At 61.9% G+C, this 107,227-nt stretch carries 95 protein-coding genes and 2 pseudogenes; 63 read left to right on the top strand and 34 right to left on the bottom strand.

Features of this window, described 5'->3' with window-relative positions:
- The 9 genes from ngg to IG169_RS14785 all read right to left on the bottom strand — a co-directional run.
- Positions 1 to 1,405: N-acetylglutaminylglutamine synthetase (gene ngg, locus IG169_RS14825; RefSeq protein ID WP_193176997.1), on the bottom strand; the 1,405-nt coding region annotated here is incomplete at its 3' end.
- Positions 1,406 to 1,414: 9 nt separating this feature from the next.
- Positions 1,415 to 3,190: an N-acetylglutaminylglutamine amidotransferase gene (locus IG169_RS14820; protein WP_193176996.1), complete on the bottom strand. Its 1,776-nt coding sequence runs from the start codon at positions 3,188 to 3,190 to the stop codon at positions 1,415 to 1,417.
- 227 nt (positions 3,191 to 3,417) lie between these two features.
- Complete coding sequence (locus IG169_RS14815) at positions 3,418 to 4,116, bottom strand: ABC transporter ATP-binding protein (RefSeq protein ID WP_193176995.1); 699 nt, start codon at positions 4,114 to 4,116, stop codon at positions 3,418 to 3,420.
- A complete protein-coding gene (locus IG169_RS14810) occupies positions 4,113 to 5,855 on the bottom strand; it encodes a branched-chain amino acid ABC transporter ATP-binding protein/permease (protein WP_193176994.1) in 1,743 nt (580 codons plus the stop codon). Before IG169_RS14810 ends, IG169_RS14815 begins: the two co-directional genes overlap by 4 nt.
- On the bottom strand, positions 5,833 to 6,684 hold the full coding sequence (locus IG169_RS14805) for a branched-chain amino acid ABC transporter permease (RefSeq protein ID WP_193176993.1): 852 nt from the start codon (positions 6,682 to 6,684) through the stop codon (positions 5,833 to 5,835). Before IG169_RS14805 ends, IG169_RS14810 begins: the two co-directional genes overlap by 23 nt.
- Before the next feature lie 15 nt (positions 6,685 to 6,699).
- A complete protein-coding gene (locus tag IG169_RS14800) occupies positions 6,700 to 7,863 on the bottom strand; it encodes a substrate-binding domain-containing protein (protein WP_193176992.1) in 1,164 nt (387 codons plus the stop codon).
- A 22-nt stretch (positions 7,864 to 7,885) separates the two neighbouring features.
- Positions 7,886 to 9,298, bottom strand: a complete 1,413-nt coding sequence (gene iaaH / locus IG169_RS14795) for an indoleacetamide hydrolase (protein ID WP_193176991.1) — start codon at positions 9,296 to 9,298, stop codon at positions 7,886 to 7,888.
- A gap of 91 nt (positions 9,299 to 9,389) precedes the next feature.
- On the bottom strand, positions 9,390 to 10,106 hold the full coding sequence (locus IG169_RS14790; protein ID WP_193176990.1) for a helix-turn-helix transcriptional regulator: 717 nt from the start codon (positions 10,104 to 10,106) through the stop codon (positions 9,390 to 9,392).
- A 135-nt stretch (positions 10,107 to 10,241) separates the two neighbouring features.
- Positions 10,242 to 12,647, bottom strand: coding sequence for a DUF3772 domain-containing protein (locus IG169_RS14785; RefSeq protein ID WP_210326040.1), 2,406 nt, complete (start codon positions 12,645 to 12,647; stop codon positions 10,242 to 10,244).
- A 663-nt stretch (positions 12,648 to 13,310) separates the two neighbouring features.
- Between IG169_RS14785 and IG169_RS14780 the strand changes: the two genes are divergently transcribed.
- The 9 genes from IG169_RS14780 (at position 13,311) to IG169_RS14740 (ending at position 24,155) form a co-directional block, all read left to right on the top strand.
- Positions 13,311 to 14,840: an ABC transporter substrate-binding protein gene (locus IG169_RS14780; RefSeq protein WP_210326039.1), complete on the top strand. Its 1,530-nt coding sequence runs from the start codon at positions 13,311 to 13,313 to the stop codon at positions 14,838 to 14,840.
- 204 nt (positions 14,841 to 15,044) lie between these two features.
- Positions 15,045 to 16,001 carry an ABC transporter permease gene (locus IG169_RS14775; RefSeq protein ID WP_193177007.1) on the top strand — a complete coding sequence of 319 codons (957 nt, stop codon included), beginning with the start codon at positions 15,045 to 15,047 and terminating at the stop codon, positions 15,999 to 16,001.
- Positions 16,002 to 16,011: 10 nt separating this feature from the next.
- Positions 16,012 to 17,073: an ABC transporter permease gene (locus tag IG169_RS14770; protein WP_193176988.1), complete on the top strand. Its 1,062-nt coding sequence runs from the start codon at positions 16,012 to 16,014 to the stop codon at positions 17,071 to 17,073.
- Between the two features lie 4 nt (positions 17,074 to 17,077).
- On the top strand, positions 17,078 to 18,736 hold the full coding sequence (locus IG169_RS14765) for an ABC transporter ATP-binding protein (protein WP_193176987.1): 1,659 nt from the start codon (positions 17,078 to 17,080) through the stop codon (positions 18,734 to 18,736).
- Positions 18,737 to 19,293: 557 nt separating this feature from the next.
- Positions 19,294 to 20,061 (top strand): SDR family NAD(P)-dependent oxidoreductase, encoded by a 768-nt coding sequence (locus tag IG169_RS14760; protein WP_193177006.1) that lies wholly within the window; start codon positions 19,294 to 19,296, stop codon positions 20,059 to 20,061.
- 59 nt (positions 20,062 to 20,120) lie between these two features.
- Positions 20,121 to 21,161 carry an NADP-dependent oxidoreductase gene (locus IG169_RS14755; RefSeq protein WP_193176986.1) on the top strand — a complete coding sequence of 347 codons (1,041 nt, stop codon included), beginning with the start codon at positions 20,121 to 20,123 and terminating at the stop codon, positions 21,159 to 21,161.
- 41 nt (positions 21,162 to 21,202) lie between these two features.
- On the top strand, positions 21,203 to 22,438 hold the full coding sequence (locus tag IG169_RS14750; protein WP_193176985.1) for an acyl-CoA dehydrogenase family protein: 1,236 nt from the start codon (positions 21,203 to 21,205) through the stop codon (positions 22,436 to 22,438).
- A 2-nt stretch (positions 22,439 to 22,440) separates the two neighbouring features.
- Positions 22,441 to 23,109, top strand: a complete 669-nt coding sequence (locus IG169_RS14745; protein WP_193176984.1) for a histidine phosphatase family protein — start codon at positions 22,441 to 22,443, stop codon at positions 23,107 to 23,109.
- 14 nt (positions 23,110 to 23,123) lie between these two features.
- Positions 23,124 to 24,155 (top strand): phosphotransferase family protein, encoded by a 1,032-nt coding sequence (locus IG169_RS14740; protein WP_193176983.1) that lies wholly within the window; start codon positions 23,124 to 23,126, stop codon positions 24,153 to 24,155.
- 6 nt (positions 24,156 to 24,161) lie between these two features.
- On the opposite strand, the gene IG169_RS14735 is transcribed toward IG169_RS14740, so the two are convergent.
- From IG169_RS14735 to modA, 4 genes are all read right to left on the bottom strand, one after another.
- Positions 24,162 to 24,503, bottom strand: coding sequence for a winged helix-turn-helix domain-containing protein (locus IG169_RS14735; protein WP_193176982.1), 342 nt, complete (start codon positions 24,501 to 24,503; stop codon positions 24,162 to 24,164).
- 80 nt (positions 24,504 to 24,583) lie between these two features.
- Positions 24,584 to 25,684: a molybdenum ABC transporter ATP-binding protein gene (gene modC / locus IG169_RS14730; RefSeq protein WP_193176981.1), complete on the bottom strand. Its 1,101-nt coding sequence runs from the start codon at positions 25,682 to 25,684 to the stop codon at positions 24,584 to 24,586.
- Positions 25,681 to 26,367 carry a molybdate ABC transporter permease subunit gene (modB, locus tag IG169_RS14725; RefSeq protein WP_193177005.1) on the bottom strand — a complete coding sequence of 229 codons (687 nt, stop codon included), beginning with the start codon at positions 26,365 to 26,367 and terminating at the stop codon, positions 25,681 to 25,683. The genes modC and modB overlap by 4 nt, the downstream gene beginning before the upstream one ends.
- A 5-nt stretch (positions 26,368 to 26,372) precedes the next feature.
- Positions 26,373 to 27,128 carry a molybdate ABC transporter substrate-binding protein gene (modA, locus tag IG169_RS14720; protein WP_193176980.1) on the bottom strand — a complete coding sequence of 252 codons (756 nt, stop codon included), beginning with the start codon at positions 27,126 to 27,128 and terminating at the stop codon, positions 26,373 to 26,375.
- A gap of 848 nt (positions 27,129 to 27,976) precedes the next feature.
- Here modA and IG169_RS14715 point away from each other — a divergent pair.
- The 4 genes from IG169_RS14715 to IG169_RS14700 all read left to right on the top strand — a co-directional run bounded on the left by IG169_RS14715 (position 27,977) and on the right by IG169_RS14700 (position 32,612).
- A complete protein-coding gene (locus tag IG169_RS14715; RefSeq protein WP_210326037.1) occupies positions 27,977 to 28,978 on the top strand; it encodes an ABC transporter permease in 1,002 nt (333 codons plus the stop codon).
- Between the two features lie 110 nt (positions 28,979 to 29,088).
- Complete coding sequence (locus tag IG169_RS14710; protein ID WP_193176979.1) at positions 29,089 to 30,024, top strand: sugar-binding protein; 936 nt, start codon at positions 29,089 to 29,091, stop codon at positions 30,022 to 30,024.
- A gap of 71 nt (positions 30,025 to 30,095) precedes the next feature.
- On the top strand, positions 30,096 to 31,601 hold the full coding sequence (locus IG169_RS14705) for a sugar ABC transporter ATP-binding protein (protein ID WP_210326036.1): 1,506 nt from the start codon (positions 30,096 to 30,098) through the stop codon (positions 31,599 to 31,601).
- A gap of 111 nt (positions 31,602 to 31,712) precedes the next feature.
- Entirely contained in the window at positions 31,713 to 32,612 is a 900-nt protein-coding gene (locus IG169_RS14700; protein WP_193176978.1) for an NAD-dependent epimerase/dehydratase family protein, read from the top strand.
- Positions 32,613 to 32,692: 80 nt separating this feature from the next.
- Here IG169_RS14700 and otnI read toward each other — a convergent pair whose 3' ends face one another.
- Together otnI and ltnD are read right to left on the bottom strand one after the other, a co-directional pair.
- On the bottom strand, positions 32,693 to 33,466 hold the full coding sequence (gene otnI / locus IG169_RS14695; protein WP_193176977.1) for a 2-oxo-tetronate isomerase: 774 nt from the start codon (positions 33,464 to 33,466) through the stop codon (positions 32,693 to 32,695).
- 12 nt (positions 33,467 to 33,478) lie between these two features.
- The gene (gene ltnD, locus IG169_RS14690; protein WP_193176976.1) at positions 33,479 to 34,393 is read right to left on the bottom strand and encodes an L-threonate dehydrogenase; all 915 of its coding nucleotides are present in this window, start codon (positions 34,391 to 34,393) and stop codon (positions 33,479 to 33,481) included.
- A 246-nt stretch (positions 34,394 to 34,639) separates the two neighbouring features.
- On the opposite strand from ltnD, the gene IG169_RS14685 reads away from it, so the two are divergent.
- The 13 genes and pseudogenes from IG169_RS14685 (at position 34,640) to IG169_RS14630 (ending at position 49,728) form a co-directional block, all read left to right on the top strand.
- Entirely contained in the window at positions 34,640 to 35,665 is a 1,026-nt protein-coding gene (locus tag IG169_RS14685; RefSeq protein ID WP_193176975.1) for a LacI family DNA-binding transcriptional regulator, read from the top strand.
- 27 nt (positions 35,666 to 35,692) lie between these two features.
- On the top strand, positions 35,693 to 36,976 hold the full coding sequence (gene otnK, locus IG169_RS14680; RefSeq protein ID WP_193176974.1) for a 3-oxo-tetronate kinase: 1,284 nt from the start codon (positions 35,693 to 35,695) through the stop codon (positions 36,974 to 36,976).
- Positions 36,969 to 37,610: a 3-oxo-tetronate 4-phosphate decarboxylase gene (otnC, locus tag IG169_RS14675; RefSeq protein ID WP_193176973.1), complete on the top strand. Its 642-nt coding sequence runs from the start codon at positions 36,969 to 36,971 to the stop codon at positions 37,608 to 37,610. Before otnK ends, otnC begins: the two co-directional genes overlap by 8 nt.
- 165 nt (positions 37,611 to 37,775) lie before the next feature.
- A pseudogene (locus IG169_RS14670) lies at positions 37,776 to 38,746 on the top strand (NAD(P)-dependent oxidoreductase).
- Positions 38,747 to 38,786: 40 nt separating this feature from the next.
- Positions 38,787 to 39,629, top strand: coding sequence for an SDR family NAD(P)-dependent oxidoreductase (locus tag IG169_RS14665; RefSeq protein WP_193176971.1), 843 nt, complete (start codon positions 38,787 to 38,789; stop codon positions 39,627 to 39,629).
- A gap of 36 nt (positions 39,630 to 39,665) precedes the next feature.
- The gene (locus IG169_RS14660) at positions 39,666 to 40,745 is read left to right on the top strand and encodes a tartrate dehydrogenase (RefSeq protein ID WP_193176970.1); all 1,080 of its coding nucleotides are present in this window, start codon (positions 39,666 to 39,668) and stop codon (positions 40,743 to 40,745) included.
- Positions 40,746 to 40,961: 216 nt separating this feature from the next.
- Positions 40,962 to 41,861, top strand: a complete 900-nt coding sequence (locus IG169_RS24085) for a substrate-binding domain-containing protein (protein ID WP_246717393.1) — start codon at positions 40,962 to 40,964, stop codon at positions 41,859 to 41,861.
- Between the two features lie 50 nt (positions 41,862 to 41,911).
- A complete protein-coding gene (locus IG169_RS24370; protein WP_343225662.1) occupies positions 41,912 to 43,312 on the top strand; it encodes a sensor histidine kinase in 1,401 nt (466 codons plus the stop codon).
- A complete protein-coding gene (locus IG169_RS14650) occupies positions 43,302 to 44,642 on the top strand; it encodes a sigma-54-dependent transcriptional regulator (RefSeq protein ID WP_193176968.1) in 1,341 nt (446 codons plus the stop codon). Before IG169_RS24370 ends, IG169_RS14650 begins: the two co-directional genes overlap by 11 nt.
- Before the next feature lie 151 nt (positions 44,643 to 44,793).
- A complete protein-coding gene (locus IG169_RS14645; protein ID WP_193176967.1) occupies positions 44,794 to 45,315 on the top strand; it encodes an arsenate reductase (azurin) small subunit in 522 nt (173 codons plus the stop codon).
- 11 nt (positions 45,316 to 45,326) lie between these two features.
- Positions 45,327 to 47,795: an arsenate reductase (azurin) large subunit gene (locus IG169_RS14640; RefSeq protein WP_193176966.1), complete on the top strand. Its 2,469-nt coding sequence runs from the start codon at positions 45,327 to 45,329 to the stop codon at positions 47,793 to 47,795.
- A gap of 62 nt (positions 47,796 to 47,857) precedes the next feature.
- Entirely contained in the window at positions 47,858 to 49,135 is a 1,278-nt protein-coding gene (locus tag IG169_RS14635) for a molybdopterin molybdotransferase MoeA (protein WP_246717392.1), read from the top strand.
- Entirely contained in the window at positions 49,132 to 49,728 is a 597-nt protein-coding gene (locus IG169_RS14630; protein ID WP_193176965.1) for a nitroreductase family protein, read from the top strand. Before IG169_RS14635 ends, IG169_RS14630 begins: the two co-directional genes overlap by 4 nt.
- A 229-nt stretch (positions 49,729 to 49,957) precedes the next feature.
- Here the strand turns inward: IG169_RS14630 and IG169_RS14625 are convergent, their stop codons facing one another.
- From IG169_RS14625 to IG169_RS14615, 3 genes are all read right to left on the bottom strand, one after another.
- Positions 49,958 to 50,917 (bottom strand): helix-turn-helix domain-containing protein, encoded by a 960-nt coding sequence (locus IG169_RS14625; protein ID WP_281435938.1) that lies wholly within the window; start codon positions 50,915 to 50,917, stop codon positions 49,958 to 49,960.
- A gap of 108 nt (positions 50,918 to 51,025) precedes the next feature.
- On the bottom strand, positions 51,026 to 51,751 hold the full coding sequence (locus IG169_RS14620) for an SDR family NAD(P)-dependent oxidoreductase (RefSeq protein ID WP_193177001.1): 726 nt from the start codon (positions 51,749 to 51,751) through the stop codon (positions 51,026 to 51,028).
- 103 nt (positions 51,752 to 51,854) lie between these two features.
- Positions 51,855 to 52,388, bottom strand: coding sequence for a 2,4'-dihydroxyacetophenone dioxygenase family protein (locus tag IG169_RS14615; RefSeq protein WP_193176963.1), 534 nt, complete (start codon positions 52,386 to 52,388; stop codon positions 51,855 to 51,857).
- A 223-nt stretch (positions 52,389 to 52,611) separates the two neighbouring features.
- Here IG169_RS14615 and IG169_RS14610 point away from each other — a divergent pair, with 223 nt between their 5' ends.
- The 8 genes from IG169_RS14610 to IG169_RS14575 all read left to right on the top strand — a co-directional run bounded on the left by IG169_RS14610 (position 52,612) and on the right by IG169_RS14575 (position 60,198).
- Positions 52,612 to 53,376, top strand: coding sequence for an SDR family NAD(P)-dependent oxidoreductase (locus tag IG169_RS14610; protein ID WP_193176962.1), 765 nt, complete (start codon positions 52,612 to 52,614; stop codon positions 53,374 to 53,376).
- 247 nt (positions 53,377 to 53,623) lie between these two features.
- Positions 53,624 to 54,442 carry an SDR family NAD(P)-dependent oxidoreductase gene (locus IG169_RS14605; protein WP_193176961.1) on the top strand — a complete coding sequence of 273 codons (819 nt, stop codon included), beginning with the start codon at positions 53,624 to 53,626 and terminating at the stop codon, positions 54,440 to 54,442.
- 79 nt (positions 54,443 to 54,521) lie between these two features.
- Positions 54,522 to 55,814, top strand: a complete 1,293-nt coding sequence (locus tag IG169_RS14600) for an ABC transporter substrate-binding protein (protein ID WP_193176960.1) — start codon at positions 54,522 to 54,524, stop codon at positions 55,812 to 55,814.
- Positions 55,815 to 55,836: 22 nt separating this feature from the next.
- Positions 55,837 to 56,592: an ABC transporter ATP-binding protein gene (locus IG169_RS14595; protein WP_193176959.1), complete on the top strand. Its 756-nt coding sequence runs from the start codon at positions 55,837 to 55,839 to the stop codon at positions 56,590 to 56,592.
- Positions 56,589 to 57,314, top strand: a complete 726-nt coding sequence (locus IG169_RS14590; protein WP_193176958.1) for an ABC transporter ATP-binding protein — start codon at positions 56,589 to 56,591, stop codon at positions 57,312 to 57,314. Before IG169_RS14595 ends, IG169_RS14590 begins: the two co-directional genes overlap by 4 nt.
- Positions 57,301 to 58,158, top strand: a complete 858-nt coding sequence (locus tag IG169_RS14585; protein WP_193176957.1) for a branched-chain amino acid ABC transporter permease — start codon at positions 57,301 to 57,303, stop codon at positions 58,156 to 58,158. The genes IG169_RS14590 and IG169_RS14585 overlap by 14 nt, the downstream gene beginning before the upstream one ends.
- Position 58,159: 1 nt before the next feature.
- The gene (locus IG169_RS14580; RefSeq protein WP_193176956.1) at positions 58,160 to 59,188 is read left to right on the top strand and encodes a branched-chain amino acid ABC transporter permease; all 1,029 of its coding nucleotides are present in this window, start codon (positions 58,160 to 58,162) and stop codon (positions 59,186 to 59,188) included.
- The gene (locus IG169_RS14575) at positions 59,185 to 60,198 is read left to right on the top strand and encodes a zinc-dependent alcohol dehydrogenase (protein ID WP_193176955.1); all 1,014 of its coding nucleotides are present in this window, start codon (positions 59,185 to 59,187) and stop codon (positions 60,196 to 60,198) included. Before IG169_RS14580 ends, IG169_RS14575 begins: the two co-directional genes overlap by 4 nt.
- Before the next feature lie 82 nt (positions 60,199 to 60,280).
- Here the strand turns inward: IG169_RS14575 and IG169_RS14570 are convergent, their stop codons facing one another.
- The 3 genes and pseudogenes from IG169_RS14570 to IG169_RS14560 all read right to left on the bottom strand — a co-directional run bounded on the left by IG169_RS14570 (position 60,281) and on the right by IG169_RS14560 (position 62,430).
- Complete coding sequence (locus tag IG169_RS14570) at positions 60,281 to 60,790, bottom strand: 2,4'-dihydroxyacetophenone dioxygenase family protein (RefSeq protein ID WP_210326035.1); 510 nt, start codon at positions 60,788 to 60,790, stop codon at positions 60,281 to 60,283.
- A 616-nt stretch (positions 60,791 to 61,406) separates the two neighbouring features.
- Positions 61,407 to 61,618 (bottom strand): annotated as a pseudogene (locus tag IG169_RS14565) (cold-shock protein).
- Between the two features lie 275 nt (positions 61,619 to 61,893).
- Positions 61,894 to 62,430: a sterol desaturase family protein gene (locus IG169_RS14560; RefSeq protein ID WP_193176953.1), complete on the bottom strand. Its 537-nt coding sequence runs from the start codon at positions 62,428 to 62,430 to the stop codon at positions 61,894 to 61,896.
- A gap of 327 nt (positions 62,431 to 62,757) precedes the next feature.
- On the opposite strand from IG169_RS14560, the gene IG169_RS14555 reads away from it, so the two are divergent.
- From IG169_RS14555 to IG169_RS14500, 12 genes are all read left to right on the top strand, one after another.
- A complete protein-coding gene (locus tag IG169_RS14555) occupies positions 62,758 to 62,937 on the top strand; it encodes a DUF3309 family protein (protein ID WP_193176952.1) in 180 nt (59 codons plus the stop codon).
- A 327-nt stretch (positions 62,938 to 63,264) separates the two neighbouring features.
- Positions 63,265 to 63,936, top strand: a complete 672-nt coding sequence (locus IG169_RS14550; RefSeq protein ID WP_193176951.1) for an HPF/RaiA family ribosome-associated protein — start codon at positions 63,265 to 63,267, stop codon at positions 63,934 to 63,936.
- A 648-nt stretch (positions 63,937 to 64,584) separates the two neighbouring features.
- Positions 64,585 to 65,940 carry an ABC transporter substrate-binding protein gene (locus tag IG169_RS14545; protein ID WP_343225661.1) on the top strand — a complete coding sequence of 452 codons (1,356 nt, stop codon included), beginning with the start codon at positions 64,585 to 64,587 and terminating at the stop codon, positions 65,938 to 65,940.
- 191 nt (positions 65,941 to 66,131) lie between these two features.
- Positions 66,132 to 67,358, top strand: a complete 1,227-nt coding sequence (locus IG169_RS14540) for a mandelate racemase/muconate lactonizing enzyme family protein (protein ID WP_193176950.1) — start codon at positions 66,132 to 66,134, stop codon at positions 67,356 to 67,358.
- A 40-nt stretch (positions 67,359 to 67,398) separates the two neighbouring features.
- Complete coding sequence (locus IG169_RS14535) at positions 67,399 to 68,997, top strand: GMC family oxidoreductase (RefSeq protein WP_193176949.1); 1,599 nt, start codon at positions 67,399 to 67,401, stop codon at positions 68,995 to 68,997.
- A 7-nt stretch (positions 68,998 to 69,004) separates the two neighbouring features.
- Positions 69,005 to 69,469, top strand: coding sequence for a hypothetical protein (locus tag IG169_RS14530; RefSeq protein WP_193176948.1), 465 nt, complete (start codon positions 69,005 to 69,007; stop codon positions 69,467 to 69,469).
- Between the two features lie 16 nt (positions 69,470 to 69,485).
- Positions 69,486 to 70,412 carry a carbohydrate ABC transporter permease gene (locus IG169_RS14525; RefSeq protein WP_193176947.1) on the top strand — a complete coding sequence of 309 codons (927 nt, stop codon included), beginning with the start codon at positions 69,486 to 69,488 and terminating at the stop codon, positions 70,410 to 70,412.
- Positions 70,413 to 70,486: 74 nt separating this feature from the next.
- Positions 70,487 to 71,269, top strand: coding sequence for a carbohydrate ABC transporter permease (locus tag IG169_RS14520; RefSeq protein WP_343225660.1), 783 nt, complete (start codon positions 70,487 to 70,489; stop codon positions 71,267 to 71,269).
- A 42-nt stretch (positions 71,270 to 71,311) separates the two neighbouring features.
- Positions 71,312 to 71,995 carry a GntR family transcriptional regulator gene (locus IG169_RS14515; protein ID WP_193176945.1) on the top strand — a complete coding sequence of 228 codons (684 nt, stop codon included), beginning with the start codon at positions 71,312 to 71,314 and terminating at the stop codon, positions 71,993 to 71,995.
- A gap of 54 nt (positions 71,996 to 72,049) precedes the next feature.
- Positions 72,050 to 73,123, top strand: coding sequence for an ABC transporter ATP-binding protein (locus IG169_RS14510; protein ID WP_193176944.1), 1,074 nt, complete (start codon positions 72,050 to 72,052; stop codon positions 73,121 to 73,123).
- A gap of 40 nt (positions 73,124 to 73,163) precedes the next feature.
- A complete protein-coding gene (locus IG169_RS14505) occupies positions 73,164 to 74,597 on the top strand; it encodes an aldehyde dehydrogenase family protein (protein ID WP_193176943.1) in 1,434 nt (477 codons plus the stop codon).
- Between the two features lie 758 nt (positions 74,598 to 75,355).
- A complete protein-coding gene (locus tag IG169_RS14500) occupies positions 75,356 to 76,489 on the top strand; it encodes an aminotransferase class V-fold PLP-dependent enzyme (protein ID WP_193176942.1) in 1,134 nt (377 codons plus the stop codon).
- 707 nt (positions 76,490 to 77,196) lie between these two features.
- On the opposite strand, the gene IG169_RS14495 is transcribed toward IG169_RS14500, so the two are convergent.
- A complete protein-coding gene (locus IG169_RS14495) occupies positions 77,197 to 77,769 on the bottom strand; it encodes a nuclear transport factor 2 family protein (RefSeq protein ID WP_193176941.1) in 573 nt (190 codons plus the stop codon).
- A gap of 81 nt (positions 77,770 to 77,850) precedes the next feature.
- Between IG169_RS14495 and IG169_RS14490 the strand changes: the two genes are divergently transcribed.
- From IG169_RS14490 to IG169_RS14430, 13 genes are all read left to right on the top strand, one after another.
- Positions 77,851 to 78,732 carry a GntR family transcriptional regulator gene (locus tag IG169_RS14490; protein WP_193176940.1) on the top strand — a complete coding sequence of 294 codons (882 nt, stop codon included), beginning with the start codon at positions 77,851 to 77,853 and terminating at the stop codon, positions 78,730 to 78,732.
- 24 nt (positions 78,733 to 78,756) lie between these two features.
- A complete protein-coding gene (locus IG169_RS14485; protein WP_193176939.1) occupies positions 78,757 to 79,989 on the top strand; it encodes an ABC transporter substrate-binding protein in 1,233 nt (410 codons plus the stop codon).
- A gap of 74 nt (positions 79,990 to 80,063) precedes the next feature.
- Positions 80,064 to 80,936: a branched-chain amino acid ABC transporter permease gene (locus IG169_RS14480; protein WP_193176938.1), complete on the top strand. Its 873-nt coding sequence runs from the start codon at positions 80,064 to 80,066 to the stop codon at positions 80,934 to 80,936.
- A gap of 4 nt (positions 80,937 to 80,940) precedes the next feature.
- Positions 80,941 to 81,915 (top strand): ABC transporter permease subunit, encoded by a 975-nt coding sequence (locus IG169_RS14475; protein WP_193176937.1) that lies wholly within the window; start codon positions 80,941 to 80,943, stop codon positions 81,913 to 81,915.
- On the top strand, positions 81,908 to 82,654 hold the full coding sequence (locus IG169_RS14470) for an ABC transporter ATP-binding protein (protein ID WP_343225659.1): 747 nt from the start codon (positions 81,908 to 81,910) through the stop codon (positions 82,652 to 82,654). Before IG169_RS14475 ends, IG169_RS14470 begins: the two co-directional genes overlap by 8 nt.
- Positions 82,647 to 83,351, top strand: coding sequence for an ABC transporter ATP-binding protein (locus IG169_RS14465; protein ID WP_193176935.1), 705 nt, complete (start codon positions 82,647 to 82,649; stop codon positions 83,349 to 83,351). Before IG169_RS14470 ends, IG169_RS14465 begins: the two co-directional genes overlap by 8 nt.
- A complete protein-coding gene (locus IG169_RS14460) occupies positions 83,351 to 84,625 on the top strand; it encodes a 3-isopropylmalate dehydratase large subunit (protein ID WP_210326034.1) in 1,275 nt (424 codons plus the stop codon). Before IG169_RS14465 ends, IG169_RS14460 begins: the two co-directional genes overlap by 1 nt.
- Positions 84,622 to 85,125 (top strand): LeuD/DmdB family oxidoreductase small subunit, encoded by a 504-nt coding sequence (locus IG169_RS14455; protein ID WP_193176933.1) that lies wholly within the window; start codon positions 84,622 to 84,624, stop codon positions 85,123 to 85,125. Before IG169_RS14460 ends, IG169_RS14455 begins: the two co-directional genes overlap by 4 nt.
- Entirely contained in the window at positions 85,122 to 85,997 is an 876-nt protein-coding gene (locus IG169_RS14450) for an isocitrate lyase/PEP mutase family protein (protein ID WP_193176932.1), read from the top strand. The genes IG169_RS14455 and IG169_RS14450 overlap by 4 nt, the downstream gene beginning before the upstream one ends.
- Positions 85,994 to 87,688 carry a hydantoinase B/oxoprolinase family protein gene (locus IG169_RS14445; RefSeq protein ID WP_193176931.1) on the top strand — a complete coding sequence of 565 codons (1,695 nt, stop codon included), beginning with the start codon at positions 85,994 to 85,996 and terminating at the stop codon, positions 87,686 to 87,688. Before IG169_RS14450 ends, IG169_RS14445 begins: the two co-directional genes overlap by 4 nt.
- Entirely contained in the window at positions 87,685 to 89,733 is a 2,049-nt protein-coding gene (locus tag IG169_RS14440) for a hydantoinase/oxoprolinase family protein (protein WP_193176930.1), read from the top strand. The genes IG169_RS14445 and IG169_RS14440 overlap by 4 nt, the downstream gene beginning before the upstream one ends.
- Before the next feature lie 3 nt (positions 89,734 to 89,736).
- The gene (locus IG169_RS14435) at positions 89,737 to 90,351 is read left to right on the top strand and encodes a cysteine hydrolase family protein (protein WP_193176929.1); all 615 of its coding nucleotides are present in this window, start codon (positions 89,737 to 89,739) and stop codon (positions 90,349 to 90,351) included.
- Between the two features lies 1 nt (position 90,352).
- Positions 90,353 to 91,753, top strand: coding sequence for an FAD-dependent oxidoreductase (locus IG169_RS14430; protein WP_193176928.1), 1,401 nt, complete (start codon positions 90,353 to 90,355; stop codon positions 91,751 to 91,753).
- Positions 91,754 to 92,520: 767 nt separating this feature from the next.
- Here the strand turns inward: IG169_RS14430 and IG169_RS14425 are convergent.
- The 8 genes from IG169_RS14425 to IG169_RS14400 form a co-directional block, all read right to left on the bottom strand.
- Positions 92,521 to 92,763, bottom strand: coding sequence for a hypothetical protein (locus IG169_RS14425; RefSeq protein WP_193176927.1), 243 nt, complete (start codon positions 92,761 to 92,763; stop codon positions 92,521 to 92,523).
- Between the two features lie 27 nt (positions 92,764 to 92,790).
- The gene (locus IG169_RS14420) at positions 92,791 to 93,657 is read right to left on the bottom strand and encodes a DUF6671 family protein (protein ID WP_193176926.1); all 867 of its coding nucleotides are present in this window, start codon (positions 93,655 to 93,657) and stop codon (positions 92,791 to 92,793) included.
- Positions 93,657 to 93,905, bottom strand: coding sequence for a hypothetical protein (locus IG169_RS24365; RefSeq protein WP_343225658.1), 249 nt, complete (start codon positions 93,903 to 93,905; stop codon positions 93,657 to 93,659). The genes IG169_RS14420 and IG169_RS24365 overlap by 1 nt, the downstream gene beginning before the upstream one ends.
- Positions 93,890 to 94,549 carry a sulfate adenylyltransferase subunit CysD gene (gene cysD / locus IG169_RS14415; protein WP_343225657.1) on the bottom strand — a complete coding sequence of 220 codons (660 nt, stop codon included), beginning with the start codon at positions 94,547 to 94,549 and terminating at the stop codon, positions 93,890 to 93,892. Before cysD ends, IG169_RS24365 begins: the two co-directional genes overlap by 16 nt.
- Positions 94,550 to 94,749: 200 nt before the next feature.
- A complete protein-coding gene (locus IG169_RS23885) occupies positions 94,750 to 94,956 on the bottom strand; it encodes a hypothetical protein (protein ID WP_210326033.1) in 207 nt (68 codons plus the stop codon).
- 18 nt (positions 94,957 to 94,974) lie between these two features.
- Positions 94,975 to 95,424 carry a histidine phosphatase family protein gene (locus tag IG169_RS14410; protein WP_210326032.1) on the bottom strand — a complete coding sequence of 150 codons (450 nt, stop codon included), beginning with the start codon at positions 95,422 to 95,424 and terminating at the stop codon, positions 94,975 to 94,977.
- Between the two features lie 23 nt (positions 95,425 to 95,447).
- Positions 95,448 to 97,817 (bottom strand): YbcC family protein, encoded by a 2,370-nt coding sequence (locus IG169_RS14405; RefSeq protein WP_193176925.1) that lies wholly within the window; start codon positions 97,815 to 97,817, stop codon positions 95,448 to 95,450.
- Between the two features lie 16 nt (positions 97,818 to 97,833).
- Complete coding sequence (locus tag IG169_RS14400; RefSeq protein ID WP_193176924.1) at positions 97,834 to 99,396, bottom strand: proton-conducting transporter transmembrane domain-containing protein; 1,563 nt, start codon at positions 99,394 to 99,396, stop codon at positions 97,834 to 97,836.
- Between the two features lie 101 nt (positions 99,397 to 99,497).
- On the opposite strand from IG169_RS14400, the gene IG169_RS14395 reads away from it, so the two are divergent.
- Positions 99,498 to 100,388 carry a LysR family transcriptional regulator gene (locus tag IG169_RS14395; protein ID WP_193176923.1) on the top strand — a complete coding sequence of 297 codons (891 nt, stop codon included), beginning with the start codon at positions 99,498 to 99,500 and terminating at the stop codon, positions 100,386 to 100,388.
- A 224-nt stretch (positions 100,389 to 100,612) separates the two neighbouring features.
- Here IG169_RS14395 and IG169_RS14390 read toward each other — a convergent pair whose 3' ends face one another.
- Complete coding sequence (locus IG169_RS14390; RefSeq protein ID WP_193176999.1) at positions 100,613 to 101,395, bottom strand: ion transporter; 783 nt, start codon at positions 101,393 to 101,395, stop codon at positions 100,613 to 100,615.
- Between the two features lie 407 nt (positions 101,396 to 101,802).
- On the opposite strand from IG169_RS14390, the gene IG169_RS14385 reads away from it, so the two are divergent.
- Positions 101,803 to 102,111, top strand: a complete 309-nt coding sequence (locus tag IG169_RS14385) for an ATPase inhibitor subunit zeta (RefSeq protein WP_193176922.1) — start codon at positions 101,803 to 101,805, stop codon at positions 102,109 to 102,111.
- A gap of 5 nt (positions 102,112 to 102,116) precedes the next feature.
- On the opposite strand, the gene IG169_RS14380 is transcribed toward IG169_RS14385, so the two are convergent.
- Positions 102,117 to 103,088 carry a hydrogen peroxide-inducible genes activator gene (locus IG169_RS14380; protein ID WP_246717391.1) on the bottom strand — a complete coding sequence of 324 codons (972 nt, stop codon included), beginning with the start codon at positions 103,086 to 103,088 and terminating at the stop codon, positions 102,117 to 102,119.
- A 148-nt stretch (positions 103,089 to 103,236) separates the two neighbouring features.
- On the opposite strand from IG169_RS14380, the gene IG169_RS14375 reads away from it, so the two are divergent.
- Both IG169_RS14375 and IG169_RS14370 read left to right on the top strand, forming a co-directional pair.
- Positions 103,237 to 103,458, top strand: coding sequence for a YdcH family protein (locus IG169_RS14375; RefSeq protein WP_193176921.1), 222 nt, complete (start codon positions 103,237 to 103,239; stop codon positions 103,456 to 103,458).
- A gap of 111 nt (positions 103,459 to 103,569) precedes the next feature.
- Positions 103,570 to 103,872 carry a hypothetical protein gene (locus IG169_RS14370; RefSeq protein ID WP_193176920.1) on the top strand — a complete coding sequence of 101 codons (303 nt, stop codon included), beginning with the start codon at positions 103,570 to 103,572 and terminating at the stop codon, positions 103,870 to 103,872.
- A gap of 867 nt (positions 103,873 to 104,739) precedes the next feature.
- Here the strand turns inward: IG169_RS14370 and iolG are convergent.
- Positions 104,740 to 105,738 (bottom strand): inositol 2-dehydrogenase, encoded by a 999-nt coding sequence (iolG, locus tag IG169_RS14365; RefSeq protein WP_193176919.1) that lies wholly within the window; start codon positions 105,736 to 105,738, stop codon positions 104,740 to 104,742.
- 27 nt (positions 105,739 to 105,765) lie between these two features.
- Positions 105,766 to 107,227 (bottom strand): GMC family oxidoreductase (locus IG169_RS14360; protein WP_193176918.1); only part of this gene is annotated, 1,462 nt, incomplete at its 5' end.

The following is a 107,227-nucleotide window of genomic DNA, read 5'->3' as shown; positions in this document are numbered from 1 at the left end:
GCCGGCTCTGCGCGGCGATGAGTTCGCGGACGGTGCGTTCGCCGTCGCCGACGATCACCGGCGGCCGCCGGATTGCGGCAGCCACGAGCTTGAAGTTGATGACGACGAGGCGAAGGTCTTGGCCTTCGACATATTCCTCCAGCAGGACCGTGTCGGAAACGGCGCGTGCCGCCGTGATGGCCGCCGCGACTTCGTCCGGATCGGAAAGCCCGACGGCAATGCCACGCCCCTGTTCGCCGCGCGCCGGTTTGACGACAACCTTGCCGCAACGCTTGACGAATTCAGCGATCTCGTCCGGGCTTGCGCCGTCGGCGAGCTGTTCGGGGACACGCACGCCGGCGGCGCTCACGATCCGGCGCGTCACCGCCTTGTCGTCGCAGATCGACATCGCGACCGCCGATGTCAGTTCGGACAGGCTTTCGCGGCACAGGATGGAGCGGCTGCCGTGGGTCAGCCGGAAATAGCCGGCCTCCGCATCGACGACCTGGACATGGATGCCGCGCCGCCGCGCCTCGTTGACGATGATCTTGGCGTAGGGATTGAGCGCGTCGTCGGTGTCTGGCCCGGTGAAAAGCGTCTCGTTGATCGGATTCTTGCGCTTGACGTTGAAGAAGGAGACGCGCTGGAAGCCGAGTTTCTCGTACAGCGCGATCGCCTGCTCGTTGTCGTGCAGCACCGAGAGATCGAGGAATGCGGCGCCGCGTACCGTGAAATATTCGGCCAGACGGCGCACCAGCGCCTCGCCGATACCCGGATGGCGGGCCGCCGGATCGACCGCGAGGCACCACAGCGACGAGCCGCGTTCGGGATCCTTGAAGGCGCGCATGTGGTCGACGCCGGTGACCGTGCCGAGCACTTCGCCGGTCTGTTCGTCCTCGGCGACGAAATAGATGATCGTGCGCGCATCGCGCTTCGACCAGAAGAATTCCGGCGGGACCGGGATCATCGACCGCGATGCATAGATCCGGTTGATCGCCTCGGCGTCGGACTGCGAGGTCAGACGGCGGATGAAGAAGCCTTTTGGTCCCCGGCGCGACGGCCGGTAACCGGACAGGTCGAGCCGATAGGTGTGCGACGGGTCCAGGAAGAGTTCCTGCGGCGCATTGGCGAGCAGGACATGCGGATTGCGCACATAGACGGCGATGTCGCGCTGGTCGGGCCGCTCGCCGCGCAGCGCCGCGATCATGGCGGCGGAATCGTCGAAGGTCTGGGCGAAGACGAGACGTCCCCAGCCGCAATCGAGCACGGCGCGCGGCGTCATGTGTTCGGATTCTTCGCCGCGTTGCGCGATCGGCGGCTTCAGCCCCTGTTCGCGCATCCGTTTCAGCCGGTGCGCATAGGCGTCGCTTCCCTGCCGTTCGCGGGCGCCGGCGCCGGATTTCGAACTGTCTTTGCCCTTGGCCATCGGAAATCCTCAGATGCCGTGTGACTGCAGCCACATTTCCAGCAACGCGACCTGCCACAGTTCCGAGCCGCGCAGCGGCGTGATGTGGCTGGCCGGGTCGGCGAACAGCGTTTCGAGATAATCCTGCCTGAACAGGCCGCGTTCGCGCGCCGGCTTCGATCCGAGCGCGTCCTTGACCATGTCGAGATACTCGCCCTGGATGTATTTCAACTGCGGCACCGGGAAATAGCCCTTCTTGCGGTCGATCACCTCGTGCGGAACGACGAGACGCGCGGCATCTTTCAGGACGCCCTTGCCGTGGTCGTGCAGCTTGAACTCCGGCGGGATCGTCGCCGCCAGCTCGACCAGTTCGTGGTCGAGGAACGGCACCCGTGCCTCCAGCCCCCAGGCCATCGTCATGTTGTCCACCCGCTTGACCGGGTCGTCGACCAGCATGACATGCGAATCCAGCCGCAGCGCCCGGTCAACCGGCGTCGCCGCGCCTCCGCGCAGCAGGTGTTCGCTGACGAAGGAGCGGCTGACGTTGCTGTCGGCGATCCAGCGGTCGCCGAGCTGTTTCTTGAGCGTCTCGTGCGTGCGGTCGAAGAACACCTTGGCGTAGTCGCCGACGACGTCGTTGGAATTGGCGAGCGGCGGGTACCAGTGATAGCCGCCGAACACCTCGTCGGCGCCTTGCCCGGACTGCACGACCTTGATGTGTTTTGACACCTCGCGGCTGAGCAGGAAGAAGCCGATATTGTCATAGGAGACCATCGGTTCCGACATCGCAGCGATCGTGTCCGGCAAATGGCTGATCAGGTGATCGGACGGCACGAAAATCTTGTGGTGATCCGTCGCGTAGCGCTCAGCGATCAGGTCGGAATAAACGAATTCGTCGCCCTTTTCGCCATTGGCTTCCTCGAACCCTATGGAGAAGGTCATCAGGTGTTTCTGGCCCTCTTCGGCGAGCAACCCGACGATCAGGCTGGAATCCACCCCGCCCGACAAGAGCACGCCGACGGGAACGTCGGCGACCATGCGGCGACGCACCGAAACGCGCAGCGCTTCCAGCACGCGGTCGCGCCAGTCGTCGCGCGTCAGGCCCGTGTCCTCCGGGCGCCGTTCGTAGGGCGGCGACCAGTAGACCCGGTCGGTAACCGAGCCATCGGCATCGATGCGCCGCGTCGTCGCCGGCGGCAGCTTGCGCACGCCTTTCAGCATCGTGCGCGGCGGCGGCACGACGGCATGGAAGGTCATGTAATTGTGCAGCGCCTCGCGGTCGATGTCGGTGTCGACATCGCCGGCCTTCAACAGCGCCGGCAGGAAAGATGCGAAACGGATGCGCTTGTCGGTCTCCGAATAGTAGAGCGGCTTGATGCCGAACCGGTCGCGCGCCAGCGTCACCGTGCCGGTGTCACGCTCGTGGATCGCGAAGGCGAACATGCCGTGGAATCGCTCGACGCAGGCCTCGCCCCATTTGTGGAACGCCTTGAGCACGACTTCGGTGTCGCCATGCGAGAAGAAGTCGTAGCCGGCAGCGATCAGCTCTTCGCGCAGTTCCGGATAGTTGTAGATGCAGCCGTTGAAGACGATGGTCAGGCCGAGCGCCGGATCGATCATCGGCTGGCCGGCTTTTTCCGACAGGTCGATGATCTTCAGCCGCCTGTGCCCGAAGGCGACGCGCCCCTGCGCGACGATGCCGCTGCTGTCGGGGCCGCGCGGCGCAAGCGTTTCGGTCATCCGTGCCACGGCCGAGGTGTCGGCAAACGCGCCATCGAATCGGATTTCTCCGGCAATTCCACACATATTCGGTTGTTTTTCCTTGTTTTCTGGTCCGGGGAGAGAGCGGGGCAGTTGCTCATCGTGAAGTCGCCAATGGGATCGGCCAGGGCCCGTTTTGGGCCATTCCTGCCCGGGTTGCAAATTTGGGCGGGAAATTTCCGGCGGCCGGCCGGTCCTCGGCCTTCCGTCGGCATGCCTGTAACGGAGTGTAAATTCACCGGCGCGGAAAAGGTTCCGGCCTGAATGGCTGGTCAGAGTTGCAGCCGTTCCGACAGACGGGCGCGCAGGCCGTCCCGTTCCGTGGTCGAATAGACGCATTCGCCGTGATCCAGCAGATACGCCGCATCGGCCACCGCCTCGACGAGGCTCAGATTCTGCTCGACGATCAGGAAAGCGCGGCCGGTTTCTTTTCCGCGCCGGATCGCCTCGGCCATCAGTGCGATGTTTTCCGGCTGAACGCCCTCGGTCGGTTCATCGAGGATCACCAGCACGGTGTCCTCGGCAAGCGCACGGCAGAAGGAGAGGATCTTCTTTTCGCCGCCCGACAGCGTTCCGGCCCTTTGCGTCAGCCGCTCGGACAGGCGCGGGAAGGCCGTGAAAAGGTCGCCGTATCGCTCCAAGGAACGGTCTTTGTGATGCAACGTGAGGTTTTCGGCGACGGTCAGGTTGTCGAACACCACGCCTTCCTGCGGCGCATATCCCATGCCCTGCCTGGCGCGGCCGTGCGCCGGCGCGGCGGTCAGGTCCCGGCCGCGAAACACGACCCGCCCGGAAGACGGTTTCAGCGATCCGGTCACGAGGCGCACCAGGGTGGATTTGCCGACACCGTTGCGGCCGGTGACGCAGGCCACTTCGCCGCCTGCGAGGTCGAGCGAAAATCCGTTGACGACGACGATCTCGCCATAGCCACCGGAAAGATTCTCGACCGAGAGGAGGGGAGCGCCGCTCATTTCGTGCCTCCGGCATAGACGCGCTTCACGTCCGGATTGGCACGTATCTCCGTCATGGTGCCATTCGCCAGCAGCGCGCCCTGGTGCATGACGAGGACATGGTCCGACAGTCGTTCGACGACCTGCATGTCATGCTCGATGATGATGAAGGTGGCTTGCGTCTCGGCGGCGATCGCTGCGATGGCCTCGATCATCTGCCGGGTCTCCTCGGCGGAAAGGCCGGCGCAGGGCTCGTCCAGCAGGACGAGGTCGGGTTCCGCGAGCAGCGTCATCGAGAAATCGAGCATCTGCCGCTGACCGACCGACAGCGAGCCGGCCGATTTTTCGCCCTCGGTCAGAGACGGAAAACGCTGCCGCAATTCGGTGAGCATCTCCGTCGTCCAGGCATAGGGCTGCATCGAGAACATTTCCCGAGCGCTCAGCCGGTTCGCCCATACCGCGATTTCGATGTTCTGGCTGACGGTCAGTTCCGGGAAGATCGACGGCACCTGGAATTTGCGGCCGATGCCGCTCCGTGCCGCGATATAGGGCCGTGTGTTGGCGAGCGATGCGCCGCGCCAGCTGATGTCGCCTGTCGCCAGCGGCAGACGGCCGGTGAGCACGTTGAGCGCCGATGTCTTGCCGGCACCGTTCGGGCCGATGATGCAGTGGATCCCCGTGCGCGAAATGGCGAAGTCGAGCCCGTTGAGGATATTGACCGGCCCCATGCTGACGCCGACAGCATCAAACCTGAGGTCGGGCGCACTGCGATGGCCCCTTTCGGCGAGCGGATGCGGTGCGATACCGGATTTGCCCAACTCCGCCTCGCCGGCGAACAGGCGCAGGACCGACGGAAACAGCCCGCCGATGCCGCCCGGCAGCCGCAGCACGACGGCGATGAACACCAGTGCGACCGCGACCTCCCAGTAGCGGAACGTGTCGCGCAGCCCGGCCGCCATGAAGCCGATCAGCACCGCGCCGACGACGGGACCGATCAGCCCGAAACGCCCGCCGACCGCCGTCCAGATCACGAGTTCGGCCGAAAGCAGGAAGCCGACGGCCTGCGGCGTCACGATGCCCTGGTGCGGCGCATAGAGCGCGCCGGCGAGCCCGGCGACGCCGCCGCTGATCGCGAAGGCTGCCGCCTTGAGCATCGAAGTCCGGAAGCCGAAGAACTGCAGCCGTTCCTCGTTCTCGCGCACCGCGATCAGCAACTGCCCGAACGGCGCCCGCATCACGTGCGCAAGCAGAAGCGTCGAGACAATGAGGGCGCCGACGATGACGAAATAGAGCGTCTCGTAGGTGTCGATGCCGGGCAGCCCGGGTATCCCGGTCATGCCGTTGAACCCGCCGGTGACGCCGTTCAGCGAATTGGCCAACTGGAAACCCAGCATCGAGAGCGCCAGCGTGATCAGCGAGAAATACGGCCCCGAGCCGATCTGCCGGTTGAACACCAGCGCGCCGACGAGCCCGGCCAGAAGCGCCGGGACGAGACAGGCGACGGCAAAGGCGGGAACGAGCAGCGCCCAGCCGACCCCGGCCTTCAGCGCCGCGCCGGCCAGATAGGCGCCGATACCGAAGAACAGCGCCTGTCCGAGCGGCAGGAACCCGGCCCGGCCCCAGCACAGCGCGATGCCCTGCGCGACCATGCCGTAGAGCAGGTAGAGGCCGAGCTGGTAGGCCGTGAAACTGTCGCTCAGGAACGGAAACGCCAGCAGCAGGGCGGCGAGCGCGAGACTAGCGGCGCGAGAAAATGCCATCGGGCCTCAACCACAGGAAAAGAATGGAGATCGTCAGCACGCCCAGATATCCGGCGGTCTTGTCGAAGATCGCGGAAATGACGACGTCTGCGCCGCCGATGATGCCCGATCCGGTCAGCAGGCCCTCGAGCGTGCCGAGCCCGCCGACGACCAGGATGAAGAACGAATTGAGCAGGTAGTCGAGGCCCATATAGGGCTCGACCCGCACCAGCGGCGCGAGAAGAACACCCGCCAGTCCGGCGGTTGCTACACCGGCGATGAAAGTCGCGCGCGACAGCCGCGCCGTGTCGATGCCGACGGCTGCGGCGAGTTCGGGGTTCTCCACCATCGCCTTGATGCGGGCGCCTGTGTTCGAGCGCTGGTACCAGACGAACAGGCCGGCAAACAGCGCCACGATCAGCGCCATCAGAACCAGCCGGTAGGCCGGGTAGTCGATGCCGAAAAACTCGACCGTTCCGGGGAGCGACTGGTCGATGCTCTGGTATTCGCGCCCGAACGTCACCTCGACGCCCTTGCGCATCAGGATCGCAATGCCCCATGTCGCCAGAAACGTGTCGAAGGGCCGGCGATAGAGATGGCGGATGACTGACCACTCGATCAGCCAGCCGAACGCACCGCAGACGAAGAGGGCGAGCGGGATCGCCAGCACATAGGGCAGGCCGGCCTGTTGCACCATCAGCGCGCTATAGGCGCCGAGCATGACGAATTCGCCATGCGCCATGTTCATAACGCCGAGCAGGCCGAAAACCACCGCGAGCCCCAGGACGATCAGCCCCAGGGTTGCGGTGGAATAGGCGAAGTTCAGGCCGTAGGTCGCGACAAGCTCCATCGCCTGGCAGTCTCCTCAGCCGCAGTTCTTGCCGGGGTCGACGTTGGCGAACGTCTTGACGACGTGGAAGGACGCGCCGTCGGCCTCGGCGAGATAGATGTCCTTGGCGACGTGGCGGTCGGACATCGTCGCGGCGCCGCGCGGGCCGTCATAGGACGTGCCGTCGGCGATGGCATCCATGTCAGCCGCCGACAGCGATTTCGCCCTTTCGGCCAGCGCGTTGAGCAGCAGCACGCCTTCGTAGCAGGATTCGCCAAGCGAATTGAGCGCGGCCGCGTCGGCGCCGAATTTCGCCGCGTATTTCTCGGCGAAGGCCTTGGCCGCCGGCGTGTCGATATTGGCGAAGTAGCCGGCCGACGAGTAGAGGCCCTTGGAGTTTTCCGCGCCGATGCCGGCCAGCGTGTTCTCCTCGATCAGCGTGCCGAGCCGGATCGCGCTGTCGGCGAGGCCAAAGCTCGCGAAGGCGCGGTTGAAGCCGACCGACGCGCCCCCGACCAGCGTGATCAGGACAGCATTAGCGCCGGTATCCCTGATCTTGGCGAGGTTGGAATCGAAATTGTCCGCGGTGAACGGCAGGTATTCCTCTCCGACGACTGTTCCGCCAGAGGCTTCGATATAGCCCTTGGCGGCGGCATTGGTGTCGCGCGGCCAGTTGTAGTCATTCCCGATCAGGTACCATTTCGAGGCGCCTTTTTCCGATGCCAGCCACGGGATGACCGGAGCCAACTGCTGTTCCGGCGTCTCGCCGATGACATAGGTGCCGGGCGAGCATTCGCCGCCCTCGTAGACGGGTGTGTAGATATAGGGCACCTGGCCCTTGAACAGATTGGTCAGCGCGCCGCGCACGGCGCTGTCATGCATGCCGATGAAGGCTTCGGCCTTCTCGCCCTTCCAGAGTTTCAGCGCGGCCTGGGTCGCGTCGGCGGGCGGTCCGCCGACATCGGCGAAGAGCGGCTCGATCGGACGGCCGAGAATGCCGCCGGCGGCATTGATCTCGTCGACGGCCATCTGGGCGCAGTTCTGCGACGACGGCCCGAACAGGCCGGCCGGTCCCGACAGCGGGATCAGGATACCGACCTTGATCGGGCTTGCGGCGAGCGCGGAGGTCAGTGGCTTGGCCGTCAGCGCGGTCGTAACGGCGACGCCGAGCGACGTCTTGATGAAATCGCGTCTTTTCATGGTTTTCTCCCGGTTTTCTGTTTCAAGCGGACGCGGGCCTCGCGTCGAATGCGAATACGGCTTCGATGGCGGCGGCGATGGCGAGCAGGCGGTCGTCCGACAGCACGGGTCCGTCCAGTTCCATGCCGAGCGGCAGGCCGTCCGGGCCGAGGCCGCTTGGCAGGCTGATGCCCGGGATCCCGGCGTTGCTGGCCGGATCGGTGTTTCGGATGAAGGTCGGGAATGTTGGCAGGCGTTCGCCGTTCAGTTCCACGGTTTCGTCGTCGCCGATTGGACGCGCCGGAAGTGGCGCCGTCGGAAAGATGATCGCGTCGATCTTGTGGGTCTCGAAATAGCCGGCATAGGCGGCCTGCAGGCGCGGCCTGTCCTCGTCCATCGCCTTTCGATAGGCGGCTTCCGGCATTGCCTCGGGCCCCATCTGGGAGGCGAACAGCCCTTTCACGTCCGGACTGCCGATCCCGTCGAGAATATCCTGCATCGTCAGGTCGAGGCCGTTGTCGCGCAGATAGCGCGGCAGGTCCTGCATGAATTCGTAGAGTGCCACGGGGAAGCTGACGGCGGCGTTGATTTCGCCGATATCGGCGATGTCGGCTTCGACGAGCGTCACCCCGGCATCGGTGAGCGCCTTCAGCGACGCGTCCGCATTGGCGGCGACTGCCGGATCGAGATTGTCGTAGAAATAGCCGAGCGGTACGCCGAGGCGCAGCCCCGCGAGGAAGATAGGGGTCGCCTCGGTGCCGCTGCCCGCCATGACCCGGTCGAGCAATCGCGTATCGGCGACCGAGCGCGTGATTGGACCGGCCGTGTCGCGGGTATGGCTAATCGGGACGATGCCGTCGCCGGAATAGCGTCCGACGGTCGGCCGGAAGCCGACAAGGCCGCATAGTGAAGCCGGAAGCCGCACCGATGCACCGGTGTCCGTGCCGACGCCGCCGGGAAACATGCGCCCGGCAACCGCCGCGGCGACGCCGCCGCTCGATCCGCCCGGGATCATCGCCGGATTCCAGGGATTGCGCGCCGCGCCGGTCACGCCGTTGTTGGACGTGATGCCGAAGGCGAGCTCGTGCATGTTGCCGGTGCCGCCGAGCAGCGCGCCGGCATCGAACAGCGCCTTCGCCACCGGGGCGGGCGCTGCGGCGACATGGTCTGCGAGCGCGCCGGTAGCCGCGCCGGTCGGCAGAATGCCGGTATTGATATTGTCCTTGAGACAGAGCGGAATGCCGCCGAGGCCTTCGCCGGCCTTGCCGGATGTATCGACCACGTCGGCGGCGTCCAGCAACTTGCCCCAGTCGCTTGAAACCAGGGCGTTCAGCGACGCCTGGTCCTCGCAGCGCGCGATCAGCGCCCGGGCGTATTCGCGGGCGGAGAAGCGGCGCGCGGCAAGGCCGTCCAGCGCTTGCGTGATCGTCAGGTCGAAAAGCTCTTGATGCGGCAAGTGTCCCTCCGGAAATGCTGTCGGACCGTGGGGACAATGATGGCTGTGGCTAAAACGGAATTCCTATCCTCAGTATTGAGGATTTTCGCGTTCAGTGGACGACCTTGGACAGCAGTTGAGTGCGTCCCGAGATACCGAATTTCTCGTAGATGTGCTTCAGGTGTGAGCGCACCGTCGTAAACGATATGCCGTATTTGTCCGCAATTTTCTGGTCGGAAAGACCCGCGAGAACGGCCGCGCAGATTTCCTTTTCGCGCGCGGTCAGCACGGCGCTGTCGGCGGCCTGGTCGAGGGCTGCGAGCAGATCCATCTTGCCGCGTTCCGCACCTTCCCGCGCCAGCGCCGTCCGCATTGCATTGGTGAAGGCCGGGCCGATCGCGTCGAGGATTTCCACTTCGCGGCGGGAGAAGTCTTCCTTGTTCTTCCCGCGCCAGATCCGCAGGTCGCCGATATTGGTGCCGCCGGCATAGGCATAATAGTTGACGCCGAAATGCAGGCCGTCGCGCGCCAGGAAATCGTTGAAGAACTCGGTCTTCTCGAAGCGGCGGCGCGCCATGATCTCGCTGACGCCGGTGGCGGAACGGCGCCTTTGCAGCACCGGGGTGATCGGGTCGCGGAACCGGTAGTAGGTCTCGTAGGAAGTGAGGTTGTCGTCGGACATGTTGATCGACACCCGTTCTGCGAACGTGCTGTTTTCGCTGTCCCAAACATAAGAGGCGAAATGATCGGCATCGAGCAGGTCGAGAAGCGTCCGGCCGACGCGCAGGCGCAATTCGCGCGCATCATGGCCGGCCGAAAGGTCTCGCATGATGCGAAACACGATATCCGCTTCTCGGGCCGATAGGTTCAAAGGCAGGCTCCACCAAGAGACAAGGAACTTCACGAAAACGATACACCGGCGCTGTTCGGCTATCAACGTCCGCCTGATCGCCCGCGGCCTCCGCTATTTTACGGGCGCCGCTTTCCTGCGTCCCTCGATGGCGGTGACCAGCCGGTCGATGTCGCGCAAATGGATATCGCGCTGCGGGAATGGGATCTCGATCCCGTTCTCGCCCAGTTCGACATAGATAGCGAAAAGCAAGTCGGAATGCGCGCTCAGAATGTCGCCGATATCCTTGAGGAAGCAGCGCAGCTCGAAATCGAGTGAACTTTCTCCCAGTCCCATGAACAGTACCGTCGGCTCTGGATCGCGCGCGATTGCGGGATGCGCCTTTGCGGCTTCGTGAAGGATCGATTTCGTTTTCTCCAGGTCGCTGCCATAGGCGACGCCGACCGGCAGGATCAGGCGCCCGGTCTTGTTGGTCAGCGTCATGTTCTTGACGATTCCCGCGATCAGGTCGGAATTGGGAACGATAACGTCGTGACGGTCGAAGGTCTCGATACGGGTCGAACGCACCGAGATCTTGCGAACGAGTCCGGATTGTCCCGACACCTCGATCCAGTCGCCTTCCTTGATCGGCCGTTCGATGAGCAGGATGATCCCGGAAACGAAATTCGACACGATCGTTTGCAGGCCGAAACCAATACCCAGCGAAAGCGCGCCGGCGACGACGGCGAGGCTCGAAAGATTCAGTCCCGCGGCGGACACGGCGGCGAGCGCGGCGACGGTCATGCCGACATAGCCGAAACCGGTCACCAGCGCGTTCTTCGCGCCAGGATCGAGACGGGTTCTCGGCAGCACGGAAATGCGCAGGAGTTGCTGCAGCCAGCGTGTGATCAGCATCCCGATCGCAAAGACGACGACGAGCGTGATGACGACGTCGAGCGAGATGCGCATGTCGCCGATTTCGACGCCCTCGGTCAGAAGGCGCCAGACCTCGCCGATATCGGTCGGGCGCGCGCCCCATGTCAGCGCGAGAAGGGGAGATAGGGCAAGCGCCAGCATGAACACGACCGCGATGGGCAGAAGCGACATCAGGCCTTCGAATCCGTCCCGCTCGTGGCCGACGATCGCCGCCGCGGCGCCCATGATGAGGTGATAGAGAAACAGTCCGAAGCCGAGCAGGCCGATGGTCAGGATCATTGGAACCATCGCCTGCCGGGCGAGATTGACATAACCGATCAGGATCAGGGCGATCGCGGCGATCGCGGCGATTTTCATCAGCCACGCCAGGAGGTTCAGGAATCCGGTGTCCAGGTGTTCGCCCGGTTCGGCCGTGTTTTCACGCGTCATGTCGGCGCGTTTTTTCTGAAACAGCGTTGCCAGGCGCCAAAGGAAGAAGCTGGCCGCGAAAATCACGGGCGCCGACATCACCGCGACCGAGGCCGGCGTGAACAGGAAATCCGCCTCGGCCGATTCCAGCACCAGTTGGAGCGCGAGGATCAGTCCCAGTCCCTGGCACAGCCGCAGCCCCCGGCGGGCTTCGGAAACCTCGAGCGGCAGCATCCGGAACATCGCGATATTTGGCTTGAAGAGTATGTATCCGAGCCAGTTCGCGATAATCATGAAGCTCGCGATGGCCGGTGCCTGCATGATCAGGGTCTTGGCTGAAAAAGGCATGATGCCGGCGGTGTTGACGGCGGCGAGAATTGCCACGACGCCGAGCGTTGGCAGAAAGAGGCGCGAGAAGCTTTCCATGACGGCGAGAACGGCCCGGCGGCGGCCGGTTGCCTTGTCGATTGCCCTTTCGAACCGGTTGACGGCGAGCGGCTGGACAAGCACGAGCACGAGCACGCCGAAGACGAGCAGAATGACGATCGCGGACCCCGCGTCGCGCAACTGTCGGGCCGTATCGGGTTCCTCGATCGAGGCGGCGATCTGCTGCGAGATCCGCGTGTAATAGGAGCCGATTTCGCGTCCGGTCGCCAGCCAGTTCGTCGGCATGAGCGGGGAGGGGTAACGTTTGAGAAGCTTCTCCGCATCGCGGTCGCGGATGATGCGGTCGATTTCCTGGATCAGGACGTCGGCCCGCCGGTTCGCCTCCTGGGCGGCGAGGATCGGAGCGTTTGCCTTCCCGATTTCCGCGGTCAGTTGCGCGCGGCGAACGGAGATTTCTGTTGGTTCCGTTTCGCCCTCGGCGGGCGGCGGACCGAGCGTTTCAAGCTGCGCCTGCAGCGTCTTGACCGCGATGCTGCCGCGCTGGACGATTTCGGACGTGGTCCGGCGCACTTCGGCGAGTTCGGCGCGTATTTGCTCCGGATTTGCCGTCGATGCGGTGCCTTCGTCGATGATCGCCTCGATGCGTTTGAATGTGGCATTCCAGGACGCTTCGTCACTTGCCTGCGGCGTGTCCTCCTGGGCGTGGGCCAGCTGGGCCGGGAAACCCGACAGAAGCATCAGCAGCATAATCAGCGGAAAGAGCACGCTACGCGCCTTGTCGCGGCGATCTGCAACCATAAAAAACTCCATCGATATCCTCCCGCCGTCGTCGGCAAGCTTTCCGGCGCGCCTCGAGGCCAGACATGCGAACGACAGAATGTCCCCGGAATCTTGACGTTACGGAAGCTACCGCAAGTGTCAAATAGCGGTTGCCGGCCTTTTGCTTTGATTTGACTTGCGGTGCGCGGCGGGCCCGAGCCCGGGCCGGTTCGTCGGAGCCCTCCGCGAATACGGTCATGGCGGAGTCGCAGTCGCCTTTCGACAAGGTCCAAAGCGCTTCGAATTTGCGCTTCCAAGCGCTGCCGATGCGGGATGACTCCTCGGAACCGTGCTCCGTCCCGACTGGAGATCGTGAATTTCCGGAGTGCGCTAACTCCCTTTTATTGCTGGGGATTTCGCCGCGAATGCACCGGCAACGCCAATGCTTGGGCCGAGCCGGTTGATTGGAAAATCCTGCTCGACGGGTAGAACTCGCAAGATGTTCGTGTTTAGTTGCGAAATTGTCGCATTCTGACCATCAGAAATTCGCGGCTGGGAGGAGCCTTTTGAGGTCATTTGTCAGAGTACTGACTGTGCTCGATGGGAGAAACAGGACAGCAGAGGATTAGCAATATGACGAAGAAATATCACCAGAATATGTTGGACAAGATTGCCGAGGAAGCTCGACGCGGAAGAATTTCTCGCCGGGACTTCATGCATTACTCTATGGCTGCCGGTGTGACGGCAACAACAGCGACCGGCCTTTGGACGAAGGAAGCTGCCGCGCAGCCCAAGAAAGGCGGCAATTTCCGCTGGGGCCTGCATGACGGCAACACGTCCGACACGCACGATCCGGGCACCTATGTGACCCGCCAGATGATCTTCCTCGCCCATACTCATCGCAGCTATCTTACGATGATCAATGGCGACGGGTCGCTTGGACCGGACCTCGCCGATAGCTGGTCGGCAAGTGACGACGCCTCGGAATGGACGTTCGAGCTGACGAAAAACGCGACGTTCCACAGCGGCAAGAAGCTGACGGCGGATGATGTGATTGCCTCGCTCAACCACCATCGCGGCGACAAGACGACGTCGGCCGCCAAGGCGCTTCTGACCGACGTGACCGACATCACCAAGGATGGTGACTATACGGTCAAGGTTGCGTTGAAAGGTGGCAATGCCGACTTCCCGTGGCTGATGACCGACTACCACATGGCGATCTGCCCGGCCAATGACGACGGTACGATCGACTGGAAATCCGGTGACGGCACGGGCCCCTACAAGATCGACAGCGGCGAGTTCGGCGTTCAGTGGAAGCTTTCCAGGCATGAAGGCTGGCACCGCGAAGGCGCTTATTTCGACACGGTCGAAATTCTCGTTCTGAACGATCCGAACGCCCGCCAGACCGCGCTGGTGACCGGCGACGTGCACAGCGTGTCGCTCGTCGAACTCAAGACGATGGCGCTGCTGCAGCGTGACAAGAACATCGTCATCGACAATGTGCCGTCGGCTGCGGCTATCACCATGCCGATGTTCTGCGACACGGCGCCGTTCGACAATGTCGATGTCCGCAACGCCATGAAACTGGCGATGAACCGCGACGAGATCATCGAAAAGATCACCTTCGGCGCAGCAACCAAGGCCAACGACTTCCACCTGTCGCCGGCGCAGCCCTACTGGCCGGACGATATTCCGCAACGCGAATACGATCCGGATCAGGCGAAGTCGCTTCTCAAGAAGGCCGGCGCAGAAGGACTGAAGGTCAACCTCAGCACGGCCGACAGCGTCTATGCCGGCGCGGTCGACATGGCGGTTCTCTACGCCGAGCACGCCAAGGCCGCTGGCATCACGGTCAACGTCGTCCGCGAGCCCAATGACGGCTACTATTCGGATGTCTGGCTCGTGAAGCCGTTCACGCTCGTGTCCTGGGGCGCGCGTCCGACACCGGACGTCATGTTTACCCTGGCCTACAAGGACGACGCAGCCTGGAACGAATCGCACTGGAAGAACCCGCGCTTCAACGAACTGCTCCTGCAGGCGAAGGGCGAACTCGATGACACGCTGCGCGCCGAGATGTACCGCGAGATGTGCATGCTGATGCGTGACGATGGCGGCACCATCATCCCGTTCTTCAACAATTTCGTCTACGCGCACCGGTCGAATGTCGGTGTGCCGGATCAGCTTGCGGCAAGTTGGGAGTGCGACGGCGCTCGCGCGGCAAGCCGTTGGTGGTTCAATTCCTGATTTCGCATCAGGTCCGTTCCCGGCGCACAAATCGTGCGCCGGGAACGAAATAATCATGAGCGGTTCCGCGATACCGGAATTGCATGATAGCCTCGGCAACGGTCGCCACCGGTCAGGACTGACTGGTCAGGCCGGCGGCAACCGAAGCACGTTGGCACTCCGGCCGACTCGTCCGCGTCGGCGTGAACTACCTGGAGGGACATGATGGGGGATATCCTGAGACTCGTGGCAAGGCGGCTCGGGTTGGGCGTTGTCACACTTTTTGTGGTTTCGATCCTGATCTTTTTCGCGGTCGAGCTGCTACCGGGAGATATTGCGGAAGCGGTTCTGGGGCAGAGCGCCACACAGGAAACCGTTGCCGCGATGCGAGAGCAACTCGGCCTCGACCGGCCTGCGCCGGTGCGTTACGTCGAATGGCTTAGCGGCGCTGTGCAGGGTGATTTCGGCGTTTCGCTGGTTTCCGGCGAACGCGTCAGCGCGGCGATCGGGCCGCGCTTCAGGAATACGCTGTTCCTTGCCGCCTACGCCGCAGTGATCGCGGTGCCGTTGGCGATTATCCTCGGCATCATCGTGGCACTGTTGCGCAACACGGTGTTCGACCGGGTCGCCAACGTGCTGACGCTAACATCGATATCATCACCGGAATTCTTCCTCGGATATATCCTCATATTATATCTTTCGGTGAAAACGAGCATGTTTCCGGCCATCGCCAGTCTGAGTCACGGCATGAGTTTCGGCGACCTGCTTTACCGATCGTTCTTGCCCGCGCTGACGCTGGTTCTTGTGGTCACGGCGCACATGATGCGCATGACGAGGGCCGCGATCATCAACCTGCTTGCCTCTCCCTATATCGAGATGGCGAGGCTCAAGGGCGTTCCGCCATGGAAGGTGATCGTGCGTCACGCGCTGCCCAATGCCTGGGCGCCGATCATCAACGTCGTGGCGCTGAACCTCGCATACCTCATTACCGGCGTTGTCTTGGTCGAGGTGGTGTTCGTCTATCCGGGCGTCGGCCAGTTGCTTGTCGACGCGGTCAGCAAGCGTGACTTCCCGGTGGTCCAGGCCTGTTGTCTGATTTTCGCGGCAACCTTCATCCTGCTCAATCTGGCAGCCGATGTCGGTTCTATCCTGACCAACCCGCGTCTGCGGCATCCGAAGTGAGGGGCAGGTCATGAGCTATTTTGTCGTTGGCTATTACGCCCTTCTCATCGGCCTGTCCTGCCTTGCCGCCTATTACAAGCAGCGCACGCCCTTCATGTTGCTGTTCTCGCTGACGCTTGCGTCCTTCATCATGGGGATCATCGGCGGCGTATCGGCACTTTGGACGGTCACGCTTGCCGCCGGCGCCCTCGCGCTCGCGGCCGGCACGTCATACGCGTTCCGGGAATTCCTTGTCATCATCCTGCCGAGGGAAACGGCCAAGGAAATCAAGACCGCGCCGCTGACCGCCTCATTCGGGATGTTCGTCATTTTCACCTATGCGATCGCCGGCATATTCGCGCCGATCATCGCTCCGCATGGCGAGTCCCAGGTAATCGCGTCGGCCTTCGCGCCGCCGGACGAAACCATGCTGCTCGGCGCCGACCAGCTGGGCCGCGACATGTTCAGCCGGATCATCTTCGGAGCGCGCAACTCCGTCGGCCTCGCGCTCATCGCCACGCTGCTGGCGTTCTTCATGGGGGCGATTGGCGGTCTCTTCGCGGCAACGAAGGGAGGCTGGTTCGACCAGCTCCTGGGGCGTATCGCCGATGTGATCATGTCGGTGCCTTCGCTGATCTTCGCGCTGCTGATCCTGAGTATCTTCGGCACCAATCTTGCCGTGATCGTGGTCGTTGTCGCCGTCATCTATTCGCCGAGAGTGTTTCGTCTTTCCCGCGCGGTGGCGGGCAATGTGGTCGTGATGGATTACATCGAGGCGGCAAAGCTGCGCGGCGAGGGGACGTGGTACCTGATCCGGCGCGAAATCCTGCCGAACTCGACCGCTCCGCTGATCGCCGAATTTGGCCTGGAGTTCTGCTTCGTGTTCCTTCTGATCGCGGGGCTGTCCTTCCTCGGGCTCGGCATTCAGCCGCCGACGGCCGACTGGGGCTCGATGGTGCGCGAGAACGCCACCCTGATCTCGTTCGGCGACATGACGCCATTGATCCCGGCGGCTGCGATCGCGTTGCTGACCGTGTCGGTCAACTTCGTGGTCGACTGGATGCTCTATCGTTCCTCCGGATTGAAGGAATAATCAGATGACGACGACGAAACAGAAGAAAGATATCCTCCTCAACATCAAGGATCTGCGGATCGAGGGGTATTCGGACGAGAAATGGATCGAGATCGTCCACGGCATCGACCTGACGCTGCATCGGGGCGAGGTCCTCGGCCTGATCGGCGAATCCGGCGCCGGCAAGTCCACCATCGGGCTTGCCGCGATGGGATTCGCCCGCGACGGTTGCCGTATTTCCGGCGGCTCGATCGAGTTCGACGGAATGGAGCTGACGACGACGCCGGAATCGGATCTGAGGGCCTTGCGCGGCTCGCGGATCGCGTATGTGGCCCAGTCCGCCGCGGCCTCGTTCAATCCGGCGCACAAGATCATCGACCAGCACACCGAGGCGCCGATCCAGTACCGGATCTCGAAGCGTCTGGATGCGCAGGAAGACGCGATGCAGCTCTACGAGCGGTTGCGGCTGCCCAATCCAACCGAAATCGGCTTCCGCTATCCGCACCAGGTGTCCGGCGGCCAGTTGCAGCGCGCCATGACGGCGATGGCGATGGCCTGCCGACCGGATCTCATCATATTCGACGAGCCGACTACGGCTCTCGACGTGACGACCCAGATCGAGGTCCTCGCGGCAATCCGCGACATTGTTGACCAGTTCAACACGGCGGCGATCTACATCACGCACGATCTGGCGGTCGTCGCCCAGATGGCCGATACGATCAAGGTGCTGCTGAAGGGCAACGAAGTCGAGGAAGCCTCGACGGTGGAGATGCTGGAGAATCCCAAGGAGGACTACACCAAGAGCCTCTGGGCCGTGCGCAGCTTCCAGCGCCCGCAGAAGTTGCGCCCCGGTGGAGATGCCGTGCCGGTCGTCTCGGTTCAGAACATCGACGCCGCCTATGGCGACACGAAGGTGCTCGAAGACGTCTCGTTCGATATTTATGAGGGGATGACCGTCGCGGTTGTGGGCGAATCGGGTTCGGGCAAGTCGACCACCGCACGCTGCATCACGGGACTTCTGCCCCCCACCAAGGGGCAGATCCTGTTCAAGGGCGAGGCCCTTCCGCCGAGTTACAAGAACCGCACCAAGGACCAGTTGCGCCAGGCGCAGATGATCTACCAAATGGCCGACACGGCGCTGAATCCCAAGGTCAAGATCAGCGAGATTATCGGCCGGCCGGCGCGGTTCTACAGCGGATTGCATGGCGCGGCGCTGAAGAACAGGGTTGATGAATTGCTCGATCTCATCGAGCTCGAACCCTCGAAATACTACAACCGCTACCCGCCCGAATTGTCCGGCGGACAGAAGCAGCGGATCGGCATCGCCCGCGCGCTCGCGGCCGAACCGACCTTCATCATATGCGACGAGGTCACGAGTGCGCTCGACCAACTGGTCGCCGAGGGTATCCTGCGGCTTCTCGACCGCCTGCAGAAGGAACTGAACCTGGCCTACATGTTCATTACCCACGATCTGGCAACGGTGCGATCAATCGCCGACGAAGTCGTGGTCATGCAGAGGGGCAAGGTTGTCGAGCAGGGACCGAAGGAGGAGATGTTCCAGCCTCCGCACCACGCCTATACCGACCTGTTGTTGTCATCGGTGCCGGAGATGGATCCGAACTGGCTGACCACGCTGCTCGAGGAGCGCGGCGTCGACAATGTCGGAGAGGCGGCCGATGTCTAGAGATCACCCTTCGCACGAGCGCGAAGGGCATCGTCATAAGATGATATGAGATGTACGGACGCGCCGGTTTGGCGCGTCCAGACCCATCAGGTCATCGACATCGCCGACAGGACCATCGTGCCAACGATGACTGCGTAGACGCCGACCAATGCGGGCCAGGAAGCGCCACGCATGCGGTATTCGCGGATGAGATCGTCGCGGTTCATGGTCGCCTCCTTTTGAACTTCTGACACCTGGGTGAAATCGACGGATCGCGGTTTGTTTCGCGATGCCCGTCAATTACGCGCCATTCGCATAAATATTGTGCACATTCAAGACAAAACCAAGTCGCCGCCTATGCGTATTTCACATGGCTGATACCCGTTTTCTTCAGGGCTCACAGCGCGAATCTCGTCCGGCCCCGAATATGGGAATTCGCGCAAGGATTTTCAGGGTCGCAGGCCGGTAAATTCCTGGACTGGATCTTCGTAATTCTTCCTCCACAGAGGGTGCCGACAGCATGGCGAATTTGCGGTAATCATGCGGTCGGGACCGGCAATAGAAAGGGACAGACGATGATGCCTGCAATGCCATTCTCACTCGACGGAAAGATCGCCGTCATCACCGGGTCGAGCCGCGGCATCGGCCGGGCGATTGCCGAAACGATGGCCGGGCTCGGGGCGAAGGTCGTCGTCTCGTCGCGTAAGGCGGAAGCCTGCGAACCGGTCGCCGAGGCCGTCCGCAAGAATGGCGGCGAAGCGGCCGTCATCCCCTGCAACATCTCGCACAAGCCGGAGGTCGAAGGCCTGATCGCCGGGACGGAAAATGTCTTCGGTGCTCCGGATATCCTCGTCTGCAATGCCGCGGTCAATCCCGCCTACGGACCGCTCGGAGACCTGACCGACGAAGCCTTCGACAAGATCATGGGATCGAACGTCAAGAGCAATCTGTGGCTCTGCAACCGGGTGATCCCGGCGATGAAGGAGAAGGGCGGCGGCGCGATCGTCATCATCTCCTCGATTGCCGGCATGCGCGGCAATCCGGTCATCGGCGGATACGGGATTTCCAAGGCGGCCGACTTCGCGCTGGCGCGCAATCTCGCGGTCGAGCACGGGCCGGCCAATGTGCGCGTGAACTGCATCGCGCCGGGCCTCGTGAAGACCGATTTCGCCCGCGCGCTTTGGGAGGACGAGAACAACCTCGTCCAGCGGACGAAAAACACGCCCTTGCGCCGCATCGGACTACCCGAAGAGATCGGCCCGGTCGCCGCGTTTCTTGCCTCGCCCGCGGCAAGCTTCATTACCGGGCAGGTAATCGTCGCCGACGGTGGCGTAACCATCGCCTAGCGGGAAGAATGCGGGTAACACTCTTGCCTGGACAGCACTTGGCAAAGCGGAGGAACTTCATGCCCGATGAAATGCAGAGGATTGTACTTGCCAAGCGTCCCGAGGGCCGTCCCGGGCCGGAGAACTTCCGCCTGGAGCGCGTGGCGATGCCGCGCCCCGGCGAGGGTGAGGTGCTGTTGCGCGTCCTCTGGATGTCGCTCGATCCCTATATGCGCGGCCGGATGGACGATGCGAAATCCTACGCGACGCCCGTCAAGGTCGACGAGCAGATGGGCGGCGGCGCGGTCGGTGAAGTGATCGAAAGCCGCTCCGACAGGTTCGCGCCCGGCGACATCGCGATGGGCATGTTCGGCTGGGCGAGCCATGGCGTCGTTCGCGCGGCGGAACTCAGGAAGGTCGATCCGACGATCGCGCCGGTGACCACGTCGCTGGGCGTGCTCGGAATGCCCGGCTTCACCGGCTGGTACGGATTCAACACAATCGGACGTCCCAAACAGGGTGAGACGCTCGTCGTCGGCGCGGCGACGGGCCCGGTCGGATCGATGGTCGGCCAGCTTGCGCGCCACAAGGGGCTGCGCGCGATCGGCGTCGCCGGCGGGGCCGAGAAATGCGCTTTCGCCGTCGAGCAGCTCGGCTTCGATGCCTGTATCGATCACCGCGCAGCCGCCGATGCCCGCGCGCTGCGCGCCGCCCTGGCGGACACCTGTCCGGACGGAGTCGACATCTATTTCGAAAACGTTGCCGGCAAGACGCTGGAGGCCGTGCTGCCGCTGATGAATGTCGGCGGGCGGATCCCGATCTGCGGCATGGTCGCCTGGTACAATGCCGGCGCGCTCGGCGGCGGCGCGAGTGACGGGCCCGACCGGCTGCCGAAAGTCTGGCGAACCATCCTCGTCAACCGGCTTACCGTGAGTGGCTTCATCATTTCGGATCATTTCGACCGCTTCGGCGAATTCCTCGCCGAGGTCGGGCCGCTTGTCCGTGCCGGCAAGATCGCCTACCGCGAGGATGTCACCGAGGGCCTCGAGAACGCGCCCGACGCGTTTCTGCGGATGCTCGACGGAAAGAATTTCGGAAAGACGCTCGTCAAGGTTGCCTGACGCGACCATGACAGCGGCGCCATGTTGAAAGGGAGGAATGCATGGACCTGGGAATAACGGAGAGGGTGAAGCCTCTGGTGGAGCAGGTGCGCGCCATGATCGCGACGGAAATCGCGCCGCTCAGCGAGGAGTATGAGGCCGAGGTTGGCAAGCACCCTTCCGGCGACAGGTTCAAGCTCACCGGCCGGCAGCTGGAGATCCTCGACGAACTGAAGTCGGAGGCCAAGGCGCGCGGGCTGTGGAACTTCTGGCTCACCGACAGCGAGAAAGGTTACGGCCTGACCACTGTGGAATACGCCTATTTGGCCGAGGAAATGGGCAAGGTCGAGCTGGGTGCGGAAGTGTTCAACTGCTCGGCGCCGGACACCGGCAACATGGAAGTGCTGGAGCGTTACGGCAGCGAGGCGCACAAGAAGCGCTGGCTTTCGCGGTTGCTGGAGGGCGAGATCCGCTCGGCCTATCTGATGACCGAACCGGGCGAAGCCTCCTCCGACGCGACGCAGATATCGATGTCAGCCAAACGCGATGGCGACCACTGGGTGCTCAACGGCGAGAAATGGTGGGCAAGCGGCGCCGGCGATCCGCGCTGCGCCGTCTATATCGTGATGACCTGCACGAACCCCGGCGGCGAAAAGCATGCCCGCCACTCGATGTTCGTGGTGCCGGCGGGCACCGAGGGCATCGAGGTCCTGCGCCCCATGCACGTCTTCAACCATGACGACGCGCCGCACGGCCACATGCATATCCGCTTCACCGATGTCCGCGTCCCGCTAGAGGATCTGATCCTCGGCGAGGGGCGGGGCTTCGAGGTGGCACAGGGGCGGCTTGGACCCGGCCGCATCCACCACTGCATGCGCGCCATCGGCCAGGCCGAAAAGGCACTCGAACTGCTCTGCCGCCGGGCGATGAGCCGCGAGGCTTTCGGCAAACGGCTGGTCGATCTCGGCGCCAATTACGACATCATTGCCAATGCCCGCATGGAGATCGAACAGGCGCGCCTGCTCTGCCTCAAGGCGGCCTGGATGATGGACACTCAGGGCACGCGCGCCGCGCAGCCCTGGATCAGCCAGATCAAGGTCGTCGCGCCGCTGATGGCGCTGAAGGTCGTCGACGAGGCGATCCAGGTCCATGGCGCTGCCGGAATCAGCCAGGATTTCGAACTGGCACGCATGTGGACGAAACTTCGGACGCTCCGCTTCGCCGACGGGCCGGATGCGGTACACCGCCGCCAGGTGGCGCGCATGGAGCTGAAGAAGTACTCGAACCAGAAGGTCTGATCTTGGTCGAGATCATCCTCATCCGTCACGCCCAGGCGTCGTTCGGCGCGGCGGACTACGATGTGCTGTCGGAGCTCGGTCACCAACAGGCGCGCGCGCTCGGCCGGGTGCTGAAACGGCAGGGCGTGGAGCCGGATGCGGTTTTCACCGGCGCCCAGCGCCGCCACCGCGAGACGTTCGAGGGATTGGCCGAAGGGCTCGGCCTCGATCCCGCTCCGGTGGCGGTGCATGAAGGGCTGAACGAGTACGATTTCAAGGCGCTGCTCGACGCGCGGTTTGCCGACACGGCCCGGCCCGAGGGAACCGACACCGACCGGCGGACGCATTTCCGCGTCCTGCGCGAGACAGTTCTCGAATGGCAGCGCGATGCGATCGCCGATCCGCCGGAGCGCTGGGCCGAGTTCACCGCACGCGTGCATGCGGCCCGCGACGCCATGATCGGACACGGCGCGGCGCGGGTCCTCGCGGTCAGTTCCGGCGGCGCGATCGCGCAGATGGTGGCCGACACGCTTGAGACACCGCCCGCGCAGATGATCGGGATGCAGCTTCAGATGAAGAACTGCGCGGTGACCCGCCTCATTGCGGGCCGAACCACCGTCTATTTGCACGGCTTCAACGAGACGCCGCATATCGACGCCGAAACCGCGCCAAGACTTCTGACCTACAGTTGAGAGGACCGGACAGGATGACCCACGCCTCCGCACAACTCGACACAAACGCCGTCGGCCACTGGCTTGAGGAACATCTTCCCGGATTTCGCGGACCGGTCGAGGCGGAAAAGTTTCCCGGCGGACAGTCGAACCCGACATTCCGGCTGTCGACGCCCGGCGGCACCTATGTGCTGCGCCGCAAGCCGCCGGGCGTTCTGCTCAAGTCGGCCCACGCGGTCGATCGCGAGTACCGCGTCCAGAAGGCGCTTGCCGGCACCGATGTTCCCGTCGCGCACATGTATGTGCTCTGCGAGGACGATACGGTGATCGGATCGGCCTTCTACGCGATGGAGGATGTGCGCGGCCGCAATTTCGACGACCCGCGCCTTGACGGAGTCGACCAGGAGATGCGGGGCCGCATCTTCGACGAGATGAACCGCGTTCTGGCGGCCATACATGGGGTCGATATCGATGCGGTCGGCCTCTCGGACTACGGTGCGGCAGGCAACTACTATCGCCGCCAGATCGACCGCTGGTCGAAGCAGTACCGGGCGAGCGAGACCGAGAACATCCAGGAGATGGAAGAACTGATGGCCTGGCTCGACGCCAACGTGCCGGACGACGACGGGCGACGCACATTGGTGCATGGCGACTACCGGCTCGACAACATGCTGTTCGCGCCCGATGGCCCGCAATGCCTGGCCGTGCTCGACTGGGAACTTTCGACCATCGGCCATCCTTTCGCCGATCTCGCCGCCGTGATCATGCAATGGCGCCTTCCGACCGGACCGCAGGGGCGGGGGCTTGCCGGGGTGGATCGCGCGGCGCAGGGCCTGCCGTCGGACGACGAGTTCATCGAGGCCTATTGCCGACGCACCAGCGTCAGCAGGATCGACCGTTTCGGATTTTACCTGGCCTTCTGCTTCTTCCGCATGGCGAGCATCCTGCAGGGCGTCAAGAAGCGGGCGCTCGACGGCAATGCCTCCGATCCAGAGCGCGGCCTGCAGATGGGCGCCTATGTGCCGCGTTTCGCTTCGTCCGGCATCGAAGCTGCCCGCAGCGTGTAAGCAGCCTCAGGCTGCCTCGATGTCGGCCTGCAGCGCCGAAATATGCGGTTCGGCCGCCGCCGCTGCTGCGCGTTCGATGGCGCGAAATCGGCTGACGACAGCGAGGCCGACCGGCGTCAGTTCGGCGCCGCCGCCGCGTTTGCCGCCGTGGCTGGTCGCGACCACCGGCTTTCCGAACACCCGGTTCATATCCTCGACGAGGCCCCAGGCATGTTTGTAGGACATCTTCATCTGCCGCGCGCCGGCCGAGATCGATCCGAACGCCGCGATCTGTTCGAGCAGCTCGATCTTGCCGGGGCCGATCCGGCCGTCCGGGTCGAGATTGATGCGAAGGCTCAGCGACGGCATTGCGGCGGGCTCCCGGTTTGTCTTCGTTATAGCCCGCCCACTATATCAATGCGAAACGCGCCCGCAATGGAAGGAACCCGTCAGCGCGAGGCGAGGGCGGCGCTCTTGATTTGGGCGAAGACGTCCGCGCCGTCGGCGAGGTCCAGCAGGTCCCACGAGCGCTTGGTCACGCGCGCCAGCAGATGCGCGCCGTTGCCGTCTTGTCCCAGAGCCAGCACCAGGATCATCTCTTTCTCGCTTGCCGCGCGCGACGAGACGATACGGGCGGGCAAAACGTTGAGGATCGACGTGGAACGGGGCTCCTCGCGCGCGATCGAGACATCGCCGGCGCCGACGCGCAGCCGCAATCCGGTTCCCGGCACATGGTCCGAAGGGCCCGGAACGAGGAACCGGCCGCCTGCGACATCAAGCTCCAGCAACCCGTAGGTCGCGTCGAATCCGGCCACGATCGCTTCGAGGCTGACAGCCGCCTCGCGCTGCAGCGCCAGCGGCAGGTTGATGTCGCTCTGCAAGGCACCGAGCGGGCCGGCGGCGACCACCTTGCCCGCACGCAGCAGGACCAGATGGTCCGCCAGCCGCTCCACTTCCGCGATGTCGTGCGTCACGTAGAGAACCGGGATCGCCAGCGTCTCGTGCAGTCTTTCCAGGAACGGCAGGATCTCATCACGGGTCTGGCGGTCGAGCGCCGACAGCGGCTCGTCCATCAGCAGCAGTTGCGGCTGCGACAGCAGCGCCCGGCCTATTGCCACGCGCTGCCGCTCGCCGCCCGACAGGTTCTGCGGCGCGCGTTCCATCAGGGGAGAAAGTCCCAGAAGGTCGATCACCTCGTCGAAGCCGATCAGGCCGGGACCGTCGGCGGGAACCTCGCCACGCGAGGAATAGAGCAGGTTGGCGCGCACCGACAAATGCGGGAAGAGGCTCGCCTCCTGGAACACGTAGCCGACCGGCCGCCGATGCGGTGGCAGGAAAGTCCGCTCGTCCTGCCATGTGTCGCCGCCGACCCGGCAGCTGCCGTTGAGGCGCTGCAGGCCGGCGATGCAGCGCAGCACGCTGGTCTTGCCACAGCCGGACGGCCCGAACAGCGCGGTGATGCCCCGGCCCGGCGCAATGAATTCGACGTCCAGGTCGAAGCCGCCGAGGCGTCCGGCAAACGCGACCTCGATGTTGTCCGCGCCTGTCATTGCCCGGCTCGCCGCATGCGTTTCTCGATCAGCGTCATTGCCAGGATGACGGCGAAGGCAAACACGACCATGCCTGCGGCGAGGATATTCGCCTCGCGCCAGCGCAGGCTCTCGACGAAGTCGTAGATCGCGACCGAGAGCACCTTCGTCTCGCCGGGAATGTTGCCGCCGATCATCAACACGACGCCGAACTCGCCGACCGTATGCGCGAAGCCGAGCACGGCGCCGGTGAGGAATCCGGGCCGGGCGAGCGGCACCGCGACCGTCCAGAAGGCGCGCATCGGCGAGGCGCGCAGCGTCGCGGCGACCTCCAGCGGCCGGTCGCCCATTGCCTCGAAGGCGTTTCGGATCGGCTGCACCACGAAGGGCAGCGAATAGACGACGGAGCCGATGACCAAACCCTCGAAGGTGAAGGCGAGGGTGCGCGCGCCCCACAGCCCGGCCAGCACGCCGCCCGGGCCGCTCGGCCCGAGCGCCACCAGCAGGTAGAAGCCGAGCACGGTCGGCGGCAGCACCAGCGGCAGGGCGACGATCGCCGCCACGCCCTCCTTCCACCAGGCATGCGACCGCGCAAGCCACCACGCGACCGGCGTGCCGACGACAAGCAGGATCGCCGTCGTCAGCGTCGCCAGTTCGATCGTCAGCCGGACCGCGGTCCAGATTTCAGGTGAAAGACCTTGCACAAGCCTCAATTACCAGATTCGATGCCGTATCCGTACTTCTTGATGACGGTGTCCGCCACCGGTCCTTTCAGGAAGTCGAGAAAGGCGGCAGCCGCGGCGTTGTCCGCGCCCTTTTTCAGCATCACGGCGTCCTGCCGGATCGGCGTATAGAGTTCGGAGGGGACTTCCCAGCGCGAGCCGGCATCGTTGCCCGCGATCTGCGACTTGGCGACGAAACCGAGTTCCGCATTGCCGGTCTCGACGAACTGGAAGGCCTGGGCGATGTTGTTGCCCTGCACGATCTTTGCTTCGAGCATGTCGTAGACGCCGAGACCCTTCATCGCCTCGACGGCGGCGGCGCCGTAGGGCGCGGTGTCCGGATTGGCGATGGCGATCCTGTCGAAGCCGTCTGCATCAAGCGTTTCCCCGCCTTTCACCAGTGCCGCGTCGGCGCTCCACAGCACGATCTTGCCAACCGCATAGGTGAAGTCCGAGCCCTCGACGCCGAAGCCGTCTGCCAGCGCCCTTGCAGGGCGCCTGGTGTCGGCGGCAAGAAACACCTCGAACGGTGCGTCCTGGGTGATCTGCGTGTAGAGCTGACCGGTGGAGCCGAAACTCAGCACCGCCTCGTGACCGGTTTCGGCCTGGAAGGCCGCGGCGATCTCCTTTGCGGCCTGCGTGAAGTTCGCCGCCACGGCGACATTGGTCTGGTCGGCCAGGGCCGGACCGGACAGCAGGTTCGCGACGACAAGTGCCGCTATCGCACCTGTTTTTATCGGCATCGTTCCACTCCGGAGTCTCGTCGACGAACATGCAGTTTGCGGTTCATTCGGCTTTATCGATATATTCAAATAAACATAACAATGAAAAGCGTTTTGCCGTCAATAGGCAAATATGCGTGGCTATTTACCGATGATAATTCGGAGTTTTCCAATCTGCAGCATATTCCGTTGTGTTCAATTGAATAGTCCGGCATGACCGGCGGGACTGCGCCGACCGACGTCTGTCCCGGTCGTGGCCAAACCATCCTGGTGCAACGGGAAAGGATCAGGCGCGAAACCATTCGGAGCCGCGAGCGGAAAACTCACGCGCGTCCTGCGGCAGTCCGAATTCCTCACCGCCTTTGCATGGCGGTGCGGTTCTCCGCGTCGAAACGGGTGCGGCACTTACGAGGCCTTAAACTTGAGAAGGGATTGGCTGTGGAACCTGGATTCTCAGCCAGTGCAGGCAAGCCATTTAGCGACCTGGCCGGAACTGTCCGGCGGACTGCATTCTGCACCACTTATGCGGCTCAGATCCGGGTACGGCGTTAAGTCGCCCGGTAACTTTTCGGGATGCCCGCTTTGGCCAATGCCGGCATTGGCGCGCTGCGTTTAGGGCAGAGTTGGGCGGCAAGCGGATCCTCCCGGATTAGCGCCGTTATATTTTTTTCGAAACGGATTGACTCATTCCGATTTATTCACAATCATTAATGACAGCGCTAACACTGGTGAATTCGAAGCGGGCTTTGAGGTCCAGCCAGTGATCGCGCTCCCGATCAAGCCAAGCGCGGAGCCGCAGTGGAAACTGCCGCGGCGCAAACCTGAATGCAGGGTGCCTTGGCGGTCGGGCGGAGGAGAAAGGGAGGTTCATGTCAGTGGCCGATAGCAGCGCCAATCCAATGCCCGCCAAAGCACGGCGCGGCCGGACGATCTGGTCGTCCTTCATCAAGATTCGCGAACTCAACGTGCTCGCGGCGCTGCTCGTGATCGGCGCGTTGATCAGTTTCGCCACGCCCTACTTCCTGACGGTCGACAATCTGATGGGCGTCTCGCGGTCATTCTCGCTGACGGCGATCATGGCGATCGGCATGGTCCTGGTCATCATCACCGGCGGTATCGATCTTTCGGTCGGTTCCGTTATGGGGCTAGCTTCGCTGATTACCGCTCTTTGCTTCGATCAGGGGATGTCGATGCCGGTTGCGATCAGCGCCGGTCTCGGGGTCGGCGTGGTCTTCGGGGGTTTCAACGGAGTCTTGATCACCGTCATCGGGCTGCCGCCCTTCATCGCTACGCTGGGTACGCTGAGCATCGGCCGCGGGATGATGTACATGATCACCCACGGCGTGCCGCTGACGCCGGATGTACCGGACGCTTTCGTTGAAATCGGGCAGGGCTATCTTGGCGTGATCCCGATTCCCGTTGTGCTGCTGATCGTGCTGACTGTGATCTTCTCGATCATCATGCGCCAGACGCGTTTCGGCCGGCATGTCTATGCCACCGGCGGCAACGAACATGCGGCGCGACTGAGCGGCGTGAAGACCGACCGGATCAAGCTTTATGTCTACATGCTGTCCGGACTCATCTCGGCATTCGCCGGCGTTATCAGCTTTTCGCGTTATCTCTCCGCGGAACCCGCATCGGGTTTCGGCGCCGAGCTCAATGTGATCGCCGCAGCCGCCATCGGCGGCGCCAGCCTCGCGGGCGGAATCGGCAGTGTCGAGGGTGCCGTTATCGGCGCTGCGCTTGCCGGCATCATCGCCAACGGCGTGGTGCTCATGAACATCGATACTTACGCGCAGCAGGCCATTACCGGCGCGGTGATCATCATCGCCGTCAGCCTGGACGTGCTGCGCACAAAGTTTCGCAGGTAGTTGTGACTGAACAAGGGAGGAGACTTGTCGTGCACAGGACCGTTGCGAAAGCGGGATGGAGACATCCCGCCATACGGAGAAGTGAAATGTCACCAAGGAAGGAAAATCCGATGAAACTCTTACGCGCATCCATGAAAGCCCTGGTCGCCATGACCGTGCTTGCTGCGGCCGGCACCATTGCCCAGGCCAAGGACATCACCGTTGCGGTGGTGCCGAAAGTCGCCGTTCCGTTCTTCGACGACTGTAATACCGGCGCGGCCGAAGCGGCCAAGAAGCTGGGCGTGAACTACCAGTGGGTCGTGCCGCAGGATACGCAGGGCTCCACCCAGGTTCGCATCATCGAGGACCTGATGGCCAAGCATGTCGACGGTATCGCGATTTCCGTGAACGAGCCGAAATCGGTCGAGCGCGTGATCAAGGAAGCCGTCGCCAAGGGTATCAAGGTTCTTACCTTCGACTCCGATTCCGCGAATTCCGGCCGTTCAATGTATATCGGCACGATCAACGAGGCCGCGGGCGAGACCATGGGTAAGTCGATGGCAGACGCGCTCGGCGGTGAAGGCGAGGTCGCGATCGTGACCGGCCAGCTCGGCGCTACGAACCTCAACGAGCGCATTGATGGCGTGAAGAAGGCCCTTGCCGACTATCCGGGCATCAAGGTCGTCGCCGTCGAAGGCACCGAAGACGATCTCGCCAAGGCGGTCTCGGTCGTCGAGGCGCTGTTCCGCGGTCATCCGAACCTCAAGGGCATCTTCGGCGTGAGCCAGGTCGGCGGCCCGGCCGTTGCCAAGGTCATAGCCAGCAAGGAGTTCGAGTCGCGCAAGGGTGCGGTCAAGGTGTTCGCGTTCGACGATCTGCCCGACACCATCAAGGGCGTGAAGGAAGGCTTTATCCAAGGCATCATGGTGCAGCGTCCCGTGACCATGGGCCGCCTGGCGGTTGAACACCTTGTGGCCCAGATCACGGGTGAGGAAACGAACCCGAAAGACATCGACACCGGCGTCACAGTCGTCGATGCGTCGAACCTCGACAGCTACACGAAGTAAGCCAACTGCTTGGCGCTCCGGTCAGGTCCATTTGGCGATAGCCTGGCCGGAGTTCCGTTTGCCGGAGCACCATGATGGTTCCCTTTCTTGAAATGCACAATATCTCGAAGACGTTTCCCGGGGTGAAAGCCCTCAATCACGTCGATCTCAAGCTGTATGCGGGGGAAGTGCATGCGATCGCGGGGGAAAACGGCGCCGGCAAATCGACTCTGATGAAGATCATGACCGGGGTTTTCAAGGCCGATCCCGGCGGTACGATCAGTATCGAGGGCGAGCCGGTCGAGATCCGCGACCCGATCCATGCACGGTCGCTTGGAATTTCCATCATCTACCAGGAACTCTCCATGGTGGAGAACCTGAACATTGCCGAGAACATCTTCCTCGGTAATGAACCGCTGAACCGTGCGGGTTTCGTCGACTACCGCCGCATGAACGCGAAGGCGAGCCAGGTTCTTGCCCAGCTCGATCTGGACATCGATCCCAAGACGAAGGTGAGTGAGCTCAGTATCGGGCAGAAGCAGATGATCGAAATCGCAAAGGCGATTTCATACGACTCCCGCATTATCGTCATGGACGAGCCGACGGCGTCGCTCAGCCAGCACGAAACCGAAACTCTCATCAATCTCATCCACGCGCTCAGGGCGCGCAATATCGGTATCGTTTATATTTCCCACCGCCTCGAAGAGATTTTCGAGATTGCGGATCACGTCACAATCCTGCGTGACGGCGTTTCGGTCGACAGTCTGAAGATCGAGGCGGTAACGCGCGATATCCTGGTGCGCAAGATGGTGGATCGGGAACTCAGCGAGCTCTATGGCGACCATCATTCGCACGCGACCGACACCGTCGTGCTATCGACCCGGAACCTGACGCTGAAACGGCCGAGCCTTCATGGCGCCAGGGTCAGGGATATCCAGTTCGATCTGCACAAGGGCGAGATCCTGGGATTTTTCGGCTTGATCGGGTCAGGACGCACCGAGATCATGGAAATGATCTTCGGCATCCGGGAATATACCGGCCATATCAGGATCAACGACCGCCCGGCCGATATACGCGACCCTGGAACCGCCATACGCCTCGGAATCGGCTTCGTTACCGAAGACCGCAAAGGGCAGGGGCTGGTGCTCGACATGACGGTGCGCGAAAATTTCAGCCTCACCCATCTGAAACAATACTGCTCGGCGACGTTCATCAATTCCGCGAAGGAAGGCGCGCGCTGCGAGGACTTCGTGAAAACCCTTGGGATCAAGACGCCCTCGATCGAGCAGAAAGTGGTCAACCTCAGTGGCGGGAACCAGCAGAAGGTCGCCATCGCCAAATGGGTGGCACGGCGCCCGCAAATCCTGATCGTCGACGAGCCCACACGCGGCATCGATGTCGGCGCAAAGGCGGAAGTCCATGCGCTACTGGAAGAACTCGCCAGCCAGGGCATGGCGATCATCGTGGTGTCCTCCGATCTGCCTGAAATCATCGCTATCAGCGACCGTGTCATCGTGATCAAGGAAGGCCGTATAGGCGGCATTCTCTCCCGCGAGGAGGCGGGCGAGGAGCAGATCATGCAGGTAGCCACCGGCTAATCCCAATCCGGTGGAGAGGCCGGATTTCGGCATCTCGCGGTAGCGCGGGTCGATGTTCTCTCTCTGCCGTCAATCCCGAGAAATCCGATCAAGCACAGAAGGAGTTGCGCAATGACAGCGAAGAAAATCATGTTCACCGGCGGCAGCGGCAAGGCTGGCCGTCACGTCGTGCAGTATCTGGTCGAGCAGGGCCATAAGGTCCTCAACATCGACACGAAGCCGCTCGACAATCCGAAAGTCCGGACACTGATCGCCGACATCACCGATTCCGGACAGATGTTCAACGCGCTGTCGAGCTACATGGGGCTACATGAGTTCGACCCGGATCTCCGCCCCAAGCCGGTCGACGCGGTGGTGCACTTTGCCGCCATCCCGCGCATTATGATCACCCCGGACAACGAGACGTTCCGCATCAATACGATGGGCACCTACAATGTCATCGAGGCCGCGGTGAAGCTGGGGATCAAAAAGGTCGTCATCGCTTCGTCGGAAACGACCTACGGCGTGGTCTTCGCCAACGAGCACAAGAACCCGCGCTACTTCCCGCTCGACGAGGATTACGACACCGATCCCATGGACAGCTACGGCATGTCCAAGGTGATCAACGAGGTGACCGCCCGCGGTTTCGCGATGCGCACCGGTGCCGACATCTACGCCCTCAGGATTGGCAACGTCATCTCGCCGGAAGACTATGCGCTGTTCCCGAAATGGTTCGAAGACACCGGCTTCCGCAAGCGCGTCGCCTGGAGCTACATCGACGCCCGCGACCTCGGCCAGATCGCCGATCTCGCCATCAAGAAGGACGGGCTGGGTTTCCAGGTCTTCAACGCGGCCAATAACGAGACTTCCTGCGATGTGCCGACCAAGGAACTGATCGAACGCTTCTTCCCCGGCACGCCGGTCAACGGCGAACTCGGGGAGTTCGAGTCGCTGCTTTCGAACAAGAAGACGCGCGAAGTGCTCGGCTTCAAGGAACAGCATCGCTGGCGCCAATACGTGCCCGGCTACTGAGACCGCAGTCGCTTCCTCCCGAGCGACAAGCGCCGGCTTTCGGGCCGGCGCTTTTTCATTTCATGGATATGGGGAGGGATTCAGAAACCCAGGGCCGCGCGCCAGGCGAGGCCATCGAGCGTTGCGCCCGCCGGCCGGTATTCGCAGCCGACGAAACCCTCATAGCCGAGCGCGTCGAGATGGCGCAGCACGCGGGCGTCATCGAGTTCGCCGGTGCCCGGCTCGTTGCGCAGCGGAACCGACGCGATCTGCACGTGGCCGATGACCGGCATTAGCGCCTCCAGGCCCTTCATCACGTCGCCGTGGATGATCTGGCGGTGATAGATATCGAACTGCAGCTTGAGATTGGGCAGGCCGAGATCGGCGATCAGGTCGGCGGCGAAATCGAAATCGTTCAGATAATAGCCGGGCATGTCGCGCGGATTGATCGGCTCGATCAGGATGTCCAGTCCGCGGGTATTTGCGGCATCGCAGGCGAAACGCAGCGCGTCGCGGTAGGCGGCGTCGGCCTGCGCGTCGCCGCGCTCGGCGTTGCCGCTCATCACATGCATCCGCCCGACGCCGGTCACGGCGGCATAGTCGAGAGCCGTGGCGACGGAGGCGCGGAACTCGTCCTGGCGCCTGGGAAGCGCCGCGATGCCGCGTTCGCCGTTGTCCCAGTCGCCGGGCGGAAGATTGAACAGGGCCTGGGTCAGGCCGTGACGGGCGAGCCGTTCGCGAATGTCGTCCCGATCGAAGGCGTAGGGGAAAAGATATTCGACGGCCTCGAAACCCGCCTGCGCGGCAGCTTCAAAGCGGTCGAGAAAGTCCCACTCGTTGAACATCATCGAGAGGTTGGCGGCGAATTTCGGCATGATATGTGATCCCTAGGCGCTCTTTTCCGGCAGTTCGAGGCCGGTCATCTTTGCAATCATCCGCGCGATCGAGGAATCGTCGTCTTTTCCCATCCCTGCCGCGGCCGTCATCAGGTACATCTGCAGGGCAGTCGCGGCCATCGTCAGCGGGAACTTGGTCTCGCGTCCGATGTCACTGACGATGCCCAGGTCCTTGGTGAAGATTTCGATTGCGCTGCGCGGGGAATAGTCACCATCGAGGATGTGCGGAACGCGGTTCTCGAACATCCAGGAATTGCCGGCCGACGCCGTGATCACCTTGTAGACCATGTCGATATCCAGGCCCAGCCGCTTGGCGAAGGTGATCGCCTCGCAGGCCGCCGCGATATGAACGCCGGCCAGAAGCTGGTTCACGATCTTGAACGACGCGCCGATCCCGGCTTCGTCACCCAGTTCGTAAACCGTGCCGGCCACGGAATCGAGGACGGGCTTGGCTCGCGAGAACGCCTCGGGGCGCCCCGAGGCCATGACGGTCAGCTCGCCGGAGGCCGCCTTGATCGCGCCGCCGCTGATCGGCGCGTCGAGATATTCCAGGCCCGCGGCTTCGGCCATTCCAGCCAGTCGGCGCGCCGCTTCCGGGGCCATCGTTGCCGATGACAGGATAACGCCGCCGCGCCTCATGGCCGGGGCCGCGCCATCGCCGCCGAACAGGACCGCTTCGGTCTGCTGTGCATTAACGACGACCACCGCGACCGCATCCGCGTCGCGCGCCGCATCAGCCGGGCTCTCCGCGACAATGCCGCCGTCTTTCGCGAATTTCGCGACGGCGTCGGGATTGATGTCGTACCCTGCAACCTCGATACCTGACCGCAAGAGCGATTGTGCCATGCCAAGGCCCATCGATCCCAGGCCAATCACTGCGGCGCGCCCAATTCCCACGTTCGTCATTTGGCTCCTTCTTCACCGCGCTTTCCCGCGGCGCAAGTTTCTCCTCCGACCTCGACACTTGGCACCATGTAGCAAATGGGTCAAAAAGGCTTGTCGGTAGATTGCGGTTTTGATAACGGTGTTAGCGCTGTCATTAAGGACCAAATCGGAACGATAGGCAAGTGCCATTCTCCGAAATAAGCCTGCTGACGCCCTGTCTGAAACGTGCTGCCGGTCAAGTCCCGGCGGACAACAAATGGTAGACCAATGAAGAGCGGGCGCCGCCAGCCGGATCGAAAGCAAAAAGTTACGCTGACCGAAGTGGCCAAGATGTCGGGCGTCAGCGAGATCACCGTTTCGCGTGTGCTCAGGAACAATGGTCCGGTTTCCACACAGACCCGGGAAAAGGTCCTGGAAGCTGTGAAGCAGACGGGATATGTGCCGAACCGCCTCGCCGGTTCGCTCGCATCCGCGGACTCCAACCTGATGGGTGTCGTGATCCCGTCCCTGTCCAACATCGTTTTTCCGGAGGTGTTGCGCGGTATCCATTCGGCGCTGGGACCGACCGGCATCCAGCCGGTCGTCGGCATCACCGACTACAATATGGAAATCGAGGAACAACTCGTACGTTCGCTGCTCGCCTGGAAACCGCAGGCAATGCTCATTGTCGGCTTCGACCACACGGATGCAACCCGGCAGATGCTCAGAAATTCCGGCGTGCGTGTCGCGGAACTTATGGATATCGATTCCGAGGCGATCGATATCGCCGTCGGGATGTCACATCGCGGCGCCGGCTATGACACCGGCCGTCATCTCCTGGAACGCGGATACCGCAAGTTCGGCTATGTCGGTCACGACTGGTTGTCCGACCGCCGCGCGCGCCTGCGATTTGACGGGCTTTGCGATGCACTCAACCGCAGCGGATTGTCACTGGTCGACCAGGAATTGTTCCAGGGGCCGAGTTCGACCATGGCGGGACGCCAGGCATTGCAGGCGCTTCTGACCCGCACGCCCGGGATCGATGCCGTAGTGTTTTCCAACGACGACATGGCCATCGGCGGCGTTTTCCATTGCCTGGCGCAAAACATCGCGCTCAAGGACGATCTTGCCATCTTCGGCTTCAACGGTCTGGAGATCGGAGGCGCGTTGCCGCAGCCTCTGTCGACGATCCGCTCTCACCGTTTCGAGATCGGCAGGACCGCTGTCGAGAAGATACTCGAAACGCCGGTGCAGCATGGTGCGCCGGCCACGATCAACACGGGATACGAAATCGTCGTTGGCGCCACAGCCTGACGAACAACACGGGTAGGGGAATTCCTGATGCTTCTTGGCGCTGTTGCCGACGATCTTACCGGTGCGACCGATCTTTCTCTCATGCTGTCGCGGGAGGGAATGAAGACGATCCAGGTGATTGATGTGCCGCAGCAAGGATTCGACTTCGGCGACGCCGATGCGGTGGTCGTCGCACTCAAATCACGGACCGTGCCGGTGAATGAAGCGGTGTCCATGTCGCTGCAATCGGCGCGTGCGCTGCTGGCGGCGGGGGCCGAACAGCTTTTGTTCAAATATTGCTCGACATTCGATTCAACTGACGAGGGTAATATCGGCCCGGTTGCTGAAGCGCTGATGGAACTCGTGGGCACCGACCTTACGATCGCCTGTCCGGCATTTCCGGCCGCGGGAAGGTCGATCTATCAGGGGCATCTTTTCGTCGGCGGCAAATTGCTGTCCGAAAGTCCGATGAAGGATCATCCGCTGACCCCGATGCGCGACGCAAATCTCGTCCGGTTCCTGCAGCGCCAGACGAAAGGCAAGGTCGGACTGGTCGATCTTGTCAGCGTTGAGGCCGGAGCGCAGTCCGTACGCGATGCCTTTGCAGCGGCAAGGGCGGACGGGATCCGGATCGTTATTGTCGACGCCATTCGTGACGCCGATTTACGGACTATCGGCGAGGCTTGTTACGGCATGCCGCTGATCACCGGAGGGTCCGGCATCGCCATGGGTCTGCCGGCGAACTTCCGCGCCGCCGGCAAGCTCGAGTTGCGCGAACCGGCGCAGACCCTGGCCGCCCCGGCGGGCAGGGCGGTCATCATCGCGGGCTCCTGCTCAGTCGCGACTCGCGGACAGATCGAGGCGGCAATTGCCGCCGGTGTCCCGGCATTGCAGGTCGGCGCTCTCGAAATCGCGGATGGCAAGATCAGCGCCGCCGAGATCGTTGACTGGATCGTCGCGAACTCGGATGGCCGGCCTCCGCTGGTCTATTCGAGCGCCGATCCGGATGTGGTTGGCTCCGTGCAAGCGGAGTTGGGTCGTGAACGCGCGGGGCAATTGGTCGAGGATATGCTGGCCGAGGTCGGCAAGCGCCTTCTGGGGCACGGATTTACGCGGTTCCTCATCGCTGGTGGCGAAACGTCGGGCGCTGTCGTCTCCGCTCTCGGCGTCAATGCGCTGGAAATCGGCCCCGAGATCGATCCCGGCGTTCCCTGGACGCGGAGCAGCGGCGGCGCGCGGCTCGCACTTGCGCTGAAATCCGGGAATTTCGGGTCGCGGGATTTTTTCGTGAAGGCGTGGGACCTGCTGTGCGAGGACGGGGTAAATGGGTAACGAAACGCGTATCCGGGAAGAAGTCTGTGCTGTCGGCGCATCGCTGTTCCAGCGGGGCCTGACGTTCGGTTCGACCGGCAATATTTCCGTTCGCCTTTCCGACGGCGGCTGGCTGATGACGCCGACCAATGCGTCGCTTGGCGATCTCGATCCGGGTCGCCTTTCGCATTTCGACAAGGAGGGCCGCCTGATCGGCGGCGACGCGCCGACCAAGGAATCCTTCCTGCATTTCGCCATGTATGGGCAGCGCTCCGATGCCGGCGCCGTCGTCCACCTGCATTCGACCCATTCGGTGGCGGTGAGCATTCTCGATGATGTCGATCCGGAGGATGTGCTGCCGCCATTGACGGCATATTTCGTCATGCGGGTCGGGCGGTTGCCATTGGTTCCCTATTTCCCGCCCGGCGACAAGGATCTGGCCAAGGCGGTCGGGGCCCTTGCCGGGCGTCACCATGCCGTCCTGCTGGCCAATCATGGTCCGGTGGTCGCCGGCTCGAGCCTTGCCAATGCCCAATATGCCACCGAGGAACTGGAGGAAACCGCCAAGCTGTTTTTGATGTTGAAACAGCATAAAATACGGTCGCTGACGTCTGTGCAGGTCGACGACCTGCGACGCCGGTTCAATCTGCACTGAATTTACGGTTCCGTTTGGAAAATGGCCTGAATCGGCGATTGACAGCGCTAACACAAGGCTTCAAATAAGGAAATATTGTCCGGCGTGTGCAGTGTTACGGCCCGTCGCGAAGACCGTGAACAATCATCATTTGCCGCCGCAAAAAAATTGGGAGAAGGATTTTCCATGGCTGAGACAAAAGAAACCATCGGCTTCATCGGCCTTGGGTTGATGGGCCACGGCATGGCCAAGAACATCGTCGAGAAGGGCTATTCCCTGACGATTGTCGGTCACCGCAACCGCAAACCGATCGAGGATCTCGTCGGCCGTGGCGCAGTCGAGGTCGCGTCGGCGAAGGAAGTTGCCGAGCGCTCCTCGGTCGTCTTCATCTGCGTCACCGGTTCGCGCGAGGTCGAGGCGATCGTGCGCGGCAAAACCGGGCTGAAAGAGGGATTGAAGAAGGGTTCTGTGGTCGTCGATTGCTCGACCGCCGATCCGAACTCGACGATCGCGCTTGCCGGGGAACTGGCTGCGATCGGCGTCGACTATGCGGATGCGCCGCTTGGCCGGACACCGAAGGAAGCCTGGGAAGGCACACTCGACACGATGGTCGGTGCGAACGACGACGTCTTTGGTCGGATCCGCCCGGTGCTTGATGCCTGGGCCGGCAAGGTCGTCCATATTGGCGGTATCGGCGACGGCCATCGCATGAAGCTGCTCAACAACTTCCTTTCGCTTGGCTACGGTGCGCTCTATGCCGAAGCGCTGGCATTGTCGAAGAAGGTCGGCATCTCGGCGGAACGCTTCGATAGCGTCATCCGTGGCGGCCGGATGGATTGCGGCTTCTACCAGACCTTCATGGGTTACACGATCGACGGCAATCCGGAAGCGCACAAGTTCACGCTGACCAACGCGCTGAAAGACCTGACATATCTGGAATCGATGGCCGATGCGGCCGGGCTGGTGAATCCGGTCGGCAACGCCGCCAAGAATGCCTTCGCTGCGGCCGTCGCGGCCGGCGGTAACGGGCCGGAGGACTATGTTCCGCACCTGCCGGAATATGTCGGCCGCGCCAACGGCATCGACCTGACGCCGGAGAAGCTGAAGGGCGCAAACAAGGCGTGAAGCCGTTCGGGGAGCCTGTTCGGCCCGGTTGACAGGAAACGCATCACGATCATCAGCAAGAAAGGCTCAGACATGCACCATGCAATCCAGAACGGAAACGTGGCGGTCGTTACCGGAGGCGCATCGGGCATTGGCCTTGCCGCGGCGCGTCATCTTGCGTCGAAGGGGCTGTCCGTCTGTATCGCTGACCTGCCGGGCGAAGCGCTTGAAAAGGCGCGCGACGTGCTGCTGGCGGACGGCGTGCCGGCAAGCAAGGTCGTCGCGATTGCGGCCGATGTCGGCGACGCGGACCAGTTGCGCGCGCTGGAGGTCCGGGTCACGGCGGAATTCGGCGCCGTGAACGTTCTGATGAACAATGCCGGCATGCAGCCCGGCAGCTCCATCTTCGACATGGAAGACAACTGGCGCCGGATCATTGACGTGAACATGTGGGGGATCATCCGCGGTTCGCAGATTTTTTCGCCGGGCATGATCGCCTCTGGCAAGCCCGGGCTGATCATCAATACCGGCTCGAAACAGGGGATCACGACCCCGCCGGGCGATCCCGCCTACAACGTCTCCAAGGCCGGCGTGAAGGTGTTCACCGAAGCGCTGCAGCACGAATTGCGCAACATGCCCGATTGCCAGGTAGAGGCAAGGTTGTTCATCCCCGGTTTCGTGTTCACGCCGCTGACCGCGCATGGTCGGACCGAGAAGCCGGACGGGGCCTGGACGCCGGAGCAGACCGTGGCGTTCCTGTTCGAATCCGTCGACCGGGGCGACTTCTACATACTGTGCCCGGACAACGAGGTGGACCGCGCGACCGATGAAAAGCGCATCATCTGGGCAGCCGGCGACATCGCCGAAAACCGCCCGCCCCTGTCGCGCTGGCATCCGGATTTCGGCGATGCGTTCAAGGCCTGGCTGAAGCAATAGCCTTCGCGCAGAGACGCCGTCGCAAAGGAAATGCCGATGACAACGACTTACAAAATCGCGGCGATTCCGGGAGATGGCATCGGTGCCGAGGTGATCGATGCGGGGCTCGAGGTCCTCGATGCCCTGTGCGGGCAGAACGGAGAAATCCGGCTTGCCGTCGACCGGTTCGACTGGGGTTCCGACCGCTACCGGCGAACCGGCCGTTTGATGCCAGAAGATGGCGCGGAACGACTCCGGGCTTTTGATGCGATTTTCTTCGGTGCAGTCGGTGCCCCCGATGTGCCGGACCATGTCAGCCTCTGGGGATTGCGTCTCGCCATCTGCCAGCCACTCGACCAGTACGCAAACGTCCGACCGACGCGCATCCTGCCGGGCATCAAGGCGCCGCTTGACGGCGTGAAGCCGGGCGATCTCGACTGGGTCATCGTCCGGGAGAATTCGGAAGGCGAATATGCCGGGCAGGGCGGGCGAAGCCATCGCGGACTACCCGGAGAGGTTGCGACCGAGGTCGCGATTTTCACCCGTGCCGGCGTTGAGCGGATCATGCGTTTCGCATTCAAAACGGCGCGGTCGCGGCCGCGAAAACTGTTGACGGTCGTTACCAAATCGAACGCGCAGCGGTTCGGGATGGTGTTGTGGGACGAGGTTGCCCGCGAGGTTTCAGCGGATTTTCCCGACGTGACCTGGGACAAGGTGCTTGTCGACGCGATGACCGTACGCATGACGCTCAATCCGCGTTCGCTCGACACGATCGTCGCGACCAACCTTCACGCCGATATCCTGTCCGACCTGGCGGCGGCGCTGGCCGGTTCGATCGGTATCGCGCCGACCGCCAATCTTGATCCGACGCGGCGTGCGCCGTCCATGTTCGAGCCGATCCATGGCTCGGCGTTCGACATCACCGGAAAGGGCATCGCCAATCCGATCGGCGCGTTCTGGTCCGCCAGCATGATGCTCGACTATCTCGGCGAGGCAGCCGCGGCGCAGCGTCTGCTGAAGGCCATAGAACAGGTGACGGCAAATCCGGATCTGCATACGCCCGATCTGGGCGGTTCGGCGACCACACGCAACGTCACCGACGCGGTGATCAAGACACTCAGGGGGTTCAACACCTAGACGTGCTTCGTTGGACCGGAGCAGGGGAGTGAGAGGGAGTATTTTCCGCCTCCCAGGTGGGCAGTTGCGCCGAGCCTTGACCGGGTGCTCGGGCATTGGCTGTTTCCCTTCCATTATCAGGGGGCACTACGCCGCGCCGTCGCGGTTAATTACATGCGGACATGGAATCGCCCGCATCTTTCGGTTACGGTGACCCGAAATAAGGGAGGAGCTTCATTGAGCGGTGCGCCGCCTCTCAATGCTGCGTGCAAGAATTGGTCCCGCCGCGCCGCTATGCGGCTGGCGGGCATCGGGGCTGTCTGCGCCTGGGCCGGTTCGCGGGCATACGGTCAGGAAGTGCAAAAAATCCGTTTCGGCCTCACGCCGGTCTTTCTGACGAATGACCTCGAACTTCTCGACGCCCTGCAGGCCTATCTTTCCGAAGCAACGGGCTACCAGATCGAACTGATCACGCGGCGGACCTATCAGGAAATCACTGCCTTGCTCGTATCGGGTCAGCTGGATGCGGCCTGGATTTGCGGCTATCCCTATGTCCATTATCGCGACAAGTTGGAACTCGTCGCGGTTCCGGACTGGAACGGAAAGCCCTTCTATCGGTCCTACCTGATTGTGGCGGCAGATCGCGACGCGGATTCTCTGGAGGATCTCGCCGGCGACATTCACGCTTTTTCCGACCCCGATTCCAATTCCGGTTTCTTGGTGACGCGGACACTTCTCTATGAACGCGGCCTCGACCCGGACGTCTTTTTCCGGAAGACCATGTTCACCTACGGCCATCGCAACGTGATCCGCGCCGTCGCCTCGGGTCTGGCCCAATCGGGCAGCGTCGATGGCTACGTGTGGGAAGTCATGCGGGAAATCGAACCGGAACTGGTTAACCGGACGAAGCCGCTGCGAAAATCCGAGTGGCTCGGCTTCCCGCCGATTGCAACCAGCAAGACCCTGGCGCACTCCCACCGGATCGACGCGCTGACGAATGCGCTTGTTTCGATGGCGCAGAAGCCGGACGGGCAGCGAGTCCTGGACATGCTGCGGCTGACCGGTTTCGAAGTCGCCGATCCAAGCGTGTTCGATGGCATAGCGGCAAAGTTCGCTATGCTGCGGGGTGTGCTGTGAGCGTGCTGGCGCGAGTCAGGCGCCTGCCTCTGACGATCCGTGTGCCGGCGATGGTTGTTATCCTGATGGTGGCGATTTCGGCGGTGATTTCCGAGAGGGTCCTGGACCGGCTGTCGAAAACCCAGGAGACCTATCTTCAAGGTCTCGCCTCGGCCTATCTCGACGGAATCGTTGCCTCGATCACTCCTTCGGTGCTGCGGGAAGACAGTTGGGAGGTGTTTGACGGTATCGAGCGCATGAAACCCACGGCCGACGACATCCTGCCCGTGGAGACGGTCGTGACGGGCAAGAGCGGTCTTGTTCTGGCATCGAGCAATCCGGTGGCGCGCGAGACGCTCCGTCCGCTTGATGCCGACTTCGCAGGAAAGTTTGACGGAACCGGAGTGACCATCGATCCTGAAACCCGCAGCGGATATGTGCGGCGCGACATCGCTTACCAGAACCAGTTGATCGGCGCCGTCTATGCCGTTTTCGACGTCTCCTCGCTGCTTCGCGAACGCTGGCAAATTCTTGTGACTCTGCTCACCACCAATGCGCTGTTTACGGCGCTTCTCGGTTTCGTCGGCTTCGTCACGGTCAGCCGGATGATCCGGCCGATGCAGGTGCTCGAGACCCATATGATCGATGCCGCGGCCGGCTCCGCGACACTGATCGGCGAACGCGAGTTTCCCGCCGCCAACAGCGAAGCGGCGAGCGTTTATCGGGCCTACAACGCGCTGGTGCGTTCCGAGACGGAACGGCAGGCGCTTGCCCGGCAACTCGCGGAGGAGGAAAAGCTCGCGAGCCTGGGGCGGTTGGCTTCCGGCATGGCGCACGAAATCAACAATCCGCTGGGCGGGCTGATGAATGCGGTCGACACGCTGCGTCTGCACGGTGAACGGCGCAACGTGCGCGAATCCTCGATCGAGCTCATCCAGCGCGGCCTGTATGGGATCCGCGAAGTGGTGGAAGCCGCGCTGGCGACCTACCGGCCCGAGCGCTTGAACCGGCCGCTGGCAGAACAAGACTTCGCCGATCTGAAACTGTTGGTCCGTCCGGAATTGCGCCGGAGGAAACAGCGGCTGGACTGCTCGATCGACGGAACACTCGAAGGCGAACGGAACTGGCCGGCCGGGCCAATTCGTCAGGCGGTGTTGAACCTTCTGCTCAATGCCGCGGCGGTCACGGCCGAGGGTGGACGCGTTGGAATGCAGATCGCGGTGACCGCGCACGGACTGGACATCGCGATTTCCGATCAGGGCGTTGGCATGCCGGAACCTGCTAAATCGATCCTGACGGACCGCAAGATCAGGGAAGTCCCGCGCGACGGAAGCGGGCTTGGCCTCTGGATCGTGCGCAAGATCGCCGACGACCTCGGCGCCACAATTTCGGTTTCCAGTGAAACGGCATCGAACACGATTGTCCGCCTGTCGATCCCCCGGCGGATTTCGGAGATTAGCAATGCGGCCTGAAACGCTGAACATCGGCCTGATCGAGGACGATCCCGTCATGGGTGGCTCGATCGTTCAGCGGCTGGAACTGGAAGGTTGCGCCGTTCGCTGGTGGCAAACTGGACAGGAGGCACTGCAGGCGCATGGCAAGACGTTCGGGGATCTCGATCTGGTTCTGTGCGACATCAGGCTGCCGGACATGAACGGCGAGGACATCTACCGCACCCTGACGAGTCAAAAGGCAGTGCCGCCGTTCATTTTCATTACCGGATACGGCGAAATTGACCAGGCGGTTCGGCTCATGCGCCTTGGTGCAGCAGACTACGTTACGAAACCTTTCCGTTTCGAGGACTTCCTGTTGCGCATCCGCGATAACGCGCGCATCCACCCGCCGGCTGAGCCCGATGGCCACGCGCTGGGCGTATCGCCCGCGATGCAGGAGCTTGAAACCTTGCTGCGGCGCTATTCCGGCACCGACCTGCCGGTTCTGATCACCGGCGAGACCGGCGTCGGCAAGGAGGTGGCCGCGCGCCACCTGCACGCGCTGTCAAAGAGAGACGACGAGCCGTTCATGGCCGTGAACTGCGCCGCAATTCCCGCCGATCTCCTCGAAAGCGAAATCTTCGGACACGAGAAAGGCGCCTTCACCGGAGCGGCGAAACGGCATCTCGGATACGCGGAGCGCGCAGCGACGGGCACGCTTTTCCTTGACGAAATCGGAGACATGCCGCCTGCGCTTCAAGCCAAGATACTCCGGCTGATCGAGGATCGGACCTTCCATCGCATCGGAGGGGAAGAGGTGATCCCGTTCCGCGCCCGGATTGTGACGGCGACGCACAGGAATCTGTCGGACCGGACGGCCACGCCGCCGTTCCGGGAAGACCTCTATTTCCGGATCGCCGTGCTGACGGCGGATATTCCACCGTTGCGCGAGCGGCCGGAGGATATTCCGTGGCTGACGGACTTGCTTCTCGGGCAGGCCGCAGCGCGTCACGACAAGGACATCCGGGGCGTGTCCACGCATGCCGAAGAATTCGCCTTGGTGCATCATTGGCCGGGCAATATTCGCGAGTTGCGCAATCGCCTCGAACGGGCTGTCGCGCTGGCAGGCGGCGAATGGTTGATGCCCGGAGACCTATTTCCCGACAAGGCCGATACGGGATCGACCGCCGCCGGCTTCCGGCCGTTGTCCGAAATCCGTGATGCGGCGGAGCGGCGCCAGATCGAACGCGCCCTGACGGAGACCTCCGGACACATCCAGGACGCAGCCCGTCTGCTCGGCATCTCCCGGACGACGCTTTGGGAGAAGATGACCCGTCTTGGCATCAAGGCAGACCGTCCGGAATCCTGAACCTTCGGCGGCGCAGCATGTTCGGATTTCCGAACATGATCGGTGATCCCGAATGCTCGAAACCAGATACATCATTGAAACTGCTGAATTAAAGGGCTTGGCACAGGGCTTGCTGCTTCCGGAGTGCAGATAACACTTTCGGGAGGAAAGCATGTCACGATGCACCAAGATGGTCGATGTCGGCCGTCGCCAGTTTCTGAGGGGCGGCGCGCTTGCCGCCGCAGGCGCGGCCACCGCGTCCGTCATGCCGGTGGAACAAGCCAGGGCCGCCGGAATGGCGCTGCTGGAATATCCTTCGAACCGGCTTGCCAATGTGGCCGATCTCGCACTCAACGAACCGCTCGACGTCGCCTATCCGGATGAGGAAGCGCCGGGCGTTCTGTTGAAACTTGGCAAGGCGGTTGAGGGAGGCGTTGGACCGGATGGCGACATCGTCGGTTTTTCGACGGTCTGTCCCCACAAGGGATTCCCGCTCAATTACAACGCCGAACGCCGGACCATGAATTGCCCGGGCCATTATTCGGTCTTCGATTGCGAAGCCGGCGGCCAGCAAACCTGGGGCCACGCAACCCAGAACCTGCCGCAATTCATGCTGCGCGTCGACGACAAGGGCGACATCTATGCCGAAGGCGTCGATGAACTGCTTTACGGGCGCCTGTCCAACGTATTCTGAGGGAGGATCACATGGCTTACAAGAGACACATCGACCGCCTGCCGATCATCCCGGCGGACGCCAAGAAACACAATGTTACCTGTCATTACTGCATCGTCGGCTGCGGCTATCATGCCTACACATGGCCGATTAATAAGCAGGGAGGAACGGACGCGGGCCAGAATGCATTCGGGGTCGACCTGTCCGAGCAGCAGGCCGCCGAAACGGAAGCCTGGTACGCGCCGTCCATGTACAATGTCGTCAAACAGGACGGCAAGGATGTCCACCTGGTCGTCAAACCGGACCCGAACTGCGTGGTCAATTCCGGCCTCGGATCGGTTCGCGGTGCGCGCATGGCCGAAAACCGCCGGTCGGACATCACGGGTACGCAGCAGCAGCGTCTCGAGGAACCGATGGTTTGGCGCTACGGCACCTGGCAGCCGACAAGCTGGGAGGACGCGCTCGATCTGGTCGCGCAAGTCACCGCCCGCGTGATCGACAAGGACGACGAAGACGATCTGTTCGTCTCGATGTTCGACCATGGCGGCTCGGCCGGCGGTTACGAGAACACCTGGGGCACCGGAAAGCTCTATTTCCAGTCGATGAAGGTGAAGCATTGCCGCATTCACAACCGCCCCGCCTACAACTCGGAAGTCCATTCGACCCGCGACATGGGCATCGGCGAACTGAACTACGCCTATGAGGATTACGAGCTGACCGACACGATCTTCCTGATCGGCGCCAACCCGCTGGAGACCCAGTCGAACCTGTTCCTCAACCACATGGTTCCCGGATTGCGCAACGGCGCGAAGGTGGTGATCGTCGATCCCCGCCGGACCGTCACGGTCAATGCCTGCGAAACCGAAGCCGGCAAGGACAATGTTCTGCAACTGGCGATCAAGTCCGGTACGGACCTGGCATTGTTCAACACGTTGTTCACCTACATCGCGGATCAGGGCTGGGTCGACAAGGATTTCATCGCCAAATCGACGTTCCAGGGCGACGTCGCACAGGAGCAGAACGAGGCCTTTCCGGCCGCGCTCGGAAGCTTCGAAATGGCGCGCAATGAATGCAGGATGACATTGGCGGAAGGCGCCGAGGCTTGCGGCATATCCGAAGCCGACATCGTCAAGGCGGCCGAATGGATCGCCAAGCCCAAGGATGACGGCTCGCGCCGGAAATGCGTGACGGCCTACGAGAAGGGCATCATCTGGGGCAACGACAATTACCGAACCATCGGCGCGCTGGTGAACATCGCGCTGGCGACCGGTAATATCGGTCGCGAAGGTGGTGGCGTGTGCCGGCTCGGCGGTCACCAGGAAGGCTATTTCCGGCCCTCGGATGCCCATGTCGGCCGTCCCGCGCCCTATATCGATCAGCTGATCATCGCCGGGCACGGCAAGGTCCACCACATCTGGGCAAACGACCACTACAAGACCACGCTCAACGCCTCGGAGTTCAAGAGGGTCTACAACAAGCGCACCAACATGGTGAAGGAAGCCATGGACGCGCGCGCGGGAGCGACCCGTGAAGAGCTGGTCGACGCCATCGTCGGGGCCATCGAGGCCGGCGGCATCTTCTCGGTCAATGTGGACATCATCCACAGCCAGATCGGCCAGGCGGCGCATGTCATCCTGCCGGCGGTCGAGTCCGGCGAGATGAACCTGACTTCCATGAACGGGGAGCGTCGCCTGCGGCTCGTCGAGAAATTCATGGATGGCCCGGGCGCGGCAAAACCCGACTGCCTGATCGCCGCCGGACTCGCGCAGAACCTGGAGCGTGTCCTGCGCGAAGAGGGCCGTGACGACTATGCCGATCAGTTCAAGGGCTATGACTGGGCAACCGAGGAAGACGCCTTTATGGACGGCTACAACTCGGGAAATCCCGATGTGACCTATGACCGCCTTCGCGCGATGGGCAACAACGGCGTCCAGGAACCGGTCACCGGATACGAGGACGGCAAGCTGGTCGGCACCAAGCGGCTATATGCGGACGGCAAGTTCGACCGCCACGGCCGCGAGGACAAACTGGCGCTGTTCTGCGGCGGCGCCTGGCGCGGGCTCGAAGCTCCGGGCAAGGCCTCCCAGCGCGACAGCTACGCCTTCCTGATCAACAATGGCCGCGCCAACATCAACTGGCAGAACTGGTTCCTCGACAAGGACAACGACTTCGTTTCCGACCGCTATCCATTCCCGTTCATCGAGATCAATCCCGAGGACATGGCGGAACTGGGACTGAAGGAAGGCGATCTGGTCGAGGTTTACAACGACGTCGGCGCGACTCAGGCGATGGCATATCCGACCCCGACGGCACGCCGGAAGGAAACCTTCATGCTGTTCGGCGCGCCGAGCGGCACGCAGGGCAACGTCATCAATCCGGGCGTGAACGAGTTGATCCTGCCGAACTACAAGCAGACCTGGGCGAACATCCGGAAGATCTCGGATGCCCCGGCCTCGGTCAAACACCTGTCCTTCAAGCCGAAGGAATACACTTCGGCCTGATCCCACCCCGATGGCCCGCCGCGCTATCGCGGCGGGTCCTTTTGAATTCTGCGAAGAGTCCCATGCACCCAGAGATGAATGTCGTCGAACCGGTCGCGGAAACCTGTTGCGCTGGAAAGTCCGGAGATGTCCTTCCTGTCGATATCGCCGGCGCGAAGGCAATCGCTGCCGCAGTCCCTGTTACCGGGATCGAGCGCGTCCCCTTGATCGAGGCAGTCGGAAGAATTTCGGCGTCTGATACCGTCTCGACCATCAGCCTCCCGGCCTTCGACAATTCGGCCATGGACGGCTATGCGGTTCGGACGAAGGACTTCGCAGGATCCGGTCCCTGGCGCATTCCCGTATCGGGACGGATTCCCGCAGGTAACGGCTCCGGAAGGCGGTTTCCTCCAGCAAGCGCGGTACGTATCTTCACCGGCGCTCCTGTTCCGAAAGGTTTCGACGCCGTCGTGATGCAGGAAAACTGCAAAAGGTCGGGCAACACCGTAACCTTTTCCCTCAAACCGGGCACGGGACAGAATATCCGGCGTGCCGGGGAGGATTTGGAAAACGGGGCGGCGGCTGTTCCCGCAGGTACGTCGCTTACGCCGGCCCGGATTGCGCTTCTCGCGGCCATTGGAACGGAAGCCGTCGAGGTCCGGCGCAAGGTCAAAGTCGGCCTGATTTCGACCGGAACCGAATTGCGCGAACCGGGCCAGCCGCTGGGCCCTGGTCAGATTTACAACTCGAACCGTTACTTCCTTCGCTCGTCGCTGAAACGCCCCTGGGGCGAAATATACGACTTCGGGATCGTCCCTGACGATCCGGAAACGATCCGCGTTGCTGTTCGCGAAGCATCGGAGACCTGCGACGTCGTGATCACGACCGGAGGCGTTTCCGCCGGCGAGGAAGACCACATGATGGACGTTCTCAGGCGCGAGAACGCGGAACTCGAGGTTCTGAAGGTCGCGATGCGGCCGGGCAAGCCGGTGACCGTGGGCAAGATCGACGGTGCGCTGTTCTTCGGCCTGCCGGGAAATCCTTTTGCCGCAGCGGTGACTTTCTCGCAGATCGCGCTGCCCGCGATCAAGCTGACTGCGGGGATGAAATCCGTCGATACGTCATGGATGCCGGCTGTCTCCGGGTTCAGTTATCGCCGCAAGCCTGGCCGCACCGAATATGTCCCGGTCGCCTGGGGCGGCCGGGACACGGACGGCAGGCCCATCGTCGAGATGCTTGGCCGAGGTTCCTCGGCCAGCCTCAGCCCGATGGCTGTTGCTATGGCAACTGCGGTGCTCCCGCCGGACATGGCCAATATCGAACCCGGTATGCCGCTACGCATCGAGCCGTTCTGCGAATGAACGACTTGGTCGACCGCATCTGCGCCCGCCGATCGGTATCGCCGAGACATCTTTCCGATCCGGGACCGTCGCCTGAGGAGCTCAAAGAGATGGCGAGGGCCGCGGCCGCCGCGCCCGACCATGGCCGCCGGGGACCGATGCGCCTGGTGCATATCCCGGACTCGAAACGGGAGGCGCTGGCCGAAGCTTTCGCCGGGGCTGCGCTGGAAGCCGACCCGCAAAGCGACGCCGCCCGCGTGGAGGACGCCCGCGAACGCGCGCGCAACGGAGCGTGCCTGCTCGCGGTGATCGCGACCATCTCCGATGACGATCCGCGCGTTCCGCCGCACGAGCAGTGGATCTCCGTCGGCTCGGCGATCCAGAACGTGCTGCTCGCAGCCGAGTCCTTCGGTTGCCGCACGAAAATCGTCAGCGGCACGCGTGTAACGAGCAAGGCGATGCGCTCGGCATTCGCGCTGAAGGGTTCCGAGCACCTCGTGGGCTTCATCGCGATCGGCAGTTTCGCCGGAAGCCCGAAAGATTTGCCTCGGAGACGGGCTGATGAAGTGCTGTCAATTTGGACCGCGGAAACCCCTGATTCATGTGATGGATAAGCGGCACGAAGTCGCTCTTGAACGTCCGCTCGTTGAGCCCACCACTCAACACAGACGCGCATTCACGTGGATATTGTTTGTGCATTCGATCTGCGCACTATCTGGCGGTGGCATATACCGGGAACGACGTCCTTACGACCCGAGTCATGGTACGCCTTGCGCCAGAATGGTCTCTCGCGCTCAATCGAGACTTCCGCGTTCCGTCACATCTCTTACCCGAAGGCTACGACTAGGAAACTCGGCAGCGGACTTCGCTCGGTCCGACACCGAAATGCTTCCGGAACGCTCTCGTGAACTGGGACGGTGCGGAAAAGCCGAACCGGTAGGCGAGTTCCGCGACGCTCTCGTCATTCAGCTCGCCGGCTTCTATCGAGCGCCGTGCCTGCGAGAGCCGTTCCTCGAGGATCAGCTTCTTCACGGTCAGATCGTTCAAGGCGAGGATGCGGTTGAGTTGCCTGGAGCTCATGCCGATTTCGGCCGCGACCTTTTCTGTATTCAGGTTTGGATCGCCGAGATGCGAATGCACGTAGTTCTTGGCGCGTTGCATTATGCCCAACTGATAGGAGGAAAGGTTCTTGCCGCCGAGATAGAGGTCGCGCGTCAGTTCCAGCGCCGTCCACACCTCGTCGACGAGATTCGGATCAGGCGCGAGATATTTGCGGGCACGCACGTCCGAATAGGTCTTGCGAACGAAATTCGCGATTGAGACGCCGCTTCCGGTACTGCCGCTGATCCGCAGCGTGTCGTGAAGGTTCCATCCGGGGAACCTGGCCCGGAACTCCTGCCCGGGAAGGTCGAAGATCACGTGATGCATGGCTTCGGGAAAACCGTGCATGTACGACGCGTTGGTGTCGTAAAGCGCAAGGTCGCCGCGGTTGAAAAGCTTGCACTGGTTGTTTCGGTTCACGAAAGCCGATCCGTTCATCAGGATCATCAGGAAAACCGAATCCTTGTCGCGCTTTCGTACGAATTCCGCGGACCTGCTGACGACGTGCTGTTTGCCAACGATGTCGAAGAGGGAAAAGCTGCCGAAGTCGTAATGGTCGAATTTGGCTTGAAATCCGTCCTCTTCCATCGTTGAACACATGTGACCAACAATATCGGACGAAGTTCTCTCCTCCCAGAAATCCAGCCGGTCAGCTTTTGCGACGCTGCGCGTGTCGAAAGAATTCCTCAATGCATGGCCCATCTGACGATCGTCCTCCCACTCTCGTTACAGATACCTAGCATATTGTATACATAGCCGGCCGTTCGTTCAATTCCCTGCCAAAAGCGGGAAGCGGGCACGCCGGCGAGTTCAGACGGTCAGGTAGCCGCCATCGACCGGAAGGGACACGCCCGTGACGTAGCGGGCGAGCGGCGATGCCAGGAACGCGATCGTGTCGGCGACCTCGGTTGGGTCGCCCCAGCGGGCAAGGGGAATCCGTGCCTGTATAGGGTCTGACACCGCCTTGTCAGCGAAGAGACCGGTCGCCAGGGGCGTGTCGATCCAGCCCGGCGCAACCGCGTTGACCCTGATCGCCTCGCCGGCATATTCGATCGCAAGCGACTTCGTCAGCTGGACCATGCCACCCTTGCTGGCGCTGTATGCCGGCCGGTCGGCGGCCCCGAATGTTGAATACATGGACGCGATGTTGACGATCGAACCGCCCGACCTAGCGAGCAGCGGTCGGGCGAGCTGGCTGGTGCGAAAAGCTGCCGCCAGATTGATGTCCATCACCGTGTCGAAGGCATTGACGGTCCACTCGTCGCGGTCGCGGCTGATCCCGGCGCAATTGACCAGCACATCGAGGCGGTCCCGCTCCGCAAAAAAACCTTCGACGGCGCTCCGGTCGCGGACGTCGAGCTCGACGCACTCGATCCGGTCATGGCGCGGCGCGTGCGGCCCGTCTGCGTCGAGGCCGGACGCAAAGACCTTGGCGCCCAGCTTCGCGAACACTTGCGCGGTTGCGGCACCGATTCCGGATGTGCCGCCGGTGATGACAACCACCTGTCCGGAAAACAGGTAGTCGGCAAAGCTCATGACATTCGCCTCCTCGTGGCGCGGAAACAGGGTCTCGCGGCCGGATGAATGATCGCGATGCGGGCGCCCTTCGGCCCCCACATCAATCATCCGGCTTCGATGGTCAGCGGAAAAGATTCTCGATATAGGCCGCGCCCAGGCCGACACTCTCATAGTGACGCTTACACATGTCGATATACATGTGGACGTCGAAATAGCCGTCTGCCTCGCCTTCCTCGTCGAGCCAGATCAGCGGCCCCTCGACCTGGAAGAACACCTTCATGGGATCCTCGTGCTCATAGGCGATCAGCGTGTGACCCTCGCCGGGCGTCTCGTAGACAAAGTCGCCCGCGGTGGCGATCCAGTCATGCTCCAGATATCCCCATTTGCCCGAGATCGTGTAGGCGAACACCTGGTGCGGATGATAGTGGCGGTTCACCAACCCGGCGCCCTTGGCCATCAGGATGTCGCACCACTTGTTTTGCGACGGCGAAATCCACAACGGGCGCGAAGATACCGTTTCGCTGAACGGCACGTAGTAGCGCTCGTCCTCCGTGGCGACGTTTTCCATGTACACTTCCGGTAGTGCATTGGGCTGGAAAACCTTTTCGATCGGTTTGATGCCGCGCCAGAATTCGGTCCCTGCAACTTCTGCCATAATTCCTCCCATTCACCGTTTCCGGCGTTTTCCTGTCGATACGGGACAAAATCCTAGGCGGCATTATTGGCGTTGTCCCGACCGCGCCGGACATATCGCCTGCCGTTTTCGGACATTCCGGAAGCCTGGCGCATGCGGACGGCGTTTCGGTGTTTCCCGCATTAGGCGAAGATACTAAGGGTCAAACCGGAAGCGACGAGCCGTAAGGGCCGAGGGAGGATGCATGTCTGGTCAATTGCTGAACGAAAAGAATTGCGTGATCACCGGCGGCGCGGGAAGCGTCGGCGCGGCAACCGCGCGCAGGTTTCTCGAAGAGGGCGCGCGGGTTGTGCTCGTCGATCTCGAAGCGCCGGATCTTGAAGCGATCGGGTTAAGCGAGTTCCGTGACAGGGTCCTCTGCGTCGCCGCCGATGTTTCCGATGCCGCGGCGACTGCCGCTTACGTTGCAGCGGCGACGGAGCGCTTCGGCGGGATCGACGTGCTGATGAGCAATGCCGGCAATTTTGGCACCGTGGCGCCGATCGAAAGCTTTCCGGTCGAGGTGTTCGATAGCGTCCTGGCTGTCCATGTGCGCGGCGCGTTCCTGGCCTGCCAGCATGCCGTCCCGAAAATGCGTGACGGCGGCAGCATCATCATCACGTCAAGCGTCGCGGGTGTGACCGGGGATGCGGGAGTGCATGGCTATATCACCGCCAAGCACGCCCAGGTAGGGCTGATGCGCTGCCTTGCCAAGGAACTGGCGCCGCGTCGGATCCGCGTCAACACGCTGCATCCGGGGCCGGTAGACAACAGTTTTCAGCAGAGGGTTGAAGACGGTTTCACGGCGGCCACGGGCCATGACGGAACCGAATATTTCAACAGCATCATTCCGCTCGGCCGCCATGCGGCGCCAGCGGAAATCGCAAGTTCTGCCCTGTTTCTTGCAAGCGATCTGAGTAGTTTCTCGACCGGAACGCTGCATATGGTTGACGGCGGGATGAGCATTTAGGCCTACGGGGTGGAGGCAAGGAATCGTCTGGTTTTGCGTGTTCGCAACGGCGCGGGAAATGTCCGAATATGACACGCGATATGTCCGGGGACGCAACGACGATGCCGAGGGCTGCTGTTACGATCGGGCCCAGGAGCAGGACTGCAGCCGTCAGCTGCAATGCCGCTAACGGCCGGACTTCACGTCGATAGCGGGAGATCGTGAATACGGGCCCGTCCACGGGGCGGTCCGTCAGGGAGGAGTATGAATGCCGTCGTTGCAGGAAATGTTCGACGTCAGCGGCAAGTCGGTGATCGTCACCGGCGGTGCCAGCGGCATCGGCCGCGCCTATGCCGAGATCATGGCCGAACACGCCGCTCGCGTCTGTATTTTCGATATCGATCAGTCCGGACTGGACGAGACCGTGGCGGCGATCCGGGAGGCGGGTGGCGATGCATGGAGCCAGCGGATCGATGTTTCCGACCGGCCGGCGATGGCCGAGGCCTTCGACAAGGTCGCCAGCGAGCATGGACTCATCGATATCGTTTTTGCCAATGCCGGCATCGATGCCGGACCGGGATTCCTGACGCCGGAAGGCGAGCGCAATCCCGACGGCGCGATCGACAATCTCGATGACGAGCACTGGGACAAGGTAATCGCAGTCAACCTTTCCAGTGTTTACACGACGATCAAGAACGCAGCCCGCCACATGAAGAAGACCGGAGGAGGTCGCATCATCGTCACCTCGTCGGTGGCGGCGCAAATCAACGAGGCTATTGTCGGGTTGCCCTATATGCCGGCCAAGGCCGGGGTCGATCATCTGGTGCGCAACACCGCGATGGAACTCGGCATGTTCGGCATTCACGTCAACTGCATTTCGCCGGGCCCCTTCATGACCAATATAGCCGGCGGACGGTTGAAGAATCCGGCCGATCGCGCGGCCTTCGAGGCGCAGTCGCTGCTCGGCAGGATCGGCGATCCGGAAGACATCAAGGGGCTCGCCCTTTTTCTGGCCTCGCCTGCTTCGTCCTATGTGACGGGTGCGCAGTACGTGATCGATGGAGGCTCGATGCTGCGAATAGCGTGACGTGCATGGCTCTCGCCGATTGCTTTCAAGCCGTTCGCGGGAGTGTGACTGAAACCTTGGTTATCGGGAGGAGACCAGAATGACTACCAAGACCAGCAAACATTTGGCGGCATCTCGCCGTTCAGTTCTCAAGGGGATCGGCGCAGGCGCGGCGGCACTGGCCATGCCGAATATCGCGCGTGCCCAGGGCGGCATCATCAAGATCGGGTTCATAACGCCCGGCACAGGCCCCATGGCGCTGTTCGGAGAGACGGACGGTTTTGCCGTGGACCGCATCAAGAAACTGCTTGCCGACGGTCTGGAAGTGAATGGCGAAACCTACGATGTCGAAATCATCGTGAAGGACAGCCAGTCGGACTCCAACCGGGCTGCCGAGGTGGCGGGCGACCTGATCCTCAACGATGGGGTTCATCTGCTCATGCCGGCTTCGACCACGCCGACGATCACCGCGGCGGCCGATCAGGCGGAGCTGTTCGAAACGCCTTGCATTTCTGCGGGCGCGCCATGGCAGGCGATCATTTTTCCCCGCGGCGGGCAGGACAAGCCCTTCAACTGGACCTATCACTTCTTCTGGGGGCTGGACGAGGCACTCAACACCTTCGTCGGTCTCTGGAATACCATCGAGACCAACAAGAAGGTCGGGATGCTGTTCCCGCAGAACATCGACGGCGAAACCTGGGGCAACGAGGATTATGGCCTGCCGTCACCGACGCGGGCAGCGGGCTTCGAAGTGATCAAGCCCGGCTACTTCCAGCCGCGCACCAACGACTTCACGGCACAGATCTCCACGTTCAAGCAGGGTGGCTGCGATATCGTCGGCGGCATTGCCTTTGTCGACGACTTCAAGACCTTCGTGAACCAGTGCAACCAGCAGGGCTATCATCCGAAAGCCATGACCATGGCCGCGGCGCTGCTCTTCCCCTCGGCTGTCGAAGCCATGGGCGATCTGGGCAACGGAATGTCGTCGGAGGTCTGGTGGACCCCGGCCTTCCCGTTCAAGTCTTCTCTCACTGGTCAGGTCAGCCGGGACATCGCCGACGACTGGGAGGCGGAGACCAACCGCCAGTGGACCCAGCCTTTGGGCTATAGCCACGCGCTCTGGGAAGTCGCCATTGATGCGTTGAAGCGTTCCGGCAATCCGCTCGACAAGGCAGCGGTTCGCGACGCCCTGAAGACGACGGATATGCAAACGCTGGTTGGCCCCGTGAACTTCAACACGGGTCCGCATCCCAACGTTTCGACCACGCCGATCTTTGGCGGTCAGTGGGTGCCGGGCGACAAGTGGATGTATGATCTGAAGATCGTCGACAACTCGGTGAACAAGCTGTTCGAGCCCGAGCAGAAGATGAAGATCCTGCCTTGGGCAAGCTGAACCGCTTGAGGCGTTAGGGGTCATGGAAGCATCGGCAAACGAGACCGCGGACAGCCGGCCGGCATTGTTGCAGGCCGTCGGGCTTGGCAAGTCATTCGGCGCCAACCGTGTTCTTCACGACGTGAGCTTCGATGTCCGTCCCGGTGAGGTCCTGGGTATCCTGGGACCGAACGGGGCGGGCAAGACCACGCTTTTCAACCTGATTTCGGGCGATCTTCGCCCGAATTCCGGCACCATCTGGTTTGACGGCGCGCCGCTCGGCAAGGAGCCGCCCTTCCGCCGAGCGCAGCTCGGGATCGGGCGGACTTACCAGATTCCGCTGCCCTATGACGGGATGACGACCTTCGAGAACCTGCTCGTGTCGGCAAGCTTTGCCGGCCGAAAGAGCGAGCGCGCGGCCTATGACTACTGCGCCGCGGTGCTGGAACAGTGCGAGCTCGGCGGCAAGGCGAACAAGATGGCGGGCACGCTGACGCTGCTCGATCGCAAGCGGCTGGAACTGGCACGGGCGCTCGCGTCCCGGCCCAAACTCCTTTTGCTGGACGAGATCGCGGGCGGGCTGACGGACGAAGAGGGCAAGGACCTTGTCAACCTGGTTCGCAGGATCCGCGACCAGGGCGTCACCATCGTATGGATCGAGCACGTGCTGCACGCGCTGATGGCGGTGGCCGACCGGGTGATGGTGCTCGATTTCGGCGAAAAGATCATCGAGGGGCCGCCGCGGCAGGTGATCGAGGACCCGGAAGTCAAACGTGTCTATATGGGGATCGAGGCATGAGCGCCGCGCTGCTTTCCACTCACGGGCTCAAGGCGTTTTATGGCGACTTCCAGGCGCTCTTCGGGATCGATTTCGAGGTCGCGCCGGGCGAGGTTGTGGCGCTCATCGGTGCGAACGGCGCCGGCAAGTCCACCTTTCTGAAGTCGGTCATGGGTGTGATCCGTGTCGCGCCGGAGATGGTGCTGCTCGACGGGCAGCCCACGGGTGGCGCTGCGTCGCACCACATGGTGGCCAAGGGTGTCGGTATCGTCCCCGAGGGACGCCGGCTCTTCACCGGCATGTCGGTGGAGGACAATCTGCGCGTCGCCATCGACCATTCCGCCGGCGGCAACGATACATGGAGCCTCGGGCGGGTATACGAGCTGTTTCCGATCCTGGAGGAGAAGCGCCGCGATCTGGTGCAAAGCCTTTCGGGCGGACAGCAGCAAATGGTCTCCATCGGGCGGGCCCTGCTGAACCAGCCGAGAGTGCTTCTGTGCGACGAGATTTCGCTCGGTCTCGCGCCGAAGGTCATCAACGAGATCTATGCCGCGATCCCGTCGATCTCGGCGGCGGGCACCGCCATCGTTCTGGTCGAGCAGGACGTCGGGCTCGCCAAGAAAGCTTCCGACCGATTGTACTGCATGCTGGAGGGCAAAGTGACGTTGACGGGCAAGTCAGCCGACATTTCACGAGAAGACATTTCCGCAGCCTATTTCGGAGCCGGCCATGCAGTGGCTTGACGGATTTATCCAGGGCATCCTTCTGGGCGGGCTTTATGCGCAATACGCCCTCGGCATGGCGCTGATGTTCGGGGTGATGCGGATCGTCAACATCTCGCATGGCGATCTGATGATCCTCCTCGCGCTGATCGGCGTGTCTCTCTCGGTATCGTTCGGCCTCGGGCCTTTCGTTCTACTTCTCGTGCTCGTCCCGATCGCGGCTGCCATCGGCTACGTACTGCAGCGCGGAATATTGAACCGCGTGGTCAGCCAGGACCCGTTGCCCTCGATCATCGCGACATTCGGGCTTTCGATTGCCCTGCAGAATGCGATGCAGCAGATCTGGTCGGCCGACACGCGGTCGATCCCCGGCGGCGGCATCGAGCAGGCCTCGTGGCAGATCGGCACGATCTTCATCGGTGTGCTGCCGGTGATCGTGCTGATCGTGGCGACGGCGTTGACCGGCGGCATCGACGCGCTGCTGCGGTTCACGAAATTCGGCCGCGCGCTGCGGGCATCCGCGGCGGATGTCGAGGCGGCGGCGCTGACCGGTGTCAATCCGCAGGCGGTTTACGCATGGGCGACGGCCCTGGCTGTCGGCATCCTCGGGTTTGCGGCGGTTTTCCAGGGCCTGCGATCCACCGTGGCGCCATCCGACGGGCCGGCGCAGCTCATCTATGCATTCGAGGCGGTGATCATCGGCGGCATGGGGTCGATCTGGGGCGCGTTTCTGGGCTCGATGGTTCTGGGCGTAAGCCAGGCCATCGGCTTCCGCATCAATCCCGGTTTCGGCATCCTGGCCGGCCATCTCGTGTTCCTGGCCGTGCTGGCCTTCCGCCCTCAGGGCATCTTCGGGAGGTCGTGAGATGACAATGTCGATCAATATTCCCGGCGGGCTGCCCCGCGCCAGGGTTCGCAGCCAGACTGTTTCCGGCATCGTGGCCATGATCATCGGGATCGGATTGCTTGCAGCGCTTGTCGCGATGCCGTGGTGGGCGGGGCAGGGCACGATACGCTCGGTGGTCGAACTGTGCTGTTACATCGCCATCGCCCAGATGTGGAACCTGCTCGCGGGCTATGGCGGGCTCGTCTCGGTCGGACAGCAGGCCTTCAGCGGCGTCGCGGCGTACATGATGTTTGCTCTGGCGCAGAACATGGGCGTCAATCCCTTTGTTGCCGTGCCGCTTTGTCTCATCGCTCCGGCTATTCTCGCGGTGCCGACCTACGCGCTGCTGCATCGCCTCGATGGCCCGTATTTCGCCATCGGGACCTGGGTCGTGGCCGAGGTCGTCCGGCTTCTGACGACCAATTTCAGCTATGTGAACGCCGGCGCGGGCATGAGCCTGCGGGTTATGACGCAGTACAGCGCGCACGAACGCGCCATCGGCGTGACCATCCTGTGCGCTCTCATGCTGCTCGTCACAGTGGGCGGGACCTACTGGCTGCTCCGGTCGCGCTACGGACTGGCGCTGACGGCGATGCGGGACAATCCGGTTTCCGCGGCAAGTCAGGGCGTGAACGTGTCGCGGCTGCGGTTCCTGCTATTCGTCGCCGGCGCGGTTGGCACCGGGCTCGCCGGGGCGATCTACTTCATGGCGCAACTTCGGATCACGCCCGACTCCGCTTACGGTCCGCAATGGGCGACAGTAGCGATATTCATCGTGATGATCGGTGGCATAGGCAGCATCGAAGGCGTCCTGATCGGCTCGTTCATCTATTTCTTCGCCGACCGTTGGTTCGGCGAATACGGGGCCACCTATCTCGTCGTGCTGGGCGTACTGACCTTGCTGGTCGCGTTGTTTGCCCGTGGCGGCGTCTGGAGCCTTGTCAACAAGTTGGTGGATGCGCCGTGGTTCCCGACCAGACGTGTCCTTGTTTCGGGAGGAGGACAATGAAAGCTGCATTGTTCGATACCGTCGGGCGCCCGCTGCGCGTCGATACGATCGGCGATCCGTCGCCGGCACGGGACGAGATCTTGCTGAAGGTCGCAGCCTGCGGCATTTGCGGCAGCGATCTCCACATGACCGAGGATCCGAAAACCTTCGGCATCGGGCAGGGCGTCGTCCTCGGCCATGAATTCGCCGGGGAAGTCGCGGCCCTTGGTTCGGATGTGACCGGCTTCGCCACAGGTGATCGGGTCGCCGTCGCGCCGATGTGGGGCTGCGGACATTGCGACAGCTGCCGGGCCGGCGAGCCCGCATGGTGCCCCGAGATGCGTCTGATTGGTGGCGGCTATGCCGAATTCGCCAGCGTGGCGGCCCGCCAGTGCCGGAAACTGCCGGACGACCTGCCGCTTGCCGAAGGCGCATTGGCAGAGCCCACGTCCATCGGCCTTCACAGCGTCATGCGGTCGGGCCTGAAACCCGGCGACAAAGCGCTGATCCTCGGCGCCGGCCCGATCGGTCTACTGGTCGCGTTCTGGGCGCGCCGGATGGGAGCAAGCCACGTGGTGGTGGCCGATATCATCGATTGCCAGAAAGCGCGCGCAGGGGCCGTGGGCGCGACCGGCTTCGCCATCTCAGGCCCCGATCTCGCCGCCGCTTTTACGGACCAGGCCGGCGGGCCGCCCGACATTGTCTTCGAATGCGTGGGCAAGAAGGGGCTGATCGATTTCGCCTGCGGGCTTGCCCGTGTTCACGGGACAGTCGTCGGCGTCGGTCTCTGCGTCGGCGGCGACGAATGGGACCCGTTCGCGGTGCTGTCGAAGGAACTCACGATCGTCATGTCGGCCTTCTTCAACATGCACGAGTTCGAGACCGCCATCGATGTCCTTGCGACGGACGGGCAGTACCGTCCGCAGGCGCTGATTACCGAGAGGATCGGCCTCGGAGGTGTGCCCGAAACATTCGAGGCGCTCCGCAACCGCACAACGCAATGCAAGGTTCTGATTGAGACTGCCGCCTGACCGGGTGGTCATAAGTCGCCATGTATACAAAACGCCCGAACCGTGACCGGTCCGGGCGCGTGATTTCTGTTTCCTGGCGGCGTCAGATGAACATGTCCTGATTAACCGGCAGGCCCTTCTCCTCGCAGTATTTCGTATAGTGGTCGATGAACCAGAACACGTCCGCGGTGAAGTCGTAATTGGCGTCGTCATCGTAGAATTCGATCGGGCCGTTGATCCAGAACAGCGCCTTCATCCCGTTCGGATCGTCGGAGTACAGCGTGTGGGCGGCGCCCGGCAATTCATAGACGAAATCGCCGGGACGGGCGACCCAGTCATACTCGTAATAGGCCCAGGACCCTTCCAGAGTAACGGCTGAGACGACTCCGCGGTGCTTGTGTGTGCCGATGCGACCGCCGCCCTTGACCCACAGAATGTTGGCGACCGAGTTGGTGCGCACATCGAAACAGAAATGCTTGATCGCCGCCGCATCGCCGAACGGGACCCAGGGATTGGCCGCGTCGTCGCCCGGTATGTGGGCGCCGTCACGGGCGAATTTCCGGATCGTCTCCTCGTAGGGTTCCTCCGGCAGCTTGGTTATGAGTTTGGTCATTTTCATGCTCCTCCCTTGATCGCCGCGTATTTTCACGGATGTATACATGTATTGCAGATCGGAGCGGTTATTTCAACGGTATTGGGCCCGCAGTTGCAGTTGAGCGGTCTCCCAATCGATGTTGGCTTCTGAGCCCAAAAAAGTCACCCGCCGCGCTCGCGCGATAGGCAGCCAGCAGAACAGTGGAATTTTCGTTGAGCCGGGCTTGCAGCGGCTTGACCTTCGGAGGGACGTTTGTGACCGGCTGCGTCGCCGCAAGCGTTTCCGCATGCAGTTCGAGCCGCTCGACGCCAAACAATTCTTCGCGGACGGGCGCGGTACTATCTCAGGGAAATGCGGGCGCGCGTGCGAGAAGGGTTTCATGATAGTGTTTCCGGCCATTGCGTCGTGACCGATGGCCGTGTCGACGTGGGTCTATCGAATGGATCTCTCGATCCGCTGTTTCGCACGTCCGTTATGCAAGCCCGGCGTAAGGGCTTCGTCACTCGAGCACGGCCATTTCGGAGATGGTCTTTGTCGCCCGGTCCGTTTGCCGGGTCGGATAGCGTGGATACAGGCCGGGATTGGAGGGAGTACCACTGCCGTCGGATTTATGCGACGGCAGTGGTACCGGTTCTTAGCTTGCGTTGGAAAGGCTGTCTGCCGACATCTTGCCGCTCTTGCGGTCGGCGACGAGTTCGTATCCGACCTTCTGGCCTTCGCGCAGATCGCTCATTCCGGCGCGTTCGATGGCGCTGATGTGCAGAATGCGTCATTGCCGCCGTCATCCGGCGCGATAAATCCAAAACCCTTTTGAAGATTGAAGAATTTAACTGTTCCTGTGGTCATAATAGACCACTTCATAAGTATATAGCTTATCCGCACGTATGCAGACTGTCGAAATCGTATTTTCGGGTTTGAATTAATTGGCCAATGTCAGTGAAAATGCGCTGGCCACGGAAATCTTGCCGTCTATCGACAACCATTTATGGCGCTTGCCGCCGTTTTCTACAAGGAATAGATCGGCTTTTGTTTATCGAGAGTATCCCGGGAATCGGGCGGACGAGAGTTGCATCATATCGTCATGCCAAAACCGGGAACCGGGAATTGCCCCTTTTCGGAACCTACCGCAGCCGGCGCATCGTCCGGAAAACCCGGTCCCAAAAAAGCGACGTGACGCCGAAATTGTTGGCCTCGTCGGTGTGATGCATCGCGTGGTTGCGTTTGACGGAATAGAGGTAGCCGTTATGTGCGGGATGCCAGTGATGCGCCATGTGATGCACGCTCACATACCAGAGATAGCCGGCCATGAAACCCGATGTGGCGACACTCGCCGTTGCGAAACCGGCGAGCCAAAAGACCGGAAGAAACACGAAACAGACAATCAATGTGACAGAGATCCAGATCGGCGTTCCCACCAGCGCACGGACTTCCCGGTGGTGCTGTTCATGCATCTCCATGATGTAGGGCAAGTGATGCAGCACGAAGCGATGCAGAATGTATTCGAGCAGCGTCCATAGTGCCAGGCTGCCCAGAAAGATCGCGATGTAGGCGACGGCTTCTTTCGCGCCCGCGTGCGTGACGCCCACCGCACCCAAAACCGCGATCAGCACCGGGTAGACGAAGAAATCACTGTAGTAGCCAATCCGCGTCAGTAGCATTCCCCGCGCTCCTATTGCATGGCCTGCCAACAGCTGCGGTGCCGGGCCATGGATCGCCTTTTCGTCGCGAAAAGCGGCGCAATGATGTAGTATATTGCTCCACCGTCGGCCTGGTTCAAGAAGAGCAGTCTGGGGGTCGCGGTCGTTCTGACGTTATCCCTACGTTGCGGCATTTCGGGCTCGCTCGTTGCAATCAACACAGACTCCCACACCCGCATATGCCATAAAGCCGGTAGCGGACCGGAATATCCACAGTCCGTCAATTCGTGACTATCAAATGAATTGCGCTCGGGCAGGGATGAAGAATTATCCAACTCGACGCCGGTTATGGGAGTCAAGTCCACGTCGCTCGGAACCATCCTGGTCATAATTCTCATCATCTTCCTGCTCGGCGGCTTCAGCGGGCGCTTCAGAGGTTATGGCTACGGATTCGGCCATGCCGGAATCGGTGTTCTCGGTGTCATTTTGATCATCGTCGTCGTGCTGCTGCTCACGGGCCGGCTTTGAACCTGACCCGATGCCTTTCGCCATGTTCTGTTGTCCGGCGCCCGCATCAATGCCAGTTCCGGAGCAGACGCGCTATGGCCGGCGTTCGGGGCGACGCCGTAGCGGGGCGCGATTGGCCAGAACCCTAGATGAAGGGGCGGGTGATCCGCCTGTTTTGCGCGAGGCCCGCCCGATATTTATTTCCAATGAGGTAAATATTGACACAATAAGGAAATAGGATTTATCGAATCAGAATTGCATCCGAGCCTAATCTTCTCTTGGAATTATTAGAAATAACATAATCCAAGATAGTAAATAATATTCCATCAATTCGTGAAGGAGCGGCGAATGCAAATCCAAATCAATACGGACGACGTCACGAGTGGTGGAGGCGCGCTTACCGAGCTCGTCGAGGCGGAGGTCAACACGCATATTGGGCGGTTCGGCAAGCATATTACACGGATCGAAGTGCACCTCAGCGATTTGAACGCGGGCAAGGCAGGCAATTCGGACAAGCGCTGCGTTATCGAAGCGCGGCTGGAAGGGCGGAAGCCGGAAGTGGTGACCGATCAGGCTTCAACGCTTGAACGCGCATACAAGGGCGCCACAACGAAACTGAAACATTCCCTGGAAAGCACTCTCGGCCGGATCAATGACAGCAAGTCTCGCGAGACCATACGCATCGGCGATCATTTAGGTGAATCGGTCCGCGAGTTTTCAACGGCGCCAAATTCATGGAGAAATCAAGTGATCAGAATTGAACCTCGGCCCGAACTTCCCAAAAAACCCGACACGGCCAAGAAAGCGGTCGCCGTGGACCGACCCGGCTTCGATTTTGACGGTTCCACCGGCGAGACGACGGCCGGAACCGGCCCGGGTCTGGGCGAAGACGCATCGGAGGATCCGCGGGACCGCAGCCTGCCGGGCCGCCGATCCGGGGATGCTCAGGATGTTCAGGCAGACAGCCAGGCGGATACAACGAATCCGCCGCAATCCACCAAGAAGTCCGGCACCAAGTAGGTGCCGGGTAGCAGCTTACGGGGTCCTGTCAGGCAAACTCGAACCGGTCTCCGTTTGACCTAAGTGCCCTTGTCTAGCCGGCACAAAGCTGCTGTCACCAGGCAAGTGGGGCGGCCTGGTTCTCATTGAGGCTGTTGAGATGGCGTTCCCGGTTGAAATGGTCGTGGACCGAACCGCGCATAACCGCGAACATATGAAGACGTCGCATCCGCCAAAACCGCTGCATCGCCCGTTCTCGCCGCCGCAGCCGGCTGGTGGCTCTTCTCCGCACAAGTTGTTCAGCCCGGGCAACCCGGATTCTCAGCCAGCGTAACCGCGGCATTTCCCGGTCTGATCGGAACTGCCCGGCGGGCCGCTTTGTGTACCAGCGATGTGATCCGGATCCGGGCGCGGCGTCAAGCGCCGCGAAAAGTTTTCGCCGAGCCACTCCAAAAACCACACCTCATGAATGGTGGGCGTTGGATTGGGTGGAAAGTGGACGTCCGTTCTTTGTGGGTCAAATGACCGCAATGGGCCGGGAGCGGACGGACGCCTTTCGGCGTTCAGAAAAGTGATCGCGGACATCCGACGCGATCGCTTGACAGCGCACGCATTCCATATTCTATAGAATATAGAGAAGACGGAATCACGGCGAAGGAGGAAAAAATCGTGAAAAGAAAAAACATCGGGAAAATGACGAGGCGCAGGGACTTGCTGGCCGGAATGGCCGGATCCCTCGTTATGGCGGCGATGCCGCTGGTTTCCGCGCAGGCGCAGGAAGGTCTGGGCACCTCCGACAATCCTACGGAAATCAGGATCATCGCGAACGAGGCCTTCGCCAACACATGGCAGACACTGCTTGTTCCGGAGTTCAACAAGGCGTTTCCGAATGTGCGCGTCGTCTTCGACGGCGTGCCCTATACCGAGCTTTTGGCCAAGATGATGCTGGACTCAACCAGCCCGGATCCCGAATACGACGTTCTACTCGTCGACGATCCGTGGGTTCCGCAATTGGCCGAAATCGGGGCCCTCATGGATCTGAAGGGCGATAAGGTCGCCGCTCTGACAGAAGAAGGCTACGACTGGGACGATTTCAATGCGGCGCCGCTTGCGGCCGGCGAATGGAATGGGGTGCAATATGCTGTTCCCGTCCGGTCGAACATGTTGCTCCGATTCTATAATCGTACGCTTTACAAGGAAGCGGGATTGCCCGAGCCGACACCGGCTCAAACCTGGAACGAGTTCTTTGCCGACGCCGGGAAACTGGTGCGCGACTCCAGTGGTGACGGCAAGGATGACCGCTGGGCGATCGATACCTATTTTGTCCGTGAGTCGCTGACGCCGACGATCTGGCAGTCGATCCTCAATGCCAATGGCGGCAGCCTGCTCGACGATGCCGGTGCGCCGGCGTTCGCCAATGATACGGGTGTCGCCTCGCTCGAAATCCACAAGCGCTTGCTCGACTACGCGCCGCCCGGCGCTCTCGGGCACGGCTTCTCGGAATCGCTGCAGGCATTTCGACAGGGCCTCGTCGCCAACATGTTCAACTGGGGCAGCGTCTATAAATCGACCGCTGTCGATCCGAAATCGACGACGCTGACGGTCGACGAAGTCGGAATCCAGGTTTTACCGGTGGGAAGTGCCCAGGCGGGCACGCATCGCGGCATCTGGATCGCCGGCATCAGCAGCAAGACCAAGAAGCTGGAAGCCTCTTGGGCCTTCCTGCAGTGGCTGACTTCCAAGCAGGGCGAGAGCGTCAATGCCTCCCTGGTCGGCTCGTTCCCGGCTCGCAAGTCCACCCTGAACGGAGAGCCGGCCGAGCCTTGGCTGGGCCCGGTCTACGAGACCTTGCAGCAGGCCTACGAGGTGGCTGCAAAAGGCAAAATGTGGCGCATCCGCAGCCCGAAGTCCGATGCTGCTCAGCAGATTTTGGCTGACGAAGTCGCGCGCGGATTAGCCGGCCAGGTCAGCGCCAAGGAGGCGCTGGACACTGCTGCGACGAAAATCGAAAAAGCATTGAAATAAGCAGCGGCGTGAATCTGGGCATGGGCGCCTCGCGCGTCCATGCCTCATCCGGGCGAAGCGCGCGCCGGGTGGTTTTGCATTTCAACTCAATTTGGCTGCGTCGTGCAGGCATGGCGCCACGGTGCTGATTTCTTCCGCATCGCACATCCGGGCCGGGTTGGCCGTGCCCGATTTTTTTACTGGGGAATTCGATGTCGACGAAAGCGATTGTCAGTGAAGTCAAGACACTCTCTTGCAGCAACTCCTGGCGCAACTACCATTTCCTGAAAATCGCCACCGAGGATGGCATCGTCGGCTGGAGTGAATTCGACGAGAACTTCGGTTCGCCGGGCGTTTCGGCGGTGATCGGCGAGCTCTCGCACCGACTGATCGGCCAGAGCGCGATGCATCACGAGCATGTCAGGGAAGATCTGCGCAACGTGACACGGCCCGGCTCGGGCGGGGTGGTTGGCCAGGCGCTCGGAGCGATCGAGAATGCGCTTCTCGACGTCAAGGCCAAGGCGCTGGACGTGCCCTGCCACGTCCTGCTCGGCGGCAAGGTGCGTGACAAGATCAGGGTTTACTGGTCGCATTGCGTTTCCTATCGCACGCGCACCGAGCACTTCCCGCCGGGCATCGTCGATGAGAGCGGCGTGCGCGAGATTGCCCGGGAGGTTGGCGAGAAGGGCTTCACGGCGCTCAAGACGAATATCTTTCACTATGACGACGAGGGGCGGATCGAGGGCTGGTCTCCCGGCTTCAGCCGTCCGCACGAGCCCGGCCGCAATGTCGAACGCAAGACCCGCAAGGACTTGCGAAAGCACCTCGAAATCATGCGTGAGGAAGCCGGTCCCGATATAGACATCCTGCTCGATCTCAACTTCAACGGGAAGACCGAGGGCTTTCTTTCCATGCTGCGGGAAGTCGAGGATCTCGACCTTTTCTGGGTCGAGATCGACACGCTCGATCCCAAGGCGCTTGCCTATATCCGCGCCCATAGCCGCCATCCGATATCATCCTGCGAAACGCTGATAGGCTTGCAGCAATTCCTTCCGTTCTTCCGCGAACAGGCAGTGGATGTCGCCATCATCGACACGCCCTGGAACGGTGTCTGGCAGTCGCTAAAGATCGCCTCGGCGGCGGAGGCGCACGAGATCAACGTGGCGAGTCACAATTTCTATGGCCACCTTTGCACCATGATGAACGCGCATTTCAGCGCGGTCGTCCCGAACATGCGGATCATGGAAACCGATATTGACCGGATTGCCTGGGACGCGGAGATCTTCTCCCACATGCCCGAGATCAAGGACGGCTATCTCACCGTTCCGGACCGGCCCGGTTGGGGCACCGAACCGATCGAGGCCGCGCTTGCGAAATACCCGCCGCTGTCGACCGTGGGTATGCCGAAACGTGTTTCGATCCCCCGTCTGTCCATGTGAAGATGGCTGACGCACCCGGAGCCCCGAAGTACGCAAGATCATGAACGAGCCTGTCGACGTCATCATCATCGGAGCCGGCGCATCCGGCGCGGCGGTAGCCTGGAGCCTTGCCGAGACCCGGATGCGTATCGTCTGCCTGGAGCAGGGGGATTGGCCGAGGTCTTCGGATTTTCCGAGCACAGGCAGGGACTGGGAAGCCAGGACACTGGAAGACTATGCCATCAGTCCGAACCGGCGGGGGTTGCCGGCCGACTATCCCGTCAATGATGATGACTCGCCGATCAAGATCGCCAACTACAATGGGGTTGGCGGCGGGACGGTATTTTACGCGGCCCATTTTCCCCGGCTTCACCCTTCGGACTTCCGTGTCCGCAGCCTGGACGGCGTCGCGGATGACTGGCCGGTCGACTATCGCACGCTCGAGCCGTTCTACGGGCTCAACGACAAGATGATGGGCGTATCGGGCCTGGCCGGCGATCCGGCCTATCCGCAAAAGGAACCGGTGATGCCCGCCATCCCCATGGGTCGGACTGGCGAAAAGCTCGGCGCCGCCATGAACGGTCTGGGATGGCACTGGTGGCCATCCGATGCCGCGATCCTGACCGAGGAATACGAGGGTCGGGCGCCGTGCATCAATCTCGGCCAGTGCGGTTCCGGTTGTGCGCAGGGCGCCAAGGCCAGCACCGACGTCACTTATTGGCCCGAGGCGATCCGTTCGCGCATCGAGTTGCGCACGCGGTGCCGCGTCAGCCGCATCGAGACCAACGATGCAAATATGGCAACAGGCGTTCACTATTTCGGCGGGGATGGCCGGGAAGTCTTCCAGCCGGCAGAAATCGTCATCATGGCCTGTAACGGTATCGGGACGCCGCGCATCCTGCTCAATTCCACTTCGGGACGGTTTCCGAACGGGCTTGCCAATTCCAGCGGGCTGGTCGGCAAGAACCTGATGCTCCATCCCTATGCGCAGATACGCGGCCATTTCGACGAACCGCTCGATGGCTATCGCGGTCCGCCGATCTGCATTTGGAGCATGGAGTTTTACGAGACGGACCCCGAACGCGACTTCGTTCGCGGCTATTCCTACCAGTTCTCGCGCGGCCTTGGTCCGGTCAGGACGGCGATCAACGGCATGGCGGACGGACTGCTGCCGTGGGGTGAAGGACATCATGCAGCGTTTCGGCGTCTGTTCGACCGCAGCGCCGGCATGGTTTCGGTTTGCGAGGATCTGCCGGAGGAAACCAACCGGGTCACGCTCGATCCGAACCTCAAGGATGCAGACGGAATTCCGGCGCCGAAAATCACCTACCGGATATCCGGTAACACGCAGAAGATGCTCGACCATTCCGTGGCGCGCGGTATCGAGATTCTGGAGGCGGCCGGCGCCCACGACATCACCGCCAGGGCGCCTTTGCCCTATGCCGGCTGGCACCTGATGGGCACGGCGCGCATGGGCATGGATCCGGAACGGTCGGTCGTCAACGAATGGGGCCGAAGCCACGATGTGAAGAACCTGTTCATTGTCGATGGCAGCGTGTTCGTCACATCGGGAGGCGTGAACCCGACGTCCACGATCCAGGCGGTCGCGCTCTACGTCGCCGACCAGATCAAGTCCCGAATTTACGAACTGTTCGATTGAAATCAAAATGACGACCGCTGAAAACGATCCGTCCCCGCCGCTTTCCGCTCCCGAAAGGGAGACGCTTGAATGCGTCGTGCGCAACATGATCCCGGCGAGCGCGGAATACGGCGTTCCCGGGGCTGACGATCCGCGGATTCTCGCGGACATACTGCAGTCGATCGATCGCGACCGCGAGGCGCTGGGAAAGGCATTGCGCGCCATTGATGGTAGCGCGGACCGCCGCCTGGCCAATCTGCCGGAGCCGGAACAGGCGCGCCGTCTTGCGGCGTTCAGGGTTGCAAGTCCGGATCTTGCGGCCGTGATCGAGTCGGTCACGGCACGTTGCTACTATCGCGACGACAGGGTGATGGCGTCCATCGGCATGGAGGTCCGGCCGCCTTTTCCGCACGGCTATGAAGTGGAGCAGGGCGACTGGTCCCTGCTCGAGCCAGTTCGGGCGCGCGGCAGGATCTATCGCGATGCGGGCTAGGGAGGAAGGAAAAGGCATGACTATCGACAATGCACCCGTGACCGGGGATGCAAGCACGCGTCGGCTCGGACGGATCGGCGATCTTTTTGTGCGCTGGTCGTTTTTGGTGCCTTCGATCGTGCTCCTCGTGGCCTTGCTCGCCTATCCGATCTTCTACACGATCGACATCAGCTTCTCGCACTTCGACATCGCCAGCTTCGGCGCCGATGAATGGGTCGGCTTCGAGAACTACAGGGAAGTGATGGGCGATTATCGCTTCTGGGATTCCCTGAAGGTGACCCTGATCTATCTGGTCGTTGCCCTGCCGCTGCAGGTGGTTCTCGGTTTCGGGATCGCCTTCCTGATCAATGCCGAGTGGCGGGGAAGAGGCATGATCAGAGCTCTTTTCATCATCCCGATGGTTGTCGCCCCGGTTGTGGCCGGCGGCATGTGGCGCATGATCCTCGATCCTCTCTGGGGCGTCATGAACTATTGGCTGGGTTTTCTGGGAATCGGTCCCCTGGACTGGTTCGGCGATCCGAACCTGGCCATGGCGGCCGTCATCATTATCGACACCTGGCGGTGGACGCCTTTCATCGTGCTCATCGCGACGGCAGCGCTGCTGGCGCTTCCGAAAGATGTCTTCGAGGCGGCGAGGATCGACGGCGCGAACTGGTGGTCGACACTCTGGTCGGTCGCCATTCCGTTGTTGATGCCCGTCATTGCGGCAACGTTCGTCATCCGGTGGCTGGGCGCGGTGAAGATGTTCGATATTGTTCTCGCTGCCACCTATGGCGGGCCGGGCAAGGCAACCAATGTGGTCAACCTGTTCATCTACGAAGAGGCGTTCCGTTCGCTGCGCTTTGCGGAATCCGCTGCCATGGCGGTGATAGTGCTGATACTCACCATGGTTCTGACCGGGTTGTTCCTTCGCGGCAGCCGAAAGCTGGAGGACATGTTTTGAGCACGGTTGTCACTCCTGCACCGCAACGCTTGCGGCGCTCACTCGGTCACAAACTCCGCATCGCGGGCGGGATCGTGGTCAGCATCGTCTTCCTATTCCCGATTTACTGGATGGTTCTGACGTCCTTCAAGGACCAGGTCGACATCTTCACGAACCCGCCGACATTTTTCTTCACGCCTACGATCGCGGCTTACGTGGAATACATGACGCGCGCCGATATCGTGCCGCGGCTGATAAACACGATCATCGTGGCGTCGGGTTCGGGCCTTTTGTCGATCGTCGTCGGCACCATGGCCGGCTACGCGCTTGCCCGTATCAGGTTGCGCGGCGCGGCGACTATCGGGTTGCTGATCCTGTTGTCGCGCGGTGTTCCGCCGATCGCGCTCGCGGTGCCGATGTTTTTGGTCGCCCGAAAGCTCGGCCTGACTGACAAGCACATCACGCTGATCCTCGCCTACAGCACGTTCCTTGTTCCCTACGTCATGTGGTTGATGCGCAGCTTCTTCCTGTCGCTGCCGCGTGAACTGGAGGAATCGGCGATGATCGATGGCTGCTCGCGCTATGGAGCGTTCTTCAAGATCATTGTTCCGATTTCGCTGCCCGGACTGCTGTCGACGCTGATCTTCAGCATGATCCTCGCTTGGGAGGAACTGTTGTTTGCCCTGGTTCTTACGAACAGGCACGCGTCGACCATTCCCGTGGCGATCGCCGGAATCGCCGGCGATACGGTCAACGGCGCCAATTGGGCCGCCCTGACCGCCGTCGGTACCATCACGGTCGTGCCGGTCGTTGTCTTTGCGCTTTTGGTCCAGAAGTGGCTGATTAAGGGCTTGGCTGAAGGAGCGACGAAGGGATAGTCCGCCGGATGCTCCCTTCTTAACCGGAACTGGATCGAGTCCATGGAAAACCCCAATACCTACATGACGAAGGCCGAGATGGCCCGGCGGCATATCCAGTCGATGATCCTGAGCGGATCAGTCGGCCCCGGTGACAGGATTACCACGCGTGAGGTTTCGACCGCTTTGGGAATAAGCGAGACCCCGATTCGCGAGGCCATCCGTGGCCTGGCTTCCGAGGGATGGCTCGAAGTCCAGAGCCATATCGGCGCAGTCGTTCAGGGGCTGAGGACCGAACAGATCAGGGAAATCAGCGCGCTGCGCGGCCGGGTTTGCAGCCTCGCGATCGAACTCGGCGCGCCGAACTTCGATGCGGAGCGTCTTGCGATGATTGACGACAACATCAAGGCGTATGCCAAAGCCCTGCAGCGGAAGGATTACGATCTTGTCGCGGAGACAAATTACGAGTTTCACGAACTCCTTTGCGACAATCCTCAATCGCCATGGTGCCACAAGCTCATCGAAAACATGCATGGGCAGATGTCGGCCCAGCGGCATGGCATTCCGCCGCAGCACAACCGTCTAGGCGAAGCACTGGAAGAGCACAAGCGCATCCGCGACATGCTGCGCGCGGGCGATTTCGCGGGCGCCGCCGACATGGTCATGCAGCATGAGAAAAATACCGGAGACTTCCTGATCCAGATGATCAGCGAGATGCCGGAAACCGGAAAACGAAGGCAGGCCTGAGGCGCTGCCGGTTGCCTGCCGCAAGGCCGACGACGGAAAAGGGAGGATATCCGAATGGGTACCGTTCAGATACGCGACGTACATAAATCCTATGGCCCGGTCGAGGTCTTGCACGGGGTCTCGATCAATATCGAGGACGGCGAATTCGTCGCGCTGGTCGGCCCGTCGGGTTGCGGGAAATCCACGCTTCTGCGGATGATCGCGGGCCTGGAAGATATCTCCGGAGGAGACATCCGCATCGGAGACCGCGTGGTCAACAATATCGCGCCGAAGGACCGCGACATCGCAATGGTGTTCCAGAACTATGCGCTCTATCCGCATAAGAATGTCCGCGAGAACATGGGATTCGCGCTGCGACAGCGCCGCGTTCCGCGAGCGGAGATCGACGAGCGGGTGAACGACGCAGCCCGTATTCTGGGGCTCGAGCATCTGCTCGAGCGCAAGCCGCGCGCCCTCTCGGGTGGCCAGCGCCAGCGCGTCGCGATGGGCCGGGCGATCGTGCGCAACCCGACCGTTTTCTTGTTCGACGAGCCGCTTTCCAATCTCGATGCCAAGTTGCGCGTGCAGATGCGTTCCGAGATCAAGGAGTTGCACCAGCGCCTGAAGACCACCACGGTCTATGTCACGCACGACCAGATCGAGGCGATGACGCTTGCCGATCGCGTCGTGGTGATGAATAGCGGCGTGATCGAGCAGGAAGGACCGCCGCTCGAACTGTACGACAAGCCGGCGAGCCTGTTCGTCGCAGCATTCATCGGCTCGCCGCCGATGAATTTTCTGGAAGGCAATCTTCAGAACGGGACGGTCCTGCATCTCGACGATGGAACGCGTCTGAACCTTCCGGTTGGCGATCGGAAGCAGCGGTCCAGGGTCACCATAGGCATCCGCCCGGAGCACTTCACCGTTGCTCCGTCCGGCTGGCCCGCGACAGTCTCGGTGGTCGAGCCGACCGGGTCGGAAACGCAGATCACGGCCCGCTTTGCCGGCCACGTCGTGCGGGTCCTGAGCCGCGGGCGGACATCGGTCAGGCCTAGTGACACAATTCATCTCGCTTTCGACCAGGGTCACCTCCACTTCTTCGACCCGGCGCCTGTGCCGGAAGTGGCCAAAATGGAGGACGTCGCCTGATCCAGGCGGTCGAACAATCGAATTTCAGGAGTTTGGAAGCGTGCGCGAATTGCGTGAATTTTACATTGGCGGTCGATGGATAGCCGCGAATTCGAAAGCCGAAAATGTTCTGGTCGATCCTTCGACCGAGCACCCGTGGGGCGTCGTCGCACTCGGTGATGAGCGGGACGTGAACGCGGCCGTAGCTGCCGCGACCGCGGCCTTTCCGGTCTGGTCGGCGACCGATCCCGGCGAGCGGGTCGCGGTCATCGAGCGCATGCATGAGATCTATGCGCGGCGCGGCGAGGACATGGCTCGGGCGATCTCCGCGGAAATGGGTGCGCCGATCGAGTTGGCGCGAACGCGCCAGGCACCGGCGGCGTTGCGCCACATGAAGAACTTTCTCATGGCAATGGAGGATTTCGAGTTCGTCCGCCCGCTCGGGCCGCACGCACCCGATGACCGGATCCTGATGCAGCCGATCGGCGTCGTCGGGATGATCACGCCGTGGAACTGGCCGATGAGCCAGGTCGCGCTCAAGGTGGTGCCGGCCTTGCTCACCGGCTGCACCATGGTGCTCAAGCCCTCGGAATTCGCTCCCCTGTCTTCGGCGCTGCTCGCCGAGATCATCGACGAGGCAGGTGTGCCGGCGGGCGTCTTCAACCTCGTCCAGGGCGATGGTGCCACGGCCGGTGCGCGCCTTGTCGAGCATCCGGACATCGCGATGATTTCGTTCACCGGCTCGACCCGTGCCGGCGCAAGTGTGCTGAGGGGCTCGGCTGAAACGTTCAAGCGCGTTGCGCTCGAACTCGGCGGCAAGGGCGCGAATCTCGTCTTTGCCGACGCGGACGAAGACGCGGTGGAGCGGGGCGTGCGGGCGTGCTTCATGAACAGCGGCCAGAGCTGCAATGCGCCGACGCGCATGTTGGTCGAGCGCACGGTTTACGAGGACGCGGTGGAAAAGGCCCGCCAAGTCGCCGGATCCGTCTGCGTCGGTCCATCCGGCGAGGAAGGCCCGCATATCGGTCCGGTCGTCTCGGCGCGCCAGTATGAGCGCGTCCAGTCGCTGATCGAGACAGGCATCGCGGAAGGCGCGAGGCTGGTGGCCGGCGGTCCGGGGCGGCCCTCGGATTTCAACTGCGGCTTTTACGTAAAGCCGACCGTCTTCGCCGACGTCACCAACGACATGACGATCGCCCGCGAGGAGATTTTCGGGCCGGTTCTTTCGATCATTCCCTTCGAGGACGAGGAGGACGCGGTGCGGATCGCCAACGATACGCCATACGGCCTGACGAATTATGTCCAGAGCGGTGATGGCGAAAGGCGCAACCGGCTGGCAAGGCGCCTCAGATCCGGCATGGTCGAAATGAACGGTCAGCCGCGTGGTGCCGGTTCTCCCTTCGGCGGCGTGGGCCACTCGGGCGGCGGCAGGGAAGGTGGCGTACCTGGACTGGAGGAATATCTGGTTGTCAAGTCGGTTTCTGGATGGGGATAAATTGTGGCTCGTTGCCGGAAAGCGGTGCTTGTGCGCGGGCAAAGTGGCCGGTCGCGCATTGGAGTGACCCGGATTTGTTTCCGAACGGTCTGTTCTCGGCTAATGGCCTGCCATGGCCCACATCGAGTGGCGAAGGTTTGCGGCATTCGGGATAAATGGAAGCTATCTGGTACCGCGATACAGCATCGATCTGCAGGCATAACGTCAGTCTTGGGGCCGGAAGGGGACTGGCAGCTTTCGGTCGACGTCGGCAGCAAGCTGCCGTTCGGCTGCCGGCCTCTAATAGGCCGTTCGCACCGTCACCACATTGCTTTAACGCGGATGCTTCTTCCGTGAAACAGAATCCTGCGATTCTGTTTTAAAGTTGATTGTCTTCGGTGGGTTGAATCAGAATCACGACGCCGAGGCTCCAGGGGAATGTCTTCTCAGCGCGGCGACGGTATATCGTGAAAGTTTTCTCATTCAATGCCCCGACCCGCTCTACCTTGCGCGGCGCCTACGCTAGTGGAAGCGGACCATCAAAGGCTGCATGCGAACGGTCGTGGTCCTGGACTGCGCTCGAGCGAGTGCGGGTTGATCGACATCACGGTTTCCGGCAATCCCGGTGCGGTTCACTTGGGCAGTGACCGGGCTCTACATCCTGGCTCCGGAGCAAGCTTCGGTGTCAACGGCGCAGTGCCTTCAATGTTTCTGGAAACGGGTCTATAGCGTGGGTCGAGCTGCGCATGAAATTGCATTTGGCATAAGGAGTTGAGGGCATGAACATAACGGCGTCACCGGTGGATCCTGACGGTCTCATGGAATTTTCGGTGGTCTTCACCGACCGCTCCCTCAATCACATGTCAAAGACGTTTCAAGGCGTCATGAACGATCTGAACGTCCTGTTGCGGGAGGTCTATCAAGCAGAAGCCGTCGTAATCGTGCCCGGCGGCGGCACCTTCGGCATGGAGGCGGTTGCCCGCCAGTTCGCAACAGATGCCAACGTGCTGGTCATCCGCAATGGCTGGTTTTCCTATCGCTGGACGCAGATCTTCGAAATGGGCGACATTCCGTCCGAGACGACCGTGATCAAGGCGATGCAGGTCGGCAACGAAAGCACCTCGGCTTTTGCGCCGCAATCCATTGATGTGATCACTGCCAAAATCCGCGAGCAGCGCCCGAGCGTCGTGTTCGCGCCGCATGTGGAGACATCGTCAGGCGTCATCCTTCCCGATGATTATCTCAAGGCCGTCGCCGAAGCGGCGCACGATGTTGGCGCCCTGTTTGTGCTTGATTGCGTTGCCTCGGGGAGCATCTGGGTCGACATGAAGGCAACCGGCGTCGATGTCTTGATCTCCGCGCCGCAAAAAGGCTGGAGCGCTTCGCCGGCGGCGGGCCTCGTCATGCTGGGCGACCGCGCGCTCGCCCGGCTCGGCGAGACCACGAGCACGAGCTTCGCCATGGATCTGCGCAAATGGCACGACATCATGCAGGCCTATGTCGCGGGCGGCCATGCCTACCACTCGACAATGCCGACCGATGCCCTGCTGGTGCTTCGCAACCGGATGATCGAAACCCGAGATTTCGGGTTCGATCTCGCCCGAGAAAGGCAGTGGGAGCTCGGCCGCAAGGTTCGCGCCCTGCTGGCGGAAAACGGCTTCAAGTCGGTCGCAGCACCTGGCTTCGAGGCGCCGGGCGTCGTCGTCAGCTACACGAAGGATCCCGACATCCAGACGGGCAAGAAGTTCCTGGCCGAAGGCATGCAGATCGCCGCCGGCGTCCCCCTGATGTGCGACGAACCCGCCGACTTCCGCACCTTCCGCATCGGCCTGTTCGGGCTCGACAAGCTCGCGGATGTGGACGGCACGGTATCCAGGCTGGAAGCGGTTCTCGGCAAGCTCGCAGAAGCCTGAGTTCAAGACGGTACCGCGCCCTGTACTCCCGGCGGGGCGGCCAATTCGGTTCCAGACGATCTTGACATGCTTCCTGAAGTTCCGCCCACTCGGAACTGGATTTTTGCACCTATTTTCCAGGGATCGGGAGGGCGTCTTCCAACGGTGCACCACTGCTGGACACTGCCGAACCAGGCAGTGTTCGGTAGGACGCGTTGTGCGACATCGTATTTATCCGAGCCAAACCCCGGCCTGTCCGGAGTTTCGAGCAGACCGCTTTGTGCATCAGTCATGTGATCCAGATTTGGGTACGGCGTCAAGCCGGGCGAAAGCTTTTCGCCGAGCCGGTCCAAAGACCATGCCCCATGAATGGTGAGCGTTCGGATTAGGCGGAAAGCGGACTTCCGCTCTTGTGGCTCAAATGACCGCAACTGCGCCGAAAACGGCCGTCCGTGTGGACGCTGGAGTTGTCCGTTTCTGACCCTTTACGGACACTCACTGCGGCATTGGCCATTAGCAGCGATTCACCCGTAGCGCACACGAATTTGCGTAGGCAAGACGTGTGTAGCCGCGGATATGAACGGCGATTGAGATTGTATTTACCCACCGCAAGGTCCGCTTGGGGACATTACTCGCGCGTGGCAAAATCCAGCCAGATCCAGCAGGTTTCATAAAAGCGCGGAGCTCGCCCTTCACTGGTGACCGCTAAGAGGGGTCTATTCTCTTTCCTAAGTCGAGGACATGCCATTGTGGATTTCGGCAAGGTCGTTCCAAACGCGCTGGTCCGTGAGCTTCCCGTCTATGACTTCAAACCGGTCTATAAAGCGGATTCCTGAAAAGGCGGTGCCGTCTGGCCATTCGCCGGTTAGGGTGCCGTGACAATAAACGATCACGCCGGTCTCGCCGAAGGCCTCCTCAAATGCTTCGTAGGTCTTGCTCACGAATTTATAGCGCTTCCGGCCCCATTCGACGAGTTCTTCCAGGCGCCTGAAGCGGGCGTCTCCGGGAAAGGTCATGGTGAATCCGTCGGCAAGAAAGCCGCGCGCCGCATCGAGGTTGCGGGCTTCCATGGCGGCCAGAAATTCGCGGACTACGACAGCACCAGATTCAATGGGCTTTCCGGGCGTGCGCGAAGTGCGTCCGCGCATGTAGGATGAGGGTTTCACTTCCTCCAGAATCACGGTGATCCCGTCCAGCGGCGCGGCGATGGTAGCGCGCACCGTATCGGTCAGCCGTTCAGCCAGACGCCTTTTCGTCGCTTCGTCGTATCCCTCGATCAGGGTTGTTCGGATCACTGGCATGAAACAGCTCCCTCTGGATTCACCTGATTGACATAATGTTATAATGACATAACATTATCGGCAATCCACTTGGGAGGCGGCATGGATCTGGCTCGGTCCAACGAGGAATTTGCAGGCGGTGAGCGCAAGCCGCAGCCGCTGATGAAACTCGACCCGAATGCGCGCGTCCCGCTCTATCACCAGATATTCCTTATCCTCAGAAACCGCATTTACGGCGGGACCATCGCGCCGGGCGATATCGTGCCGGGAGAACAGGAACTCTGCCTCGACTTCGGCGTTTCGCGAATTACCGCCAGACGCGCACTCAACGAACTGGCGGACGCCGGCCTGGTCGTTCGTGAAAGGGGGCGAGGCACTCGGGTCGTAACGCGCCCGCCCGTGCCAGCGGTCACGTCTTCGATTGAGGGCTGGCTGGAAAACATCTCGCTGATGGGCATTGCGACGGAAGCCCGCGTACTTGACTTCTCTTACGTGGCCGCAAACGGAGAGATTGCGGCGGCTCTGGAACTCGAGTCCGGCACCGAAGTGCAGCGCGCCGAGCGCGTGCGTGTCCTCGATGGCGAACCGATGTCCTTCTTGGTCACTTATGTCCCCGCAGATATCGGCCGCCAATACGACCGCGAAGACCTCGACACGCGCCCCCTCCTGCAGCTCCTGGAACGCGCGGGCGTGGACGTCGCCTCCGCCCGCCAGACGATCTCGGCGACGCTAGCCGATGATTTCGTGGCCAGTGCGCTGGACATCAATCCGGGTGCACCCCTGATCGAAGTCAGGCGGATTGTGCGCGACGTCCGCGACCGCCCCATCGAATATATCCGCGTCCTTTACCGGCCGGATCTCTACCGCTTCGAGATGTCCATGCGCCGCGTCCAGGAAAAGGACGGCGCGCGCTGGACGACAACGACATCGTCTCCCTTTCCCGATGGAGCGGGAAAGGTGGGAACATCGGGGCAATCAAAGTGAAAACGGTTAGAAAGGGAGATTCAGATGACCGGAGAAACTAAACGGCGCGGCGTTGATCGCCGCCAATTCATTGCAACCGGCGCGGCCGCGCTGGGCCTTGGGATTACGGGCTTTCCGGCTGTGCTGCGCGCCGAGGCCACACCGGTAAAGATCGGCTTGATCCATCCGGTATCCGGCTTCATCGCATTTTCCGGTACGCAGTGCCGCGAAGGCGCGCAGATGGCGATCGCAGACATCAATGCGGCGGGTGGCATCAAGTCTCTTGGCGGCGCTAAGCTGGAAGCCGTTCTCGGCGACAGCCAGGGCAAGCCGGAAATCGGTGCCGCTGAGGTGACCAAAATGGTTGAGGGTGGCATTCACGGTATCGTGGCCGGTTATGCCTCGTCGATCTCGCTCGCAACGTCGCAAGAGGCAGCCAAATCCAATACGCCGCATGTTGTCGACGTCGGCGTATCCGATCAGATCGTCAGCCGCGGTCTTGCCAACACGTTCCGCTTCAGCCCGGGCTACGGCAAGATCGCGCAGTTCGCGGTCGACAACCTCGACAAGATCAACCAGTCTGCCGGATCGCCGGCCAAGACCGCAATGATCATCCATGAGGAATCGCTGTTTGGCACGGGCACAGCAAAACTCCTGTCCGAGAAGCTTCCCGAAAAGGGAATCGAAGTCATAGAAGTCATCAAGCACGCCAATCCGACGCGCGACTTCACCAACATCGTGCTCCAGATCAAGGCCAAGAAGCCTGACCTGATCATCCCGGCCAACTACTACAACGAATACGTGCTTCTGGCACGGACCATGCGACAGCAGAAGGTCGAAGCGAAGGGAATATACTCCGTGCTGGGCGGTGCCGCGTCGAGCTACAAGTTCGTCAAGGAATTCCCGGAAGCCGCCGAGCAGATCATGGACTGCAATCACTGGTTCGATCCGACATCTGACGTCGCACTCGCCCGCAAAAAGGCGGCCGAGGACAAGGGGTTGTTCTACACTTACGAGGTGTTCCTGGCCTATAATGCCGTAGCCTTCCTTGCCGACGCGATCGAACGCGCCGGCTCCACTGAAAAGGACGCCATCATCGCCGCCATGGCCGCTTCGACCTGGGACGGGCATGGCATGCCCTACGGTCCGACCAAAATGGTCGACGGCCAGAACGAGGGCGCCCAGCCGGTCAATACACAGGTGCTCAACGGCGATATCGAAGTGATCTATCCGGAAGAGTTCGCTTCGGCGAAGCCTGTCTTCCCGATGACGATGTAAGACAGTCCTCAACGGTCCCGGGCGCCACGCCGCGCCCGGGCACATATCCCGCAAACCCCGAACCGGACCAAGCCATGCCGGACCTAGCCATCATCGTACCGTCTCTCCTGAACGGGCTGACGACAGGTGCGCTCTACGCGCTGATCGCGCTCGGGCTGACGCTGATCTATGGAGTGCTTCACATCATCAATTTCGCGCACGGCGCGCTACTGATGGTCGGCCTCTACGCCGTCTGGTTCCTCAATACGCGGCTCGGGATCGATCCCTATGTCGCCTTGCTGATCGTGCCGCCGGCCATGTTCGTCCTGGGTTATGGTCTCCAGCGCGGCATAATCGGGCGGGCAAGCCACGGCCGCGACGAAAACATCCTTTTGGTCACACTGGGTCTGTCTATCGTCATCGAGAATCTGGCGCTCTATTTCTTCCGCTCCGACACGCGGATCGTCGACACGCCCTATTCCTTCGAGACGGTCGAGTTCCTTGGCGCCTTCCTGCCGCTGCCGAAGGTCATCGCCTTTTTCGGCGCGTTGATCAGCGCCGCCGCATTGTGGCTGGTGATGTCCAAGACCGACCTTGGCCGCGCCATCCGGGCGATTGCCAGGGAACGCAAGGGCGCGCAACTCGTTGGCATCAACGCGGATCACGTCTACGCCATGAGCTTCGGGCTCGGCATTGCCTGTCTCGGCGTAGCGGCCTGCCTGCTCCTGCCGAGCTATTACGTGACACCGTCCGTCGGACACGGTTTCGTGCTGATCGCCTTCACCATCGTCGTGCTCGGCGGCATGGGTTCGTTCGTCGGTGCGCTGATCGGCGGACTCATCATCGGTGTCGTGGAAGCTCTGGGCGGGCTGTTCCTCGGCGAAAGCCTCGGCCAGATTGGCATCTTCGTCATCTTCATCCTCGTCCTGATGTTCAGGCCGCAGGGCCTTCTCGGGCACAAGGTGTGATCCGATGCGCCAGCTTGTCATCCTCGCCGTTGTTTTTGCGTTTATCGCCGCGGCGCCTGCCATCATCACCTCGGAATTCACTCAGAACGTGATCATCATGGTGCTCTACGCGGCTCTGCTCGGGCAGGCCTGGAATATCCTTGGCGGCTATGGCGGGCAGTTCTCTTTCGGACATGCGGCCTATTTCGGTACTGGCGCATACACGGTTGCGGTGCTGCAGGTACAGCTTGGCGTTAATCCGTGGATCGGCCTGGTAATCGGTGCGCTATTTTCGATGGCAGTCGCGGCCTTCATCGGCTTCGCCACGTTCCGATACGGCCTGCGCGGTTCCTATTTCGCGCTGGTGACGCTGGCCTTCGCGGAAGTGCTGCGCATCCTTTCGAACTCGGTGGGTTTTACCGGGGCCGGCGTCGGCATCCTGATCCCGCTCGCGCCTGGCGCGGCCAACATGCAGTTCGAGACCAAGACAGGCTTCTTCTTCCTGATCTGGGTACTGACCCTTTCGAGCTTCCTTGTCGTCTGGTGGATCGGCCACTCCCGCTTCGGCGCTTCGCTTGCCGCCGTGCGCGATAACGAGGACGCCGCGCGGGCGCTCGGCGTCAATGCCTTTCGCGTCAAGATGGGTGCGATCATGCTGTCCGGGCTGTTCAGCGGTCTAGCTGGCATCTTCTACGCTCAGTACTTTCTCTATCTCGATCCGTATATCGCCTATGGGCCGGCGATCTCGGTGGAAAGCCTGCTCGTACCGATCATTGGCGGCATGGGGACTTTGTTCGGTCCGCTGCTCGGAGCGGCGGCCTTACATGTCGTTTCGGAAGCTACGCGCGAACTGATCGGAGATGTCCCGGGTATCAGCCTGGCACTGTATGGGGCACTGCTGGTGGTCATGGTCATGTTCATGCCGCGTGGCCTGGCGGGATTGCTCGCGCGTCTCGGCGTTCGGCGTCGCGCGGCATCCGGGGAGATGCCCCGTGCTTGAGATCCGCGGCATCTGCAAGTCTTTCGGCGGCGTGCGAGCCTCGCGCGATGTGACCCTGACGGTGCCTGAAGGCCATATCACATCGCTGATCGGGCCGAACGGGTCAGGCAAGACAACGCTTTTCGCCCAGATCACGGGTTTCCTGAAACCGGACGCGGGCAGCGTGCATTTTCTCGGCGAGGATATCACCGGAATGGCGCCCGAAGCCATTGCCCGGCGCGGAATGGTGCGAACCTTTCAGATCGTGCAGCCTTTTACCGGACAGACCGTGCGCGAGAACATCGCCGTCGGCGCGCATCTACATCGCGCCTCGCGCGCCGATGCACTCGCCCGTGCCGAAGAGGTCGCGCATCGCGTCGGTCTTGGCGATCGTCTCGATCTCGATGCCGCGTCCCTGACAGTTGCCGGGCGCAAGCGGCTGGAAGTTGCGCGCGCGCTCGCGACCGATCCCAAGCTGATCCTTTTCGACGAGGTACTCGCCGGTCTCAACCCGTCCGAAATCCGCGACGTAATCCCGGTCATCAGGGATATCCGACAATCCGGCATCACGATCTTCATGATCGAACACGTGATGCAGGCGGTGATGAGCCTGTCGGAGTACAGTTGGGTGCTCAACCAGGGCGAGGTGATCGCCGAGGGAACGCCCGCCGAAATCGTGACCGACGAAAAGGTGATCGAAGCCTATCTCGGCAAGGGCATGGCGAAGCGCATCGCCGAAAGGCAGGGTATCCATGCTTGAGGTCAGGGAACTGAAGGCAGGGTACGGCGCCGTGGAAGTGCTGCGCGGTGTCGATCTCGACATTTCGAAAGGCGAGATCGTCGCGCTACTCGGCTCCAACGGCGTCGGCAAGACGACGTTCGCCGGCGTTCTTTCGGGGCTCGTGCCCGCCTGGTCGGGAAGCATCGTGTTCAATGGAGCCAGCATCGCCGGTCTCGGCGCGCAGGCCGTCGTCGATCGCGGGCTGATCCATGTGCCCGAGGGCCGGCACATTTTCCCCAACCTGACCGTGCGCGAAAACCTCGAACTCGGCGCCTATCGACGCGGCAAGGGCAGCCGCAGTCAGAACATCGATCATGTCGCCACTGTGTTTCCGCGCCTCAGGGAACGTTTCGCGCAAAAGGCGGGAACGCTTTCGGGTGGCGAACAGCAGATGCTGGCGATCGGTCGGGGAATGATGGCCGAACCCGAACTTCTGATCCTCGACGAGCCGTCGATCGGCCTGTCGCCGTTGCTTGTCGAGGAGATGTTCGACCTCATCGCCAAACTGAAGGCGGAAGGACTGACGATCCTGCTCGTGGAGCAGAATGTCCTGCAGTCGATGGAAATCGCGGACCGCGCCTTCGTGATGGAAAACGGTCACATCCGCCTTTCGGGAAAGCCGTCCGTTCTGATGGACGATCCCGATTTGCAGCGCGCCTATCTGGGGCTGGCATGATGGGCACGACACTAGCGCAAAAGATCATCGCCCGCGCCGCAGGCCGCAAGAGCGTAACACCGGGCGAGATCGTCACTGCCACGGTGGATCTCGCCATGATCCATGATTCCGGCGGGCCGCGCCGGGTCGAGCCGGTCCTGCAGGAGCTCGGCGTCGGCCTGTTCGATGCGCAAAAGGTCGTCCTGATCTCCGATCACTTCGTGCCCGGCGAAACCGACGAAGGCGCCCGTATTCTCGAACTGACCCGGCAATGGGCGAAGCGGCGCGGCGTTCCCTTCCATGACGGTGAGGGCATCTGCCATGTCGTTCTTCCGGAACGCGGCCATCTCAAGCCGGGAATGTTCGTGGTCGGCGGCGACAGCCATTCGCCCACTGGCGGCGCGTTTGGCGCCTACATGTTCGGAGTCGGCGCAACCGAAATGGCAGGCGTCCTGGCGACCGGCGAAATCTGGATCAAGGTGCCGGAAACCATCATGATCGAGTGGGAGGGGCAGTTGCCGCGCGGCGTGACCGCAAAAGACATGATGCTGAAATCCTGCACGCGGCTCGGCATGGATGGTGGACAATACCAGGCCGTCGAGTATGCCGGTTCCGCCGTTCGCGCACTTTCGATGCAGGAACGCATGACACTATCGAACATGGCGGCGGAACTCGGCGCGCAGGCGGGCCTCATCGCGCCGGATGAAACGACTGCCGAATGGCTGCGCGATGTTGGCGGCGACCCGGGCGACTATGCCGGCCTTTGCACCGATCCGGATGCTGCGCTGCTGGAACGCCACGCCTTCGACGCTTCGAGCCTCGAGCCGCAGGCAGCCGCGCCGCACTCGCCGGCCAATTCCGCTTCTGTTGGCGAGGCGGGGGAGGTACGGATCGACGTCGCCTATGTCGGTGCCTGCACCGGCGCCAAGTATGTCGACCTGAAGGCGGCGGCGGAAATCCTGAAAGGCCGCAAGGCCGCACCTGGCGTGGAGCTTCTTGTCGCCCCGGCATCGAAACGCGACCAGGACCGTGCCGCCGCAGAGGGCATTCTTGGTGCGCTGGAAGAAGCCGGCGCGAAGATCCTGCCGAACGCCTGCGGAATATGCGCCGGCTACGGCACGCACCGGCTCGGCGAGGATGTCACCTGCGTCTCGTCGACGGCACGCAACTTCAAGGGCCGCATGGGCGCGGCGTCCTCCAAGGTCTGGCTCGCTTCGCCTTATACGGTCGCTGCATCCGCGGTAACCGGCCGGCTTGCCGATCCGCGCGACATGCTCCCGGAGGCGGTGTCATGACCGGTCGCGTCTTTCTCCTCGGTGACAATGTCGATACCGACCAACTGGCGCCGGGGCAGTATATGTCGGGCGGGATCGCCGAACTGGCCTCCCATTGTCTTGAGGGCGTGCGGCCGGATTTCGCGGAGACCGTCAAGCCGGGTGATGTCATTGTTGCCGGACGCAATTTCGGCATCGGCTCTTCGCGCGAGCAGGCCGCCGAAGCCCTGAAGCTTCTCGGCATTGCGGGCGTCGTGGCCCAGTCGTTTGCCGGCATTTTCTATCGTAACGCGATCAATCTCGGCTTGCCGGTGCTGACCGCTGCCGACCCGTCCCCGGTGGAGGACGGCGATACGGTTTGGCTGGATATCGATAACAACCTGCTCGACCTGTCGGACAAGGTGCGCGCGGTGTGGCTTGATCCGTTGCCGGACAATTTGAAGATCCTGCTCGCCGATGGCGGTCTCGTGCCGCATCTCAAGAAACGGTTAGCGGCCGAAAGGAAGGGAAAAAAAGCATGAGCACGCGCCTTAAGGACCGGCTCGGCGACAAGAGAATCCTGGTTGCCCCCGGCGTCTACGATGCCCTGACGGGCCTGATAGCGGAGCAGGCAGGCGCCGAAGCGGTTTACCTGTCCGGCGCTTCGATCGCCTATACGCGCTTCGGCCGCCCGGACATCGGCCTGGTTTCGATGAGCGAGGTTGCCGATACCATCGCCGTCCTGCGTGATCGCATCGCGCTGCCCATCGTCGTCGACGGCGACAATGGATTCGGCAATGCGCTGAATGTTCAGCGAACGGTTCGGGTTTTCGAGCGCGTGGGCGCCAGTGCAATCCAGCTTGAGGACCAGACGCTGCCGAAACGATGCGGCCACCTGGCTGGCAAGACGCTGGTGTCCACCGGCGAAATGGCCGGCAAGATCGCTGCCGCCTGCGATGCTCGGGCCAGTGACGACATGCTGATCATCGGGCGCACGGACGCTATCGCCGTGGAAGGTTTCGATGCCGCTCTCGACCGAGCCGAGGCCTATTTGGAGGCGGGCGCCGACATGCTTTTCGTGGAAGCGCCGCAGACGCTGGAACAGCTGAAGGGCGTCGTCTCGCGATTTACCGGCCGCGTGCCGCTGATGGCCAACATGGTGGAAGGGGGAAAGACGCCGGCGCTCGGCGCAAACGACCTCGAAGCTTTTGGCTTCAGCTTCGTGATCTTTCCCGGCGGCGTGGTTCGCGCCATCGCCCGAACCGCGCGCGACTACTACGCCAATCTGATGGCCGAGGGCTCAAATGCCGCCTTTCGGCACCGCATGTTCGATTTCGCCGGGCTGAACGACCTGATCGGAACGCCGGATCTGCTCGCAGCCGGCCAACGCTATGATGGAGGCAGCGAGAAATGAGCATCGACGCCGTAACGCTGGCGATCCTGAAGGGAAGGCTCGAACAGATTGCGGACGAGATGGACGCGACGCTGTTCCGTTCCGCCTTCAATCCGATCATCGCGGAAGCCCACGATGCCTCACACGGGATCTACGATGCCGACACCGGCGAGACCATGGTGCAGGGCAAGTCCGGTCTGCCCATTTTCGTCGGTGTCATGGCGTTTGCGGTCAAGGCGGTGATCGACAAGGCCGCGAAATCGGGCGGTGTGCACGAAGGCGATGTCTGGATCTTCAACGATCCCTACGATGGCGGCACGCACCTGTCCGATTTCCGGCTGGTCAAGCCGGTTTTCCGAAACGGCCGGGTGTTTTGCTTCCTCGCGTCCGTCGGCCACTGGCACGACGTCGGCGGCAACGTGCCGGGTAACTACAATCCGGTGGCCACCGAGAGCTTCCAGGAAGGCATGCTCATCCCGCCGGTGAAACTCTACGACAAGGGCGAATGGCGCCAGGATATCGTCGACATCCTTTCCGCGAACTCGCGGCTGCCGCTGTCGCTCTACGGCGATCTCAACGGCCAGATCAACGCGCTGGAGCTGGGCGAGAAGCGCATTCATGCGCTGATCGACGAATACTCGGATGTCACGGTTGCCGACTGTCTTGTGGAATTGAAGGCGCGCGCGGCGCAAATGATGCGGGCTCAGATAGCGAGCCTGCCGTCGGGCACGGTATCGGCGGAGGATTTCCTCGATAATGACGGCATCGTCGACGAGCCATTGAAGATCGCGCTGGATCTGACGATCGACGGCGACCGCATGGTCATGGATTTTTCACGCTCCTCGCCGGCGTGCGCCGGCCCGGTCAACATCTCGCGTTCCACCACGATCGCCGCCTGTTACGTGGCGTTGAAACACATCTTCGGCGACGTGCCGGCCAATGCCGGCGTGCTCGAGCCGGTGGAATTCAGGATCGCCGGAGATTCGCTTCTGTCGGTGAAGGCGCCGAAACCCGTCGGCGGCTACACCGAGACGATCCTGCGCCTAATCGACGTTGTCTTTGAAGCGGTCGCGAAGATCGCGCCGGACGAGGCGATGGCCTGCGCCTATGGCACCATCAACGCATTGTCGCTCGCCGGCCACCGCGCCAACGGCCAGCGCTGGGTGATGTTCTCCTTCTTTGGCGGCGGGCACGGCGCACACGGCCACGGCGACGGCCTCAATCACGGTAACGCGCCAATTTCCACGGCCACGATCCCGCCGCTTGAAATCCTGGAAGCCGCCTATCCGGTCTGCTTCACGCAATGGGCGTTGCGTCCGGATTCCGGCGGCCCTGGCGAATACCGCGGCGGCTTGGGCGCGATTTACGAGATCGAACTGCTGGAGGAGAAGGCGGACGTGTTCCTGTTCGGCGAACGCGGCAAGTTCCCGCCGCGCGGCGTGGCCGGCGGCGGCGACGCCGCGACCAATCGATTCATCTACGAGCAGGATGACGGCGTGCACGAACCGCCGATGGTGTCCAAGATGATCGGCATTCAACTGAAGAAGGGCCAGAAAGTGCGGCTCGAGACACCGGGCGGCGGCGGTCACGGCGACCCGGCCCGACGCGCGCCGGAAGCAATTGCCCGCGACGTGCGACTTGGCTATGTCAGCGCGGAGGCTGCAGCGGCGACATACGGCTACGAAGGCAACGAGCCGGAGGGCCGCCAATGAGCGGGTACTATGTCATTGGCGTCGATGTCGGCGGCACGTTCACCGACATCTTCGTGCTCGACGAGCAGAGCGGACAGGTCATGACCGGCAAGGTTCCGTCGACGCGCGGGGACCAGTCGAAGGGTTTCATCGAGGGGATTTCCGGCCTTGTCGGGGATTTCAGCGAAATCGGGACCGTCGTTCACGGCACGACGGTCGGCACGAATGCGCTGCTGGAGCGCAAGGGCGCGCGAACCGGGATCATCACCACCGAAGGCTTTCGTGACGTGCTGGAAATGCGCCGGCGCGACCGGCCGACGACTTGGGGGCTGAAGGGTTCTTTTACGCCAGTCGTCGAGCGGCCGGACCGCCTGGAGGTCGGCGAACGTGTGCTGGCCGACGGCTCGGTGTTGCGCGCAGTTGCGGAAGACGAGGTCAAGGCCCGCGCGAAAACGCTCGCCGAAAATGGCTGCGAGGCGGTCTGCGTCTTCTTCATCAACGGTTATGCCAACAATGACAACGAGATACGCGCGGTGGAGGCGGTGCGCTCGGTATGGCCCAACGCCTATGTCACGGCGGCGACCGAAATCCTGCCGGAAATCCGCGAGTTCGAGCGGCTGTCGACGGCGACGCTGAACGCCTATCTGCAACCGGTCGTCTCCTCCTATCTCGACCGGCTGGAATCCGGGCTGGCGAACAGGAGCTTCGGGGGCGACATCCTGATCGTGCAGTCGAATGGCGGCGTGATGTCGGTCGACACGGCGAAGCGATACCCGGTGCGCACGGCGTTGTCCGGGCCGGCGGCCGGCGTCATCGCCGCCACGGCAATCGCCAAGGCTGCCGGTTTTCCCAATATCATCACCTGCGACATGGGCGGGACGTCATTCGACGTCTCGCTGATCGCCGATGGCGAGGCAGCACTCGCCGCTCAGACCGCGATCGATTTCGGCATGGTGGTCCGCACGCCGATGATCGAGATTACCACTATCGGCGCCGGCGGCGGCTCGATCGCCTGGGTCGACAAGTCCGGACTGCTGCAGGTTGGACCGGAATCGGCGGGTTCCAATCCCGGACCGGTCTGCTACGGTCTCGGCAACGACCGACCCACGGTCACAGACGCCAATCTCGTGCTCGGCCGCATCAATCCCGACCGGCCGATCGGCGGCAAGCTCGACCGGCTCGATGTCGAAGCGGCCCGGGTGGCGATCGAGGCGCATATCGGCAAGCCGCTCGGACTTGGCGTCGAAGATGCGGCGGAAGCGATCCTGAAGCTCGCCAACGCGAAAATGGCCGGCGCGATCCGCCTCGTTTCCATCGAGAAAGGACACGATCCGGCGAAATTCGCGGCCATGCCCTTCGGCGGCGGCGGCGCGCTGCACACCGGCGCGCTGATCAAGGATGTGGGCCTCGGTTCCGCCCTTGTGCCGCGCTTCCCCGGCGTGACCTCGGCACTTGGGTGCGTCGTGTCCGACATGCGCCACGACCGCGTGCAAACCGTGAATCGCCTGCTCGACCAGATCGACGCCGAGGCGCTCGGCCGGGAGATGAAGGAGGTCGCGGACGAAACGGAAGCGCTGCTCGCCAAGGCCGGCGTCAGTTTTGCCGGGATCGACCGCGTCTATGAACTCGACATGCTCTATCTCGGCCAGACGCATACGGTGAACGTGCCCGTCACGATTCCGGGCAACGGTCTGACGTGCGAAGCGGTCCGCGAGGCCTTCGAGGTGGCCTATCGCGAAACCTACGGCCGCTTGCTCAGCAATATCCCGATGCGCGTGATGAACTATCGCGTCGCGGTGATCGGCCGGCGGCCGGAACTCGACATGGCGGTATTCACGCCGTCCGGCGGCAAGCCCGCGGATGCATGCCGGACCGGCACGCGAAATGTCTATGTCGATGGCCAGGCGCACGAGGCCGGCGTCTACGAACGCCTCGACCTAAAAGTGGACGCCATAATTGCCGGACCGGCACTGCTCGAACAGGCGGACACGACGATTTTTGTCGACCCCGGACTGGAAGCGCGAGTCGACCGGTTCGGAAATCTAGTAATCACGCCGACGGGGTGAGCTATGAACATGAACGGCATCGATCCGGCGCGCACGGCATTGCTCATCGTCGATCTGCAGAATGATTTCCTGCATCCGGAGGGCGCCTATGCACGCGACGGCCAGAAAAATACCGACATTGCGGCGCTGCCGGAGCGCGTTCTGCCTCTGGCAAACACGCTTCGCGACAAGGGGGGCTGGATCGTCTCCACACATTTCACGCTGGTGCCCGGCAAGGGTGGCGAGCCTTTCATCTCGCCGCATCTGAAGGAACTGCGCCCGTTTCTTGGCAAAGGCGATTTCGCGCCGGGGAACTGGGGACACGCGCTGGTCGATACGTTGCAGCCGTCGGACCTGATGGTGGAGAAGGTTGCCTATTCGGCCTTCTACATGACTCGGCTGGAGTGGGTGCTGCGCAAATCCGGCATCGACACGCTGTTCGTCTGCGGCATCGTGACGAATGGCGGCGTCGCCTCGACCGTGCGTGACGCCCATGTGCGCGATTTCCGCACGGTAGTGCTTTCCGACGGGTGTGCGGCTTTCTCGCGCGAAACCCACGAACGCGCCATCGGCGATCTTGGCACGGTGGCGAAGACCATGACCTGCGGCGAGGCGCAGGCGCTCTTCTCCGGGCTTTGAGATGGGCGAAGCGACGGTCTCACGCGATGTTCCGCCGCGCATCGACGCGGAAGCCGAGGTCGTTGTCATCGGCGCAGGCGCCTGCGGCCTCGTTACGGCGTTGCGCGCAAAGGCAGCCGGCGCAGAGGTGATCGTGCTCGAGCGTGATGCATCTCCTTCGGGCTCGACGTCGATGTCCTCGGGCTTCGTGCCGGCGCCCGCGACCCGCTTCCAGCACGCAATCGGCATCGATGACGACACGCCCGAGTTGTTCGTCGCGGACATCATGACAAAATCCAAGGGGACGTCGCGCCGGGACATCGCCAAGCTTGCGGCCGAAAACATCGGTCCGGCGGTCGAATGGCTTGCCGATCATGCCGGTGTGGAGTGGATCGTTCTCGACGATTTTCTCTATCCCGGCCATTCGTGCCACCGCATGCACGCGGTGCCGGAGAAGACGGGCGCCGCGCTCGAAGCGCGGCTTCTGGCCGCCGTCGAGGCCGCCGGAATACCGGTCGTCACGGAAGCGCGTGCGGTGGGCCTATATGTCGAGGAAAAGAAAATACGCGCCGTCGAGATCGAGCGTCCGGGCCGCAAGCGGGAGATCGTGGCATGCGGGGCTTTAGTGCTCGCATGCAACGGCTATGGCGGCAATCCCGACTTGCTGCGCGAATATGTCCCCGAAATCGCCGGCGGCCTCTATTACGGTCATGCCGGCAATACCGGCGATGCGATCATCTGGGGCAGGGCGCTCGGCGCCGACACTGGCGACCTGTCCGGCTATCAGGGGCACGGATCGCTGGCGCATCCGCATGGCATCCTAATCTCCTGGGCGTTGATGATGGAGGGCGCAATCCAGGTCAATTCGGAAGGGAAACGATTTTCCAACGAACATGGCGGCTATTCCGAGCAGGCCGTCAACGTGTTGGCGCAACCCGGCGGGATCGCCTGGAATATCTATGACGCGCGCATTCACGAATTCGCGCTTTCCTTTCCCGATTATCGCGATGCCTTGCAGGCAGGCGCGATCCGGCAGGCTCCGGACATTGCGGCGCTGGCGGATACGACCGGGATTGCCCGCAATGCGCTCGAGCAGACCCTGCAGCGGGTTCAGATTCTGCAACGGGGCGAAGAGAGCGACGCGTTCGGGCGCGACTTCGCCGGAAAACCGGCATTCGCCCCGCCTTACTTCGCGGTCAAGGTGACCGGTGCGCTGTTCCACACCCAGGGCGGCCTGCTGATCGACCGAACGGCGAGAGCTGTTGATGTCCGCGGCAATCCGTTTCCGAATCTTTTCGCCGGCGGCGGCGCGGCGTGCGGCGTTTCGGGGCCCGATGTCTCCGGATATCTCTCCGGCAACGGCTTGCTGACCGCGATTGCGCTTGGTTTTATGGCGGGAGCAAACGCGGCGGCCGCTGCCTGATCGGCACCCCGAGAGGATCGACGCGTAGTGTGTAGTTTCTTATTCCGTTCGTATCCGTTTGGGTGAGTTTCGGCTTTTGATAAGATGCTGGTGGGTGACCGCGACGGGCCGAAAGCTCATAAGTCGCTGTCGCTCGTTCTTGGCACAAAGCTGACTCTTTTCTGCCGACCGCGAGATGTCCGCTTCTGACCCGAGGCGGACCAATGGAAGCTGCACATACCCTCGCCTACTGCGGAATTCGCAGACCTTCGAGTTCAGGTGACTCCTCATCTCCCTCGTTTCACAATTCGCGGTCAGAAGAGCCAAACCAAACGCGTCAAATGTGCACCAGTCATGTGATACAGATCTGAGTGCGGCGTCAAGCGACGCGAAAAGTTTTCGGAATGTCCAGACCGCGACAATATGTCGATGTTTGAAATGGGTCGAAACCGGAAGTCCGTGTAGACGCCGGAGATGTCTGCTCATGACCCTAGAGCGGACATTGACGTTTTTTGGGAACGCCTCTATCCGAAACGCCGCTTCTTCGGGATTATAGCGATGAACACTAGCCCGCAGTCCAATTGCACGGACTCCGGCATTCCGTGATAATAAAAAGACTGTGCGAGGCAATTCGTTACCGAAGTCATAGCGCATTCAGAGACCATGGCCGACTACTGGTGCCTTAATCGCCGATCTGGCCTGTAAGAACATTTCACTTACTGATAGACGGATACTCACGCGCGAAAGTTCCCCTAAAATTGCGCAATCCGTGAGGTTGGATACAAAGTTCAATGACTATTCCGTGGACCTGCAATGGACCAGGAATACGATGTTTCAATCAAACATTGGCATTTTGGGCGCAGCAATGCGTTGAGAATCTCCAGCTCATTCAATAGATCGACCGGATCACGATCCATTGCCCCGTGAAGAGCATGCTTTAGCCATTCACTAATGTCCGGATTTGAAAGCACCCATTCGATCCGCTCTTCTGCCGATCGCAATATTTCCGTCGCAGTCTTGTCACCATCCATCTCATCACCTTTCGTTCCGCAGGATGCCTAGGGGTTGCAGTTGGTGCAGTAAGCGGGATCAGCCGCGATCTCTCGCATCGGTTTCTCGAGGCGGTGCCCGCAGCCGTCGCAGGTCAGGACCTCCGCCCGAAGGGCGATTGTCGGCTCTCCGCACCAGGAACACGGCAGACCGGCAAGCCTTTCCGTCATCGCAAAACCTGGCCTGGCACATTCGGGGCAATGACTACGGTAGCGCCTTGCCAGATCGATTGTCGCGCGCTTGATGGCCCGCATGCGCGTGGGATTACGGTGGGCCCGCATGTCGGTCTCGATGTGCGCGGCGCCGCAAACTGCGATCGCAGCGGCAACCGCCGCCGACAGATCCGCAGGAGTTTCGATATTCTTTTCGAGGAAGCGATCTGGCGCAGGCGCGCCATTGGCACAACCAACCACGATCAGGCCGTGTTCGGGAAAGCCAATGCGGTTGGCAAACTCGACGGCAGTTTCAGTGCCCTGTACCGTCTTGTGGTAAAAGTTCGTTGCCAAGTCCGCGTGGTGGCCGACTATTTCCAGACCGGTCTCGCGATCAATCAGGGCCACGATTTCGCGACCCAAAGGCGCGAATGGAAGGTACGGGTGAGGTCCGAAACTGCCCTCGCTTGCGATGCCGACAGCAGCTTCATGATCGTGCTCGAACGCGGCCGCGATCTTGGCGCGGGCGGCATCGAGTTGCGAGCCGGAGCGTTTTATCTCCCGGCTGAAGGTTCCGAAACGATCCGTATCGAAGTTACCGGGCACACAGACATTAAGCCCAAGAGCGGCCTCCAGAAGCGGTTTGATGACCTGCTCCTTGCGATGCATGGTCGCGAGAACAGCCCGTTTGCTTGAAACCGAAAAAGATGGGCTCTGTATCATCAGAAATAGCCCTCCCGTTTCTGCGCTTCGAGTGAGCCTTCGTCGCTCGCACGCCCACTTCGCTCGAAGCGCGTCGAGAAAAGCGTTTCACTGAGAACCGACAACAGATCGTCCGCATTCGAACGATGGGCGGCAGTCACGGGCCAGCAGCCAAGCGAGCGGAATCGCACACGCTCGGCCCTTGCGGATGCGAGGCCGAGAGAGCGGGCGCGGTTGGGGTCGTCCAGGACGATCAATTTGTCGCCCATCTGCACCACCGCTCGCTGGGAAGCGAAATAGAGGGGCAGAGCGAGATGCGTTCGCGCAGGATATAGGCCCACAGGTCGTGCTCGGTCCAGTTCGACAGGGGAAAGCCCCGGAGCGTTTCTTCCGAGTTTCGACGCCAGTTATATATGGACCAGAGTTCGGGTCGCTGCTTTTTTGGATCCCAGCCATGATGCCGGTTTCTGACAGATACAACGCGCTCCTTGGCGCGGGTTGCTTCCTCGTCTCGCCGAGCTCCGCCAAAGACGACGTCATAGCCGCCGTTATCGAGCGCCTGTTTCAGTGCCTCGGTTCGCATGGATGAGGTGTAGAGCGATCCGTGTTCGATCGGATTCAGACCCCTTCGGCGTCCTTCTTCATTGTGATGAACGACAAGCTCGAAGCCATGCGCGGCCGCGAATTCAGACCGAAACTCAAGGACTTCGTGGAATTCCCAAGTCGAATCCACGTGCAGCAATGGCAAGGCAGGCCGCGCTGGAAAAAACGCCTTGATGGCCAGATGGGCCAGAACGGTGGAACCCTTGCCCCCCGAAAACAGCGGAACCGGCTTCGCGGCTTCCGCCACACCGTCGCGAAGAATCCTTATGGCCTCGCTTTCAAGTGCATCGAGATGAGACAACGCCTTCACGATACAGCCTCAAACGGCTGTCCATGCCCGCATGCATCAGTCGCAATCACTCCTTCATCGCTTTTTCGACTGCTTCTCATTGGTATACCGCCAAAGAAGTTACCTGGTGTGCTGACATCAGGTCGCTGGCAAACCGAAGATGTTCTTTCGTTCGAGGGAGCGGAGCCGCAGAGACAATTTATCCTCAACATCACGCACTCTCACGACGCACTACGACCCCACCACTTCGAGAGGCGTTGGGTCAGGATGCGTTCCGGAACGCCCTGATAGTGGGAGACGTCGTTCAGCGGCCGCAGCCGGGCCCGGGATTCGCTCATGAAATCGATGATACTCAGCGCCGCCGGACTTTGATCGAGCCGATCGCGGTAGCCGCGCACGTCGAAGCCCATCAGGCTGCCGATGATCAAGCGGTTTGTGCCCTTGTGCTATACCACGAGGACTGTCCTATGGCGGTGCTGTTCGACGATCCGCCGGATGCAGGGCAGAGCGCGATTCAGAATGTTGACACCAGATTCTCCGCCTTGGGGCGCGATCGTGAAAGGGTCTTCCTGCCAGATGGCATATTCGTCGCTGAACTGCGTTTCGACATCCGAGCGGCGAAGCCCTTCCCAGCGGCCATAATCGATCTCTCGCAATCCGGCATCCGGGACAGGCTCGAGCCCATGTGGCCGCTCGATGATCCTGGCGGTTTCGATGGTCCGATCGAGCGGACTAGCATAGATCGCGTCCAGCGTCTCATTCCGCAATCGTTCGGCCAATCCGGCTACCTGCCGTCGGCCTTCTTCCGAAAGGGGAACATCGGTCGATCCGGCAAACCTATCTTCTGCAGTCAAATCGGTGGCGCCATGGCGCACGAGGTAAATCCGGGTTGGCATTTCAAACCTCCGCTAGAACCCGCTCACGCGGCCAATTCCGTTTTTGCTTCCTCTGACCAACCACGGCCGGGTCGATACCGTGCCGCTATTCGGCCTTCCTTCAAGGCGAAGAGGTGCAGCCAGCCATTGTCGAACAGCGCTCTGACGTCCGCGTGACGCTGGAGGACATCGGCGATGGCCGATTGCGGCGCCTCGATCATGATCGAGAGCCTGAGTGGCTCGTGGGCAAGGTGTTCGCCGTCGTGGATCGACTGCCACGGTAGGCCGGGGCGCAGCCGCCCTCCATTGCCCTCGACCACGCCGATGCCGCCCACGACGTTGTGGATTAGCTTGTTTCCGCCGCCAAAGAGCCCGGGCGCAACGGCCGAGCCGTAGTATTGGAGACTGATCCAGCTGGCGACGACAACGGGTGCCGTCAGGATCAGCTCGAGCGTCGCGAAACCCTTGTCCGCCTTCCAATCGTAGCTGTGCAGGAACGCCCGGCCGCCGAGATCTGCCCGCGACGTTACGGAACGCGGGGCAGCGATGAAGGCCGCGCACCCCGCGAGTCCCCATTCCGGACGTACCTCGGCCCAGTTGAACGCGCGGTTGGCGACGGTTTCAGGTTTGGCGCGCGGAAGACGCAAAGCTCGTTCGGCTCGCGCCTGCGCGCGCGCCTGCTTCAGCCAGGACCGCAATTGAGCAAGGTCGACCTCGGGCATGCTATCTTCGTAAATCGTGACCTCGTCTGTCGTCGTATCGTGGAGACCCGCGACAAAGACGGTATCTGCTGGCACCTCGATTCCCCGTTTGGACAATCCCTCTCGCGTATCGGGGTCGTTAAGGAGGCTCGCGAGCAGCCGCGCTGATACCTCACCCGTGTAGCCGCCGCAGGCGCCGCAGTGATAGGCGCTTTCATGCGGGTTGTTGGTCACCGTCGCTCCGTGCCCAATAAGCAGAACGATGGGTGCGTGGCCGCGGGTGAGGCTCATCGCCTTCAGGACCGCGGCGGCGGTCTCGGCCTTGGCCTCGGCGTCCAATCCGGGGTCAAGACGCGGCGCGGGCGAGGCCGGCGCGGTCTTTTCCGGCAGGCCCAAAGCGTTCCTGACGAGCTTCCAGCCGTAGAACAAACCGGCGGCCTCGACGAAGGCGAAGGATGACACGGCAGCCTGCCGGAACCTGCCCCATGCCCTGACGGCGCGCGCCGCGATCCGGGTTGCCCGTTCGGCATCGGCTTCGGCATGGCTTGTCGCGTGCAAGGCCGGTTTCAGCAGCACCGGAAGGTGGTTCTCGACCACGTCGGATCCATGCACGGCATGTGCGACGGGCAGGCCAAAGAACCCGGCAAAGCCTATCGTCTCGATGTTTGGTTCCTGGCTCTCGAGCGCGCGGCGGAACACTTCCGAGCGCACATCGATACAAAATGCGGCCTGCACTAGCGGGCGTGATTGAGCAATTGTGACGCTACCAAGTGTGTCAGCGAGTTCACGCTGGTGGGCGCGTTCCGCTGCCTCCTGCAGGATGGCGTCAACGACCTGGTCGGGCGTAGGTTCGAGCGGCGCCTCATGCGCGGCGATGATATCGGCCCAGCGTTCTGCACATTCAGGCACATGTGCGAGAAGTGCTTCCTCCCAAACCAGTCGGATGGCCAGAAGATCGCCGATCGTGCCGTCGGTGGCCCCTTCGAGCTCTGCTTGCCAGAGCAGCCAGCGCGCGTGCTGGGCCCAGCCGCCGATATCCGCCAGAAGGCGGTGAAACGCGGTCTCGGCCGCTGCCTCGCTGATGCCAAGGCAATCAGCGGCGCGCAGAATGGCGCGTTCGGGCGTGTCAGGCGCGGATGCGACGTGAGCGCAGAAGCCTGAAAGACCGGCGATCTCGGGGGTCAAATCGCGACTCGCCCAGGATTGCCAGGCGGCATAGGCGCGGGCACCCGGCGCGGGCGACCAGAGCGCCTGGCCGCGGTCGAATTGGCCCGCGGCCCAGAGCCCGAAGCTCCTCTCAAAGACCGCAGGCCAATCGATGCCCGTGATCTCGGCCGCGATATCCGCCACGGTTGGAAACGCGGCAGGCGCAGGACTGATTTCCGATGCCTTCGCTTTCAGAGCGGCGACGTCGCGAGGCTTCAGCGGCGAGGCGTTCGCGATCAGGGCCTCGGCAAGATCGTCATCCGTTATGCATCCTGCAGCTATGCCCGCGGCATAATCGGAACGTGCCCGGGCTAGTTGTACGCCTGCGACACGGGCGAGCCTTGCCGAGGCAGTGGCGAGGTTTTCTCCCGTTTGGCCGAGGAAGGGATTCACCGCGACGGTCGACTCCAGTGGGAAGGCAGGCGGGATGGCGCGGGCCGCAGCTTCAGCGGCCCCCAACAGCCCGGACACCCGGGCCGGCGAGATCTGGGTGTGTTTTATGAACATCGGTTTTCCCCTCGTTTCATTTGGAGCTTGCCACCCGGAATCCGCCGATCAGGCGGTCGAGGAGGGCGTTGAGATAAAGGCCGTTCGCGATATGGACTCGCATGCCGCTTGTAGACGGGTGATGCGCCCACCTTGGAAACAGGGTCTGCGCGACGGCGACGGCGCCGAAGGAAACCACGGCCAGCACGATTAAGGCCCATTCTAGCGGACCGGGAATGGGAGCGGCAGGAAGCGACGGGCCCCAGAGCGCGGCCGCAAGCCGCTGGAAGGCGAAATAGGCCAGCGCGGCGGCGAACGCGGCTAGTCCCGTGCGGCGGGTCAGCGCCGCCGGCGCCGCATCGGCGAGACCTTGGGCCACGAGGTAGGCGACCCCGAAGATCAGCATCGTTCCGAGCGCCAGCGCCTGCGGTGATTTCGGTCCGGCGACTAGCGAGAAGACAAGCGCCAAGGTCGCGTAAAGCGCCAGCGCAAGGCCGAATGACTTCATGACTGCGCCGAGATCCGGCACCGCGATCGGTCCGGGACGGCGCAGACTGGCAACGGCTGCAACTGCACCCCCGGAGGACAGGAAGGCATGTGCCTTGTACATCGAATGGGCGACGACGTGCAGAAGCGCCAATGCCCATAGCCCGAGGCCGCATTGCAGCAGCATCAAGCCCATCTGCGAGATGGTCGACCAGGCCAGCGCCGTCTTCACCGCACTCTGGGTCAGCATCACCATTGCGCCGAACAGCGCCGTAAGACCGCCGATCATCACGAGCGAGGCCATAGCGCCGGGGCTCGCCTGAACCAGCTCCGCCGTCCGGATCAGAAGGAAGCCGCCAGCGTTGACAATCCCGGCATGAAGGAGCGCGGAGACCGGCGTCGGTGCCTCCATCGCCTCGGTGAGCCAGCCATGTAACGGGAAGGCAGCCGTCTTGAGCGCGGCAGCGAGCACGAGAAGCGCCACGGCCAGATGCGCGGCGAAGGGCAATCCGGATGCAGCGGCGTCTATGATGGAGCCGAGTTCACTCGTTCCGAAGGCCGCAAGGAGGAGCGTAGCAGCGATTACGAGCGACACGTCGCCTGCGTGCCAGACAAGCGCAAACTTTGTGGCGGCCCGGCGTGCCGCGGCGCGCTCCGAATAGAACAGTAAAAGCCTGCGAAGTCCGATCCCGACACCGATGAAGGAAAGGACCAGCATGACCAGGCTGCCCGCCTGCACCAAAAACAGAACAGCGGCCAGTGTCGCGAGCATGAGGCCGTGGAAAGCCCCCTCGCGTGTCTCACCGTCAAGATAGGTCCGGGAGTAACGCATGACGATCCAGCCGATGAAGGCAACAAGCAGCGTCATGGTTGTGCTGATTGCATCCAGGCGGAGGACGAGCGTGAGTGCACCGTCGATGAGCGAGACCTGTGACGTGCCAAAGACGACAAGCTGGAAGGCGCCCACTACCGCGAGCGCAAGCGCGACCAGCGTCGCGGCTTCGGACAGCAATAGCAGGATGCCTGGGCGGCGCCCCGGACGCGCGAGCGCGACGGGCGCGGCAATCAAAAGTACGATCGGGGCGAATACGGTCAGCGGCGTGAATGACGACATGGCAATCCTCTGGACGGTTCTGATCTCGCCATGCGGATAGCGCCTCGCCTTGCTTAAAAAAATTACATATTTTATCTGAAATCATTCCATCTGGTAGAAGAATGGCTGCCTTGAACCTTCATCACCTTCGCTTGTTCCGTGCCGTCGCGCGGGACGGCACACTGACCGGCGCGGCGCGGGCGCTGAACCTCTCGCAATCGGCGCTCTCGACACAGATCAAGTCATTGGAAGCGGCGCTCGGCCACGACCTCTTCGAGCGGCGCGGGCGCGGCCTGGTGCTGACCGAGGCAGGACGCATCGCGCTCGATCATGCAGAGTCGATCTTTCGTACCGCCGAGGATCTGGCCGCCACGCTGCGCCACACCGCGACGGCGCGGCGGGCGCTCAGGGTCGGGGCGCTGGCCACGCTCTCGCGCAATTTCCAGATGGAGTTTCTTGAGCCGCTGATCGGCCGTGCGGACGTCGAGGTGGTTCTTCGCTCCGGAGCCCAGGCGGAGCTTCTACGGGGACTGGAGGCGCTGGCGCTGGATGTCGTCCTGACGAACCTCGTTCCTGCGCGGGATTCATCGAGCCCGTATCTGGTACATGATCTTTCCGAACAGCCGGTCAGCCTGATCGGCACGCCGCCGCCACCCGATCTTGCTCGCAAGTCCCTAGCCGATCTTCTCGGCGCCGAGCCTTTGATCCTTCCAACGCCGGAATCGGCATTGCGCGCATCCTTCGACGCGCTTGTCGAACGACTGGGAGTGGTGCCGAGGATAGCTGCTGAGGCTGATGACATGGCAATGCTGCGCCTCCTGACCCGCGCCAAGGCGGGCCTCGCTGTCATTCCGCCCATCGTCGTCCGGGACGAGTTGGCCGCCGGTATCCTGGTGGAACGCGCCCGGTTCGAGGGCATCACGGAGCGCTTCTTTGCAATCACCCTGCAGCGGCGTTTTCCCAATCCGCTCGTCGGCGAGTTGCTGCAGACATACGGATCGAGTGGGAAATAACGGCATCTTGACGCATCAGGAGGTGCAAGAAAGCCCCGCGCTTCCTTGGCCGAGAGAAAAGCAGGACTGCCTTTGCCTGAACCGATATCGGGTCATGGCTGTGACAGACTTGGGGCCCATAGGTCCGCCCCGCGTCCTGCATCCGGTCTTCCCCGGTGACATGCGCAGTGCGTCTGTGCCCCGCATCGACAGTGGCCGTTGCACGAGCCGGAAGAAGCGGCAGGTCAGCCCCTGCCGTTCATTGCGTGGATTTCGTCTCGGAGCTTGCGGATTTCGTCGAGTATGATGGCTTGCTCGTCGTGCAGCGTCGCCCGGTCGCTGGCCGCCTCTTCGTCGTGTTCCTTCTGCATGGCCGAGACTACGACGCCGATGAAGAGATTGAGGACGGTGAAGGTTGTGCAAAGAATGAACGGTATGAAGAAAGCCCAGGCCCACGGATAGGCGGCCATCACAGGCCGCACGATGCCCATCGACCAGCTTTCCAGTGTCATGATCTGGAATAGCGAATAGGCGGACGCAGGAATGGTGCCGAACCACTCCGGGAAATCGCCGCCGAAAAGCTTGGTCGCCATGACGGAAAACACGTAAAAGAACAATCCGAGCAAGAGCATGATTGACCCCATGCCGGGGAGTGCGTTCAACAGGCCGCCAATGACCCTTCGCAAGGAAGGCACCACGCTGACAAGCCGCAGCACACGCATGATGCGTAGCGCACGAAGCACAGCGAATGCGCCGGTCGTCGGCATGAGCGCGATACCGACCACGATCAAGTCGAAAATCCTCCAGGGGCTGCTGAAGAAGGAGAGCCTGTAAACCGCGAATTTGGAGAGAAGCTCAACAACGAAAACAGCGAGAATGGCTCGGTCAACCGTGACAATCAGATGTCCGAAATCCGCCATGACCGACGGCACGGTTTCCAGCCCGAGGCTGACCGCGTTGATGATGATCAGCGTTACGATCACACGATCGAAACGCTCAGATTCGACGATGGCTCTGAGGCGCTGCATTTGAAGGCCTGCAATCTCCGCAGTTTTGTTTTCGGCGCTTCGCGCATGACTACGAAACGCAAGGGCGTCTGTCTGAAAGCTGACCGACGGACCTGCAACCGATGGAAGATCCGCGGCGAAGACCAAGATTGGGGCCACCTTTCATTTTGGCAAGATCGTTCCCGGCTACATCTGTAGAGCCTGCATTCGAGCGACGATCCTCTCGGACAACTCCAATGATGACGAACCGCGTGATTTTTGCGCGCATTCACGGCTGTTTGCGCTTGCCAGCCATGATCGAGGCGTCTCGCTGTAAACGGATAATTGCCGGACAAGAAATGGGATTCCGATAGACGAAATCTATCGGAGGCATCCAAACATTCAATTGGCGCAATCAAATACAGCAGCCCATTTGCCGGATGAACGCAATGTTTGGAGAAACGGAAATGGAGACTGTGGATTTCGATGAGCTGACCCGCGGCCAAGTGAACGCACGCCGCAACTACCTGATGGGGCTTTGGGCCGGAAACCAGCTTGGTCTGCAAAGCAGCGAACTGACCCGGTATGTCCAAGAGGTCATGCTGTCCGATTTTGAAGAGCCCGGCCCGCAGGACGTCATCCGCAAGGTCAGAAGCGACCTGGCACAGTCGGGGATCAGTCTGGAAGAAGCGGAGTTGATGAACCGCTTTTCGACCATCGAGCGTGACGTCAGGGCGGAAGTGCTCTCGACAGACTAGAAACCCTAGTCATCGATGACACGGATAGAGCCACTGTCCGTCAGAGTGGCGAAGGCGGTCTTGGCCTCGCTTGCCAGCGACTGGAAATGTTCGCGTCGGACACTGTCTTGCCGCCACGCAAGGCAGATAGTTCTGCGGATCGGCCAGCCGCCAATCTCCCGCAGGACAACGTTTCTTTCCTTCGCGAACTCGAAAGCGACATAGGTCGCAGGAAACAGCGAAAGACCCATCCCGATCGAGACCATCTGGCGCAGTGCGTCTAGGCTGGTGCCTTCATAGTCCTCGCGCAGGCGGGCGCCCGATGCGTCGCAGAGATCTTGCACCTGATCGAAGAGCCGGTGTCCTTTTCCGAGCGTCAGCAACCTCTCGCCGGACAGCATCTTCACAGAAATACGCTTCTCGCGGGCGATGGGATGTTCCGTCGGTATTCCGAGAAACACGGTCTCTTCGCAAATCGCTACTGATTCGAACCTCTCGCCCGTCAGCGGCAAAGGAGTGAGGACGCAGTCGAGCGATCCGTCGGCAAGTCCGCTTTCGAGGGTAAGCGGCCGGTCTTCGCGGATATAGATCTCCAACCTGGGATGCCGATCATGAAGATGCGGCAGCATTCGCGGCATTACATAAGGGCCGATTGTCGGTGCAACGCCCAGCCGTATGAGGCCGCCGAGATTGCCGGCGCCGAGACTTGCAGTAGCGACGATTTCATCCAACCCGGCCAGGACAGTTCGAGCGAGGGGCAATATCACCGTTCCCGCGGGTGTCGGACAGGCCGATCCGGTCCCGCGTTCAATCAAGGCAACGCCGAGTTGCTCTTCGAGCAACTTCAATTGGGCAGACAAGGTCGGCTGGGAGACATGGCAGGCTCTTGCGGCCGCTCCGAAGTGACCCAGGTCCGCGAGAGACACGAAATACTGCAACTGGCGATTTGTTGGCCTGAAAGGCATGGCTGCAGGAACCCCTCGGTCTTTGTCGGCCAAACGAGTGTGTTTCGGATCCACCCGATGACAGGAGGACGATTAACCCGATCGATATTGTTCATAGACATAAGCTATTGATCGCATAGAAACAATCGATTTGAACTATTTCTAGGAATTTCCATTTCTCCAATGCGAAAGGAGAAATGCCATGTATGCACGCTTGAACGCGCTGAAGGTCCGTCATGACATTCTGGAAGCGAAGATTCAGGGAGAAACGTCCAGGCCACGCCCGGATGATCTGCGATTACGCCTACTCAAGCGCATGAAGCTGAAGCTGCGTGACGAAATGGCAGGAATCGAAAGACTCCTGTTTTCCGAGATATCCTCCGGCCAACCAGATGATCGCAGAAGACAACCTGCATTCAATTGATGCAGGAACCCGTTCCCCTGCATCGGCCGCCAACGGATCTAACGCCGGACAAGGGCTGCCGCTTGTCTGGGGAATGCCCACGGCAACATCGGCAAGGGCCGGATCAGGCAGATGGCCGCGAGCGCCAACAGTATCGTGACAATCGTCAGCCGTGCGCGTCGACCTTGGACCGGCCGGGAAAGCCCGGCCCGTCGCCAAACGATCGAGTCCCGCGATCTCGACTGCGCACCGCCGGAATCAAGCGAGGGAAAACTCATGGAAGTGATCAAGTTTGTTGTCTTTGCCATCGGTCTCAGCGTGGGCGGCATGCTGGCCTACGGCGCATTTCGCTTCAATTCTGAACGTGAACGTCCTGAGGCTGATGGGCAAAAGCGCCGCCGCGCCAAAGAGGTTCAGCAACGAATCGCCGCTTAAGCATACGCAAATTGGGATCTGGACTGCGCGCGAGGCGGGATGCAGAGGTCGATTCCGCGAAACGAGCTATTAAGGAGTTGATCACGCCGCCCGAGGCGGCTGGGCCATTTATGTCGCAACCGAAAACAGTCACCGGTCATCTGTAATAATGGTCGGCTGCAATAGGCGCATATCAATTACGAGCCGCATAACAGCCCAGTTTCAATGGCTGCGAATGGCAATTATCGGAGTCTCTGTCGCTGACCGCGAGATGTCCGCTTAGGGTCCGAAAGCCGTCCCGCAAAATGTTAACCGGTGATGCCCGCCTTGCCTCGGGAAAACTCCTCGCAGCTCTGGATATTGTGCTTCAGCATGCACCAGCCTGCTGCCGGGTACGCAAACCCGTCCGATTTGGATATCGGCGCGTAGTCTGTCGCGTAGAGTTATTTCCTTGGAATTGCCTGAAAATATCCGCCTGGCGAACCTGGATTCTCAGCCAGTGTATCCGCGCCAATCTTCAGCCTGACCTGAGTCGCCTGATGGGCCGCATTGTGCACCAGTCATGTGATCCAGATCTGGGCACGGCGTCAAGCCGGGCGAAAAGTTTTCGGAATGCCCACACCGCGACTGTATGCCGATGCCAGAAATGGACAAGGAGCGGACGTTTGCTGCAGTCCACACGCATGTCCGCGCAGCGAATAAAGGCGGACAGCTATGATGGGCCACGCATCATGCCGAAACCTGAACTCTGAACTGGATGCTCAGCAAGCTATTTTGGTGTCCAGGGTGCCACGAATTCTGCAAGAAAGCCCCCGATGGGTTGTCTACCGTCGGGGGCTTTCCTTTTTGCCGGCGATGCTTGGGAGGCGACATCCGGCAGGCAAGTCGTCAGTAGTCCGGCCGGATTGCCTTGCCTTCCAGGCGTGAGCGTTCGCAGGCGAGCGCGATCGCGAGGGCGGTCCGGCCGTCTTCCTGCGCCGCCGATGGAGGCCGTCCCTCGGCTATCGCCCGGCTGAACTCGTCCAGCGCGTGATGGAACGAGGCGTCGTAGCGCTCGAGGAAAAAGTGCTTGAGCGGTTCGCGCGCTTCCGTCCTGGTTCCGTCCCAACGGATTAGGTTGTCGTCGCGCTGATTTGTCGTCTGTATCATGCCGTCCCGGCCGAACGCTTCGAGGCGCTGATCGAAGCCGTAGGCACAGCTTCGGCTGTTGTTGACATGCGCGATGCAGCCGGACGGCATCTTCAGAACGGTCATTGTGGCATCGGCGTCGCCCGCTTCGCCGATCGCCGGGTCGAACAGACAACTGCCGGTCGCATAGACCTCCTCGGGCCGTTCTCCCGCGATCCAGCAGATCAGGTCGATGTCGTGGATGGTCGCGTCGACGAAATAGCCGCCTGACCGTTTGACGTACTCGATGGGCGGCGGCGAGGGTTCGCGGCTCCAGCTCATCAGGAAGGTGAGTGGCCCGATTTCGCCGCGTCGAACGGCGGCTTGCAGCGCGCTGACATCGGGGTCGAAGCGGCGATTGAAGCCGAGCATGAATGGAACAGGGTTGGCCTTGAGGGCAGCAAGACACCGGTCGACTCGTTCGAGCGTCAGGTCGAGCGGTTTCTCGCAGTAGATCGGCTTGCCGGCCTTCGCGGCCGCCTCGACATATTCCAGATGCGTGTTAGTCGGCGTGGCGATAATGACAGCGTCGACGGCGGGATCCGCAAGGACCGCGCCGAGATCGGACGAGGCGGTTCCGCCATAGCGTTCTACTGCCTTCTCCGCGGAGGACTCGTTCGGATTGAAGACGGAGACCAGCCGCAGATCCGGATGGTTGTTGATCTTCGGACCGTAGACATGGGCCATGCGGCCGCTGCCGAGCAATGCGATTCCGAGCAAGGCAAATCTCCCTGTTGGCGCGGGCCTTTAACCGCGTGCGTCTTCCAGCACGATGGCCGCACCCTTTTCGCCGATCATGATCGAGGCGGCATTGGTGTTGCCCGTCACGATCCGTGGCATGATCGAGGCATCGATGACACGCAAGCCCGTCATGCCATGCACCCTGAGTCGTGGATCAACCACGGCGTCTTCCTCGATTCCCATCTTGCAGGTTCCGACCGGGTGTAGAAGCGAAAGGCCGGCGGAACGACAATAGTCGATCAGATCGGCGTCGTCCGTGACCTTGTCACCCGGCGTGATTTCATGGTCCACGTTGTCCGACATCGGCGCGGTCCTGGCGATCTGGCGACCGAACTTCAGGCCGGCGAGCGCTGCTTCAATATCGGCCTCGTCGGCCAGAAAGTTGAAGCGGATCGCCGGCTGGTCGGTGGGATTGGGGCCGGTGATGCGAACATGGCCGCGCGAATTTGGACGCATGTGTTCCGCCAGGATCGTGAATCCCGAAAACGGGCGCGGTTTCAGGCTTTCGTCGGTGCACCAGGCCATGAACGTGACCATCATGTCCGGACGATCAATCTCGGGCCCGCTGCAGATGAAGGTGTTGGAATAATTGCCGTTGTCGGCGAAAGGTCCGGTGCGGAACAGCAGGAATCGCGCCAGCTGCAGGCCGCCTCGAAGGGGATTGTTGTAGAGATCGTTGACGGTGGTGTGACTGGTCGAACGGTATTCCGCCCCGATGCCGAAATGGTCCTGCAGGTTTTCGCCCACGCCGGGCAGATCATGGACGACCTCGATGCCATGTTGCTTCAGCCGTTCCGCCGGGCCGATTCCGGAAATCTGCAGCAATTGCGGCGAGTTGAACGTGCCGCCGCACAAGATCACTTCGCGGCGGGCGTCCGCCTGTTTGCGGCCCGACCGGTCAGTCCAGGCGACACCTGTGGCACGTTTTCCGTCCACAAGGATTCTTTCGACCATCGCGTTCAGCGTCAGGTCGATATTGTCCACCGCGGCCCCGCGCAGATAACCGGATGCCGTGCTCCAACGCCAGCCCTTGCGAGTCGTGGTCTGGACATAGCCGGTGCCGAGTTGCCGTGCCCCATTGAAATCGTCGTTGCGGGGGATGCCGAGCGCTTCGGACGCTGCATGGAAGGCTTCGCCGAGGGTGTGACGGGTCCTGAGATCGGAAACGGCCACCGGCCCGCCGGTGCCGTGGAATTCATCCGCGCCCCGCTCCTGGTCTTCGCATGACTTGAAATAGGGCAGGACATCCCGCCAACCCCAGCCGGCGCAACCCTGCGCCTCCCAGCCGTCGAAATCCTCCGGTTGGCCGCGCATGTAGATCATGCCGTTGATCGCGCCGGTGCCGCCGAGCACCTTGCCGCGTGGCTGGAACAGGCGCCTTCCGTTCAGATGCGGTTCCGGCTCGCTGGTATAACACCAGTTGACCGCAGGATTGGCGTAGAGTCGGGAATAGCCGAGGGGGACGTGG

This window comes from Oricola nitratireducens (genome assembly GCF_014904745.1).
Taxonomy (GTDB): Bacteria; Pseudomonadota; Alphaproteobacteria; order Rhizobiales; family Rhizobiaceae; genus Oricola; species Oricola nitratireducens.
This window is presented reverse-complemented; position numbering and strand designations above follow the sequence as displayed.

What these genes read in the sequence shown, in the direction of transcription:
- IG169_RS24370 (WP_343225662.1), top strand. Translation starts at nt 41,912, where the DNA reads ATGGTTGTTATCCTGATGGTGGCGATTTCGGCGGTGATTTCCGAGAGG.
- IG169_RS14790 (WP_193176990.1), bottom strand. Translation starts at nt 10,106, where the DNA reads ATGCGAGACCTTTCGGCCGGCCATGATGCGCGCGAATTGCGCCTGCGC.
- IG169_RS14510 (WP_193176944.1), top strand. Translation starts at nt 72,050, where the DNA reads ATGGGTACCGTTCAGATACGCGACGTACATAAATCCTATGGCCCGGTC.
- IG169_RS14610 (WP_193176962.1), top strand. Translation starts at nt 52,612, where the DNA reads ATGTCTGGTCAATTGCTGAACGAAAAGAATTGCGTGATCACCGGCGGC.
- IG169_RS14665 (WP_193176971.1), top strand. Translation starts at nt 38,787, where the DNA reads ATGCACCATGCAATCCAGAACGGAAACGTGGCGGTCGTTACCGGAGGC.
- otnI (WP_193176977.1), bottom strand. Translation starts at nt 33,466, where the DNA reads ATGCCGAAATTCGCCGCCAACCTCTCGATGATGTTCAACGAGTGGGAC.
- IG169_RS14540 (WP_193176950.1), top strand. Translation starts at nt 66,132, where the DNA reads ATGTCGACGAAAGCGATTGTCAGTGAAGTCAAGACACTCTCTTGCAGC.
- IG169_RS14465 (WP_193176935.1), top strand. Translation starts at nt 82,647, where the DNA reads ATGCTTGAGGTCAGGGAACTGAAGGCAGGGTACGGCGCCGTGGAAGTG.
- IG169_RS14435 (WP_193176929.1), top strand. Translation starts at nt 89,737, where the DNA reads ATGAACATGAACGGCATCGATCCGGCGCGCACGGCATTGCTCATCGTC.
- modC (WP_193176981.1), bottom strand. Translation starts at nt 25,684, where the DNA reads ATGACAGGCGCGGACAACATCGAGGTCGCGTTTGCCGGACGCCTCGGC.
- IG169_RS14715 (WP_210326037.1), top strand. Translation starts at nt 27,977, where the DNA reads ATGTCAGTGGCCGATAGCAGCGCCAATCCAATGCCCGCCAAAGCACGG.
- IG169_RS14685 (WP_193176975.1), top strand. Translation starts at nt 34,640, where the DNA reads ATGAAGAGCGGGCGCCGCCAGCCGGATCGAAAGCAAAAAGTTACGCTG.
- IG169_RS14525 (WP_193176947.1), top strand. Translation starts at nt 69,486, where the DNA reads ATGACTATCGACAATGCACCCGTGACCGGGGATGCAAGCACGCGTCGG.
- IG169_RS14735 (WP_193176982.1), bottom strand. Translation starts at nt 24,503, where the DNA reads ATGCCGTCGCTGAGCCTTCGCATCAATCTCGACCCGGACGGCCGGATC.
- IG169_RS14450 (WP_193176932.1), top strand. Translation starts at nt 85,122, where the DNA reads ATGAGCACGCGCCTTAAGGACCGGCTCGGCGACAAGAGAATCCTGGTT.
- IG169_RS14765 (WP_193176987.1), top strand. Translation starts at nt 17,078, where the DNA reads ATGACGACGACGAAACAGAAGAAAGATATCCTCCTCAACATCAAGGAT.
- IG169_RS14460 (WP_210326034.1), top strand. Translation starts at nt 83,351, where the DNA reads ATGGGCACGACACTAGCGCAAAAGATCATCGCCCGCGCCGCAGGCCGC.
- IG169_RS14375 (WP_193176921.1), top strand. Translation starts at nt 103,237, where the DNA reads ATGTATGCACGCTTGAACGCGCTGAAGGTCCGTCATGACATTCTGGAA.
- IG169_RS14820 (WP_193176996.1), bottom strand. Translation starts at nt 3,190, where the DNA reads ATGTGTGGAATTGCCGGAGAAATCCGATTCGATGGCGCGTTTGCCGAC.
- IG169_RS14590 (WP_193176958.1), top strand. Translation starts at nt 56,589, where the DNA reads ATGAGCGCCGCGCTGCTTTCCACTCACGGGCTCAAGGCGTTTTATGGC.
- IG169_RS14760 (WP_193177006.1), top strand. Translation starts at nt 19,294, where the DNA reads ATGCCTGCAATGCCATTCTCACTCGACGGAAAGATCGCCGTCATCACC.
- IG169_RS14705 (WP_210326036.1), top strand. Translation starts at nt 30,096, where the DNA reads ATGATGGTTCCCTTTCTTGAAATGCACAATATCTCGAAGACGTTTCCC.
- IG169_RS14805 (WP_193176993.1), bottom strand. Translation starts at nt 6,684, where the DNA reads ATGGAGCTTGTCGCGACCTACGGCCTGAACTTCGCCTATTCCACCGCA.
- IG169_RS14660 (WP_193176970.1), top strand. Translation starts at nt 39,666, where the DNA reads ATGACAACGACTTACAAAATCGCGGCGATTCCGGGAGATGGCATCGGT.
- IG169_RS14585 (WP_193176957.1), top strand. Translation starts at nt 57,301, where the DNA reads ATGCAGTGGCTTGACGGATTTATCCAGGGCATCCTTCTGGGCGGGCTT.
- IG169_RS14630 (WP_193176965.1), top strand. Translation starts at nt 49,132, where the DNA reads ATGAACGACTTGGTCGACCGCATCTGCGCCCGCCGATCGGTATCGCCG.
- IG169_RS14625 (WP_281435938.1), bottom strand. Translation starts at nt 50,917, where the DNA reads ATGGGCCATGCATTGAGGAATTCTTTCGACACGCGCAGCGTCGCAAAA.
- IG169_RS14485 (WP_193176939.1), top strand. Translation starts at nt 78,757, where the DNA reads ATGACCGGAGAAACTAAACGGCGCGGCGTTGATCGCCGCCAATTCATT.
- IG169_RS14710 (WP_193176979.1), top strand. Translation starts at nt 29,089, where the DNA reads ATGAAACTCTTACGCGCATCCATGAAAGCCCTGGTCGCCATGACCGTG.
- IG169_RS14650 (WP_193176968.1), top strand. Translation starts at nt 43,302, where the DNA reads ATGCGGCCTGAAACGCTGAACATCGGCCTGATCGAGGACGATCCCGTC.
- otnK (WP_193176974.1), top strand. Translation starts at nt 35,693, where the DNA reads ATGCTTCTTGGCGCTGTTGCCGACGATCTTACCGGTGCGACCGATCTT.
- IG169_RS14390 (WP_193176999.1), bottom strand. Translation starts at nt 101,395, where the DNA reads ATGCAGCGCCTCAGAGCCATCGTCGAATCTGAGCGTTTCGATCGTGTG.
- IG169_RS14420 (WP_193176926.1), bottom strand. Translation starts at nt 93,657, where the DNA reads ATGATACAGAGCCCATCTTTTTCGGTTTCAAGCAAACGGGCTGTTCTC.
- IG169_RS14580 (WP_193176956.1), top strand. Translation starts at nt 58,160, where the DNA reads ATGACAATGTCGATCAATATTCCCGGCGGGCTGCCCCGCGCCAGGGTT.
- modA (WP_193176980.1), bottom strand. Translation starts at nt 27,128, where the DNA reads ATGCCGATAAAAACAGGTGCGATAGCGGCACTTGTCGTCGCGAACCTG.
- IG169_RS14645 (WP_193176967.1), top strand. Translation starts at nt 44,794, where the DNA reads ATGTCACGATGCACCAAGATGGTCGATGTCGGCCGTCGCCAGTTTCTG.
- IG169_RS14600 (WP_193176960.1), top strand. Translation starts at nt 54,522, where the DNA reads ATGACTACCAAGACCAGCAAACATTTGGCGGCATCTCGCCGTTCAGTT.
- IG169_RS24365 (WP_343225658.1), bottom strand. Translation starts at nt 93,905, where the DNA reads ATGGGCGACAAATTGATCGTCCTGGACGACCCCAACCGCGCCCGCTCT.
- IG169_RS14430 (WP_193176928.1), top strand. Translation starts at nt 90,353, where the DNA reads ATGGGCGAAGCGACGGTCTCACGCGATGTTCCGCCGCGCATCGACGCG.
- IG169_RS14385 (WP_193176922.1), top strand. Translation starts at nt 101,803, where the DNA reads ATGTTTGGAGAAACGGAAATGGAGACTGTGGATTTCGATGAGCTGACC.
- IG169_RS14410 (WP_210326032.1), bottom strand. Translation starts at nt 95,424, where the DNA reads ATGCCAACCCGGATTTACCTCGTGCGCCATGGCGCCACCGATTTGACT.
- IG169_RS14575 (WP_193176955.1), top strand. Translation starts at nt 59,185, where the DNA reads ATGAAAGCTGCATTGTTCGATACCGTCGGGCGCCCGCTGCGCGTCGAT.
- IG169_RS14480 (WP_193176938.1), top strand. Translation starts at nt 80,064, where the DNA reads ATGCCGGACCTAGCCATCATCGTACCGTCTCTCCTGAACGGGCTGACG.
- IG169_RS14810 (WP_193176994.1), bottom strand. Translation starts at nt 5,855, where the DNA reads ATGGCATTTTCTCGCGCCGCTAGTCTCGCGCTCGCCGCCCTGCTGCTG.
- IG169_RS14445 (WP_193176931.1), top strand. Translation starts at nt 85,994, where the DNA reads ATGAGCATCGACGCCGTAACGCTGGCGATCCTGAAGGGAAGGCTCGAA.
- IG169_RS14605 (WP_193176961.1), top strand. Translation starts at nt 53,624, where the DNA reads ATGCCGTCGTTGCAGGAAATGTTCGACGTCAGCGGCAAGTCGGTGATC.
- IG169_RS14750 (WP_193176985.1), top strand. Translation starts at nt 21,203, where the DNA reads ATGGACCTGGGAATAACGGAGAGGGTGAAGCCTCTGGTGGAGCAGGTG.
- IG169_RS14640 (WP_193176966.1), top strand. Translation starts at nt 45,327, where the DNA reads ATGGCTTACAAGAGACACATCGACCGCCTGCCGATCATCCCGGCGGAC.
- IG169_RS14475 (WP_193176937.1), top strand. Translation starts at nt 80,941, where the DNA reads ATGCGCCAGCTTGTCATCCTCGCCGTTGTTTTTGCGTTTATCGCCGCG.
- IG169_RS14490 (WP_193176940.1), top strand. Translation starts at nt 77,851, where the DNA reads ATGGATCTGGCTCGGTCCAACGAGGAATTTGCAGGCGGTGAGCGCAAG.
- IG169_RS14405 (WP_193176925.1), bottom strand. Translation starts at nt 97,817, where the DNA reads ATGTTCATAAAACACACCCAGATCTCGCCGGCCCGGGTGTCCGGGCTG.
- IG169_RS14500 (WP_193176942.1), top strand. Translation starts at nt 75,356, where the DNA reads ATGAACATAACGGCGTCACCGGTGGATCCTGACGGTCTCATGGAATTT.
- IG169_RS14780 (WP_210326039.1), top strand. Translation starts at nt 13,311, where the DNA reads ATGCATTACTCTATGGCTGCCGGTGTGACGGCAACAACAGCGACCGGC.
- IG169_RS14775 (WP_193177007.1), top strand. Translation starts at nt 15,045, where the DNA reads ATGGGGGATATCCTGAGACTCGTGGCAAGGCGGCTCGGGTTGGGCGTT.
- IG169_RS14615 (WP_193176963.1), bottom strand. Translation starts at nt 52,388, where the DNA reads ATGGCAGAAGTTGCAGGGACCGAATTCTGGCGCGGCATCAAACCGATC.
- IG169_RS14370 (WP_193176920.1), top strand. Translation starts at nt 103,570, where the DNA reads ATGGCCGCGAGCGCCAACAGTATCGTGACAATCGTCAGCCGTGCGCGT.
- IG169_RS14620 (WP_193177001.1), bottom strand. Translation starts at nt 51,751, where the DNA reads ATGAGCTTTGCCGACTACCTGTTTTCCGGACAGGTGGTTGTCATCACC.
- IG169_RS14700 (WP_193176978.1), top strand. Translation starts at nt 31,713, where the DNA reads ATGACAGCGAAGAAAATCATGTTCACCGGCGGCAGCGGCAAGGCTGGC.
- IG169_RS14550 (WP_193176951.1), top strand. Translation starts at nt 63,265, where the DNA reads ATGCAAATCCAAATCAATACGGACGACGTCACGAGTGGTGGAGGCGCG.
- IG169_RS14535 (WP_193176949.1), top strand. Translation starts at nt 67,399, where the DNA reads ATGAACGAGCCTGTCGACGTCATCATCATCGGAGCCGGCGCATCCGGC.
- IG169_RS14815 (WP_193176995.1), bottom strand. Translation starts at nt 4,116, where the DNA reads ATGAGCGGCGCTCCCCTCCTCTCGGTCGAGAATCTTTCCGGTGGCTAT.
- IG169_RS14495 (WP_193176941.1), bottom strand. Translation starts at nt 77,769, where the DNA reads ATGCCAGTGATCCGAACAACCCTGATCGAGGGATACGACGAAGCGACG.
- IG169_RS14770 (WP_193176988.1), top strand. Translation starts at nt 16,012, where the DNA reads ATGAGCTATTTTGTCGTTGGCTATTACGCCCTTCTCATCGGCCTGTCC.
- IG169_RS14785 (WP_210326040.1), bottom strand. Translation starts at nt 12,647, where the DNA reads ATGGAGTTTTTTATGGTTGCAGATCGCCGCGACAAGGCGCGTAGCGTG.
- IG169_RS14740 (WP_193176983.1), top strand. Translation starts at nt 23,124, where the DNA reads ATGACCCACGCCTCCGCACAACTCGACACAAACGCCGTCGGCCACTGG.
- ltnD (WP_193176976.1), bottom strand. Translation starts at nt 34,393, where the DNA reads ATGACGAACGTGGGAATTGGGCGCGCCGCAGTGATTGGCCTGGGATCG.
- IG169_RS14530 (WP_193176948.1), top strand. Translation starts at nt 69,005, where the DNA reads ATGACGACCGCTGAAAACGATCCGTCCCCGCCGCTTTCCGCTCCCGAA.
- IG169_RS14595 (WP_193176959.1), top strand. Translation starts at nt 55,837, where the DNA reads ATGGAAGCATCGGCAAACGAGACCGCGGACAGCCGGCCGGCATTGTTG.
- IG169_RS14800 (WP_193176992.1), bottom strand. Translation starts at nt 7,863, where the DNA reads ATGAAAAGACGCGATTTCATCAAGACGTCGCTCGGCGTCGCCGTTACG.
- IG169_RS14425 (WP_193176927.1), bottom strand. Translation starts at nt 92,763, where the DNA reads ATGGATGGTGACAAGACTGCGACGGAAATATTGCGATCGGCAGAAGAG.
- IG169_RS14570 (WP_210326035.1), bottom strand. Translation starts at nt 60,790, where the DNA reads ATGACCAAACTCATAACCAAGCTGCCGGAGGAACCCTACGAGGAGACG.
- IG169_RS14635 (WP_246717392.1), top strand. Translation starts at nt 47,858, where the DNA reads ATGCACCCAGAGATGAATGTCGTCGAACCGGTCGCGGAAACCTGTTGC.
- IG169_RS14395 (WP_193176923.1), top strand. Translation starts at nt 99,498, where the DNA reads ATGGCTGCCTTGAACCTTCATCACCTTCGCTTGTTCCGTGCCGTCGCG.
- IG169_RS14440 (WP_193176930.1), top strand. Translation starts at nt 87,685, where the DNA reads ATGAGCGGGTACTATGTCATTGGCGTCGATGTCGGCGGCACGTTCACC.
- otnC (WP_193176973.1), top strand. Translation starts at nt 36,969, where the DNA reads ATGGGTAACGAAACGCGTATCCGGGAAGAAGTCTGTGCTGTCGGCGCA.
- IG169_RS14555 (WP_193176952.1), top strand. Translation starts at nt 62,758, where the DNA reads ATGGGAGTCAAGTCCACGTCGCTCGGAACCATCCTGGTCATAATTCTC.
- IG169_RS14400 (WP_193176924.1), bottom strand. Translation starts at nt 99,396, where the DNA reads ATGTCGTCATTCACGCCGCTGACCGTATTCGCCCCGATCGTACTTTTG.
- IG169_RS14455 (WP_193176933.1), top strand. Translation starts at nt 84,622, where the DNA reads ATGACCGGTCGCGTCTTTCTCCTCGGTGACAATGTCGATACCGACCAA.
- IG169_RS14755 (WP_193176986.1), top strand. Translation starts at nt 20,121, where the DNA reads ATGCCCGATGAAATGCAGAGGATTGTACTTGCCAAGCGTCCCGAGGGC.
- IG169_RS14515 (WP_193176945.1), top strand. Translation starts at nt 71,312, where the DNA reads ATGGAAAACCCCAATACCTACATGACGAAGGCCGAGATGGCCCGGCGG.
- IG169_RS14560 (WP_193176953.1), bottom strand. Translation starts at nt 62,430, where the DNA reads ATGCTACTGACGCGGATTGGCTACTACAGTGATTTCTTCGTCTACCCG.